Source organism: gamma proteobacterium symbiont of Axiagastus rosmarus (assembly GCF_059730925.1).
Genome location: NZ_AP035925.1, coordinates 3,761,168 through 3,876,510, shown reverse-complemented (window position 1 = coordinate 3,876,510; position 115,343 = coordinate 3,761,168). Strand labels below are relative to the sequence as shown.

The window sequence follows — 115,343 nt, the reverse complement described above, 5'->3', positions numbered from 1 at the left end:
CAAAAGCAGCGGTTTCCAGCTTCAGCGCATCATCACGGCCTAAGCCCGCTGCCGCTTCGATGGTTCGCACCGCGGCGATCGGCGCTGGATAGTGTTTACCGGCGGTTTGCTGCACCATGCTTTTGGCGAGGGTAAAACTCATCGCGGCTTCAATCGGACTGAGCTTAAGCGGTGCCAGCTTCGGCGCACGACGCGCCTGCCAGCTGCCCTGGGCTATGGCGTCCTGCAGCATGGTCAGCGCCGCGCTGCGCAGCTTCTCGCTGCTGACCACCGCATCCACCAGACCGAGCTTCAGCGCGCCCAGGCCATCAATATCTTTGCCGGCGGCGATGATCTCCAGCGCGCTGTCGGCACCGAGCAGGCGCGGCAGACGCACGCTGCCGCCGAAGCCCGGCATAATGCCGAGTTTGGTTTCTGGCAGGCCAATGCGCGCGGTGGGCGTGGCCACGCGGAAGTCGGTTGCCAGCACACACTCGCAGCCCCCGCCCAGTGCGTAGCCGTCAATGGCGGCGATCGTCGGCACCGGCAAATCTTCCAGACGATTAAAGATGCTGTTGGCGAATGTCAGCCACTGGCTGAGCTGCTCAGCGGGCGCATCAAACAGCGACAGGAATTCTGTGATATCCGCCCCGACAATAAACGCCGGTTTGGCGGAAGAGAGCAGCAGGCCGCGCAGCGTGCTTTGCTGCTCCAGTACGCTCAGCGCCTCGCCTAAGGCGGCGACGGTTTTGGTATCAAGTTTGTTCACCGAACCGGGCGCATCAAAAACCAGCTCGGCGATGCCATCGTCAAGCCAGTGCACTGAAAGGGTATCGCCTTGGTAGAGCATGTCCGTCTCCTGAAACGCGAAAGGTGATCTGGTCATACCAGATGATCAGGAGTGTGGGTGTCATGTTAATTTTTTGCAAACGAGAGTTTGCTTATTTGATACGGCGATCACAGCGCGCGCAGCACGGCATCCCCCGCGCGGCTGTGCTACACTGCCGCCACTTTCGCGACATCGGAGACAAGTCCATGGATTCACTGAAAACCCTGTATCACGCGCATATCTCAACGCTGCAGCAGCGTGCGCAACAGGTGCTGGCGCGCTTTAAGCTGGACGCCATGCTAATTCATTCAGGCGAGTTGCTGACCGTATTTCTTGACGATCATGACTATCCGTTTAAGGTGAATCCCCAGTTTAAAGCCTGGGTGCCAGTGACGCAGGTGCCCAACTGCTGGCTGTGGATCGATGGCGTGAATAAACCCAAACTGTGGTTCTACTCGCCGGTCGATTACTGGCACAACGTCGAGCCACTGCCGGACAGCTTCTGGACCCAGGATGTCGAGGTCATCGGCCTGAAAAACGCTGACGATATCGCTCAGCTGTTGCCGGCACAGCGCGACAATGTGGCCTATATCGGGCCGGTACCGTCCCGCGCCACCCAACTGGGCATCCGCAGCGAGGGGATCAATCCTCAGGGCGTCATCGACTTCCTGCATTATCATCGCAGCATCAAAACCGATTACGAGCTGGCCTGTATGCGCGAAGCGCAGAAGCTGGCGGTGGCAGGCCATCGCGCAGCGAAAGAGGCGTTCTTCTCCGGCATGAGCGAGTTTGATATCAATCTTGCCTATCTGACCGCCACCGGCCACCGTGACATTGATGTACCGTATGGCAATATCATCGCGCTGAATGAACATGCTGCGGTGTTGCACTACACCCGGCTTGACCATCAGCCGCCGGCGAAACGTCACAGCTTCCTGATAGATGCCGGCGCAGAGTATCTTGGCTATGCGGCAGACCTGACGCGCAGTTACGCGGCGCAGAGCAAAACGCGCTACGCGGAAATGGTTGCTGCGATGAATAAAGAAGAGCTGGCGCTGATCGCCACGCTGAAAGCCGGCGTGCGCTATACCGATTACCATCTGCAAATGCATCAGCGTATTGCGCGTCTGCTGCTGAAGTTTGAACTGGTGCAGGGGCTGAGCGAAGAGACGCTGGTGGCGGAAAACCTCACCGGGCCGTTTATGCCGCACGGTCTCGGCCATCCGCTGGGCCTGCAGGTGCACGACGTTGCCGGGTTTATGCAGGACGACAGCGGCACGCATCTGGCGGCGCCATCGCAATATCCTTATCTGCGCTGTACACGGGTGCTGCAGCCGGGCATGGTGCTGACCATTGAACCGGGCTTCTATATTATCGATTCACTGCTGGCGCCGCTGCGCAGCGGTAAGTTCAGTCAGCACTTTGACTGGCAGGCGATTGATGCCCTGAAGCCGTACGGGGGCATTCGTATCGAGGATAATGTGGTGATTCACGCCAGCCGCATCGAAAACATGACGCGTGACTTGCATCTGGCCTGATGGACGCTTACGACATTCCCGCTGAGGCCGTCAGTCTCAGCGAGGAGACCATCAAAAAGAGCCGCTTTATTACCCTGCTGGCGCATACCGATGGGGTGGCCGCTGCGCGCGCCTTTGTGCAGCAGGTAAAGCACGAACACCCGACCGCGCGGCATCACTGCTGGGCCTGGGTGGCGGGCGCGCCCGATGATTCACAACAGCTGGGGTTTTCTGACGATGGCGAACCCTCCGGCACGGCCGGTAAGCCGATGCTGGCGCAGCTGATGGGCAGCGGCGTGGGCGAGATCACCGCCGTGGTGGTGCGCTATTATGGCGGTATCATGCTGGGCACCGGCGGGCTGGTGAAAGCCTACGGTGGCGGCGTGCAGCAGGGGCTGAAGCTGCTGGCGCGCCAGCGCAAAGTGCCGATGCAATGTTTCACCCTGCAGTGTGACTATGCGCAACTGAGCGATATAGAGCGCCTGCTGCAGCGTTTTGACGGCAGCATTGAACAGAGCCATTATCAGGATCGCATTACGCTACGTCTGGCGTTGCCCCATCCGCAGATTGATGGCTTCAGGCAAAACCTTTCTGATTACAGCCGGGGCGCTTTGGCGCTGATCCCGCTGGACAACTAACCGCATCTGTTTAAAGGAAACGGCTGAATGCATTTTCGCGCCATTACCCGCATCGTGGGCCTGCTGGTGATTCTGTTCTCGGTAACCATGATCCTGCCAGGCTTAGTGGCCCTGATTTATCGCGACGGTGCCGGGCGCGCGTTCAGTCAGACGTTTATGATGGCGATCGTCATCGGTTCGCTGCTGTGGTGGCCCAACCGCAAACAAAAAAGTGAGCTGAAACCGCGTGAAGGCTTTCTGATTGTGGTGCTGTTCTGGACCGTACTGGGCAGCGTGGGGGCAATGCCGTTTATCTTCGCCGAGCAGCCACATCTGTCAGTGACCGACGCCTTCTTCGAATCCTTCTCGGGCTTAACCACCACCGGAGCCACCACGTTGGTGGGGCTCGACTCGCTGCCGAAAGCGATTCTGTTCTATCGTCAGATGCTGCAGTGGCTTGGCGGTATGGGGATCATTGTGCTGGCGGTGGCCATTCTGCCGATTCTTGGCGTCGGCGGTATGCAGCTGTATCGCGCCGAGATGCCGGGACCGCTGAAAGATAACAAAATGCGCCCGCGCATTGCCGAAACGGCGAAAACCCTGTGGCTGATTTATGTGCTGCTGACGGTGGCCTGTGCGCTGGCGCTGTGGCTGGCGGGCATGCCGATGTTTGATGCTATCGGCCACAGCTTCTCGACCATCGCCATCGGCGGTTTTTCTACCCATGATGCCAGCATCGGCTACTTCAATAGCCCGACCATTAATACCATCGTGGCGATTTTCCTGCTGATCTCCGGCTGTAACTACGGCCTGCACTTCTCGTTGCTCAGCGGGCGAAACCTGAAAGTCTACTGGCGCGATCCGGAATTCCGCATGTTCATTGGCGTGCAGCTGACGCTGGTGCTGATTTGTACCCTGGTGCTGTGGTTCCATAATGTCTATTCCAGCGGCTGGCAAACCCTCAATCAGGCGTTTTTCCAGGTGGTATCGATGGCGACGACGGCGGGCTTTACCACCGACAGTATTGCGCGCTGGCCGCTGTTCCTGCCGGTGCTGCTGCTGTGTTCAGCCTTTATCGGCGGTATGGCGGGTTCGACTGGCGGTGGCCTGAAGGTGATTCGTATTCTGCTGCTGTGCAAGCAGGGGTCGCGCGAACTGAAACGCCTGGTGCATCCCAATGCGGTCTATACCATTAAACTGGGGAACCGTGCGCTGCCGGAACGTATTCTCGAAGCGGTGTGGGGCTTTTTCTCGGCTTACGCGCTGGTGTTTCTGGTCAGCATGCTGGCGATTATCGCCACCGGTGTGGATGACTTCTCGGCCTTCGCCGCGGTGGCGGCAACGCTGAATAACCTTGGCCCGGGTCTGGGTGTGGTGGCAGATAACTTCACGTCGATGAATGATGTCGCCAAGTGGATTTTAATCTCCACCATGCTGTTTGGGCGCCTTGAAGTGTTCACGCTGCTGGTGCTGTTCACGCCCACCTTCTGGCGCGAATAATAAAACAGGAATGAGTGATGAAAGCGTTAATTCTTTATTCCAGCCGTGACGGGCAAACCCGTGAAATCGCGGCGCGTATTGCCCGCACGCTGACACCGCAGCAGCTGTGTGATGTGCTGGATCTGGCGCAGGCACCGCAGGTGGAGTGGGCACAGTATGATCGCGTGCTGATTGGCGCCTCGATTCGCTATGGTCACTTCCAGCCCGAGCTGATGAAATTCGTCACGCAATATAAGGCGGAACTGCAGCAGCGCGTCAGCGGCTTTTTCAGCGTCAATCTTACTGCGCGCAAAGCCGATAAGTGCACGCCGGAAACCAATGCCTATACGCGTAAATTCCTGGCGCAGTCACCGTGGCAACCGGATCGCTGTGCGGTGTTTGCCGGTGCGCTACGCTATCCACGCTATCGCTGGTTCGATCGCATCATGATTCAGTTCATTATGCGTATGACCGGCGGCGAAACGGATACATCGAAGGAAGTCGAATACACCGACTGGGAGAAAGTCACGCGTTTTGCCCAGGATTTCGCACAGTTACCAGGCAAATTGCCGCAAAATAACGCGTAGTGGTGAAATTTAGGCCGAACGATCATTTTTTTGCAATAAACCCTTGTCAGCCAGAATTAACTCCCTATAATGCGCCACCACTGAGACGGCAAAGCGGCAACGCAGGCGGCTCAGCAGGGCGTGAAGTGATTCACCCCGCCGGAGAAAAACGCTGAAAAAAGTGTTTGACTCTGAAGGAGGAAAGCGTAATATACGCCACCTCGCGACAGCAGGCCGAACGCCGCGTCGCACCGCTCTTTAACAATTTATCAGACAATCTGTGTGGGCACTCGCAGGATTGATATCAACGTCTCCGGACGTAAAAAAAATCAAGTCTTTGCTGAGTGAACACGTAATTCATTACGAAGTTTAATTCACAGAGCATCGCTGCACTCGTTGCAGCAAATCAAACTTTAAATTGAAGAGTTTGATCATGGCTCAGATTGAACGCTGGCGGCAGGCCTAACACATGCAAGTCGAACGGCAGCACAGAAGAGCTTGCTCTTTGGGTGGCGAGTGGCGGACGGGTGAGTAATGTCTGGGAAACTGCCCGATGGAGGGGGATAACTACTGGAAACGGTAGCTAATACCGCATAACGTCGCAAGACCAAAGTGGGGGACCTTCGGGCCTCACACCATCGGATGTGCCCAGATGGGATTAGCTAGTAGGTGGGGTAATGGCTCACCTAGGCGACGATCCCTAGCTGGTCTGAGAGGATGACCAGCCACACTGGAACTGAGACACGGTCCAGACTCCTACGGGAGGCAGCAGTGGGGAATATTGCACAATGGGCGCAAGCCTGATGCAGCCATGCCGCGTGTATGAAGAAGGCCTTCGGGTTGTAAAGTACTTTCAGCGGGGAGGAAGGCGGTGAGGTTAATAACCTCATCGATTGACGTTACCCGCAGAAGAAGCACCGGCTAACTCCGTGCCAGCAGCCGCGGTAATACGGAGGGTGCAAGCGTTAATCGGAATTACTGGGCGTAAAGCGCACGCAGGCGGTCTGTTAAGTCAGATGTGAAATCCCCGGGCTTAACCTGGGAACTGCATTTGAAACTGGCAGGCTTGAGTCTCGTAGAGGGGGGTAGAATTCCAGGTGTAGCGGTGAAATGCGTAGAGATCTGGAGGAATACCGGTGGCGAAGGCGGCCCCCTGGACGAAGACTGACGCTCAGGTGCGAAAGCGTGGGGAGCAAACAGGATTAGATACCCTGGTAGTCCACGCCGTAAACGATGTCGACTTGGAGGTTGTGCCCTTGAGGCGTGGCTTCCGGAGCTAACGCGTTAAGTCGACCGCCTGGGGAGTACGGCCGCAAGGTTAAAACTCAAATGAATTGACGGGGGCCCGCACAAGCGGTGGAGCATGTGGTTTAATTCGATGCAACGCGAAGAACCTTACCTGGCCTTGACATCCAGAGAACTTAGCAGAGATGCTTTGGTGCCTTCGGGAGCTCTGAGACAGGTGCTGCATGGCTGTCGTCAGCTCGTGTTGTGAAATGTTGGGTTAAGTCCCGCAACGAGCGCAACCCTTATCCTTTGTTGCCAGCGGCTCGGCCGGGAACTCAAAGGAGACTGCCGGTGATAAACCGGAGGAAGGTGGGGATGACGTCAAGTCATCATGGCCCTTACGGCCAGGGCTACACACGTGCTACAATGGCGCATACAAAGAGAAGCGACCTCGCGAGAGCAAGCGGACCTCATAAAGTGCGTCGTAGTCCGGATTGGAGTCTGCAACTCGACTCCATGAAGTCGGAATCGCTAGTAATCGTAGATCAGAATGCTACGGTGAATACGTTCCCGGGCCTTGTACACACCGCCCGTCACACCATGGGAGTGGGTTGCAAAAGAAGTAGGTAGCTTAACCTTCGGGAGGGCGCTTACCACTTTGTGATTCATGACTGGGGTGAAGTCGTAACAAGGTAACCGTAGGGGAACCTGCGGTTGGATCACCTCCTTACCTGAAGATACTTTCCCGCGAAGTGCTCACACAGATTGTCTGATAGAAAAGTAACGAGCAGGACGGCTGCGAAGTCGTGACACTTTGTGTCCCCTTCGTCTAGCGGTTAGGACTCCGCCCTTTCACGGCGGCAACAGGGGTTCGAATCCCCTAGGGGACGCCACTGCTTGGTGACAGGTGAAAGGTGTCTCCACAGAATATCTCAAAACTGACGGTAACGTCGTGTTTGAGATATTGCTCTTTAACAATCCGGAACAAGCTGAAAATTTGAAACGACGCGTCGTGTTCATTCTCCGTAATAAGAATGAAATTTACGATGCGTTGAGTCTCTCAAATGCTTGCAGTCCGCAGCGTTGCAAAACGCCTGTGGGTTGTGAGGTTAAGCGACTAAGCGTACACGGTGGATGCCCTGGCAGTCAGAGGCGATGAAGGACGTGCTAATCTGCGAAAAGCGACGGTAAGGTGATATGAACCGCTACAGCCGTCGATGTCCGAATGGGGAAACCCAATGCACTTGTGCATTATCGTTAACTGAATACATAGGTTAACGAGGCGAACCGGGGGAACTGAAACATCTAAGTACCCCGAGGAAAAGAAATCAACCGAGATTCCCCCAGTAGCGGCGAGCGAACGGGGAGCAGCCCAGGACCTGAATCAGCTTGTGCATCAGTGGAAGCGTCTGGAAAGTCGCGCGATACCGGGTGACAGCCCCGTACACGAAGATGCACAGGTTGTGAGTCCGACGAGTAGGGCGGGACACGTGGTATCCTGTCTGAATATGGGGGGACCATCCTCCAAGGCTAAATACTCCTGACTGACCGATAGTGAACCAGTACCGTGAGGGAAAGGCGAAAAGAACCCCGGCGAGGGGAGTGAAACAGAACCTGAAACCGTGTACGTACAAGCAGTGGGAGCACCTTTAGGGTGTGACTGCGTACCTTTTGTATAATGGGTCAGCGACTTATATTCTGTAGCAAGGTTAACCGCATAGGGGAGCCGAAGGGAAACCGAGTCTTAATTGGGCGTTAAGTTGCAGGGTATAGACCCGAAACCCGGTGATCTAGCCATGGGCAGGTTGAAGGTTGGGTAACACTAACTGGAGGACCGAACCGACTAATGTTGAAAAATTAGCGGATGACTTGTGGCTGGGGGTGAAAGGCCAATCAAACCGGGAGATAGCTGGTTCTCCCCGAAAGCTATTTAGGTAGCGCCTCGTGAACTCATCTCCGGGGGTAGAGCACTGTTTCGGCTAGGGGGCCATCCCGGCTTACCAACCCGATGCAAACTGCGAATACCGGAGAATGTTATCACGGGAGACACACGGCGGGTGCTAACGTCCGTCGTGAAGAGGGAAACAACCCAGACCGCCAGCTAAGGTCCCAAAGTCATGGTTAAGTGGGAAACGATGTGGGAAGGCACAGACAGCCAGGATGTTGGCTTAGAAGCAGCCATCATTTAAAGAAAGCGTAATAGCTCACTGGTCGAGTCGGCCTGCGCGGAAGATGTAACGGGGCTAAACCATGCACCGAAGCTGCGGCAGCGACACTATGTGTTGTTGGGTAGGGGAGCGTTCTGTAAGCCGCTGAAGGTGTGCTGTGAGGCATGCTGGAGGTATCAGAAGTGCGAATGCTGACATAAGTAACGATAAAGCGGGTGAAAAGCCCGCTCGCCGGAAGACCAAGGGTTCCTGTCCAACGTTAATCGGGGCAGGGTGAGTCGACCCCTAAGGCGAGGCTGAAAAGCGTAGTCGATGGGAAACAGGTTAATATTCCTGTACTTGGTGTTACTGCGAAGGGGGGACGGAGAAGGCTAGGTTATCCGGGCGACGGTTGTCCCGGTTTAAGCGTGCAGGTGTGAAGACCAGGCAAATCCGGTCTTCTTTAACACTGAGGCGTGATGACGAGCCGCCACGGCGGTGAAGTAACTGATGCCCTGCTTCCAGGAAAAGCCTCTAAGCTCCAGGTAACACGAAATCGTACCCCAAACCGACACAGGTGGTCAGGTAGAGAATACCAAGGCGCTTGAGAGAACTCGGGTGAAGGAACTAGGCAAAATGGTGCCGTAACTTCGGGAGAAGGCACGCTGGCGCGTAGGTGAAGGGACTTGCTCCCGGAGCCGAAGCCAGTCGAAGATACCAGCTGGCTGCAACTGTTTATTAAAAACACAGCACTGTGCAAACACGAAAGTGGACGTATACGGTGTGACGCCTGCCCGGTGCCGGAAGGTTAATTGATGGGGTTATCCGCAAGGAGAAGCTCTTGATCGAAGCCCCGGTAAACGGCGGCCGTAACTATAACGGTCCTAAGGTAGCGAAATTCCTTGTCGGGTAAGTTCCGACCTGCACGAATGGCGTAATGATGGCCAGGCTGTCTCCACCCGAGACTCAGTGAAATTGAAATCGCTGTGAAGATGCAGTGTACCCGCGGCAAGACGGAAAGACCCCGTGAACCTTTACTATAGCTTGACACTGAACATTGAGCCTTGATGTGTAGGATAGGTGGGAGGCTTTGAAGCGCGGACGCCAGTCTGCGTGGAGCCATCCTTGAAATACCACCCTTTAATGTTTGATGTTCTAACGTAGGCCCGTAATCCGGGCTGCGGACAGTGTCTGGTGGGTAGTTTGACTGGGGCGGTCTCCTCCCAAAGCGTAACGGAGGAGCACGAAGGTTGGCTAATCCTGGTCGGACATCAGGAGGTTAGTGCAATGGCATAAGCCAGCTTGACTGCGAGAGTGACGGCTCGAGCAGGTGCGAAAGCAGGTCATAGTGATCCGGTGGTTCTGAATGGAAGGGCCATCGCTCAACGGATAAAAGGTACTCCGGGGATAACAGGCTGATACCGCCCAAGAGTTCATATCGACGGCGGTGTTTGGCACCTCGATGTCGGCTCATCACATCCTGGGGCTGAAGTAGGTCCCAAGGGTACGGCTGTTCGCCGTTTAAAGTGGTACGCGAGCTGGGTTTAGAACGTCGTGAGACAGTTCGGTCCCTATCTGCCGTGGGCGCTGGAGAATTGAGGGGGGTTGCTCCTAGTACGAGAGGACCGGAGTGAACGCACCGCTGGTGTTCGGGTTGTCATGCCAATGGCACTGCCCGGTAGCTAAGTGCGGAAGAGATAAGTGCTGAAAGCATCTAAGCACGAAACTTGCCCCGAGATGAGTTCTCCCTGACCCTTTAAGGGTCCTGAAGGGACGTTGAAGACGACGACGTTGATAGGCCGGGTGTGTAAGCGCAGCGATGCGTTGAGCTAACCGGTACTAATGACCCGTGAGGCTTAACCTTACAACGCCAGAGGCGTTTTGGTCCGAGAGACCGGAGAATTTTCAGCTTGTGACGGAAAAATTAGCGGAAACGAAAGATTTTGCGCTGAGGCGAGGCGGCAAGCGAAGGAAAGGAAGGAGCATACAGAAGTATGTGACTGACTTTGCGAGGGCGGCCAACGCGGCATCAGTGAAAAAGATTCGTTTCGTGCACCAGAATTTGCCTGGCGGCAACAGCGCGGTGGTCCCACCTGACCCCATGCCGAACTCAGAAGTGAAACGCCGTAGCGCCGATGGTAGTGTGGGGCCTCCCCATGCGAGAGTAGGGAACTGCCAGGCATCAAACCCGTAAAGAAGCCCCGGACGAGAGTCCGGGGCTTTTTTACATCCGCACTCCGGCAAATTTCCCGCTAAAAACGCGAAAACTCCCCACTGTAAAACCGTGCAATCGGGTAAACTACGGCCAGATTAATCAGTAAAGGCCGTAACATGTCCAGCCCTCAGACTTCCCTGAAAGCGTTCAACACACTGGGTCTTGCAATCGCGGCTGAAAAGCTTGTTGTTGCGGATAGCGCAGAAGCCATTTCCTCTGCCTGGCACGCCAGCCAGCAAAATAATCAGCCGTTTATGGTGCTTGGCGAGGGCAGTAACGTCCTGTTCCTCGAAGATTTTGACGGCTGCGTGGTGATCAACGCGATTAAAGGCATCACCCTGGAAGAGCACGACGAAGCCTGGCATCTGCACGTTGGTGCTGGCGAAAACTGGCATCAGTTGGTTGAGCACACTCTAAAGAAAGGCCTCACCGGGCTGGAAAATCTGGCGCTGATTCCTGGCGTGACGGGATCGGCACCCATCCAGAACATTGGCGCTTACGGTGTTGAATTTAAAGATATTTGCCAGTACGTCGAGGTGTTACACCTGCCGGATAGCACAGTCACGCGTCTGCACCGTGATGAGTGCCAGTTTGGCTATCGCGACAGCATCTTCAAACACGCGATGAAGCACGACTATGTGATTGTGGCCGTCGGGCTGCGTCTGGCTAAGCAGTGGAAACCGGTACTGAGCTATGGCGATCTGGCGAAGCTCAATCCCGCCACCGTATGCGCGTGGGACGTATTCAATGCGGTGTGCCATATGCGGCAAAGTAAGCTGCCCGATCCGCGCATAACAGGCAATGTAGGCAGTTTCTTTAAAAACCCCCTGATTTCCGCTCAGCAGGCAGAGGCATTGCTCACGCACTATCCTGCTATGCCGCACTATCCACAGCACAGTGGTGAGGTCAAGCTGGCCGCGGGCTGGCTGATCGATCAGTGTGCGTTGAAAGGCTATCGTCTTGGCGGCGCTGCTGTGCATCGTCAGCAGGCACTGGTACTGATCAATGAAGACAATGCCACACCGCAGGATATTGTCGCCCTGGCCCATCATGTGCGTCAGGAGGTGGGGAAAAAATTTGCCGTGTGGCTGGAGCCTGAGGTGCGGTTTATTGGCGCGCAGGGCGAGCGTAACGCCGTCGAGGTGATTTCATGAAAGATCATAGCGTTCCATTAAAACTGGTCGCCCTGCTGGCTGATGGTGAATTCCACTCTGGCGAGCAACTGGGTGAGGCGCTCGGTATGAGCCGCGCTGCCGTGAATAAACATATTCAGACGCTGAAAAGCTGGGGCCTGGATGTCTACACCGTGACAGGGAAAGGTTACAGCCTGCCAGCGCCCATTCAGCTGCTGAATGAAGAGGCGATCCTGGCGCATCTGCATCAGCCGGATCTGGCGGTGATTCCGGTTATTGACTCCACGAATCAGTATTTACTCGAACGCATGGACCAGCTGAACTCCGGCTATGCGTGCATCGCGGAATATCAACAGGCCGGGCGCGGCCGGCGCGGACGGAAATGGTTCTCGCCGTTTGGCGCCAATCTCTACATGTCCATGTACTGGCGACTGGAGCAGGGGCCAGCTGCGGCAATGGGCCTGAGTCTGGTAATTGGTATCGTGATGGCAGAGGTTATCCAGTCGCTGGGCGCGGCAGACGTTCGCGTTAAGTGGCCAAATGACCTCTATCTGCAGGATCGTAAACTGGCGGGTATTCTGGTTGAGCTCACCGGTAAAACCGGCGATGCGGCGCAAATTGTGATGGGCGCGGGGATCAACCTGGTGATGCGGGGCGAAGGCACGGCGGAAATCAATCAGGGTTGGATCAATCTGCAGGAAGCGGGCATCGAGATCAATCGTAACGAACTCGCCGCCAGGTTGATAAACCGTCTGCGTGAAGCTTTACCTCTATTTGAACGGGATGGGCTGGCGCCGTTTGTCGGCCGCTGGGAAGCGCTGGATAACTTTATCCATCGTCCGGTGAAACTGCTGATTGGCGATCGTGAAGTGCATGGCATTGCGCGCGGAATTGATAAGCAGGGCGGTTTATTGCTGGAACAGGATGGTGAGATTAAATCCTGGGTCGGTGGCGAGATCTCATTACGTCCCGCTAATTAACACAGTAAACAGTGACGCATTAAACGCCCTGATAAAGCAGGGCGTTTTTAATACTATTTTCGTAACCGCACGCTTTGCACGGCATGATCCGCAGACTTGGTCATGATCAGGCTGGCCCGCTCTCGCGTAGGTAAGATGTTTTCTTTTAAATTCAGCCAGTTAATTTCTTTCCATAACCCACGTGCAATACTCTCTGCTTCCTCTTCAGGCAGCTGAGAATAGTGGTGGAAATAAGAGTCCGGATCGCTGAAGGCACCTTCGCGGAATTTAAGAAAGCGATTAACGTACCAGCGCTCTAATAAGTTTTCTGGCGCATCGACATATATTGAAAAGTCGACGAAATCTGAGACAAATACATGATGCGGATCGTGCGGATAATCCATACCGCTCTGCAGGACGTTCAGCCCTTCCAGAATCAGGATGTCCGGCTGCTGCACCACCTTATCGCCATCCGGGATGACATCGTAAATCAGGTGTGAATACACCGGTGCGGTGACCTGACTGGCACCCGATTTCAAATCGGATACGAACTTCACCAGTCGATGCATATCATACGACTGCGGGAAGCCTTTCTTTTTCATCAGGCCGCGCTCTTTCAGCACCGCATTAGGGTGCAAAAAGCCATCGGTGGTGATGAGTTCCACCTTGCGGTGCTCGGGCCAGCGGCTAAGCAGCGCCTGTAACACGCGCGCGGTGGTGCTTTTACCGACGGCGACACTGCCGGCAATACTGATAATGTAAGGGATCTTCTGGCCATTGGTGCCAAGGAACTGCTCCAGCACCGCCTGACGGCGCAGATTTGAACTGATATAGAAGTTCAGCAGACGTGATAGCGGCAGATAGATCTCGGCAACTTCTTCCAGCGAAAGATCTTCATTGATACCGCGCAGCCGTTCAATTTCACTGGCGGCCAGCGTCATCGGTACGGAATCTCTCAGCGCAGCCCATTGCTGGCGATCAAACTGCAGGTAGGGCGTCGTCAGTGGCGTCGTTTTTTTACTCATAAGCATGCATCTGACCGCAAATTCTGGCTCATCAACACCTTGCAGCAACAGGCATACAGCGATGTGTCGAACTCAGTTGCACGTCACAGGGGTAATTTAACGAGAACAATGGGCAGGAGGGTAACACCAGTGTGACTTTAAAAAGAAGTAAAATGATAAACCTGAGCACGCTTTCGTAAGCAGGCCCGCATTTTTATGATCACAGTATGAGGCTAACGCGGTATCAAAGAATAATCAGGCTGTGGGCTGGCGGAAAAACACACCATGTTTGCTGCTTTTTGCTGCGCTGGAAGGGCATTTTGCGAGGATTTGCACAAATAGTAAGCGGTAGTGCAAATTTGGCAATTTTTTTGTTGCATCCTGAACCCGGTCTTCCTAGAATGCGCGTCACTTGATGCCGGCTTAGCTCAGTTGGTAGAGCAACTGACTTGTAATCAGTAGGTCACCAGTTCGATTCCGGTAGCCGGCACCATCAAGTAGGTGGGATTCCCGAGCGGCCAAAGGGAGCAGACTGTAAATCTGCCGTCACAGACTTCGAAGGTTCGAATCCTTCTCCCACCACCATCTCAACCTCTCGGTTGAGCGTCAGATAAAGGCTTATCTGATGGGTGAGTTCAACTCTCTCACCTTCGAATTCAGATTGCGCAGTAGCGTGATCACCGTCAGTCGGAAACTCTGACTGGCTCGAATAATAGAAGGTCTTCTTTTATTATTCATAAGCTACAGAAAGAACAGGTAGCCGAGTTCCAGGATGCGGGCATCGTATAATGGCTATTACCTCAGCCTTCCAAGCTGATGATGCGGGTTCGATTCCCGCTGCCCGCTCCAGATGTGCTGATATGGCTCAGTTGGTAGAGCGCACCCTTGGTAAGGGTGAGGTCCCCAGTTCGACTCTGGGTATCAGCACCACTTCCTTTATCTCTCTCCTGATTCTCTCTCTGTAAAACTAACATCAGGTTTTGCCTGGTTAATGTGACGATATCTTTGATATATCCGTGTCTTAGAGGGACAAGCGATGGCTAAAGAGCAATTTCAACGTAACAAACTGCACGTAAACGTGGGCACCATCGGTCACGTCGACCACGGTAAAACCACTCTGACTGCGGCAATCACCACCGTTCTGGCTAAAACCTACGGCGGCCAGGCGCGTGCATTCGATCAGATCGATAACGCGCCAGAAGAGAAGGCTCGTGGTATCACCATCAACACCTCTCACGTTGAATATGAAACCCCGACCCGTCACTACGCACACGTTGACTGCCCAGGCCACGCCGACTATGTGAAAAACATGATCACCGGTGCTGCGCAGATGGACGGCGCGATCCTGGTTGTTGCTGCGACTGATGGCCCAATGCCTCAGACCCGTGAGCACATCCTGCTGGGTCGTCAGGTTGGCGTTCCTTACATCATCGTGTTCCTGAACAAGTGCGACATGGTTGATGACGAAGAGCTGCTGGAACTGGTTGAGATGGAAGTGCGTGACCTGCTGTCTGCTTACGACTTCCCTGGCGACGATACCCCAATCGTACGCGGTTCTGCGCTGAAAGCGCTGGAAGGCGACGCTGAGTGGGAAGCGAAAATCGTTGAGCTGGCTGAGCACCTGGATAACTACATCCCGGATCCAGTCCGTGCTATCGACCTGCCGTTCCTGCTGCCAATCGAAGACGTATTCTCAATCTCTGGCCGTGGTACCGTTGTTACCGGTCGTGTTGAGCGCGGCATCGTGAAAGTGGGCGACGAAGTAGAAATCGTGGGTATCAAAGCGACTGCTAAATCTACCTGTACCGGTGTTGAAATGTTCCGCAAACTGCTGGACCAGGGTCAGGCAGGCGAGAACTGTGGTGTTCTGCTGCGCGGTATCAAGCGTGAAGAGATCCAGCGTGGTCAGGTTCTGGCTAAGCCAGGTACCATCAAGCCACACACCCAGTTCGAGTCAGAAGTTTACGTTCTGTCTAAAGACGAAGGCGGCCGTCATACTCCGTTCTTCAAAGGCTACCGTCCACAGTTCTACTTCCGTACCACTGACGTAACCGGTTCAGTAGAGCTGCCAGAAGGCGTTGAGATGGTAATGCCAGGCGACAACATCAAAATGGTTGTCACCCTGATCCATCCAATCGCAATGGACGAAGGTCTGCGCTTCGCAATCCGTGAAGGCGGCCGTACCGTTGGCGCGGGCGTTGTTGCTAAAGTTATCGCGTAATAGCGATAATATTTGACGCAATGCACACGGAAAGGGCATCATTTGATGCCCTTTTTGTACGCTGTTAACCAGAACCTGGCTCATCAGTGATTTTCGATCATAATCATTGCTGAGACAGGCTCTGTATTACGGCGCTGGATACCGAGTTATGCCCAAAAGCGCATTCGGTTTGGATGCCTCGCTCTGCGGGGCAGAATAGTTTCTGAATTATTGTGGCAGGTTGGTTTATGAGTGCGAATACCGAAGCTCAAGGGAGCGGGCGCGGCCTGGAAGCGGTAAAGTGGGTAGTTGTGATCGCATTGCTGCTGGTAGCAATCGTCGGTAACTACCTGTATCGCGATGTGACACTGCCTTTACGCGCGCTGGCTGTCGTGGTGTTGATCGCTGCGGCGGGCGGCATTGCGTTGCTGACCACCAAAGGCAAAGCAACCGTGGCTTTTGCACGTGAAGCAAGAACCGAAATGCGTAAGGTCATCTGGCCAACTCGCCAGGAAACATTGCACACCACGTTAATCGTTGCCGCGGTCACTGCCGTGATGTCACTGATTTTGTGGGGGCTGGATGGTATTCTGGTCCGTCTGGTATCGTTTATCACTGGCCTGAGGTTCTGAGATGTCTGAAGCTCCAAAAAAACGCTGGTACGTCGTTCAGGCGTTTTCCGGTTTTGAAGCCCGCGTAGCCAAGTCGCTGCAAGAGCATATCAAACTGCACAACATGGAAGAACTGTTTGGCGAAGTCATGGTGCCGACTGAAGAAGTCGTGGAAATCCGTGGCGGCCAGCGTCGCAAAAGCGAACGCAAATTCTTCCCTGGTTACGTACTGGTCCAGATGGTGATGAATGACGCCAGCTGGCACTTAGTGCGCAGTGTACCGCGTGTAATGGGCTTCATTGGTGGTACCTCTGACCGTCCGGCACCGATCAGTGATAAAGAAGTGGATGCGATCATGAACCGCCTGCAGCAGGTGGGTGATAAGCCGCGTCCGAAAACGCTGTTCGAGCCAGGCGAGATGGTGCGTGTCAACGACGGCCCGTTTGCCGACTTCAACGGTGTGGTCGAAGAAGTGGATTACGAGAAGAGCCGCCTGAAGGTTTCTGTTTCTATCTTCGGCCGTGCAACGCCGGTTGAACTCGACTTTGCTCAGGTGGAGAAAGGCTAAGCCTTTTGTTCACTTTTTAGCTCTTGCGGAAGGCGCGAAATTTACCTATAATTTCGCGCCTTTTGTTTTTATGCGCTGGCAACAGCGTGTAAATCGTTATCACGGGGAGCCTGTTCGCCAGGCGCTATACCCAATAGAGGAAATATCATGGCCAAGAAAGTACAAGCCTACGTCAAGCTGCAGGTTGCAGCTGGTATGGCTAACCCGAGCCCACCAGTTGGTCCGGCTCTGGGTCAGCAGGGTGTTAACATCATGGAATTCTGTAAAGCGTTCAACGCCAAAACAGAATCACTGGAAAAGGGTCTGCCGACTCCAGTAGTTATCACCGTATACAGCGACCGTTCTTTCACCTTCGTTACCAAAACGCCTCCGGCTGCCGTTCTGCTGAAAAAAGCAGCAGGCATCAAGTCTGGTTCTGGTAAGCCGAACAAAGATAAAGTCGGTAAAGTAACTCGTGCTCAGGTACGTGAAATCGCAGAAACCAAAGCTGCGGACATGACTGGTGCTGACGTAGAAGCGATGACTCGCTCTATCGAAGGTACTGCTCGTTCCATGGGCCTGGTAGTGGAGGACTAAGAAATGGCTAAGCTGACCAAGCGCATGCGCGTGATCCGTGACAAAGTTGATGCGACTAAACAGTATGACATCAACGAAGCTGTTGCTCTGCTGAAAGAACTGGCTACCGCTAAATTCGTAGAGAGCGTGGACGTTGCTGTTAACCTCGGCATCGATGCACGTAAATCTGACCAGAACGTACGCGGTGCGACCGTTCTGCCACACGGTACTGGTCGTTCAGTACGTGTTGCCGTCTTTACCCAGGGCGCAAACGCTGAAGCTGCTAAAGCAGCTGGCGCTGAGCTGGTAGGTATGGAAGACCTGGCTGATCAGATCAAGAAAGGCGAAATGAACTTTGACGTTGTTATTGCTTCTCCGGATGCAATGCGCGTTGTTGGCCAGCTGGGCCAGGTTCTGGGCCCACGTGGTCTGATGCCAAACCCGAAAGTTGGTACCGTAACTCCTAACGTTGCTGAAGCTGTGAAAAACGCTAAAGCGGGTCAGGTTCGTTACCGTAACGACAAAAACGGCATCATCCACACCACCATTGGTAAAGTGGACTTCGATGCTGACAAACTGAAAGAAAACCTGGAATCTCTGCTGGTTGCGCTGAAAAAAGCTAAACCTGCTCAGGCGAAAGGCGTGTACATCAAGAAAGTCAGCATCTCTACCACCATGGGCGCCGGCGTTGCCGTTGACCAGGCTGGTCTGAACGCAGCAGCAAACTAATTGCTGCTTGTAACGGGCGAAAAATTCATCTAGAATCTTACGCCCGTTGTTCTGGTTGATCCGTCAATTCAGAACCCAAATTCATAGTCGCGGAGTGCACAGGTCTAAACACCTTGTCATTCAGCGACTAAGGTTGGAGCCAGGCCTGATCCTGGCCTCCGTCCAAGACCGCAGGAGCAGAACCTCTTCGGAAGTGATGCTTAATATCCTGCGTAGACGGTGACAGAACCAAAAAGAATTTTTTCTTCACTGGATTCTGCTCACCGTGTAACGCGCTTACGGCCTTCGGGTGTGTAAGTGAAGTGAGTTCCGGGAAATTTTCCCGGTCAAATCCAGGAGCAAAGCTAATGGCATTAAATCTTCAAGGCAAACAAGCAATTGTTGCTGAAGTTAGCGAAGTAGCCAAAGGCGCGCTTTCAGCGGTTGTTGCGGATTCCCGTGGCGTTACCGTTGATAAAATGACTGAACTGCGTAAAGCAGGTCGTGAAGCTGGCGTCTACATGCGTGTTGTTCGTAACACCCTGCTGCGCCGCGTCGTTGAAGGTACTCCATTCGAGTGCCTGAAAGACACGTTTGTTGGTCCGACCCTGATTGCATACTCTATGGAACACCCGGGCGCTGCTGCTCGTCTGTTCAAGGAGTTCGCGAAAGCGAATGCAAACTTTGAGGTCAAAGCTGCAGCCTTTGAAGGTGAGCTGATCCCGGCGGCACAAATTGACCGTCTGGCAACGCTGCCGACTTACGAAGAAGCACTGGCACGTCTGATGTCGACCATGAAAGAAGCTGCTGCTGGCAAGCTGGTCCGCACTCTGGCTGCTGTTCGCGACGCGAAAGAAGCGGCTTAAGGCCAGATTCTTTTTCTTCGTACTTGCTAACGTATAAACTTTTACTGATTCTTAGGAACAATTGTCATGTCTATCACTAAAGATCAAATCCTGGAAGCCGTTGCAGCTATGTCCGTAATGGAAGTAGTTGAGCTGGTTTCTGCTATGGAAGAAAAATTCGGCGTTTCTGCTGCTGCTGCTGTAGCTGTTGCTGCTGGCCCGGCTGAAGCTGTTGAAGAGAAAACTGAATTCGACGTTATCCTGAAAGCTGCTGGCGCTAACAAAGTTGCTGTAATCAAAGCCGTTCGTGGCGCAACTGGTCTGGGCCTGAAAGAAGCTAAAGACCTGGTTGAAGCTGCTCCAGCTGCAATCAAAGAAGGCATCAGCAAAGACGACGCAGCTGCACTTGAAGCTGCTCTGAAAGAAGCTGGCGCTGAAGTTGAAGTTAAGTAAGACAACCCTCGGGTTGCAGTCTGCGTAAACAGACTGATGGCTGGTGACTTTTTGGTCACCAGCCTTTTTGCGCTACAGGGGAACGATGGCGTTTCGCACTGTTTGTCCATTGTTCCTCTTCAATATCTTTTTCTATCGACGACTTAATATACCGCTTTCCTGTGAGGGTTCCCTGCCTGCGCAACGGCGATGAAATGATTTAAGAGTGATAGAAAGATGTATTGCATGGGGTGCTGCGCATCGCATGAAAAACAAAATAGTGTTGCATGAACTGTCCCTTCAGGACGGACAGCGTGGGTCGACTTGTCAGCTAGCTGAGGAACCCTATGGTTTACTCCTATACCGAGAAAAAACGTATTCGTAAGGATTTTGGTAAACGTCCACAAGTACTGGATGTGCCTTATCTCCTTTCTATCCAGCTTGACTCGTTCCAGAAGTTTATCGAGCAAGATCCAGAAGGCCAGTACGGTCTGGAAGCAGCCTTCCGTTCCGTGTTCCCAATCGCGAGCTACAGCGGCAACTCTGAGTTGCAGTATGTCAGCTACCGTCTGGGTGAGCCGGTGTTTGACGTGACAGAATGTCAGATCCGTGGCGTGACGTATTCCGCACCGCTGCGCGTTAAACTGCGTCTGGTGATCTACGAGCGCGAAGCGCCGGAAGGCACCGTAAAAGACATCAAAGAACAAGAAGTGTACATGGGCGAAATTCCGCTCATGACCGACAACGGTACCTTTGTCATCAACGGTACTGAGCGTGTTATCGTTTCTCAGCTGCATCGTAGTCCTGGCGTATTCTTTGACAGCGATAAGGGTAAAACGCACTCTTCCGGTAAAGTGCTGTATAACGCACGTATTATCCCTTACCGCGGTTCATGGCTCGACTTCGAGTTTGACCCGAAAGACAACCTGTTCGTCCGTATTGACCGTCGTCGTAAGCTGCCGGCCAGTATCATCCTGCGCGCGCTGGATTTCACCACTGAGCAGATTCTCGATCTGTTCTTCGAAAAAGTGGTGTTTGAAATCCGCGACAACAAGCTGCAGATGGAACTGGTGCCTGAGCGCCTGCGTGGTGAAACCGCCTCCTTCGATATCGAAGCCAACGGCACGGTCTACGTTGAGAAAGGTCGTCGCATTACTGCGCGCCACATCCGTCAGCTGGAAAAAGACAACATTCAGCACATCGAAGTGCCGGTCGAGTACATCGCGGGCAAAGTGGTCGCGAAAGATTACATCGATCTGAACACCGGTGAGCTGATCGTGCCGGCGAACATGGAGCTGTCACTGGATCTGCTGGCGAAACTGAGCCAGTCCGGTCACAAGCGCATCGAAACCCTGTTCACCAACGACCTGGATCACGGCCCGTACATTTCTGAGACGCTGCGCGTTGACCCAACCAACGACCGCCTGAGCGCGCTGGTTGAGATCTACCGCATGATGCGTCCTGGCGAGCCGCCAACGCGTGAAGCCGCAGAAAACCTGTTCGAGAACCTGTTCTTCTCCGAAGATCGTTACGATCTGTCGGCCGTTGGCCGCATGAAGTTCAACCGTTCTCTGCTGCGTGACGAGATCGAAGGTTCCGGTATCCTGAGCAAAGACGACATCATCGAAGTGATGAAGAAGCTCATCGGTATCCGTAACGGTATTGGCGAAGTGGATGATATCGACCACCTCGGCAACCGTCGTATCCGTTCGGTCGGCGAAATGGCGGAAAACCAGTTCCGCGTTGGCCTGGTGCGTGTAGAGCGCGCTGTGAAAGAGCGTCTGTCTCTGGGCGACCTCGACACGCTGATGCCACAGGACATGATCAACGCCAAGCCAATTTCGGCCGCGGTGAAAGAGTTCTTTGGTTCCAGCCAGCTGTCCCAGTTTATGGACCAGAACAACCCGCTGTCTGAGATTACGCACAAACGTCGTATCTCTGCTCTGGGCCCAGGCGGTCTGACCCGTGAACGCGCCGGCTTCGAAGTGCGTGACGTACACCCGACTCACTACGGTCGCGTATGTCCAATCGAAACCCCGGAAGGTCCTAACATCGGTCTGATCAACTCACTCTCTGTTTACGCGCAGACTAACGAATACGGCTTCCTCGAAACGCCGTACCGCCGCGTGGTTGACGGTAAAGTGAGTGATGAAATTCATTACCTCTCTGCTATCGAAGAGGGTAACTACGTTATCGCTCAGGCGAACACCAACCTCGCCGATGACGGCAGCTTTGTTGACGATCTCGTCACCTGCCGTAGCAAAGGTGAATCGAGCCTGTTCAGCCGCGATCAGGTTGACTACATGGACGTTTCCACCCAGCAGGTGGTTTCTGTCGGTGCGTCACTGATCCCGTTCCTGGAGCACGATGATGCTAACCGCGCCCTGATGGGTGCGAACATGCAACGTCAGGCTGTACCTACCCTGCGTGCTGACAAGCCGCTGGTTGGTACCGGTATGGAACGTGCTGTTGCGGTCGACTCCGGTGTAACTGCTGTCGCTAAACGTGGTGGTACCGTGCAGTACGTCGATGCGTCACGTATCGTTATCAAAGTTAACGAAGACGAGATGTATCCGGGCGAAGCAGGTATCGACATCTACAACCTGACCAAGTACACCCGTTCTAACCAGAACACCTGCATCAACCAGATGCCGTGTGTTTCTCTGGGTGAACCTATCGAGCGTGGCGACGTGCTGGCTGACGGCCCGTCTACCGACCTTGGTGAGCTGGCGCTGGGTCAGAACATGCGCGTGGCGTTCATGCCATGGAACGGTTACAACTTCGAAGACTCCATCCTCGTTTCTGAGCGTGTAGTACAGGAAGACCGTTTCACCACTATCCACATTCAGGAACTGGCTTGCGTGTCACGTGACACCAAACTGGGGCCGGAAGAGATCACCGCTGACATCCCGAACGTGGGTGAAGCTGCGCTCTCCAAACTGGATGAATCCGGCATCGTGTATATCGGTGCGGAAGTGACCGGTGGCGACATTCTGGTAGGCAAGGTCACGCCGAAAGGTGAAACCCAGCTGACGCCAGAAGAGAAACTGCTGCGTGCGATCTTCGGTGAAAAAGCCTCTGACGTGAAAGACTCGTCACTGCGCGTGCCGAACGGCGTTTCCGGTACGGTTATCGACGTACAGGTCTTCACCCGCGATGGCGTGGAAAAAGACAAGCGCGCGCTGGAAATCGAAGAGATGCAGCTGAAGCAGGCGAAAAAAGACCTGTCTGAAGAACTGCAGATCCTCGAAGCGGGCCTGTTCAGCCGTATCCAGGCCGTCCTGATTTCAGGTGGCGTGGAAGCGGAGAAACTGGACAAGCTGCCACGTGAGCGCTGGCTGGAACTCGGTCTGACCGACGAAGAGAAGCAGAACGCGCTGGAGCAGCTGGCTGAGCAGTACGACGAGCTGAAGCACGAGTTTGAGAAGAAACTCGAAGCGAAGCGTCGCAAGATCACCCAGGGCGACGATCTGGCACCGGGCGTGCTGAAAATCGTCAAGGTGTATCTGGCCGTTAAGCGTCAGATTCAGCCTGGTGACAAAATGGCGGGTCGTCACGGTAACAAAGGTGTTATCTCCAAGATCAACCCAATCGAAGACATGCCATACGATGAGAACGGTACGCCGGTCGACATCGTACTGAACCCGCTGGGCGTACCATCGCGTATGAACATCGGTCAGATTCTGGAAACCCACCTGGGTATGGCGGCGAAAGGCATTGGTGAGAAGATCAATGCGATGCTGAAGAAGCAGGAAGAAGTCGCCAAACTGCGTGAGTTTATCCAGCGTGCTTACGATCTGGGCACTGATGTGCGTCAGAAAGTTGACCTGAACACCTTCTCGGACGACGAAGTGCTGCGTCTGGCAGAGAACCTGAAAAAAGGTATGCCAATCGCGACGCCAGTGTTCGACGGTGCGAAAGAGAGCGAAATCAAAGAGCTGCTGCAGCTCGGCGGTCTGCCTTCTTCCGGTCAGATCACCCTGTTCGACGGCCGTACCGGTGAGCAGTTTGAGCGTCAGGTAACCGTAGGTTACATGTACATGCTGAAACTGAACCACCTGGTCGACGACAAGATGCACGCCCGTTCTACCGGCTCTTACAGCCTGGTTACGCAGCAGCCGCTGGGTGGTAAGGCGCAGTTCGGTGGTCAGCGCTTCGGTGAGATGGAAGTGTGGGCACTGGAAGCATACGGTGCCGCGTATACCCTGCAGGAAATGCTTACCGTTAAGTCTGATGACGTCAACGGCCGTACCAAGATGTATAAAAACATCGTTGACGGCAACCATCAGATGGAACCGGGCATGCCGGAATCCTTCAACGTACTGTTGAAAGAGATTCGCTCGCTGGGTATCAACATCGAGCTGGAAGACGAGTAAGCACTCGCAAGTACTGGTTATGGGACGCGCCTGGCGCGTCCCTGAGAGTTCCACTCCGACGGGAGCTAATCCGTGAAAGACTTACTTAAGTTTCTGAAAGCGCAAACTAAAACCGAAGAGTTTGATGCGATCAAAATTGCGCTGGCCTCGCCAGACATGATCCGTTCCTGGTCTTTCGGTGAAGTTAAAAAGCCGGAAACCATTAACTACCGTACCTTCAAGCCGGAGCGTGACGGTCTTTTCTGTGCCCGTATTTTCGGACCGGTAAAAGATTACGAATGCCTGTGCGGTAAGTACAAGCGTCTGAAACACCGTGGCGTGATCTGTGAGAAGTGTGGCGTAGAAGTCACGCAGACCAAAGTGCGTCGTGAGCGTATGGGCCACATCGAACTGGCTTCGCCGACCGCGCACATCTGGTTCCTGAAATCACTGCCATCCCGCATCGGTTTGCTGCTGGATATGCCGCTGCGTGATATCGAGCGCGTGCTGTACTTCGAATCTTATGTTGTGGTCGAAGGCGGCATGACCAACCTGGAAAAACGTCAGATTCTGACCGAAGAGCAGTACCTTGACGCGCTGGAAGAGTTCGGTGACGAATTCGACGCGAAGATGGGTGCGGAAGCTATCCAGGCGCTGCTGAAAAATATGGATCTGGAGCAGGAGTGCGAGCAGCTGCGTGAAGAGCTGAACGAAACCAACTCTGAGACCAAACGTAAAAAGCTGACCAAGCGTATCAAGCTGCTGGAAGCGTTCGTGCAGTCTGGCAACAAGCCAGAGTGGATGATCCTGACCGTTCTGCCGGTGCTGCCGCCAGATCTGCGTCCGCTGGTACCGCTGGATGGCGGTCGTTTCGCTACGTCGGATCTGAACGATCTGTATCGTCGCGTGATCAACCGTAACAACCGTCTGAAGCGTCTGCTGGATCTGGCTGCGCCAGATATCATCGTACGTAACGAAAAACGTATGCTGCAGGAAGCGGTAGATGCCCTGCTGGATAACGGCCGTCGCGGTCGTGCCATCACCGGCTCTAACAAACGTCCTCTGAAATCTTTGGCCGACATGATCAAAGGTAAGCAGGGTCGTTTCCGTCAGAACCTGCTGGGTAAACGTGTTGACTACTCCGGTCGTTCGGTTATCACCGTCGGTCCATACCTGCGTCTGCATCAGTGCGGTCTGCCGAAGAAAATGGCACTGGAGCTGTTCAAACCGTTCATCTACGGCAAGCTGGAACTGCGTGGCCTCGCGACCACCATTAAAGCGGCCAAGAAAATGGTTGAGCGCGAAGAAGCGGTCGTCTGGGATATCCTGGATGAAGTGATTCGCGAACACCCGGTACTGCTGAACCGTGCACCAACCCTGCACCGTCTGGGTATCCAGGCGTTTGAACCGGTTCTGATCGAAGGTAAAGCGATCCAGCTGCACCCGCTGGTGTGTGCGGCGTATAACGCCGACTTCGATGGTGACCAGATGGCTGTTCACGTACCGCTGACGCTGGAAGCCCAGCTGGAAGCGCGTGCGCTGATGATGTCTACCAACAACATTCTGTCTCCAGCGAACGGCGAGCCAATCATCGTTCCTTCACAGGACGTTGTTCTGGGTCTGTACTACATGACCCGTGACAAAGTGAACGCCAAAGGCGAAGGCATGGTGCTGACCGGCCCGAAAGAAGCTGAGCGTGTTTACCGCGCAGGCCAGGCCGAGCTGCATGCACGCGTTAAAGTGCGTATCACTGAATACAGCAAAAATGAGCAGGAAGAGCTCGTTGCGAAAACCAGCCTGATCGACACCACCATTGGTCGTGCGATCCTGTGGATGATCGTACCGAAAGGTCTGCCTTACTCCATCGTCAACCAGGCGCTGGGTAAGAAAGCGATCTCTAAGATGCTGAACACCTGTTACCGCATCCTGGGCCTGAAGCCGACCGTTATCTTTGCTGACCAGACCATGTACACCGGCTTTGCCTATGCAGCCCGTTCAGGTGCCTCAGTAGGTATCGACGACATGGTGATTCCTGCCAAGAAAGCAGAAATCATTGCAGAAGCTGAAGCGGAAGTGGCCGAGATTCAGGAGCAGTTCCAGTCTGGTCTGGTTACCGCGGGCGAACGTTACAACAAAGTCATCGATATCTGGGCTGCGGCTAACGAACGCGTATCCAAAGCGATGATGGATAACCTGCAGACCGAAACCGTGATCAACCGTCACGGCGAAGAAGAGCAGCAGGTTTCGTTCAACAGCATCTACATGATGGCTGACTCCGGTGCGCGTGGTTCTGCGGCACAGATTCGTCAGCTGGCAGGTATGCGTGGTCTGATGGCGAAGCCAGATGGCTCCATCATCGAGACGCCGATCACCGCGAACTTCCGTGAAGGTCTGAACGTACTCCAGTACTTCATCTCGACCCACGGTGCGCGTAAAGGTCTGGCCGATACCGCACTGAAAACGGCGAACTCCGGTTACCTGACCCGTCGTCTGGTTGACGTGGCGCAGGACCTGGTGGTCACCGAAGACGACTGTGGCACATTCGAAGGCATCATGATGACCCCGGTCATCGAAGGTGGCGACGTTAAAGAGCCGCTGCGTGAGCGTGTACTGGGTCGTGTGACGGCAGAAGACGTGCTGAAGCCGGGCACTGCCGACATCCTGATCCCGCGTAACACCCTGATCGATGAGCACTGGTGTGACGTGGTTGAACTGAACTCCGTGGACGCGATTAAAGTGCGTTCCGTGGTGAGCTGTGAAACCGACTTCGGTGTGTGTGCACACTGCTACGGTCGCGATCTGGCACGTGGTCACATCATCAACAAAGGTGAGGCCATCGGCGTTATCGCAGCACAGTCCATCGGTGAGCCGGGTACCCAGCTGACCATGCGTACCTTCCACATCGGTGGTGCGGCATCGCGTGCGGCAGCTGAATCCAGCATTCAGGTGAAGAACAAAGGTACTATCAAGCTGACCAACGCCAAGTCAGTAACCAACTCCTCCGGGAAACTGGTTATCGTCTCGCGTAACGTTGAGCTGAAGATGATCGACGAGTTCGGTCGTACCAAAGAGAGCTATAAAGTGCCTTACGGTGCGGTCATGGCGAAAGGTGATGGCGAGCAGGTTGCCGCGGGCGAAACCGTTGCAAACTGGGATCCACACACCATGCCGGTTATCACCGAAGTGGGCGGTTTCATCCGCTTCACCGACATGATCGACGGTCAGACCATTACCCGTCAGACTGACGACCTCACCGGTCTGTCATCGCTGGTGGTACTGGATTCTGCAGAGCGTACTGCGGGTGGTAAAGACCTGCGTCCGGCACTGAAAATCGTTGATGCCAACGGCAACGACGTACTGATCCCGGGCACCGACATGCCGGCACAGTACTTCCTGCCAGGTAAAGCGATTGTGCAGCTGGAAGATGGCGTGAAGATCAGCTCTGGTGATACCCTGGCGCGTGTTCCGCAGGAATCTGGCGGTACCAAGGACATCACCGGTGGTCTGCCACGCGTTGCCGACCTGTTCGAAGCGCGTCGTCCGAAAGAGCCAGCAATCCTGGCGGAGATCAGCGGTATCATCTCCTTCGGTAAAGAGACCAAAGGCAAGCGTCGTCTGGTGATCACCCCGGTTGACGGTAGCGATCCGTATGAAGAGATGATTCCGAAATGGCGTCAGCTCAACGTATTCGAAGGTGAGCGTGTAGAACGTGGTGACGTCGTTTCCGACGGCCCAGAGTCTCCGCACGATATCCTGCGTCTGCGTGGCGTCCATGCTGTGACCCGTTACATCACCAACGAAGTGCAGGAAGTTTACCGCCTGCAGGGCGTTAAGATTAACGATAAGCACATCGAAGTCATCGTGCGTCAGATGCTGCGTAAAGCAACCATCATGAACGCGGGTAGCTCGGAGTTCCTGGAAGGCGAGCAGGCGGAAGTCTCTCGTATCAAGATCTCCAACCGCGATCTGGAAGCGAACGGCAAAATCGGCGCGACGTACATGCGTGACCTGCTGGGTATCACCAAAGCCTCGCTGGCAACCGAATCGTTCATCTCTGCGGCATCGTTCCAGGAGACCACCCGTGTCCTGACCGAAGCAGCGGTAGCAGGCAAGCGCGACGAACTGCGCGGCCTGAAAGAGAACGTTATCGTGGGTCGTCTGATCCCGGCCGGTACCGGTTATGCTTACCACCAGGATCGTATGCGTCGCCGTCAGGCAGGTGAAGCACCGGTTGCACCGCAGGTGACTGCGGATGAAGCCTCTGCCAGCCTCGCTGAGCTGCTGAACGCCGGTCTGGGCGGTAGCGACGACGAATAATCGTCTGCTCTGCTGACCATGAAAAAACCCTGCCTCGGCAGGGTTTTTTTTCGTCTGAAATCCGCGTTATTTCTGATTGATATCCTGACGCGTCAGCCCGATGTCACGCAGTTGCGCATCACTCAGGTGCGAAAGAATCTCCCGCGTTTCCCGTCTGGCATGCCAGCGTTTTATCGCGCGCACGCCGCCACGAAAGATATCGAGTAAGGTCACGCTGAACGGTTTTGCCGCCCGGTTCTGATCGAATTCCATAATCCCAGCCCTCAGTATGATGTCTGAACAACATTTTCCCTCTGATGGCGAATTCAATACAGATTCAAAAATCACTTATCTTTAACATACAGATTGCGCCCGTACCGATCTGAATGGTAGAAATAGGCATCATCTGTACTGATTTTTGATCACCGTTAACGCAGCGAGGCACACAATGACGCGCTATCAACATCTGGCTTGTCTGCTTTCAGACCGTATTGAGCAGGGGCTGTATCGCAGCGGCGAACGCTTGCCCTCGGTGCGTACGCTCAGCATTGAGCACGGCGTCAGCATCAGTACCGTGCAGCAGGCTTATCATCTGCTGGAAGAGAAGCAGCTTATCGTGCCGCAGCCGCGTTCCGGCTATTTTGTCGCTACCCGTAAAGCCACGCCGCCGGTGCCGGCGATGACCCGACCCGTACAGCGTCCGGTTGAGATCACCCAGTGGGAATCGGTGCTGGAGCTGCTGAGCAGCCGCATTAATGGCGACGTGCTGCAGCTGGGCAGCGGCATGCCGGACCTGACTCAGCCGACGCTCAAGCCGCTGTGGAAAATCATGGGCCGCATGGCGCAGAAACAGGACATGGAGCAGCTCAACTACGACAGCCTGCTCGGCGTGGCAGCGCTGCGCGAGCAGATTGCGCGGCTGACAATTGACAGCGGCTGTCAGCTGACGGCGGAAGAAATTGTCATCACCACCGGTTGCCATGAAGCGCTGTCGGTGTCGATTCGCGCCGTGTGCGAGCCAGGCGATATCATTGCCGTTGAGTCGCCGGCGTTTCACGGCACCATGCAGACACTGCGCGGTCTGGGCATCCGCGCCATTGAAATCCCTACCGATGCGGTCAGCGGGATCAGTCTTGAGGCGCTGGAGCTGGCGTTTGAGCAGTGGCCAATCAAAGCGGTGGTGGTGGTACCCAACTGCAATAACCCGCTTGGATTTATCATGCCGGAAGCGCGTAAGCGCGCGCTGCTGACGCTGGCGCAGCGCTTTGACGCGGCGATCATTGAAGATGATGTTTACGGCGAGCTGGCGTGGGAGTATCCGCGTCCGATCACCATCAAATCGCTGGATATGGATGGCCGCGTGCTGCTGTGCAGCTCGTTTTCCAAAACCCTGGCGCCCGGCTTGCGCGTGGGCTGGGTCGCGCCGGGACGCTATCGCGATCGCGTACTGCACATGAAATATATTGGCACCGGTTCGACGGCAACGCAGCCGCAGTATGCGGTCGCGGAGTTTATTCGTCAGGGCCATTACCTGCCGCATTTGCGCCGCATGCGCCAGGTGTATCAGCGTAACTATGAGACGTTTAGCTGCTGGGTGCGCCACTATTTTCCCTGCGGCATTTGCGTCTCGCGGCCGCAGGGCAGTTTCCTGATGTGGATTGAGCTGCCGGAAGCTTTCGATGCGGTGCGGCTGAATGCGGAGCTGCGGGAGCTGAAAATCCAGGTAGCGGTCGGTTCGCTGTTTTCGGCGGCGGGTAAATATCGCAACTGTCTGCGCCTCAATTATGGTCTGCCAATGAATGAGCAAACCGAGCAGGCGATTGCCAGCCTCGGCGTAGCCGTGGAGCGTGCCATGCAGGCCTGCAGTGCGGAAACGCGCCATATCACCTCCCTGACAGAATAACGGTGGAAAGGCAGGGCCGGACAGAGAGTCGGGGAAGCCAGCCCTGGCCCGCTGCAAGCGACAGCGGGCAGGCTCACTTTAGCGATTGTCCCCGGTCGCGCCAGCCCTGACTGCTGCCGTTTGCGCGCCGTATTCGCGGATTTTTAGCGCCGTTGCAGTCAGTTACAACGCTTTTGCGACATGCTCCGGGGATTCTACCAGCGCCAGCAGCTGGCGGGTCGCCGCCTGCCAGTCTTCCGCCTGGGTAATCGCGCTGACCACGGCAATGCTGCCGACACCGGTCGCCAGCACCTCCGGCACGCGCGCCAGCGAAATGCCGCCAATCGCCACGGTGGGAATGTGCTGCAGCCGCGCCAGATGGCGCTTCAGCTCGGCAATGCCCTGCGGCGCAGAGGGCATCTCTTTGGTTTGTGTCGGAAAGATGTGGCCGAGCGCAATATAGGACGGACGCAGCGCCAGTGCGCGATCCAACTCGGCGTCATCGTGTGTCGACAGACCCAGGCGTAACCCGGCGTGGCGGATAGCGTCCAGATCTGCCACATCCAGATCCTCCTGACCAAGATGCACACCATAGGCGTTGTACTTGATCGCTAAGTGCCAGTAATCGTTGATAAACAGCCGCGCGCCGTACTGTTTGCCCAGGGCGATGGCATCACGTACTGCGGCTTCAATCTGGCGATCATCGCCATCTTTGATGCGCAGCTGGAGGGTGCGCACGCCGGCTGCCAGCAGGCGTTCAATCCACAACACGCTGTCGACAACCGGATAGAGCCCCAGTTTTGGCGCGGTGGCAGGGAAGGCTTCAGTCATCATTTTTCCTCTTTCAGGGCATCGGCGGCGTGATACAGCTCGCCGCCACGGCTACGGAAGGCATCGGACATTTGCGCCATGCCCAGCGCTATCGGCTGGGCTTCAGCCTGCTGGCGGGCGGCAAATTCGCGCACTTCCTGGGTGATTTTCATTGAACAGAATTTGGGGCCGCACATGGAACAGAAGTGGGCCACTTTGCCGGATTCCTGCGGCAGGGTTTCGTCGTGATAGGCCCGCGCGGTATGCGGATCGAGTGCCAGATTAAACTGATCTTCCCAGCGGAACTCGAAGCGAGCTTTCGACATGGCGTTGTCGCGGATCTGCGCGCCGGGATGGCCTTTAGCCAGATCGGCTGCGTGCGCGGCGATCTTGTAGGTAATCAGCCCCTGCTTAACATCCTCTTTATTCGGCAGGCCAAGGTGCTCTTTCGGCGTGACGTAGCACAGCATCGCACAGCCAAACCAGCCGATCATGGCGGCGCCAATCCCGGAGGTAAAATGATCGTAGCCCGGCGCGATATCGGTCGTCAGCGGGCCCAGCGTATAAAACGGCGCTTCATGGCAGTGTTCCAGCTGCTCGGTCATATTGCGGCGGATCATCTGCATCGGCACGTGACCGGGGCCTTCAATCATGACCTGCACATCATATTGCCAGGCGATTTGCGTCAGCTCGCCTAAGGTACGCAGTTCGGCAAACTGGGCTTCGTCGTTGGCGTCCTGAATCGAGCCGGGACGTAAACCATCACCGAGCGACAGCGCGACATCATAGGCGGCGCAGATTTCACAGATTTCGCGGAAATGCTGGTAGAGGAAGTTTTCCTGATGATGTGACAGGCACCACTTCGCCATGATTGAGCCGCCGCGCGACACGATGCCGGTCAGCCGTTGTGCGGTCATCGGCACATAGCGCAGCAGCACGCCCGCGTGAATGGTGAAGTAATCAACGCCCTGCTCAGCCTGTTCCAGCAGGGTATCGCGGAAAATGTCCCAGTTAAGATCTTCTGCGATGCCGTTGACCTTTTCCAGCGCCTGATAGATTGGCACCGTGCCGATCGGCACCGGACTGTTGCGCAAAATCCACTCGCGCGTTTCATGGATATAGCGGCCAGTCGACAGATCCATCACGGTATCTGCCCCCCAGCGCGTGGCCCACACCAGTTTTTCCACTTCCTCTTCAATCGACGAACTTACCGCCGAGTTGCCGATGTTGGCGTTAACCTTTACCAGAAAATTGCGGCCGATAATCATCGGCTCTGATTCGGGGTGATTGATGTTGGCAGGAATGATGGCGCGGCCGCTGGCCACTTCGGCGCGCACGAATTCGGCGCTGATATTCTCCGGCAGCTGCGCGCCAAAGCCGTGGCCGGCGTGCTGCTGCAACAGCGTTGCACTGCGGATACGCTCACGGCCCATGTTTTCGCGCAGCGCGATGAACTCCATCTCCGGCGTGATAATGCCCTGACGCGCATAGTGCAGCTGCGTGACGCGGCGACCCGCTTTGGCCCGGCGCGGCTGCGGCAGGTGTTCAAAACGCAGATGATCCAGCCCGTCATCTGCCAGCCGCTGCTGACTGTAGCTTGAGCTGAGTGCGCTGATGGTTTCGCTGTCGTTGCGTTCGGCGATCCAGCCGGCGCGCAATTTTGCCAGACCCTGATGCACATTGATGGTCGCGTGGGGATCGCCATAGGCACCGGCAGTGTCATACACCGGGACTGGTTCATTTTCTGCGTATTGCGGATGATCTTTGCTGCCGCCGGTGTGCGTCGGGCTGAGCTGAATTTCGCGCATCGGGACGCGGATATCCGCACGGCTGCCGCTGATCCAGATACGTTTGGAGTTAGGGAAGGCGGTTCCCTGGAGCGAATCGATAAATTTTTGCGCCTGCGCGCGTTGTTCACGACGTGAGGTTTTAGCATCAGACATAGCAAGTTTCCTGAAAACAAGGGGAAGCTGCTTGTCCGGAGTCCGGAAGGAGTAACAGAAACGGTGCCGGGCGCCTGACTGCACCGTGCTGATCACATCTACTCTTGTTCCCTTCGCAGGTACTAACCTGATCAGGTTCCGCGGATCCCGAATTAACGGTCTCAGCCCCTAAGGGCACTCCGACAAGTTTACGTTTTACGCGATAAGCGACTTTACTGACTGTTGCACGCTGCGCTTATATCGCAAAGTTTGATTGTGAATTGTCGTTAAAAAAGACAATAAAAAAGCCCATTCAGCATAAAAGGGCTTTTCCTGAATAACAAGTCTTTTACAACTGCAGCGGTTCAGGCTGGACGAGCAATAGTGCTGTCATTGGCCACCGGCGGGCGCGCCAGCTGGTTATCCCAGGCGAGCTGAATCAGTTTGTCTTCCAGCGTAAAGCGTGACTCCAGCGCTTCGCCCACTTCTGACAGCGCCTGCTGGAAATCCACGCAGTTGTCGTCATTAATGGCCTGCTGCAGATGGCTGTCATACAGTTGCATCAGACGTTCAGTATTGCCTTCCAGCGCCGGATAGATCTGCGCCGCCGCAATCATCGGGCTGTCGCCGGACATCTCGCTGATGATGCGCTCGTAAACGCTGAAGTGGCCGGTAGAGAGATAGTCCACCAGACGATGGCAAAACGCATCCAGCGCCTGTTCATCCAGCGCGGTCAGCGCTTCTTTATTCGGCTTCATGCCAATTAACTCGTAATAGGTGACGAGCAGCTGTCGACGGGCGCGCAACCATGAGTCGACTAATTCATTACCGCCACCTACACGCTCGGTCAGGTTATCTAACTGGGTAAGCATACGGGGCTCCAGGTGAGTTATAGTTGTTTATTACACACTTAACATCAGGATTTCAGCGTGCCATTTGACGCTAAGGACAACGATTAAGATGCAACGTGAGATCTCAAGCGTAGACGCTGGCTGGTGGATTGTCAGCTCCGCGCAGAAACTTTGGTTGCCGCAAGGCGAGTTGCCGCATGGCTTATCCGGCGAGTTTGGCCTGACCGGCAGCAGCGGCAGAGTGATTGGCGAGTGGCAGAGCGAAAACGTCTGGCTGGTATGCGAAGCGCGTCCGGACAATATGGCCTCGGTGCGCCAGCTGATTGACGAAGATGTCGGTCTGTTTCAGCTCGCCGGGCGCGGCGTGCAGCTGGCAGAGTTCTACCGTTCGCATCGCTGGTGCGGCTATTGCGGCCATGAAATGCAGCACAGCAAGCGCGAATTTGCCTGCCTGTGCAGCCACTGCCGCGAGCGCTACTATCCGCAAATCGCCCCCTGCATCATTGTGGCGATCCGTCGCGGTGAGGAGATCCTGCTGGCAAACCATGCGCGCCATCGCAACAGCATTTACACCGTGCTGGCCGGTTTTGTCGAAGTCGGCGAAACGCTGGAGCAGGCGGTGGCCCGTGAGGTGATGGAAGAGAGCAACGTGCGGGTAAAAAATGTGCGTTACGTAACTTCGCAGCCGTGGCCATTCCCGCACTCGCTGATGATGGCGTTCATGGCGGAGTACGATGGCGGCGAGCTGCAGCACGATGGTAAAGAGCTGCTGGATGCCGGCTGGTATCGCTACGACGATCTGCCCCTGTTGCCGCCGCCGGGCACCGTGGCGCGCCGGCTGATTGAAGATACGGTTGCGCTGTGTCGCGCCAGCACGGCGTGAAAATGCTACACTGCCGGCCTTAGCATGAGAGAGCCCATTATGAGTGAACTGAAGAACGATCGTTATCTGCGCGCCCTGTTACGCCAGCCGGTGGATATCACCCCGGTATGGATGATGCGACAAGCCGGGCGTTACCTGCCGGAATACAAAGCCACGCGCGCTGAGGCCGGTGATTTTATGTCGCTGTGTAAGAACGCGGAGCTGGCGTGCGAAGTCACCCTGCAGCCGCTGCGCCGCTATGCGCTGGATGCCGCGATCCTCTTCAGCGATATCCTGACCATTCCGGATGCGATGGGCCTGGGGCTCTACTTTGAGACCGGCGAAGGTCCGCGTTTCTCCCACCCCATCGCCTGTCGTGCCGATGTGGATAAACTGCCGGTGCCGGATCCGGAGCAGGAGCTGGGTTACGTGATGAATGCGGTGCGCACCATCCGTCACAACCTCAAAGGCGAAGTACCGCTGATCGGTTTCTCCGGCAGCCCGTGGACGCTGGCAACCTACATGGTAGAAGGCGGCAGCAGCAAGGCTTTCACCAAAATCAAGAAGATGATGTACGCCGAGCCGCAGACGCTACACGCGCTGCTGGATAAGCTGGCAGAGAGCGTGATCCTTTACCTCAACGCGCAGATTAAAGCGGGTGCGCAGTCGGTGATGGTGTTTGATACTTGGGGCGGCGTGCTGACCGGGCGCGACTATCGCGAGTTCTCGCTCTATTACATGCACAAAATCGTCGACAGCGTACTGCATGAGAACGAAGGACGACGCGTGCCCATCACCCTGTTTACCAAGGGCGGCGGCCAGTGGCTGGAAGAGATGGCGGCCACCGGCTGTGATGCGCTGGGCCTTGACTGGACCACCGATATTGGCGAAGCGCGGCGCCGCGTGGGCGATAAAGTCGCGCTGCAGGGCAACATGGATCCGTCTATGCTGTATGCACCCCCTGGACGAATTGAGCAGGAAGTGGCAGGGATTCTGGAAGGCTTTGGCGCAGGCGAAGGCCACGTCTTCAACCTCGGTCACGGGATTCATCAGGATGTTCCGCCAGAGCACGCTGGCGCGTTTGTGGAGGCGGTGCATCGGTTATCACGACCATATCATCAGGGATAAGCATGGATTTAGCCGCACTACGACAGCAACAGGTACAGCTCGCCGCCAGCGTGGTGCGGCAGGATGATTTTGACGTACTGCCGCCGCGCTTCATTGGCGGCGCCGATGTCGGTTTAGAACAGGGCGGCGAGGTAACGCGCGCCGCCCTGGTGATCCTCGAATACCCTTCATTAACGCTGGTGGAGCATCGCATCGCGCGTGTCGCGACCACCATGCCTTACATCCCCGGTTTTCTCTCGTTTCGCGAAATTCCAGCGCTGCAGGCGGCGTGGCAGCAATTGTCGCAGCGGCCCGATCTGCTGTTCGTCGACGGCCATGGAATCTCTCATCCGCGCCGGCTGGGCGTTGCCGCGCATTTCGGCTCGCTGCTGGATGTGCCGACTATCGGCGTAGCGAAAAAGCGCCTGTGCGGCCGTTTCGCTGAGCTGGATGCGGCACCGGGCAGTCGTCAGCCGCTGATGGATAAAGGCGAGCAGATTGCCTGGGTGTGGCGCAGCAAGACGCGCTGCAACCCGCTGTTTGTCTCAACCGGCCACCGCGTCAGCCTCGACAGCGCACTGCACTGGGTTGAAGCCTGCATGGCCGGCTACCGCTTGCCGGAGCCAACGCGCTGGGCTGATGCCGTGGCATCTGGCCGTCCCGCTTTTGTGAAGTGGCAAAATGCGCGCTAACGCTGTTTGTGCGCGGCTTTTGCGGTACACTGCCGCCAGCTAATCTACCGAGAGTAAGTTTGATGTTACAGAACCCCGTCCATTTGCGTCTGGCGAAGCTGGAAAGCTGGCAGCACATGACCTTTATGGCCTGTCTGTGCGAGCGGATGTTCCCCAATTACTGGGCCTTCTGTCAGCAGACCGAGTTTGCCGATCCGCAACTCTATCGCCGCATTCTCGACCTGGTGTGGGAAAGCCTGACGGTGAAGGATGCCAAAATCAATTTCGACAGCCAGCTGGAGAAACTGGAAGCGGCGATCCCAAACGGTGACGACTTTGACGTTTACGGCGTGCACCCGGCGATTGACGCCTGCGTGGCGCTAAGTGAACTCCTGCACGCGCAGCTGAGCGGTGAAACGCTGGAGCACGCCATCGAAGTCAGCCGCACGTCGATCACCACCGTGGCCATCCTTGAAATGACCCAGGCCGGTCGCGAAATGAGCGACGAAGAGCTGCGTGACAACCAGGCGGTAATTGACGAATGGGACCTGCAGTGGGAGATTTTTCGCCTGCTGGCAGAGTGCGAAGAACGGGACCTGGAGCTAATCAAAGGGCTACGTGCAGACCTGCGTGAAGCCGGAATCAGTAACATCGGTATAATTTTTCAGCAATAAGGCGAGAAAACGTGACTTCAGGCCCGAATTACCGCGCCTGGAGGCTTCACATCAGCCCCCTGTCTGGTCTACATTTGGGGGGCTGAAAATTGTGGCTATCGGTGCGTGCAGGCTGAAGAGTGCCAGAATATGGCTTTTCCCTCGCACTCGTTGCTTAGCAAGCGATAAATACACTTTAAGGATAACTTATGAACAAGACTCAACTGATTGATGTGATCGCAGAGAAAGCGGACCTGTCTAAAACCCAGGCTAAAACTGCGCTGGAATCTACCCTGGCTGCGATCACTGAGTCTCTGAAAGAAGGTGATGCTGTACAACTGGTTGGTTTTGGTACTTTTAAAGTGAACCACCGCGCTGAGCGTACCGGTCGCAACCCGCAGACTGGCAAAGAGATCAAAATCGCTGCAGCTAACGTGCCAGCGTTCGTCTCTGGTAAAGCACTGAAAGACGCTGTTAAGTAAGTTTTCCGCATCGCGGTTTAGCTTTAAAAGAGGGGCGATTTCGCCCCTTTTTGTTACCGGGGCCTGCTATGCTGAACATCTCTCCTCAGCGCCTCTGCGCCATCCTCCTCGGGGTATTACTCACCGGCTGCAGTGCCACTCCCGATCTTCCGGCTTTCACCGCCAGCGGCTATCTTTCTGACCGTGGCACGGTGCGAATCTGGCGTAAAAACGGCGACCACGAAGCCGTCCATCTGCGTACTGTCTACACCCCTTTCAATGGCGATAGCCGGGAAACCACCGACTATATCTGGCAGGCGGATAAACTGCTGAGCGTGGAACGGCACGTCACTGGCCAACAGCCGGACGACGTAACCCTGCGTTTCGACCATCAGGGCAACCTTAATTTTATGCAGCGACAGCTGGCTGGCCGGCGTGAAGCCGTCAGCGCCGACAGCGTCGAGCTGTACCGGTTTGATGCGCAGCGCATGCTGGCGCAGAGCAATGCACTGCTGAGTGGCCGGGTACTGTTGCGGCAGGGGCACTGGCAGGGCGGTACGCAGGTTCGTGACTGTGAGGGGCAGCAGGTGAATGTGGCGTTCGATCGAGACACGCTGGCGACGCTGTATCGACAGCAGCAGGGGCAGCAACAGCCGATTACCCTGTCGTGGCTGGAAGCGCCAGAGGGGATTCAGCTGCTGCGTGCCACGCCGGAAGATGAGTGCCGCTGGCAGCCGAAAGAGGCTGATTTTTAGCGGCGACCGGCTGGCCGCCGCCGGGGACTTACTTGCGGTTAATCGCGCGGTAACCGATATCATTACGGCAGAAGCTGCCGTTCCATGAGATGTGCTGCGCCAGCGCGTAGGCATTCTTCTGCGCTGCCGCCACATCTTCACCCAGCGCAGTCACGCACAGTACGCGACCGCCGCTGGTCACCACCAGATCATCTTTCAGGGTGGTGCCGGCATGGAATACCTTCCCGTCCGGTACGTCTTCCAGCGGCAGACCGTGGATCTGATCGCCCGTGTTATAGTCGCCCGGATAACCGCCAGCGGCCAGCACCACGCCGAGTGACGGGCGCGGATCCCACTGTGACTGCTGCTGATCGAGCTTGCCGTCGACAGCGGCGAGGCACAGCGCGACCAGATCCGACTGCAGGCGCAGCATGATCGGCTGCGTTTCCGGATCGCCGAAGCGGCAGTTGAATTCGATCACCTTCGGCTGACCGGCTTTGTCGATCATCAGACCGGCATACAGGAAACCGGTGTAGGTGTTACCTTCAGCTTTCATGCCGTTGACGGTTGGCCAGATGATCTGATCCATCACGCGCTGGTGGATCTCATCGGTCACTACCGGTGCCGGTGAGTAAGCGCCCATGCCACCGGTGTTCGGGCCGGTGTCGCCGTCGCCAACACGTTTGTGATCCTGGCTGGTGGCCATTGGCAGGACATTATCGCCGTCCACCATCACGATGAAGCTGGCTTCTTCACCATCAAGAAACTCTTCGATGACGATGCGGTGACCCGCGTCGCCAAACGCATTGCCGGCCAGCATGTCCTGCACTGCCGCTTCCGCTTCTGCCAGCGTCATGGCGACAATGACGCCTTTACCCGCGGCCAGACCGTCCGCTTTGATGACGATCGGCGCGCCTTTCTCACGCAGGTAAGCCAGCGCGGGTTCCACCTCGGTGAAGTTCTGGTATTCCGCCGTCGGGATCTGCTGGCGGGCAAGGAAATCTTTGGTGAAGGCTTTTGAGCCCTCCAGCTGCGCGGCAGCCTGCGTCGGGCCAAAGATTTTCAGGCCGGCAGCGCGAAACGCATCGACTACGCCAATCACCAGCGGCGCTTCCGGCCCGACGATGGTCAGGTCGATGTTTTCCTGCTGCGCAAACGCCAGCAGTGCCGGAATATCGGTGGCGCTGATGGCCACGTTCTGCAGGGCCGGCTCCAGCGCGGTACCGGCGTTACCTGGCGCAACAAATACGGTTTCTGCCAGCGGCGACTGTGCTGCTTTCCACGCCAGCGCGTGTTCACGTCCACCATTACCAATCACTAAAATTTTCATCGTTACAGCTCCAGGCTATTAATGGCGGAAATGACGCATGTCAGTGAAGATCATCGCGATGCCGTGCTCGTCGGCGGCAGCAATCACTTCATCATCGCGGATAGAACCGCCCGGCTGGATCACACAGGTGATGCCCACTGCCGCCGCAGCATCAATGCCATCGCGGAACGGGAAGAAGGCGTCGGAAGCCATGGCGGAACCCTTCACCTCCAGTCCTTCGTCAGCGGCTTTGATGCCGGCAATTTTGGCAGAGTAAACGCGGCTCATCTGGCCCGCGCCAATACCGATCGTCATGTTGTCGCGTGCATACACAATGGCGTTGGATTTAACGAATTTCGCCACTTTCCAGCAGAACAGCGCGTCACGCAGTTCCTGTTCGGTCGGCTGACGCTGGCTGACAACGCGCAGCTGGCTGGCATCGACCATACCGAGATCGCGATCCTGAACCAGCAGGCCACCGTTGACGCGTTTGAAGTCGAGACCGGCCACGCGGCTCTGCCACTGACCGCACACCAGAACGCGGACGTTCTGTTTGGCTGCGGTCACGCGCAGTGCCGCTTCACTGGCCGATGGCGCAATAATGACTTCCACGAACTGACGGCTGATGATCGCCTGCGCGGTTGCTTCATCCAGCTCACGGTTAAAGGCGATGATGCCGCCGAACGCCGAGGTCGGATCGGTTTTATAAGCGCGCTCGTAGGCGGCAAGAATTGAATCGCCTGCGGCGACGCCACATGGGTTAGCGTGCTTGACGATAACGCAGGCTGGCTCGCTGAACTCCTTGACGCACTCCAGTGCCGCATCGGTATCGGCAATATTGTTGTAGGACAGCGCTTTGCCCTGCAGCTGCTGTGCGGTGGCGACCGACGCTTCGCTGACTTGCTCTTCAATATAGAAAGCAGCGTCCTGATGGCTGTTCTCGCCGTAACGCATATCCTGCTTTTTAATAAAGTTGAGGTTCAGGGTGCGCGGGAAGCGGCCGGCCGGCGCGGTGCTCTCGCCGTGATAGGCCGGTACCAGGCTGCCAAAGTAGTTGGCAATCATGCTGTCGTAAGCGGCAGTGTGTTCGAAGGCTTTGATGGCCAGATCGAAACGGGTTTCCAGCGTCAGGGAATTTTCGTTGGCATCGAGCTCCGCGATGATCGCGTCGTAGTCACTGCTCTTTACCACGATCGCCACGTCTTTGTGGTTCTTGGCTGCCGAGCGCACCATGGTGGGACCGCCGATATCAATGTTCTCAACGGCATCTTCCAGGCTGCAGTCGGCTTTCGCCACGGTCTGGGCAAAGGGATAGAGGTTCACCACCACCATGTCGATAGGATTGATGGCGTGCTCAGCCATGATGGCATCATCGGTGCCGCGACGGCCCAGAATGCCACCGTGCACTTTGGGGTGCAGCGTTTTGACGCGTCCATCCATCATTTCCGGGAAACCGGTGTAGTCAGAAACTTCCGTGACGGGCAGGCCGGCATCTGCCAGCAGGCGCGCGGTACCACCTGTGGAGAGCAGCTCAACACCACGATGGGAGAGGGCCTGAGCAAATTCGAGGATACCGGCTTTGTCAGAGACACTGAGCAGAGCGCGGCGTACAGGACGACGTTGTTGCATGGTGGTTTTATCCCTTGGCTTTGTTTCGCGTAAATAAGAGCGTTACATCAGGCTTAACTTCTCTCTCTATATATAGAAGAGAACATTTACCTCAGGTAACGCCCCAAAAGGGGCATCCTTGACGTCGCGGGGCATTGTAGCGAAAACGTTTGCGCGATGCTCGCCTAAATTTATTACCGGCTGCAGATGTGGATAACTTTGTGTGTAACCGGGTATAAGGCGGGGTTTTGCTGTGGAATGCAGCGAACGATTGTTTTTATTGAATTTAGCGGTTGCGCGTGCCGAACAACTCCCTATAATGCGCCTCCATCGACACGGCACAACGACTTACGGAATGCGGTGTAGACAGGAAGCTTCGTTAAGAACTTCCGCCGGAGAAAAACGCTGAAAAAAGTGTTTGACTCTGAAGGAGGAAAGCGTAATATACGCCACCTCGCGACAGCAGGCCGAACGCCGCGTCGCACCGCTCTTTAACAATTTATCAGACAATCTGTGTGGGCACTCGCAGGATTGATATCAGCGTCTCCGGACGTAAAAAATATCAAGTCTTTGCTGAGTGAACACGTAATTCATTACGAAGTTTAATTCACAGAGCATCGCTGCACTCGTTGCAGCAAATCAAACTTAAATTGAAGAGTTTGATCATGGCTCAGATTGAACGCTGGCGGCAGGCCTAACACATGCAAGTCGAACGGCAGCACAGAAGAGCTTGCTCTTTGGGTGGCGAGTGGCGGACGGGTGAGTAATGTCTGGGAAACTGCCCGATGGAGGGGGATAACTACTGGAAACGGTAGCTAATACCGCATAACGTCGCAAGACCAAAGTGGGGGACCTTCGGGCCTCACACCATCGGATGTGCCCAGATGGGATTAGCTAGTAGGTGGGGTAATGGCTCACCTAGGCGACGATCCCTAGCTGGTCTGAGAGGATGACCAGCCACACTGGAACTGAGACACGGTCCAGACTCCTACGGGAGGCAGCAGTGGGGAATATTGCACAATGGGCGCAAGCCTGATGCAGCCATGCCGCGTGTATGAAGAAGGCCTTCGGGTTGTAAAGTACTTTCAGCGGGGAGGAAGGCGGTGAGGTTAATAACCTCGCCGATTGACGTTACCCGCAGAAGAAGCACCGGCTAACTCCGTGCCAGCAGCCGCGGTAATACGGAGGGTGCAAGCGTTAATCGGAATTACTGGGCGTAAAGCGCACGCAGGCGGTCTGTTAAGTCAGATGTGAAATCCCCGGGCTTAACCTGGGAACTGCATTTGAAACTGGCAGGCTTGAGTCTCGTAGAGGGGGGTAGAATTCCAGGTGTAGCGGTGAAATGCGTAGAGATCTGGAGGAATACCGGTGGCGAAGGCGGCCCCCTGGACGAAGACTGACGCTCAGGTGCGAAAGCGTGGGGAGCAAACAGGATTAGATACCCTGGTAGTCCACGCCGTAAACGATGTCGACTTGGAGGTTGTGCCCTTGAGGCGTGGCTTCCGGAGCTAACGCGTTAAGTCGACCGCCTGGGGAGTACGGCCGCAAGGTTAAAACTCAAATGAATTGACGGGGGCCCGCACAAGCGGTGGAGCATGTGGTTTAATTCGATGCAACGCGAAGAACCTTACCTGGCCTTGACATCCAGAGAACTTAGCAGAGATGCTTTGGTGCCTTCGGGAACTCTGAGACAGGTGCTGCATGGCTGTCGTCAGCTCGTGTTGTGAAATGTTGGGTTAAGTCCCGCAACGAGCGCAACCCTTATCCTTTGTTGCCAGCGGCTCGGCCGGGAACTCAAAGGAGACTGCCGGTGATAAACCGGAGGAAGGTGGGGATGACGTCAAGTCATCATGGCCCTTACGGCCAGGGCTACACACGTGCTACAATGGCGCATACAAAGAGAAGCGACCTCGCGAGAGCAAGCGGACCTCATAAAGTGCGTCGTAGTCCGGATTGGAGTCTGCAACTCGACTCCATGAAGTCGGAATCGCTAGTAATCGTAGATCAGAATGCTACGGTGAATACGTTCCCGGGCCTTGTACACACCGCCCGTCACACCATGGGAGTGGGTTGCAAAAGAAGTAGGTAGCTTAACCTTCGGGAGGGCGCTTACCACTTTGTGATTCATGACTGGGGTGAAGTCGTAACAAGGTAACCGTAGGGGAACCTGCGGTTGGATCACCTCCTTACCTGAAGATACTTTCCCGCGAAGTGCTCACACAGATTGTCTGATGAAAAAGTAATGAGCAAAGCGTCTTACGAAAGAGACTTCAGTGTCCCCTTCGTCTAGAGGCCTAGGACACCGCCCTTTCACGGCGGTAACAGGGGTTCGAATCCCCTAGGGGACGCCACTGCTTGGTGACAGGTGAAAGGTGTCTCCACAGAATATCTCAAAACTGACGGTAACGTCGTGTTTGAGATATTGCTCTTTAACAATCCGGAACAAGCTGAAAATTTGAAACGACGCGTCGTATTCATTCTCCGTAATAAGAATGAAATGGCGATGCGTTCGGGTCTCTCAAATGCTTGCAGTCCGCAGCGTTGCAAAACGCCTGTGGGTTGTGAGGTTAAGCGACTAAGCGTACACGGTGGATGCCCTGGCAGTCAGAGGCGATGAAGGACGTGCTAATCTGCGAAAAGCGACGGTAAGGTGATATGAACCGCTACAGCCGTCGATGTCCGAATGGGGAAACCCAATGCACTTGTGCATTATCGTTAACTGAATACATAGGTTAACGAGGCGAACCGGGGGAACTGAAACATCTAAGTACCCCGAGGAAAAGAAATCAACCGAGATTCCCCCAGTAGCGGCGAGCGAACGGGGAGCAGCCCAGGACCTGAATCAGCTTGTGCATCAGTGGAAGCGTCTGGAAAGTCGCGCGATACCGGGTGACAGCCCCGTACACGAAGATGCACAGGTTGTGAGTCCGACGAGTAGGGCGGGACACGTGGTATCCTGTCTGAACATGGGGGGACCATCCTCCAAGGCTAAATACTCCTGACTGACCGATAGTGAACCAGTACCGTGAGGGAAAGGCGAAAAGAACCCCGGCGAGGGGAGTGAAACAGAACCTGAAACCGTGTACGTACAAGCAGTGGGAGCACCTTTAGGGTGTGACTGCGTACCTTTTGTATAATGGGTCAGCGACTTATATTCTGTAGCAAGGTTAACCGCATAGGGGAGCCGAAGGGAAACCGAGTCTTAATTGGGCGTTAAGTTGCAGGGTATAGACCCGAAACCCGGTGATCTAGCCATGGGCAGGTTGAAGGTTGGGTAACACTAACTGGAGGACCGAACCGACTAATGTTGAAAAATTAGCGGATGACTTGTGGCTGGGGGTGAAAGGCCAATCAAACCGGGAGATAGCTGGTTCTCCCCGAAAGCTATTTAGGTAGCGCCTCGTGAACTCATCTCCGGGGGTAGAGCACTGTTTCGGCTAGGGGGCCATCCCGGCTTACCAACCCGATGCAAACTGCGAATACCGGAGAATGTTATCACGGGAGACACACGGCGGGTGCTAACGTCCGTCGTGAAGAGGGAAACAACCCAGACCGCCAGCTAAGGTCCCAAAGTCATGGTTAAGTGGGAAACGATGTGGGAAGGCACAGACAGCCAGGATGTTGGCTTAGAAGCAGCCATCATTTAAAGAAAGCGTAATAGCTCACTGGTCGAGTCGGCCTGCGCGGAAGATGTAACGGGGCTAAACCATGCACCGAAGCTGCGGCAGCGACACTATGTGTTGTTGGGTAGGGGAGCGTTCTGTAAGCCGCTGAAGGTGTGCTGTGAGGCATGCTGGAGGTATCAGAAGTGCGAATGCTGACATAAGTAACGATAAAGCGGGTGAAAAGCCCGCTCGCCGGAAGACCAAGGGTTCCTGTCCAACGTTAATCGGGGCAGGGTGAGTCGACCCCTAAGGCGAGGCTGAAAAGCGTAGTCGATGGGAAACAGGTTAATATTCCTGTACTTGGTGTTACTGCGAAGGGGGGACGGAGAAGGCTAGGTTATCCGGGCGACGGTTGTCCCGGTTTAAGCGTGCAGGTGTGAAGACCAGGCAAATCCGGTCTTCTTTAACACTGAGGCGTGACGACGAGCCGCTACGGCGGTGAAGTAACTGATGCCCTGCTTCCAGGAAAAGCCTCTAAGCTCCAGGTAACACGAAATCGTACCCCAAACCGACACAGGTGGTCAGGTAGAGAATACCAAGGCGCTTGAGAGAACTCGGGTGAAGGAACTAGGCAAAATGGTGCCGTAACTTCGGGAGAAGGCACGCTGGCGCGTAGGTGAAGGGACTTGCTCCCGGAGCCGAAGCCAGTCGAAGATACCAGCTGGCTGCAACTGTTTATTAAAAACACAGCACTGTGCAAACACGAAAGTGGACGTATACGGTGTGACGCCTGCCCGGTGCCGGAAGGTTAATTGATGGGGTTATCCGCAAGGAGAAGCTCTTGATCGAAGCCCCGGTAAACGGCGGCCGTAACTATAACGGTCCTAAGGTAGCGAAATTCCTTGTCGGGTAAGTTCCGACCTGCACGAATGGCGTAATGATGGCCAGGCTGTCTCCACCCGAGACTCAGTGAAATTGAAATCGCTGTGAAGATGCAGTGTACCCGCGGCAAGACGGAAAGACCCCGTGAACCTTTACTATAGCTTGACACTGAACATTGAGCCTTGATGTGTAGGATAGGTGGGAGGCTTTGAAGCGCGGACGCCAGTCTGCGTGGAGCCATCCTTGAAATACCACCCTTTAATGTTTGATGTTCTAACGTAGGCCCGTAATCCGGGCTGCGGACAGTGTCTGGTGGGTAGTTTGACTGGGGCGGTCTCCTCCCAAAGCGTAACGGAGGAGCACGAAGGTTGGCTAATCCTGGTCGGACATCAGGAGGTTAGTGCAATGGCATAAGCCAGCTTGACTGCGAGAGTGACGGCTCGAGCAGGTGCGAAAGCAGGTCATAGTGATCCGGTGGTTCTGAATGGAAGGGCCATCGCTCAACGGATAAAAGGTACTCCGGGGATAACAGGCTGATACCGCCCAAGAGTTCATATCGACGGCGGTGTTTGGCACCTCGATGTCGGCTCATCACATCCTGGGGCTGAAGTAGGTCCCAAGGGTACGGCTGTTCGCCGTTTAAAGTGGTACGCGAGCTGGGTTTAGAACGTCGTGAGACAGTTCGGTCCCTATCTGCCGTGGGCGCTGGAGAATTGAGGGGGGTTGCTCCTAGTACGAGAGGACCGGAGTGAACGCACCGCTGGTGTTCGGGTTGTCATGCCAATGGCACTGCCCGGTAGCTAAGTGCGGAAGAGATAAGTGCTGAAAGCATCTAAGCACGAAACTTGCCCCGAGATGAGTTCTCCCTGACCCTTTAAGGGTCCTGAAGGGACGTTGAAGACGACGACGTTGATAGGCCGGGTGTGTAAGCGCAGCGATGCGTTGAGCTAACCGGTACTAATGACCCGTGAGGCTTAACCTTACAACGCCAGAGGCGTTTTGGTCTGAGAGACCGAAAGAATTTTCAGCCTGTGACGGATAAAGAATCAGCTTTGTTCTGCGGACGCGAGTCCGGAGGATTTCGCGCTGAGGCGAGGCGGCAAGCGAAGGAAAGGAAGGAGCATACACGAGTATGTGACTGACTTTGCGAGCGCGGCCAACGCGGCATCAGTGCGAAAGACGCGGGACAGGGCACAAAGAATTTGCCTGGCGGCAACAGCGCGGTGGTCCCACCTGACCCCATGCCGAACTCAGAAGTGAAACGCCGTAGCGCCGATGGTAGTGTGGGGCCTCCCCATGCGAGAGTAGGGAACTGCCAGGCATTAAATAAGTGAAGAAGCCCCGGACGAGAGTCCGGGGCTTTTTTACGTCCGTACTCCGGCAAATTTCCCGCCAAAAACCCCCTCCATAACGACTTATTTAATCCTGAAAAAATTCTAACGCGCTCTTTTCCCGACCTTATTGCTGCTGCTCACCGCGCGGCGCTCGCGGCCATTGCCGCTCAATGCTGAAACATTTTCATAAACCGCATGAAGACTCGACATCCAGCGGCAGCCAGGCTAATCTCGGGCATCTGGATGTCTAAACGTTTATATGGTTATCAGCAAGAGGTCAGCAGGTTATGCCAATCAGGATCCCCGACGAATTACCGGCAGTGAATTTTTTGCGTAATGAGAATGTCTTTGTCATGACCTCATCGCGCGCCAGTGTTCAGGAGATTCGTCCGCTTAAAGTGTTAATCCTTAACCTGATGCCCAAAAAAATCGAGACCGAAAACCAGTTTCTGCGCCTGCTCTCTAACTCGCCACTGCAGATCGATGTTCAGCTGTTACGCATCGACAGCCGCGAGTCGCGCAACACGCCAAGCGAGCATCTGAACAACTTCTACTGCAACTTCGACGATATCGCTAACGATAACTTTGACGGCCTGATTGTCACCGGTGCGCCGCTGGGGCTGGTTGATTTCAATGATGTTGCCTACTGGCCACAGATTCAGCGCGTGCTGCACTGGGCGAAAGAGCACGTCACTTCTACGCTGTTTGTTTGCTGGGCGGTGCAGGCGGCGCTTAACATCCTGTATGGCATTCCTAAACAGACGCGACAGAACAAGCTGTCTGGCGTCTATGAGCATCAGATCCTTCATCCGCACGCGCTGCTGACGCGCGGTTTTGATGACAACTTCCTGGCACCGCATTCACGCTATGCTGATTTTCCCAGCCAGCTGATTCGTGACTACACCGATCTCGAGCTGTTTGCCGAATCAGAGAGCACCGGTGCCTATCTGATGGCGAGTAAAGACAAACGACTGGCGTTTGTCACCGGCCATCCGGAATATGACGCTCTCACGCTGTCGGGTGAGTACCATCGGGACTACGAGGCCGGCCTGCACCCTGAGGTGCCGTTCAACTACTTCCCGCAGGACAACCCGGAATTGCCGCCGCGCGCCACCTGGCGTAGCCACGGCAACCTGCTGTTCTCCAACTGGCTCAACTACTACGTCTACCAGATTACACCATTCGATCTGCGCCACATGAATCCAACGCTCGAGTAAAACGCCTGCTAACAACGCGTTTAAACCTGCCGTGACAGCCGCGTGTTGTCGCGGCTTTTTTTTGCCTTTTTTCTATGATGGAACGTATTGCCTTTATTTCGTGGGATTAAATTACAGTTAAATCAGATAAATAAAATCAAATAAACACTAAAATGGAAATAGTTTTTGAAATTAAAATAAAAATGATTATGCTCTGATCTTGCCGGTTAAAAAATACCCTACAGCCCGATCCTGTCGTTAGAAAAAGGATCAAACCAGGAGGCAGCCCGCATGACAGACACGGTTATCAGCCCGACACTGACCTTTAGCCAGCCCTTTACCCACGCGGAGAAGCAGCTGCTCACGCCCGAAGCCATTGATTTCCTGCACTCGCTGGTGGTGCGCTTTGCACCCGAGCGCGAGCGTCTGCTGAAAGCGCGTCAGCAGCGCCAGCAGCGCTACGATCAGGGGGCGTTGCCAGACTTCGATTCGGAAACCGCTTCCATTCGGAAAGGTGACTGGCAGGTGAGGCCCATTCCTCAGCTACTGCGCGATCGCCGCGTCGAAATCACCGGTCCGCCAGATCGCAAAATGGTGATCAACGCGCTGAACGCTAACGTCAAAGTGTTCATGGCCGATTTTGAGGATTCGCTGGCACCGACCTGGCAAAAACTGCTTGATGGCCAGCTGGCGCTGCGCGATGCGGTTAACGGCACGCTGAGTTTCACCAGCGAAAACGGCAAGATCTACCAGTTACGATCCGATCCGGCGCTGCTGATGTGCCGGGTTCGCGGCTTACATCTGGATGAGAAGCATGTTGAGTGGCGCGATCGGGCCATTCCCGGCGGGTTATTCGACTTTGCGCTCTATCTGTTTCACAACGTCACCGCGCTGCTGGAGAAGGGCCACGGTCCGTGGTTCTATCTGCCGAAAACCGAGCATGCGACGGAAGTGGCATGGTGGAGGGAAATCTTCCGCTTCAGTGAAGATCGTTTCGATCTGCCGCGCGGCACCATCAAAGCCACGGTACTGATCGAGACGCTGCCCGCGGTATTCCAGATGGATGAGATCCTGTGGGAACTGCGCGATCACGTAGTTGGCCTCAACTGTGGTCGCTGGGATTACATCTTCAGCTACATCAAAACGCTGGGCCAGCATGGTGACCGCATTCTGCCGGATCGTCAGCAGATCAGCATGGACCAGCCGTTCCTCGAGGCTTATTCGCGCCTGCTGATCAAAACCTGCCACCGGCGCGGTGCGCTGGCGATGGGCGGCATGTCGGCGCTCATCCCGGCCAAAGACGCTGAACGCAACGCCTGGGTGATGCAGAAAGTGCAGGAGGACAAAGCACGGGAAGCGGGCAACGGCCATGACGGTACCTGGGTCGCGCATCCAGGCCTGGCGGATATCGCCATGGCGGAGTTTGACCGTCAGCTGGGCGATCGCCCCAATCAGCTGCACGTCAGTCGTGAACAGGATACGCCGATCACCGCCGAGCGCCTGCTGCGCCCGTGCCGTGGTCAGCGCACCGAAGCCGGGATGCGCGCCAACATCCGCGTTGCGCTGCAGTATCTGGAAGCGTGGATCAGCGGCAATGGCTGCGTGCCTATTGATGGGCTGATGGAGGATGCCGCTACCGCGGAGATTGCCCGCACCTCCATCTGGCAGTGGATTCACCACAAGCAAATCCTCAGCGATGGTCAGCTGGTGACCGCCGCGCTGTTCGAACAGTTTCTTGATGAAGAGCTGGCGGCCCTGCGCCACAGCCTGGGTGACTCGCGCTTTGACGCCGGTCGCTATGAAGATGCGGCTGCGCTGATGGCGCAAATCACCACCGACGAACAACTGGTTCCTTTCCTCACCCTGCCGGGCTACCGCCTGCTGCCCTGACTCTGGAGATACTGCTATGTCAAATCGTACCCAACAGATCGCTCAACTGGAAAATAGCTGGCTGGCATCACGCTGGCAGGGCATTACCCGTCCTTACAGCGCCGAAGAGGTCATTAACCTGCGCGGCTCCGTTAATCCCGCCTGCACGCTGGCGGATCGCGGCGCGAGAAAGCTGTGGGCACTCCTGAACGGTGACGCGCGCAAAGGCTATATCAACAGCCTCGGTGCCCTGACCGGCGGACAGGCGGTGCAGCAGGCGAAAGCCGGCATTGAGGCGATTTATCTCTCCGGCTGGCAGGTGGCGGCCGATGCAAACCTGGCCGGGCAGATGTATCCGGACCAGTCGCTGTATCCGGTCAATTCGGTGCCGAACGTGGTGGAACGTATTAACCAAAGTTTTCAGCGCGCCGATCAAATCCAGTGGGCGAGCGGACTGTCGCCGGACGATGACGGCTTTATCGATTACTACCTGCCGATTGTCGCCGATGCGGAAGCCGGATTTGGTGGGGTGCTCAATGCTTTTGAGCTGATGAAAGCGATGATTCAGGCCGGCGCCGGCGCGGTGCACTTTGAAGATCAGCTGGCGGCAGTGAAGAAGTGCGGGCACATGGGCGGCAAAGTTCTGGTGCCGACGCAGGAAGCGATTCAGAAACTGGTGGCGGCGCGGCTGGCGGCCGATGTGATGGATGTGCCCACGGTGCTGATTGCGCGCACCGATGCCGACGCTGCCGATCTGATTACCTCCGATTGCGACGAGCGCGATGCGCCGTTTATTTCCGGGGAACGGACCGCTGAAGGCTTCTTCCGCACCCATGCCGGTATCGAACAGGCGATAGCCCGTGGCCTGGCGTATGCGCCGTATGCCGATGTGCTGTGGTGCGAAACTTCCACGCCGGATCTGGCGCTGGCGCAGCGCTTCGCCGAGGCGATTCACGCGCAGTATCCCGGCAAGCTGCTGGCTTACAACTGCTCGCCTTCGTTTAACTGGAAGAAGAATCTCGACGATCGCACCATTGCCCGCTTCCAGCAGGCGCTGAGCGAGATGGGCTACCGCTTTCAGTTCATCACTCTGGCCGGCATTCACAGCATGTGGTTCAACATGTTCGACCTCGCGCACGCTTATGCGCAGGGCGAAGGTATGCGCCAATACGTGGAAAAGGTGCAGCAGCCGGAATTTGCCGCACGCGAACGCGGCTACACCTTCTCTGCGCATCAGCAGGAAGTGGGCACCGGTTATTTCGATCGCATCACCACGGTGATTCAGGGCGGCAGCTCGTCGGTCACCGCGCTGACCGGCTCCACCGAAGCCGCACAGTTCTGATCAGCGTACTCGCGGTGCGCAGCATGGCGCACCGTTTCACTGGCTCACGCTTGCCGGAGATTGCCGATGTCACCGAGAGAATCCCTTATCGCCCACACGATTCTGCAGGGTTTTGATGCGCAGTACGGCCGCTTTCTCGATATTACCGCAGGCGCGCAGCAGCGCTTTGAACAGGCAGACTGGCAGGCGGTGCAGCAGGCGATGAAAGCGCGTATCCATTTGTACGACCATCACGTCGGGCTGGTCGCCAATCAGTTGCGCATCCTCAACGAGATGGCCGACTGGGATGACGCTTTCTGGCTGCGGGTAAAAAGCCACTATGCCACGCTGCTGCCGGGCTATCCGCGTCATGAAATCGCCGAAAGCTTTTTTAATTCTGTCTATTGTCGCTTGCTGGGGCACAGCCACTTATTGCCTGAACGGCTGTTTATCCTGCCGTCGCAGCCGTACGCGCCCGCGCCGCCGGCGCAGCGACCGCTGTCGCGCCTGTACCGGCCGCAGCACAGCTGGCATGAGACGCTGCGTCAGGTATTGAATGACATTCCGTTGCGGCTGACGTGGCAGGATCAGACACGCGACATCGGCTGGATTGTGCGTCATCTGCACGAGCAGTTCAGCGCGGCACAGCTGGCTAATGCCACGCTGGACGTCGCCAGCGAGCTGTTTTATCGCAACAAAACCGCCTGGATTGTGGCGCGGCTGCAGCTGAGCGCGGGCGAGATTGTGCCGTGTCTGCTGCCGATTCAGCGCGACGACGCCGGCCGGTTGTGGATTGATACCTGTCTCACCGATAGCAATGACGCCAGCATCGTGTTTGGCTTTGCCCGCGCCTATTTCATGGTGTACGCACCGGTGCCGGCCGCGCTGGTGGCCTGGCTGCAGCCGATTTTGCCGGGCAAAACCCTCGCCGAGCGTTACATGGCGATTGGCTGCCAGAAACACGGTAAAACCGAATGCTATCGCGAATATTTAGATTACCTGGCGCACAGTCAGGAAGCATTTACCATCGCCCCCGGCGTGCGCGGTATGGTGATGCTGGTATTCACGCTGCCCGGTTTTGATCGGGTATTTAAGGTGATTAAAGATCGCTTCGCGCCGCAAAAAGAGGTGACGGATGCGCAGGTGCGCGCCTGTTACCGGCTGGTCAAAGAGCATGACCGCGTCGGGCGCATGGCTGACACCCAGGAGTTTGAGCATTTCGCCATCCCGCGCGCGCGCATTCCGGCGGCGCTGATGGCGGAGTTTGAGCGCGAGATTCCGGAAAAAATCGAGCTGCGCGATGACGTACTGATCATCCGCCACTTATGGCTGGAGCGTCGCATGCAGCCGCTTAACCTGTGGCTGATGCAGGCGACGCCGGAACAGCGCCAGCACGCCATTGAGGAGTACGGCGATGCGATTTGTCAGCTGGCGGCGGCCAATATCTTCCCCGGCGATATGCTGTTTAAAAACTTCGGCATGACGCGCCATGGCCGCGTGGTGTTTTACGACTATGATGAAATCCGCCCGATGACCGAGCTGGTGTTCCGCGATGTCCCGGCGGCGCGTTACGAAGAGGATGAGCTGCAGGCCGAGCCGTGGTACAGCGTCGGGCCGGATGATGTGTTTCCGGAAACTTTCCGCTACGCGCTGTGCAGCGAACCGGCGACCGGAAAATTGCTGCAGGCGCTGCATCCGCAGTTGTTCGATCCCGGCTGGTGGCGCGCACTGCAGGCGCGGATCCGTGCCGGGCATATTGAAGAGGTGATAGCGTGGCGCGCCGGGCAGCGTTTCAGCGCGCGCTACGCGTCAGTGGCCGCCTAGCGGCCGGCATAGCTGAGTGTCACCTGCTTCGCCGCGCGGATCACCAGCGCCCCGAGCTCGGTAATGCGGTCGTCGGTCATGCGCGCCAGCGGGCCGGAGATGGAGATGGCGGCAAACGGTTCGCCGTGTTCATCATAAATCGGTGCCGCCACACAGCGCAGGCCGAGCGCGTGCTCTTCGTCGTCGTGCGAAAAACCCATCTTACGGATCAGCGCCAGATTCTCCTTCAGGCTATGCGGCGACATCAGGGTTTTCGGCGTGTAATGATGCAATCCCTTCTGATGCAGCAGGGCGGTGACCTGATCATCGCTGAGGTGAGCGAGAAACGCTTTGCCGGCACCGGACGCATGCATCGGCAACTTGCCGCCAATCGGCGCTGACATGCGCATCAGCTGGGTGCACTGTACCTGGTCAATAATCACCGCCTGATAATCACTGAGATCCAGCACCGCCAGATTCACGGTTTCGCCGGCCTCTTCCATCAGCCGGCGCAGGATCGGGTGCACGATCGCCAGCAGATTGCGGCTCTGCAGAAAACTGCTGCCGACCACAAAGGCATGAGCGCCAATGGTCCATAAACCGAGGTCGCCCACCTGATGCACAAATCCCTGCTGCTGCATGGTAGTCAGCAGGCGATGAGTGGTGGAGTTGGGAAGCCCGGCCTGTTGCGCCAGCTCGGTCAGCGCCACGCTACCGTGTGATTCGGCAATCAGCTCCAGCAAACGCAGCCCGCGCGTCAGAGATTGTACCTGGCCGCCGGCAGGGGCACTGGCCGCCGGAGCCGTACGGGGTTTTTTGCCGCGTTTCGCGGGCGCAGGGGTTGCCATAACATCTCCACAGTCATTGCAGGTATGGAAACCATTTTCGTTTTTAATGGTACGAATGCAAACGCTGGCTGACTGGTCGGATCTGCTGGTCATTTTGCCGCCGGTGGCCGCAAACGGGTGACTTTTGCTCATTTGAAAGTTGTGCCAGTATGACTGGCTGGCATTTAGCCAGCGTAATGACGTGGATGGGGCAAGAGTGAGCAATAAAACCGCAACGCTACAGCAGCAGCTGGCACAACGCATCATGATTCTGGACGGTGGCATGGGCACCATGATCCAGAGTTACAAACTGGATGAGCAGGATTTTCGCGGCAGCCGCTTCGCTGACTGGCCGTGCGATGTGAAAGGCAATAATGACCTGCTGGTGCTGAGTAAGCCGGACGTCATTCGCGAAATCCACGATGCTTACCTGGCGGCTGGCGCGGATATTCTCGAAACCAACACCTTCAACGCCACCCCGATTGCCATGGCCGACTATGAAATGGCCGCGCTGTCGGCGGAGATCAACTTCGAAGCGGCGAAACTGGCGCGCGCCTGCGCCGACGCGTGGACGGCAAAAACGCCCGATCGCCCGCGCTACGTTGCTGGCGTGCTCGGCCCGACCAACCGCACCTGCTCGATCTCGCCTGACGTCAACGATCCCGCGTTTCGTAACATCACCTTCAATCAGCTGGTGGACGCCTACCGCGAATCGACCCATGCGCTGATTAGCGGCGGTGCTGACATCATCATGATCGAAACGGTGTTCGATACCCTGAATGCCAAAGCGGCGATCTATGCGGTACAGAGCGAGATGGAAGCGATGGGCGTGACGCTGCCGCTGATGATCTCCGGCACCATTACCGATGCGTCAGGCCGTACGCTCTCCGGCCAGACCACGGAAGGATTCTACAACTCACTGCGCCACGCGGAGCCGCTGTCGTTCGGCCTCAACTGCGCGCTTGGTCCGGACGAACTGCGCCAGTATGTGCAGGAGCTGTCGCGTATTGCCGAAGGCTATGTCAGCGCCCACCCTAACGCCGGTCTGCCGAATGCCTTCGGCGAATATGACCTTGATGCGGCGACGATGGCGGCGCAGATTGGCGAGTGGGCGCGCGCCGGTTTCCTCAACATTATCGGTGGCTGCTGTGGCACCACGCCGCAGCACATTGCGGCGATGGCGGCAGCGGTCGAGGGCGTGCCACCGCGCCCGCTGCCGGAAATAGCCGTCGCCTGCCGTTTGTCTGGCCTCGAACCGCTCAATATTCAGGCCGATTCACTGTTCGTCAACGTGGGTGAGCGCACTAACGTGACCGGCTCGGCCAAATTTAAGCGCCTGATTAAAGAAGAGAAGTACAACGAAGCGCTGGACGTGGCGCGCCAGCAGGTGGAAAACGGCGCGCAGATTATCGATATCAATATGGATGAAGGCATGCTGGATGCGGAAGCGGCCATGGTGCGCTTTCTCAACCTGATTGCCGGTGAGCCGGATATTGCGCGTGTGCCGATCATGATCGACTCCTCGAAATGGGAGGTGATTGAGAAAGGCCTGCAGTGCATTCAGGGCAAAGGCATCGTCAACTCCATCTCGATGAAAGAGGGCGTCGAGCCGTTTATTGCGCATGCGCGCAAAGTGCGGCGCTACGGCGCGGCGGTGGTGGTGATGGCGTTCGACGAAGTGGGCCAGGCGGACACCCGCGCGCGCAAAATTGAGATCTGCCGCCGCGCCTACCACATTCTCACCGAAGAGGTCGGTTTCCCGCCGGAAGACATCATTTTCGACCCCAATATCTTTGCCGTGGCTACCGGCATCGAAGAGCACAACAACTACGCGATGGATTTCATCGGTGCCTGTGAAGACATCAAACGCGAACTGCCGCACGCGATGATCTCCGGCGGCGTCTCCAACGTGTCGTTCTCGTTCCGCGGTAACGAACCGGTGCGCGAGGCGATTCACGCGGTGTTCCTCTACTATGCCATCCGCAACGGCATGGACATGGGCATCGTCAACGCCGGTCAGCTGGCGATTTATGACGATCTGCCGGCGGAGCTGCGCGATGCGGTTGAGGACGTGATCCTCAACCGGCGCGACGATGGCACCGAGCGACTGCTGGCGCTGGCGGAGAAGTATCGCGGCAACAAAGGCGAGGGTGAGCAGGACAAGCAGCAGGCCGAATGGCGCAGCTGGGACGTGGTGAAGCGGCTGGAATATTCGCTGGTGAAAGGCATCACCGAGTTTATCGAGCAGGATACCGAAGAGGCGCGCCAGGCCGCGGCACGGCCGATTGAAGTCATCGAAGGGCCGCTGATGTCAGGCATGAATGTGGTCGGCGATCTGTTTGGCGAGGGCAAAATGTTCCTGCCGCAGGTGGTGAAATCGGCGCGCGTGATGAAGCAGGCGGTGGCCTACCTCGAACCCTTTATCCAGGCGAGCAAAGAGGCCGGCCGCAGCAACGGTAAAATCGTGCTGGCGACGGTAAAAGGCGACGTGCACGACATCGGCAAAAATATTGTTGGCGTGGTGCTGCAGTGTAACAACTACGAAATCATCGACCTGGGCGTGATGGTGCCGGGCGACAAAATCCTGAAAACCGCGCGTGAGGAAAACGCCGACATCATCGGACTTTCCGGCCTGATTACCCCGTCGCTCGACGAGATGGTGAACGTGGCGAAAGAGATGGAGCGCCAGGGCTTTACGCTGCCGCTGCTGATTGGCGGGGCCACCACCTCGAAAGCGCACACGGCGGTGAAGATTGAGCAGAATTACAGCGGCCCGACGGTTTATGTGCAGAACGCCTCGCGTACCGTCGGCGTGGTCTCTTCGCTGCTGTCGCCCACGCTGAAAGAGGCGTTCGTGGCGCGCACGCGCAAAGAGTACGAAACCGTGCGGATTCAGCACGCGCGTAAAAAGCCGCGTACGCCGCCGGTCACGCTGCAGGCCGCGCGCGATAATCATTACGTCATTGACTGGCAACGCTACACGCCACCGGTGGCGCATCGTACCGGCGTCAGCGCAGTGGAGGCCAGTATCGATACGCTGCGCAACTACATCGACTGGACGCCGTTTTTTATGACCTGGTCGCTGGCCGGCAAATATCCGCGTATCCTGGAAGATGAAGTGGTGGGCGAAGAAGCCACGCGGCTGTTTGCCGATGCCAATGCGATGCTGGATAACCTCAGCGCGCAGGGCACGCTCAGGCCGCGCGGCGTGGTCGGTATTTTCCCGGCTAACCGGGTTGGCGACGACATTGAAATCTACCGTGACGAGACCCGGCGCGAGGTGCTGTGCGTCAGCCATCATTTGCGTCAGCAAACGGAAAAAACCGACTTTGCCAACTACTGTCTGGCGGACTTCGTGGCGCCGAAATCCAGTGGTAAAGCGGATTATCTCGGCGCGTTTGCCGTCACCGGCGGGCTGGAGGAGGATGCGCTGGCGGCGGCGTTCGACCAGCAGCACGATGATTACAACAAAATCATGGTGAAAGCGGTGGCGGATCGCCTGGCGGAGGCGTTTGCCGAATACCTGCATGAGCGCGTGCGTAAGGTGATCTGGGGCTATGCCGCCCATGAAAATCTCAGCAACGACGAGCTGATTCGCGAAAATTACCAGGGCATTCGTCCGGCGCCGGGCTATCCGGCCTGTCCGGAACACACCGAGAAGGCACAAATCTGGCAGCTGCTGGATGTGGAACATCACACCGGTATGAAGCTGACCGAATCTTTTGCCATGTGGCCTGGTGCCGCAGTGTCCGGCTGGTATTTTAGTCATCCGGAGAGTAAATATTTCGCCGTGGCGCAGATTCAGCGCGACCAGGTGGAAGATTACGCGGCGCGTAAAGGCATGAGCGTCAGCGATGTGGAACGCTGGCTGGCACCGAATTTAGGCTACGACGCGGATTGATGAATTGCCGGCGCAGAGCGCGCGCAATGAAATGCTGGCAGGCGGTCGCCATCAATGGCGACCCTACATGGTTCACGTAGGGTGCGCATTAATGCGCACCGTTAAATGGCGCGGGTTGAACCCCGCGCTACGATTTAATTAAAACGCGCATCGCGATCGGCGGTCAGATCGTACAGCTGGTACTTACGGCCCAGCATCTGACCACCGTCACGCGTCAGCGGCACCCAGTTCACCTGCGCACGGCCACGGGTTGGCGTGACGGTAAACAGATCCATCGGAATCGAAATATAGAAACCTTTGGTGAAATCCCCTTCGCCATACGCTTCGGCTGACACGTTGGTTTTGGTGGCGTAGAAGCCGACCATCACGCCGCTGTCAAAGCGCTTCGACACATCCAGCGTGACCCCTTTGTCCTTCGCCAGATATTCACCGACGCTGGCTTTCACCAGCACATCCTGCATGAACCACGGACGCCAGTAAGCGGTAAGGTGCCCGGTGGGCGCCTTGTAATCGGTGAACTGCATCATGTTGTCCCAGTCACGCTGCTTCACGTAGTTCGCATCGAGACCGAAAGCCCAGTTGCTGTCCACCGGGCGATACAACAGCTCGCCGCCCACGCCGCCATACATGGTTTCCAGATAGCCACCGTACACCTGGCCGTAGAAGCCATTGCCGAGATAGCGCATGTAGTTGGCCTGCAGATCATTCACGTAAACGTTGTTCTCCACGTAGTCGCGAATGTGGGTGCGCACGCGCGGCAGCGTCGAGTCGGCTGGCGCGCCGTTGTAGTTGAACTTGTCATAGTTATTGGCGATGTTGCCAAACAGGCTGCCACCAATCAGCCAGTGATCGGTCAGCCAGTAATCGACATTGCCCATTACGCCGAGCTGGTACATGTAGAAGCTTTCCGGACCGCCGACCGACTGGTTCAGCACCGGCGACAGGCTGTAGTTGAGGCGATCCTTACGGATGAAATAGCCCTGTTCGGTGGTGCCCGGATCGATCGGTTCTTCACGCGTCTGCTGCAGCGGCTGCTCGTGGCCGAGCGGATAGCCGCGCAGTTCGTTATTCAGGCTGGCCACATCGGTGCGCGTGGTGACCTGCGGCATGTTAAAGCGCGACTCGGTGACTTCAATCGTATCAATGCCCGCCGGCAGATTGTTCATGATGATGCGGTTAGCGCGGTCAACGCCTTCGCGCGTGTCGCGATATTTGGTCTGCTCACCGGAAACGTACAGCGTGCGGCCTTTAGTCTGGATGCGCGGACCATCCAGTCCGGCATTGTATTTCAGATCGGTAAGCTGATTAGCGACCACCGTCGGCTGCAGCAAATCGTCCTGCGGCTGTGGCTGATAAGCCGGTTTTGCGCTATCAAGGTGCGACTGGTGTAACGAATTAAAGTTGGTGCGCACGGTCACGCCAAACATAAAAGTATTGCCGCGCTCGTAGCTGGCGTTGATATCCGCCCAGTCGGTAAGACGATAGATTGCGCCAACGTTGACCTTACTGCGCTGCTCCAGCCGGCCGGCAAAATCGTCCTGATAATCGTTGCCTTCATACTCCAGCTTCAGACGCAGCGGCTGCCACGGCGTCTGGTATTCGATGCCACCAAACAGTGCCGCCGGACCGTGGAACATCTGCGAGCCGTTAATGGAACCCGCCGAACCGCCGCCGGTGCGGCTGCAGAAGCTATCGCTGTAGGAGCAGAACGGGTTTTTGATGGTGCCGCTGTTGCCGAGATAGCCCCAGCCCAGCCCGAGGCTGAAATCAAACGGTCCCCAGGCTTTACTCGCCACCAGATATTCACTGTCGAACAGGCCGGTACCGCCCAAATCACGCGAACCGACCGCCACTTCCGGCAGCCAGAAGCTCTCCTGCCACAGGCGCAGCTTCAGGTCGAAGGCTTTGTCTTTATAGCTCTGGTTGCCGCTGAAGCCTTCCACCGCACTGTAGCGGCGGGTGCGTACGTCGGTATAGCGCACCGTGGTTTCCAGCCACGGGAACAGCTGCAATGACGCAGAATAGTAACGATATTGATCGTTATCGCGGAAGTTCAGGCTAAATTCGCCCTCTTTTGCCATGCGCGCGGTCGGCGTTTGCATCAGGCCCACGCCGCCAAAATCAGATTGTGAAGGACCGACCGGTTCCGGCCAGGTTTCCGCCTGCACCTGGCATGCGGCGGCGACAGAAGCAGCCAACAGGCTGAGGAGTAATTGTTTTTTCATCAGTCTGGCATCCGGTGAGTCAGAACGGAAAGCATGCGCGCATTCAAATCAGGCTGGCCCCAGGGCAGGCTCCATGTGGAAAAGCCCAGCCAGATGATGCTGCCTGGCTCGACTTCAACATGCCGCTGATTCCAGTAAGCGATCGGCACCTGCTGCGTCTCACCTGACGGCGCAATCACCGTGGCCACGCTGCGCTCGGCACCCGATAAACGCGCATGCGGCGCGAGGTAGTCACGCACCGTGCGTCCTGGTCGCCAGCTCTCACTGCCGGGATGGCTGAGTGCACCCATCACCCGTACCTGCGTCGGCGCTGCCACGATGTACAGGTCGTAGCTGCCCTGCAGTTTACGGTTGGCTTCCGGACGCAGCCGCACCCAGTCGGGATCGAGCGAAGTAAACTGGCGCCCGGTAACCTGCAGGGCGCTGAGCTGCTGGATTACGCTGCCGATGGTTGTGGCCAGTGAAGTACCGCTGTCGGCCTGCCAGGCGCGCAGATCCGCGAGCAGCTGAGCGTGCTGCTGCTGCGCCACGGCGGTCGCACCGCGTTCGGCAATCACCGTGCCCGGCCACCAGCTGTGCAGCGCCGGGTTCGTTACCAGTTCGCTCAGGGTGCTGGCATGATCGATCTGGAAACTGCGCTGGTCGTGCGCAGGGTGTACCGTCACCTGGCTATCCGCCAGCGCGTGGCTGGCCGCCGTGAGGGCGAGTGCCGCCAGCAGGGAATTGATTTTTTTCATGATTTCGCCGGCTTCAGAAGGGTGGTTGCAATCGGGTACTGGTCAGCCGCCAGCATCTGCTGCGCCTGCAGCACCGTACCGTCGCGGTTATCGATCCAGAAGGTGTTCTGCCAGCTGACGCCGGGGCTCTCCATCTCTACCGTTTCGTGCCAGACGCGGCAGGGCACCCGCTCGCCGGCGAGGTTCAGCACTTCATCGTCGCCGCGCTGAAAGGTGGAGTGGGCGGTGGCGGCGCGCACGTTGTCCTGCTCGCGCCACTGCACGACGCGCGTCCACTGCGCGCCATTTTGCAGCCGCAGCGCATCGGCCAGCGGATCCTGCGCCAGGTTACTGACGGCCTGCAGGTTGTCGCGCAGGCCGAGGGTTTTCACCAGGCGGCCGTGCTGCATCACCAGCATGGCTTTATCCTGGGTTACCCATTTCTGCTGGCCGTTTTCCAGGTAGCCCAGCACCACAAAGATGCGCGGACCGTTGTCGACGCGCGCATACAGGCTGGCATAGGGCAGAGTAGCGATTTGTTCATCGCTGACGGTGACATCGTCCGGACCGCTGATGGCGAGCATTACGGTCTGTTCGAGGCCTTTTTGCGTTTGTGTGCAAGCCTGCAGCAACAGGCAAAGAAGCAGCAAAGAGAGTCGGCGCACTGTGTATCCCTGTCTCAATAGAGGCAAAAAACAAAAAATAACCACACGACTGTGTGGTTATGTTTAAAGGTGCTACATCAACGAGTGGTGCTCGTTGTGGTAGTGGTTGTTGTACCGGTATTTGCACCGTCGCCACCGCCAGCAGCGGCAACGCCGAGACCCACTAACGCACCGAGTGCGCCGATACCCACAGCGGTGGTCGCACCGGTCGAGATTGCTCCCGCCTGCGCGCCTGCTGCAGCACCGGCTTCTTCCGGTGCGGCAATCGCAGCGGAAGAAACGGCAACGTAAAGTAAGGCTGCACCGGCAACCATCAGTTTTTTCATAACAACGTTTCCTGCATCTTGATAAAACGTGAATGAAGGATATTACCCGTCATACCGTACGCTGCCGTCCGATGGCCGCTGGGCCGCATGCAGCTGGCTGACCGTGGTCAGCGCGCAATAATGTTTCCCGGGCCGCCGGGCGACAGCGGGGAAGTATTCAGGGCAGCCTTGAAGGCGCGTTCAGTATAGGGCAACAAATTACCAGAGTTCAGCGCCAGAAAAAGAGGGGGATTAAGCAGGACGTTTCTGGTGATAAATAAGGCGAATTGGCGTTAGCTGCTTTTTTTAATTGCGCTTTTTTCGCTGGCTGGAATATTTGCGCAGGACATTATAGCACAGCAGCATTTTTCACTTTTGCATTAAAAAATGGCACGGAATAGGAATAATCAGATTTTCCTGAAAGGGTTAAAATAGAAATACAAATTTAATCAGTTGCTTAGGTGGGTGAGGTGGACAAATCAGATCCATTTTTTATCAGATAAGCCCGCCACGCATGATGGCATCTTCCGATTTTCCTTAGGGCATTTTAAGAATTATCTAACCGCAGCGTGGCAGCAAAATCCGCTTATTTGCCGTGGGGCAGTTGATCGGAACAAAAAAGGCGGCATGTGCTGCCGCCTGATGAGCCTGGGGGTGAAATTAACGCCAGGATTTGTAGCGATTAATTAAGCCATTGGTGGAGCTATCGTGGCTGTTAATCTGCGCATCGTTTTCCAGCTCCGGCAAAATGCGGTTAGCCAGCTGTTTGCCCAGCTCAACGCCCCACTGATCGAAGGTAAAGATGTTGAGAATCGCGCCCTGAGTGAAGATCTTGTGCTCGTACAGCGCAATCAGCGCGCCGAGGCTGAACGGAGTAATTTCACGCAGCAGAATCGAGTTGGTCGGGCGGTTACCTTCAAACACCTTGAACGGCACGATATGCGCGACGGACTCCGCCGATTTACCGGCATCGGTAAACTCTTTCTCTACCACCTCGCGGGCTTTACCAAACGCCAGCGCTTCGGTCTGAGCAAAGAAGTTGGACAGCAGCTTCTGGTGGTGATCGGCCAGCGCGTTGTGGGTCTGCGCCGGCGCAATGAAGTCGCATGGAATCAGCTTGGTGCCCTGATGGATCAGCTGATAAAACGCGTGCTGCCCGTTGGTGCCGGGTTCACCCCAGATGATCGGACCGGTCTGGTAATCCACCGGGTTGCCGTCGCGGTCGACGTACTTACCGTTGGACTCCATGTTGCCCTGCTGGAAGTAAGCGGCAAAACGGTGCATGTACTGGTCGTACGGCAGAATCGCTTCGGTTTCGGCACCGAAGAAGTTGTTGTACCAGATACCGATCAGCGCCAGCAGCACCGGCAGGTTTTGCTCCGCTGGCGTGTTCGCGAAGTGCTGGTCCATGGCATGCGCGCCGCTCAGCAGCTGTTCGAAGTTTTCGAAGCCGATGGACAGGATGATCGACAGACCAATCGCGGACCACAGTGAGTAGCGGCCGCCGACCCAGTCCCAGAACTCGAACATGTTGGCGGTATCAATACCAAATTCGCCGACCGCTTTCGCGTTGGTTGAGAGCGCGGCAAAGTGCTTCGCCACGTGCTGCTGATCGCCGGCGGTGTTCAGGAACCAGTCGCGCGCGCTGTGGGCGTTGGTCATGGTTTCCTGCGTGGTAAAGGTTTTCGACGCCACGAGGAACAGCGTGGTTTCCGGGCTAAGCGGTTTCAGCGTTTCGGCAATGTGCGTGCCATCAACGTTGGAAACAAAATGCATGTTGAGGTGGTTTTTATACGGACGCAGCGCTTCGGTCACCATGAACGGGCCGAGGTCTGAACCGCCGATACCGATGTTCACCACATCTGTAATCGGCTTGCCGGTGTAGCCTTTCCACTCGCCGCTGATGATGCGTTCTGAGAAGGCTTTCATCTTCGCCAGCACCGCGTTCACTTCCGGCATTACATCTTTGCCATCCACGAGGATTGGTGTGTTGCTGCGGTTGCGCAGGGCCACGTGCAGCACGGCGCGATCTTCGGTGCGGTTAATCTTCTCACCGGAGAACATGGATTTGATGGCGCCCGCCAGATCGGTCTCTTTCGCCAGCGCCTGGAGTTTGTCGAGGGTTTCCTGGGTGATGCGGTTTTTTGAGAAATCCACCAGCATCTGATCATCAAAGGTGGCAGAGAATTTCGCAAAACGATCGGCATCCTGCGCAAACAGGTCGGCAATCTCTACCGATTTCATCTGATCAAAATGCTGCTGCAGCGCTTTCCAGGCTGCGGTTTGTGTCGGATTGATATTTTTCATGGCAACACTCTTGTTGATATAAGAACCGTCATTCCATCCGGGCGCATCCTGTCTGGCCCGGCATGCTGAGCATTTGTTACGGCTTGCACGCGTTTCAGTATGACCACAGTTGCAACTGAAAGGAAAAAATTTGTGACGCCAGCCGCAGCGTTTCAGGTAAATCCGGCGGCGATTGTCGGCCGGTTCGCCGCGCATTACTCTGCGCGGCATCAGCAAAACACCGGTTTTTTCGCACCGCTGACTACTTTAGGCGGCTGGCGGCTTCCGGGTTTGTTTAGCAATGCGCTGCATAAGTGTAAAAATGAATTTTCCCGGCGCCGCAAGGCTGGACAGCGGAACAATTAATCAGTATTTTGTGCGCGCGACTTGCACCTCCGGGTGCAAGCCAGAAGAGGCGCGTCGCCCAGGCAGTGTGTTTGAGGATCCGTATCCAGCGAGAACACATCAGGGGGTGCGACGCCGAGGTGGTGCAACACGCGGAGTGTTGTGCTGTCGGCTGCAGGGGCTGAATCCTCTGGGTTGTCACCAGAAGCGTCCGCAGTCGGACGTTTCGCAAGGTGAAGTGCTTTTGGTGACTCATCTCCTGATCTTGTCTGTCCAATTCTGCTCTTCTCTTGTGCCAAGGCTGTTACCCGATCTTCTCTTCCGCGAATGGGAGGAGATAACCTGACACGAGGTTTTGTTACATGTCTCAATCGTTGATCGTGGCAAAATTTGGCGGCACCAGCGTTGCCGATTTCGATGCCATGAACCGCAGCGCGGATGTCGTGCTGTCTGATGCCAATACCCGTCTGGTGGTGCTCTCTGCCTCGGCGGGCGTGACTAACCTGCTGGTTTCGCTGGCTGAAGGCCAGGAACTCGAGCAGCGCGCTTATCTGCTGGATCAAATCCGCACCATTCAATATGCCATCATCGATCGCCTGCAGTCGCCGGACGTCATCCGTCAGGAGATTGATCGCATGCTGGAGAACATCATCATGCTGGCGGAAGCGGCGGCATTAGCCCGTTCGACCGCGCTGACCGATGAGCTGGTAAGCCACGGAGAACTGATGTCGAGCCTGCTGTTCGTCGAGATCCTGCGCGAGCGCCAGGTGAATGCCGAGTGGTTTGACGTACGCAAAGTGATGCGCACCAGCGACCGTTTTGGCCGCGCCGAGCCGGATGTAGCCGAGCTGAAAACGCTGGCAGCGGCTCAGCTGCAGCCGCGCACCGCAGAAGCGCTGGTGATCACGCAGGGCTTCATCGGCAGCGAAGGCAAAGGCCGCACCACCACGCTGGGCCGTGGCGGCAGCGATTACACCGCTGCGCTGCTCGGCGAAGCGCTGCAGGCGACGCGTGTGGATATCTGGACCGACGTGGCGGGCATCTACACCACCGACCCGCGTGTGGTGCCGCAGGCGAAACGCATCGAAGAGATCACCTTTGAAGAAGCGGCGGAGATGGCGATCTTCGGCGCGAAAGTGCTGCATCCGGCGACGCTGCTGCCGGCGGTGCGCAGTGATATTCCGGTGTTTGTCGGCTCCAGTAAAGATCCGGCGGCGGGCGGCACGCGCGTCTGCAACGAGACTAAAAATCCGCCGCTGTTCCGCGCACTGGCGCTGCGGCGCAAACAGACGCTGCTGACACTGCACAGCCTGAACATGCTGCACGCGCATGGTTTCCTGGCGGAAGTGTTTGCTATCCTGGCGCGCCACAGTATTTCGGTTGATCTGGTTACCACCTCGGAAGTGAGCGTGGCGCTGACGCTGGATACCACCGGTTCAACCAGCACCGCCGACAGCCTGCTGACCCAGGCGCTGCTGACCGAGCTCTCTTCCCTGTGCCGGGTGGAAGTGGAAGAGAATCTGGCGCTGGTGGCGATCATCGGCAACAACCTGTCGAAAGCCTGCGGCGTCGGCAAAGAGGTGTTCGGCGCGCTGGAGCCGTTTAACCTGCGCATGATTTGCTACGGCGCAAGCAGCTACAACCTGTGCTTCCTGGTGCCAACGCCGGATGCGGAAGAGGTGGTGCGCGCGCTGCATAAGAATCTGTTCGAATCTTAATTGACGCGTAAGTTACCTGAAGCCGGACAATGTCCGGCTTTTTTTATCTCTGCCGTTCAGCCTGACGCTATTTCGGACAAATGCCAGCGGAATGCCCGTGTCTGCCCGGCGATCTTTAGCAGCCGATAGGCATTTTCTGTCGTCGGCCACGCTTATGATAATGAAATGTTATGATCCGGCGCAGGTCGCTGCGGTCGTTCCCCGCACGCCGATTCATCTGTGGCAAAAAACCAATTAAGTAAAACGCTAAGGACATTTCTTCATGCTCGCCAAACTCACCCGCCTGTTTCCGCTCTGGGCCGTACTGCTGTCCGTTGCAGCCTATTATTCGCCGTCCACCTTCCTCGGCATCGGGCCGTGGGTAACCTACCTGCTGATGCTGATCATGTTCGGCATGGGCGTGACGCTCAACATTGACGATTTTAAACGCGTGCTGGTGCGTCCGGCACCGGTGATTGCCGGCACGTTCCTGCACTATCTGGTGATGCCGCTGGCGGCCTGGGCGCTGGCGAAACTGTTCCAGATGCCGCCGGATCTGGCCGCCGGGATGATTCTGGTCGGCAGCGTGGCCAGCGGGACAGCCTCGAACGTGATGATTTATCTGGCGAAGGGCGACGTGGCGCTGTCGGTGACCATCTCGTCGGTTTCGGCGCTGGTGGGCGTGTTCGCGACGCCGCTGCTGACGCGCTTTTACGTAGATACCCACATTCAGGTCGATGTGGTGGGCATGCTGCTCAGCATCGTCAAAATCGTGGTGATCCCGATTGGGCTTGGCCTGATTATTCACCACTCCATGAACAGCGTGGTGCGCCGCGTTGAGCCGTATCTGCCGGCGTTTTCGATGGTGTGTATTCTGCTGATCATCAGCGCGGTGGTCGCCGGTAGCCAGGGCTTTATCGGCTCGGTAGGGCTGATGGTGATCGCGGCGGTAATCCTGCACAACGCCATTGGGCTGCTCGGCGGCTACTGGGGTGGCAAGCTGTTTGGCTTTGACGAATCCACCTGCCGCACGCTGGCGCTGGAAGTCGGTATGCAGAATTCCGGACTGGCGGCCACGCTAGGCAAACTGTACTTCTCACCGCTGGCCGCACTGCCCGGCGCACTGTTCTCGGTGTGGCACAACCTGTCCGGTTCCCTGCTGGCGGGTTACTGGTCGGGTAAAACGATTGAGAAGAAGCAGAAATAACGGGGCATGCGTACCGGTGGTCATCAATGACGATCGGTTACGCACCATCGTCCTGTTGATACCGGTGCGCATAAATGCGCACCCTACCAAAACGCGCAATGATCTTGCAGGGGCGCAATAAATCCGCCCTCTGCAAAACGCGCAATAATCTTGTAGGGTCGCCATTCATGGCGACCGCAAACACTCAACGGACATCATGGCGTCATAAATAGTCATTCAAAAATATTCCACTGGCGCACTAATCCTCACCTCATATAAATATGCAAGCACCAGGAACCCCTACACGGGCCGGCCCGTTTTATTCTTTTTTTACTGATGCAGGAAAAGCCAGAAAGGGAAACAGTAAATAAGGCGCAACGATCAAAAGAATAAACACTCCCCGTGAATATCCCGCATCGTTTATTCTTCTGCTGCCACAAGCCAGCGATGGCAGAACGAAAAGCAGTAAAGGAATCCATGCTATTTCATTCGTGGATGAAGCGAACACACTGAGATAACAACAAAACCAGATAATCTGGAACATCATAAAAATGATATAGCATAAGCGGCTATCTTTGCCACTATAATCAAACGTCTTAATCAATCCATTCTTTATGGATGTTAGTAAGAGAGTCCGCGCCATTTTATTCTAACCACCACAAAAAAGATGAGAGACCGCAAGCTGTTCACTGTCGAAAAACACGTAAAATAGCGATTTTACGATAAAACGGATAACGCGTGTTGTGAACCTGAATGTTGTCTATAGAATACCAGGCAATAACATGCGTTGACTCATGCTATTCCTGGTATTATTAATTAGCGCCGCCAGCATGCGAAACGCTATAACTTCAGGTAAACCCGAATACCGTCCAGGAACATCTGCGTCGCCAGCATAATCAGGATCAAACCCATTAATCGCTCCAGCGCGTTGACGCCTTTATCCCCCAGCAGGCGCAGGAACAGGCCGGACATCAGCAGAATCACCACCGTGACGCCCCAGGCAATCAGCAGGGCGCCGACCAGGTGCGTCATCTGATTGGGATACTGGTGTGACAGCAGCATCAGGGTGGCGAGCAGCGAGGGCCCGGCGACCAGTGGGATCGCCAGCGGCACCAGGAACGGCTCTTCGCCGGCGGGCAGGCCGCTGGTGCTGGTCTCGCCGGACGGAAAAATCATGCGAATGGCGATCAGAAACAGAATGATGCCGCCGGAAATCGATACCGTTTCGGTGCGCAGATTAAGAAACGCCAGGATGCGTTCACCGGCGAACAGGAACAGCAGCATCAGAATCAAGGCGATCAGCATCTCGCGCATCAGCACCACGCGGCGGCGCTTCGGCTCCAGGTGCTTTAGCACCGACATGAAAATCGGCAGGTTGCCCAGCGGGTCCATAATCAACAGCAACAATATGGTCGCGGATATCATTTCAGTCATCAGAGGTAAACCATCCCTTCAGGTCGGCCACAGCCGTTATAAGTTGTACTGCTGAAAAAGTTAGCGCAATCGAATTAATTCACTTGCCAGAAGTGCTGCATTTTGTAGAGTTGTGGGTCATAGGTAAACCTGATTATTACGCAGACTGGCGCATTGCTGGCGCTGGTCTTTTTTCGCACCACCCAGGCCCCGGCCCGAGTTCCTGAGACGGACAGAAAATGAAGAATGTAGGTTTTGTTGGTTGGCGTGGCATGGTCGGCTCTGTGCTGATGTCACGTATGAGCGAAGAACGCGATTTCGATGTGATCAATCCGGTCTTCTTCTCCACTTCGCAACTGGGTCAGGCTGCGCCGACGTTTGGCGGTAAGTCGACCGGTGCGCTGCAGGATGCGTTTGATATTGAGGCGCTGAAGGCGCTGGATATCATCATTACCTGCCAGGGCGGCGATTATACCAGTGAAGTCTACCCGAAGCTGCGCGAGAGCGGCTGGCAGGGCTACTGGATTGATGCGGCCTCCACGCTGCGCATGAAAGATGACGCCATCATTATTCTTGATCCGGTCAACCATCAGGTGATTCGTCAGGGCCTCGACAGCGGCATCAAAACCTTTGTCGGCGGTAACTGCACCGTCAGCCTGATGCTGATGTCGCTGGGCGGACTGTTCGCTAACGACCTGGTCGAGTGGGCCTCCGTCGCGACGTATCAGGCGGCCTCCGGCGGCGGCGCGCGCCATATGCGCGAACTGTTGACCCAGATGGGCATGCTGCACGACCACGTTGCGACTTCGCTGCAAAATCCGGCCTCCGCCATTCTCGACATTGAGCGCAGCGTGACTGACTTTACCCGTTCCGGCACGCTGCCGACCGACAACTTCGGCGTACCGCTGGCCGGCAGCCTGATCCCGTGGATCGACAAGCAGCTGGACAACGGCCAGAGCCGCGAAGAGTGGAAAGGCCAGGCGGAGACCAACAAAATTCTCTCGACCCGTCACACCATTCCGGTCGATGGCCTGTGCGTGCGCGTCGGCGCGTTGCGCTGCCACAGCCAGGCGTTCACGTTGAAGCTGAAGAAAGATGTGCCGCTGAACGAAATCGAACAGCTGCTGGCCGCGCACAACGAGTGGGTGAAAGTGGTGCCGAACGATCGCGACATCACCATGCGTGAACTGACGCCTGCTGCGGTGACCGGTACGCTGACCACGCCGGTGGGCCGTCTGCGTAAGCTGAACATGGGACCGGAGTATCTGTCGGCCTTCACCGTCGGCGATCAGTTACTGTGGGGCGCTGCCGAACCGCTGCGTCGCATGCTGCGTTTGCTGATCGACTAAGCGCAGCGCGAAGCCAGACAGGCCGGGGTTTCCCGGCCTTTTTTCTTTCCACGGGAGTGCAAAACTTAACCCAAATTGCGCCCGACAAGTGATCAGCTTCCCCTTTTTGCTCGCCCGATAACAATTTTTTGCGTTCCACCCTGGCTTCTGCCAACCCCAAGCTATGATTTAACAGTGATGTGCCGGTTGTTAACTGTTTTTACTTTGCGAATGGAATAGTTGTTGTACACGGCCAGGATCTTTCCCACGGAGGGTGTCCTTCCTTGCTGCTGTATGTATGGCTCATGAAAAGCAGCGCACCTATAGCGACAATCCTGTCTCTCCGGTCGCCTGCGTAAAAAATCATAGGAAGAAAGTCATGTCAGAGCTTCCCGATCGCCATGCGATCAATGCCCTTTTCGCCGGGAATTATGCCGACCCCTTCTCAGTACTGGGGATGCACCAGACCACACAAGGTCTTGAAGTGCGTGCGCTGTTACCGGATGCATCCGAAGTCTGGGTGATTGAAACCAACACCGGCCGCAAATGCGCCCAGCTTAAATGTCTTGATTCGCGCGGCTTCTTCAGCGGCGTGATCCCGCGCCGTAAAAACCTGTTTCGCTACCAGCTGGCAGTCAACTGGCACGGCCAGCAAAACCTGATCGACGATGCCTACCGCTTTGGCCCGCTGCTGGCGGAGATGGATGCCTGGCTGCTGGCCGAAGGCACGCACCTGCGGCCGTATGAAACGCTCGGCGCGCACGGCACCACCATTGATGGCGTCGCCGGCACGCGCTTCGCCGTCTGGGCCCCGAACGCGCAGCGCGTTTCGGTGGTGGGCGAGTTTAACTTCTGGGATGGTCGCCGCCATCCGATGCGTTTCCGCCGCGAACTCGGCATCTGGGAGCTGTTTGTCCCCGGCGCGGTTAACGGCCAGCTGTATAAATTCGAGATCATTGATGCGCACGGTCAGATGCGCATCAAAGCCGATCCGTTCGCCTTCGAGGCGCAAATGCGCCCGCAGACCGCCTCGATGATCTGCGGCCTGCCGCCGAAGCTGGAGATGCAGCCACAGCGCAAAATCGCCAACGGCTTTGACCAGCCGATCTCCATTTACGAGGTGCATCTCGGTTCGTGGCGTCGCCACACCGACAACAATTTCTGGCTGAGTTACAAAGAGCTGGCCGAACAGCTGGTGCCCTATGTCAAAGAGATGGGGTTTACCCATATCGAACTGTTACCGATCAACGAGCATCCGTTCGACGGCAGCTGGGGCTATCAGCCACTCGGCATGTACGCGCCGACGCGCCGCTTCGGCACGCGCGATGAGTTTCGTCACTTTATCGCCGCTGCCCACGAGGCGGGTCTCAACGTGCTGCTCGACTGGGTGCCGGGCCATTTCCCCAGCGACGATTTTGGCCTCGCCAAATTCGACGGTACCGAGCTGTACGAGCACAGCGATCCGCGCGAAGGCTACCATCAGGACTGGAATACGCTGATCTACAACTTTGGCCGACGTGAGGTCAGCAACTATCTCTCCGGCAATGCGCTGTACTGGATGGAGCGCTTCGGCATTGATGGCTTGCGCGTCGATGCGGTGGCGTCGATGATCTATCGCGACTACAGCCGCAAAGAGGGTGAGTGGGTACCTAACCAGTTTGGCGGCCGTGAAAACCTCGAAGCCATCGCCTTCCTGCGCCATACCAATCGCACGCTGGGCCGCGCCGCACCCGGCAGCATCAGCGTGGCGGAAGAGTCTACCGATTATCCGGGCGTGACGCGGCCATCCGAAGATGGCGGCCTGGGCTTCTGGTTCAAATGGAACCTCGGCTGGATGCACGACACCCTCGACTACATGAAGCTCGATCCGGTGCATCGCCGCTACCATCATCAGCTGATGACCTTCGGCATGCTGTACAACTACACGGAAAACTTTGTGCTGCCGCTGTCGCACGACGAAGTGGTACACGGCAAAAAGTCGATCCTTGACCGCATGCCGGGTGATACCTGGCAGAAGTTTGCCAACCTGCGCGCCTATTACGGCTGGATGTGGGGCTTTCCCGGCAAAAAACTGCAGTTTATGGGCAACGAATTCGCTCAGGGGCGGGAATGGAACCACGACACCAGCCTCGACTGGCATCTGCTGGAGGGGCTGGATAACTGGCACCACGGCGTGCAGCGTCTGGTACGTGACCTGAACCACAGCTATCGCCACTTTTCGCCGCTCTATCAGCTCGATTTCGATGCCAGCGGCTTCGAGTGGCTGGTGGTCGACGATCACGAAAACTCGGTCTTTGTGTTTGTGCGCCGCGACCGCGAGGGCAACGAACTGATTGTCGCCAGTAACTTTACGCCGGTGCCGCGCCACAACTATCGCTTCGGCGTGAATCAGCGTGGCGGCTGGCGCGAAGTGCTGAACACCGATCAGCATGATTATCACGGCAGCGATCTGCGCAATCACGGTATCGTACATACCGATGACATCGCCAGCCACGGGCGCGCGCAGTCGCTAAGCCTGACGCTGCCGCCGCTCGCCACACTGTGGCTGGTGCGGGAGGGCGATTGATGCTCCAGCCGGGCCAGCCGGTACCGCCGGGTGCCCATTGTGACGGGCGCGGCGTCAACTTTACGCTGTTCTCGCGCCACGCGGAGCGGGTGGAGTTGTGCCTGTTTGATGAACAGGGGAGTGAACAACGCTTCCCTCTGCCGGCGCGCAGCGGTGACATCTGGCACGGCTATGTTCCGACGCTAAAGCCGGGCCAGCGCTATGGCTACCGCGTGCATGGGCCGTGGCAGCCAGAGCGCGGTCATCGTTTCAATCCGGCCAAACTGCTGGTCGATCCCTGTGCCAAAGCGGTATGCGGCGCGGTGCCAGACGACGCGCGCCTGCTGGGTGGAGAGTGGCAGCAGGATGATGCCGACAGCGCCGCGGTGGCACCCAAATCGCTGGTGATCGCCGACGATTTTGACTGGCAGGACGATTGTGCGCCGCGCACGCCGTGGGGCAAAACGGTGATTTACGAGGCGCACGTACGCGGCCTGACGCAGCAGCATCCGGAAATTCCGGAAAGGCTACGCGGGACATATGCGGCGCTGGGGCATCCTGCTATGGTGAGCTATCTGCGCCGGCTGGGTATCACCGCGCTGGAGCTGCTGCCGATAGCCGCGTTTGCCAGCGAACCGCGCCTGCAACGGCTCGGCCTGAGCAACTACTGGGGCTACAACCCGTTTGCGCTGTGGGCGCTGCATCCGCATTACGCGGCGGGTGAAGCGGGCCAGACGCCGCTGCAGGAGTTTCAGCAGGCGGTAAAAGCGCTGCACGCGGCGGGCATTGAAGTGATTCTGGACGTGGTGTTCAACCACAGCGCCGAGCTGGAGGAGATTGGTCCGACGCTGTCGCTGCGCGGCGTCGACAATGCCAGCTATTACTGGCTGGGCGATAACGGTGAATATCACAACTGGACCGGCTGCGGTAATACGCTGAACCTCAGCGATCCGCAGGTGCTTGACTGGGCGCTGGGCGCGCTGCGTTACTGGGTGCAAACCTGCCACGTTGACGGCTTTCGTTTCGATCTGGCCAGCGTGCTCGGGCGCACGCCGGATTATCGCCAGGATGCGCCGTTGTTTGTGGCCATGCAGGCCTGTCCGGTGCTGTCGCAGGTGAAGCTGATCGCTGAACCCTGGGATATCGGGCCCGGCGGCTATCAGGTGGGCAACTTTCCGCCCGGCTTCGCCGAATGGAACGACCACTTTCGCGATACGGCGCGCCGCTACTGGCTGCACGGTGAGTTGAGTAACGGTGATTTTGCCCGCCGCTTTGCCGGCTCCAGCGATGTATTTCAGCGCGCGGCGCGTCTGCCGCACGCCAGCATTAATCTGATCACCGCGCACGACGGCTTCACGCTGCGTGACGTGGTGAGTTATAACCAGAAGCATAATCAGGCCAACGGCGAAGATAATCGCGACGGCAGCAGCAGTAATTTCAGCCATAACCATGGTTTTGAAGGGCTGCAGGGCAACTTCGATGTGGTCGAGCGGCGGCGGCGCAGCGTGCACGCATTGCTGACCACGCTGCTGCTGGCGCAGGGCACGCCGATGCTGCTGGCCGGTGACGAACGCGGTCACAGCCAGCACGGCAACAATAATGCGTACTGTCAGGATAACCCACTCACCTGGCTGAACTGGCAACAGGATGATTTTGGACTGGTCGACTTCACTGCCGCGTTAATCCGGCTGCGTCAGCATATTCCCGCGCTGACGCAGGACAGCTGGTGGCAGGAGGGCGATGGTAACGTGCAGTGGTTGAATGCCAGCGGCAAACCACTGGAAAGGGATGAGTGGGAACAGGGGATGCACAGACTGCAGATCCTGCTCTCCGGCCGCTGGTTACTAACGATAAACGCCACGGATTCGGTGAGTGACCTTGCCTTACCAGACGGAGAATGGCGAGCCATTCCTCCTTTCGCCGGGGAAGATAACCCCATCCTGACAACTGTCTGGCACGGGCCCGCACACGGCGTGTGTGTGTTCCTAAAGCAATCATAAGGAGTCAGACATGGTGAAATTAGATAGAAACGACCCCCTGATGCTGGCGCGCCAGCTCCCTACACAGACGGTTGCCCTGATCCTTGCTGGCGGGCGCGGTACGCGCCTGAAAGATCTTACCGCCAAACGCGCCAAGCCTGCCGTGCACTTCGGCGGCAAGTTCCGCATCATCGACTTTGCGCTCTCCAACTGTATCAACTCCGGGATTCGGCGCATCGGCGTCATCACCCAATATCAGTCACATACGCTGACGCAGCACATTCAGCGCGGCTGGTCATTGTTCAACGAAGAGATGAATGAGTTTGTCGATCTGCTGCCGGCGCAGCAGCGCGCCTCGACCGAACACTGGTATCGCGGTACCGCCGATGCGGTCACGCAGAATCTCGACATCATTCGCCGCTATAACGCGCAGTACATCGTGATTCTCGCCGGGGATCACATCTACAAAATGGATTACTCGCGCATGCTGCTCGACCACGCCGATCGTGGCGCCAAGTGCACCATCGCCTGTCTGCCCGTACCGCTGCATGAGGCCACCGCGTTTGGCGTGATGGCAGTCGATGCGGACAACAATGTAATCGATTTCGTTGAGAAACCGGCGCAGCCGCCGTCCATGCCGGGCGACGACAGCAAAGCGCTGGCCAGCATGGGCATTTACGTGTTCAACGCCGATTACCTCTATGAGCTGCTGGAGGAGGATTTGCAGATCGCCGACTCAAGCCACGATTTCGGTAAAGATCTGCTGCCGAAGATCGTCGCCAGCGGCGAAGCCTACGCGCACTCCTTCACGCTGTCGTGCGTACAGAACGACGAAAACGCGGAACCTTACTGGCGCGACGTCGGTACGCTGGAAGCTTACTGGCGCGCCAACCTCGATCTGGCCTCGGTGACGCCCGAACTCGATATGTATGACCACGAATGGCCGATTCGTACCCACATGGAGCCGCTGCCGCCGGCCAAATTTGTCCAGGATCGATCCGGCAGTCACGGCATGACCATGAACTCGCTGGTCTCCGGCGGCTGCATTATTTCCGGCTCGGTGGTGGTGAATTCGGTGCTGTTCCCGCGCGTGCGCGTTAACTCGTTTTGCAATATTGATTCGGCGGTGCTGCTGCCCGATGTGGTTATCGGGCGATCGTGCCGTTTGCGTCGCTGCGTCATAGACCGTGCCTGCGTCATTCCGGAAGGCATGGTGATTGGCGAAAATCCGGATGAGGATAGTCGCCGTTTTTACCGTTCAGAAGAGGGCATCGTACTGGTGACGCGCGCCATGCTGGCCAAATTGGCCGCTGCGGGTCAGTAAGTGACGAAAGGCAAAGAACATTGCCGCGTGGAACGCGGGCGATAACACAATAGGGGTTCAGGATGCAGGTTTTACATGTCTGTTCAGAGCTTTTCCCGCTGCTAAAAACCGGCGGACTGGCTGATGTCGTCGGCGCATTGCCTCAGGCACAAATTGCCGAAGGTATGGACACGCGGGTGCTGATTCCGGCGTTTCCGGATCTGCGTAAAGGGATTCCTGATACCGAAGTGGTGGCGGAGCTGCAAACCTTTGCCGGGCCGGTCCGCTTGCTGTTTGGGCCCTTCAACGGCGTGGGGATATATTTGATTGATGCGCCGGGACTGTACGATCGTCCCGGCAGTCCGTACCACGATACGTCGCAGTTTGCCTATGTCGATAACTACCTGCGCTTTGCGCTGCTCGGCTGGATGGCGGCCGAGCTGGCCAGCGGGCTGGATACTTACTGGCAGCCGGACATTGTGCACGCGCACGACTGGCACGCCGGTCTGGCACCGGCCTATATCGCCGCACGCGGACGTCCGGCGAAAACGGTGTTTACCGTGCATAACCTGGCGTATCAGGGGCTGTTTTCCGCGCGGCATCTGGACGAAATCCAGATCCCGCGCGCCTATTTTGAAATGCACGGGCTGGAATTCTACGGCCAGATTTCTTACCTAAAGGCCGGCCTGTTTTATGCCGATCATATAACTGCCGTCAGCCCGACCTATGCGCTGGAGATCACCCGGCCGGAGTTCGGCTACGGCATGGAAGCGCTGCTGGAGCAGCGGCTGCGCGAAGGACGGCTGAGCGGGATTCTCAACGGCGTCGATCCCGGCATCTGGGATCCGGCACACGACCTGCTGCTGACCGCCCGCTACGACCGCGACACGCTGGAGAGCAAAGCGGAGAATAAACGTCAGCTGCAGATTGCCATGGGGCTGAAGGTCGATGACAAAGTACCGGTGTTCTGCGTTATCAGCCGTTTAACCAAACAGAAAGGGCTGGATCTGGTGCTCGAAGCACTGCCGGGACTGCTGGCGCAGGGCGGGCAACTGGTGCTGCTGGGCCAGGGCGATGCGGAACTGCAGCAGGGCTTCCTCGCCGCAGCCGCTGAACATCCGGGCAGCGTCGGCGTGCAAATTGGTTATCACGAAGCGTTTTCGCACCGCATTGTCGGTGGTGCGGACGTCATTATGGTGCCCAGCCGTTTCGAACCGTGCGGTCTGACGCAGTTGTACGGCCTGAAATATGGCACGCTGCCGCTGGTCAGGCGCACCGGTGGACTGGCGGATACCGTACAGGACAGCTCGCTGGAAAACCTCGCCGACGGCGTGGCCAGCGGCTTCAGCTTCGAAGACAGCAATGCCTGGTCACTGCTGCGCGCGATTCGTCGTGCTTTTGTTTTATGGTCCCGTCCTTCACTCTGGCGTTATGTTCAGCGCCAGGCGATGGGGATGGATTTTAGTTGGCAGGTGGCAGCACAAGCCTACCGCGATCTTTATCAACGCTTGCTGTAATGAGAGATTGGGATACCGCATATGAACGCACCTTTCACCTATGCCTCACCCACGCTGACGGTTGACGCCCTCAAGCACTCAATCGCCTATAAGCTGATGTTTACCATTGGTAAAGATCCGTCGATCGCCAACAAGCATGAGTGGCTGAACGCCGCGCTGCTGGCGGTACGCGATCGCATGGTGGAGCGCTGGCTGCGCTCCAGCCGTGCGCAGCTGTCGCAGGATGTGCGCCAGGTTTATTACCTGTCGATGGAGTTCCTGATGGGGCGTACGCTGGGCAATGCCTTGCTGGCGATGGGCATCTATGACGATCTCAACCAGGCGCTGGATGAGATGGGACTCGACCTCAGCGAGCTGATGGAAGAAGAGAACGACCCCGGGCTCGGCAACGGCGGTCTTGGCCGGCTGGCGGCCTGCTTCCTCGACTCGCTGGCCACGCTGGGCCTGCCCGGGCGCGGCTACGGCATTCGCTACGATTACGGCATGTTCAAACAGAACATTGTTGACGGCCAGCAGCGTGAATCGCCGGATTACTGGCTGGAGTACGGCAACCCGTGGGAGTTCCAGCGCTTTAACACCCGCTACAAAGTGCGTTTTGGCGGGCGGTTGCAGCATGAAGGCAGCCGGGTGCGCTGGGTTGAGACCGAAGAGATCGTGGCGATGGCCTACGATCAGATCATCCCTGGCTTCGACACCGATGCCACCAACACGCTGCGGCTGTGGGGCGCGCAGGCCAGTAACGAAATCAACCTCGGCAAGTTTAATCAGGGCGACTACTTCGCGGCGGTGGAAGATAAAAACCACTCGGAGAACGTGTCGCGCGTGCTCTATCCCGATGACTCGACCTACTCCGGACGCGAGCTGCGTCTGCGCCAGGAGTATTTTCTCGTCTCCGCCACGGTGCAGGATATCCTCAATCGCCACTGGCAGATGCATGAAACCTGGGACAACCTGGCCGACAAAATTGCCATCCACCTCAACGATACCCATCCGGTGCTGGCGATTCCCGAGCTGATGCGTCTGCTGATTGATGAGCACAAGTTTACCTGGGACGACGCCTTTGAAGTCACCTGCCAGGTGTTCTCGTACACCAACCATACGCTGATGAGCGAAGCGCTGGAGACCTGGCCGGTGGACATGATCGGCAAGATCCTGCCGCGTCACCTCAGCATCATTTTCGAAATCAATGACTACTTCCTGAAGACCATTCAGGACTACTATCCGGACGACTGGGATCTGATGGCGCGCATCTCGATCATCGACGAAAACGATGGTCGCCGCATCCGCATGGCGTGGCTGGCGGTGGTGGTTAGCCACAAGGTCAACGGCGTGTCGGAGCTGCACTCTAATCTGATGGTGCAGTCGCTGTTCGCCGATTTTGCCCGCCTGTTCCCGGGGCGCTTCTGCAATAAAACCAACGGCGTGACGCCGCGCCGCTGGCTGGCGCTGGCCAACCCGGCCTTGTCAGAGGTGCTGGATGACGCGATTGGCCGCACCTGGCGTACCGATCTGGCTCAGCTGAGCGAGCTGGTGCCGCACATTGACTATCCGGCGTTTATTGAACAGATTGCCGATGCCAAGTTCGCCAACAAAAAGCGCCTCGCGGAGTGGGTGGCGAAGAATATGGATATCGTGCTGGATCCGCAGGCGCTGTTCGACGTGCAGATCAAGCGTATTCACGAATACAAACGTCAGCTGCTGAACGTGCTGCACGTCATCACGCGTTACAACCGCATCAAAGCCGATCCGACCGCAGAGTGGGTGCCGCGCGTCAATATCTTCGCCGGGAAAGCGGCGTCGGCCTATTACGTCGCCAAGCACATCATTCACTTGATCAACGATGTCGCCAACGTGATCAACAACGATCCGCAGGTGAAGAACAAGCTGAAGGTGGTGTTTATCCCTAACTACGGCGTCAGCCTGGCGCAGATCATCATTCCGGCGGCGGATCTCTCCGAGCAGATCTCTACCGCCGGCACCGAAGCCTCCGGCACCAGTAACATGAAATTTGCGCTAAACGGCGCGCTGACCATCGGTACGCTGGACGGGGCCAACGTGGAGATGCGCGAGCACGTCGGCGCAGAGAATATCTTTATCTTCGGCAACACCACGCCGCAGGTGGAGAAGCTGCGCACTGAGGGCTATAACCCGCGCAAATACTATGAAGAGGATGCGGAACTGCACCAGGCGCTGACGCAAATCGCCAGCGGCGTCTTCAGCCCGCAGGAGCCGGGGCGCTACCGTAACCTGTTCGACGCGCTGGTCAACTTTGGCGATCACTATCAGCTGCTGGCTGATTACCGCAGTTACGTGGATACCCAGGATAAGGTGGATAAGCTTTATCGTCAGCCGGAAGAGTGGCAGCGGCGTGCGGCGCTGAACATCGCCAATATGGGTTATTTCTCCGCCGACCGTACCATTCAGGAGTACGCGGATGAGATCTGGCATATTTCGCCGGTGAGGTTATAAAAAAGGTCGCCATGAATGGCGACCCTACAAAATATGGCCCGATGCGCATTGATGCGCATCGGATACAATCCCACAACCGCTGCTGTTTGTCACAGGGTGCGCATTAATGCGCAACTGGCACAATCCCACAACCGTTGCTGTTTGTCACAGGGTGCGCATTGATGCGCAACTGGCTCAATCCCACAACCTTTGCTGTTTGTCGTAGGGTGCGCATTAATGCGCACCTGGTAACGGCTTACTTCAGAGTAATACTCTTCACAATCGCATCGGCATCGCTCTGCGCCTGCTGCTGATTGTCGGCGGGCAGGGTGATCTGCAGCGTCAGCAGTTTACCGTCCACCTTCGCCAGAATAACCGAGGACCAGGAGGTCTGGTTATTGGCGGAAATCACCGTATCCAGCTGCTGTGCCGGCTGGTCTTTCAGCGTCACCGCTTTGTTCGACACCACCTGCAGCTGCGGATCGCGGTTGCGCTGCTGCTGCTCCAGACGCTGAGCCAGCGCATCCAGTGCTTCACTGGTCGGATCGCCCGCAATCACGATAATTGCGCGCTGGCCGGTTTCATCGGCATACACGTGCATATTGGTGGATTCCGAACCCAGCTTGCCGCTCTTATCCGACATGCCTGCTGGCAGGCTGAAACTCAACTTACCGTCCATCAGGTTCACCGTCTGTGCTGACTGACTGGCGCTGGCGCCGTTGCTGTTTGCCGCCGTGTCGTCTTTCTTCTGATCACACGCCGCCAGGCCTAACACCAGCAGGCCGATGCCCGCATATTTCACTAAGTTACGCATTCTTATCCCTTCGTAAGGTTTCCATCAGCCGTTATCAAAACGGAATCGGTGCTTAAAAGCAATCAGCGCTTTGTCAGGAAATCTTAGCGTGCCGTGGCGTTTCGTCTACGTTCAATTAGCCGAAATTCATCTGGCGCTGAGCCGAACGTTCCGCCAGGCGCTTAAGTGCCGCATTGAGCAGAACTCCGTAAGCAGGCAGGAAGAAAACCATGCAGATCAGCACTTTGAAGCTGTAATCCACCAGTGCGATCTCCACCCAGTGGCTGGCCATGAACGGGTCCGGACTCTTATAAAAGGCGATAAAGAAGAAGGCCAGCGTATCGCTGATGTTGCCGAGGAACATGGCGCAGGCAGGCGCAATCCACCACTGCGGCAGTTTACGCAGGCGGTTAAACACGTGCACGTCAAGGATCTGCCCCAGCGCATAGGCCATAAAGCTGGCGCAGGCGATACGCGCCACGAACAGATTGACCTCCTGCAGCGAGGCCCAGCCCTGCCACGCGCCCTGATAAAACACGCATGACACGATGTAGGAGATAAACAGCGCCGGAATCATCACCGCAAGGATAATGCGCCGTGCCAGCGGTGCGCCAAAAATACGCACGGTGAGATCGGTGGCGAGAAAAATAAACGGGAAGCTAAACGCACCCCAGGTGGTGTGGAAACCGAAAATCGCGACCGGCAGCTGCACCAGATAGTTACTGGAGGTAATCACCAGCAGGTGAAACAGCGACAGCCAGAATAGCGCATGCATGCGCTGACGAGCAGAGAAGTTGATCATAAAGGCCTTTTTTAAAAATGGGGTGAGGGAACCCATCCTCTTCATACTTCAGGTTTTATGTGCGTTGGCTGCGCCTGCTCACCCCAGTCACTTACTTCAGTAAGCTCCTGGGGTGAGCAGGCTTGCCGCCTTCCTAAAACCTGAATTATTTTGAGGAATTGGCAGTAACATTAAAAAATCGGACGGCATCTTAGCGTGTTGCGCAACAAATGCAATGGTTAATTTTAACGCAATCGTTCTCGCCTTGCGCGCGCGCTGTAGCGCGTTAGAATGAGCGCCCACCCTGAATAAAGACAGAGAATCATGAGCGATCCTTTTTCCGCTGCGGACCATACGCTTGATGCGCTTGGGCTGCGCTGCCCGGAGCCGGTGATGATGGTGCGCAAAACCGTGCGTACCATGCAGGCGGGCGAAACGTTGCTGATCATCGCCGACGATCCGGCGACCACGCGTGATATTCCCGGCTTCTGCCGCTTTATGGAGCATCAGCTGCTGGCACAGCAGACCGAGAGCCTGCCGTACCAGTATCTGATCCAGAAAGGCGCGGATGCCTGATCGCGGCATCCGCCCGCCTCAGCGCTGACGCAGCAGGCGCAGCGCGTTGGCGGTGACCAGCGCGGTGGCACCGGAATCGGCCAGCACCGCCAGCCACAGGCCGGTAAAGCCGAGCAGCGTGGTGACGAGGAAAATCGCCTTCAGCCCCAGCGCCAGCGCAATATTCTGACGGATAATGGCGCGCGTGCGGCGTGCCAGCTGCACGGTGCGCGGCAGAATCGCCAGGTTATTTTGCGTCAGAGCCGCATCGGCCGCTTCCAGCGCCACATCAGTGCCGCTGCCCATGGCAATCCCCAGCGTCGCGGCCTTCATGGCTGGCGCATCGTTGATGCCATCGCCGACCATCGCCAGCGGCTGCTGTTCGCCCAGTTCACGCACGGCGGCTACCTTATCCGCAGGCAACAGACCGGCGCGATAGCTGATGCCGAGTTCGGCGGCAATCGCGGCGGCGGCGCGCGGATTATCGCCGGTCAGCATCACGCTGCGAATCCCCAGCGCCTGCAGCGCCGCCAGCGCACTGCGGGCCTCCTCGCGCAGCAAATCCTGCAGCGCCAGCAGCCCGAGCGGCTGTGCTTCGCGCAACAGCACCACCACGGTTTTGCCCTGTGCCTCCAGCTGCGCAATCTGCTGCTGCTGCTGCGCGTCACTCAGCGCCGCCACATCGCGCGGTGCCAGCAGCTGGTGCATCACGCCGTTGATCTGCGCGCGAATGCCGCTGCCGGCCAGTGTTTGCTGATGCTGCGCCGGTGGAATCACCTGCTGCTGGCGCTGCGCTTCCGCGACTATCGCCCGCGCCAGCGGATGGCCGGAGCCCTGCTCAATAGCGGCCGCGAGGCTGAGCAGCTGTTGCTGTGCATCTGCGCCAAACGGCTGCACGTCGGTAACCTGCGGTTTACCGGCGGTCAGGGTGCCGGTTTTATCAAACGCCAGCGCCTGCACCCGGCTGAGGCGTTCGAGCGCCGCGCCGCCTTTAATCAGCGCGCCCTGGCGAGCCGCCGCCGCCAGGCCGGAAGTGATAGCGGCAGGCGTGGAGATCACCAGCGCGCACGGACAGCCAATCAGCAGAAGCGTCAGCCCTTTGTAGATCCACGGCAGCCAGGCGCCGAATCCGAGCAGCGGCGGCAGCACCATCACCAGCAGCGCCAGCAGCATGATGGCCGGCGTGTAGAGGCGGCTGAAGCGATCGATAAAACGCTCCACCGGCGCGCGGTGACTTTCGGCCTCTTCTATCAGCTGCAGAATGCGGTCGATAGCGCTGTGGCCCGGCTGTGAGGTCACGCGCAGCGTCACCAGCCGATCCACGCTGGTGGCGCCTGCCATCACGGCATCGCCCGGCTGATGGGCCACCGGTAGCGATTCGCCGGTCAGCGCACTTTCATCAAAGCTGGCGCTGGCGTGCAGCAGCTCGGCATCGGCGGGCAGACGACCGCCTGCCGCTACTTCAATCACATCACCGGGCTGGAGCGCCGCCAGTGCCACCTGCTCACGCTGTGTGCCATTGACGCGCGTGGCGGTGTCCGGACGCAGCGCCATCAGCGCGGTGACGCCACGGCGCGCCCGCGCGGCGGCATAGGCTTCCAGCCGTTCTCCCAGCTGAAACAGCAGCAACACCATGGCAGCTTCGGCGTGGGCGCCAATCACCAGCGCGCCCGCGGCGGCGAGGGTCATCAGGGTTTCAATGCTGAACGGTGAGCCGCTGCGTATGGCCTGCCACGCGCTGCGGGCTACCGGCACCAGACCGACCAGCGTGGTAAGCACAAACAGGCGATCGCCCCACAGCGGCGTGAGCTGGCTCAGCAGCCAGCTGGCGATCATCAACAGCGTGAGCAGTATGAGCGCCGCATTATCGCGCCAGCGGCGCGCCGCCGGTGCGGGGTTCTCAGTGGATTTCAGGTTAAAGCCGGCGTGGTTAACGGCCTGTTCGATAGCCGGACGAATATCGCTGTGCGCCTCCACCAGCAGATTTTCACTGGCGAATATCACCCGTGCGCTGGCGACCTGCGGCAGCTTTTGCACGGCGGTTTCGATTTTGCGTGCGCAGCTCGGGCAGTCCATGCCGGCAATCTGCCAGCGAAACTGGTATGACGCGGACGTGCGCCTGTCGCTGTCGGCGTCGCCGCCGCCGGGACTGTCGTCATCGCTGGTGCAGCAGCCGCAATCACTGGACGCGGCCACCGGCTGCGCGGCGGAAATCTTCAGGGATGCAGGCTGAACGCTGCGTACCGCGCACAGCGGTTTTGGCTGACGGTGTGATTTGCCACAGCGGCAAGAGTGGGCATGTTGATGCATGTGACCTCCGGTTGCAGAAGCGGGCCGATGCCCGCAGTCTGCATGCTACACTCTGGAGTGGACTCCAGAGTCAAGCGGTGAGGTCAATTTTTTCAGTACAGCCACAGTGAACGCACAATCATGAAGTGACCGGCGAAGTAGCAGGCGGCAACGATGGCGCTGTCAGCGCTGAAGCGACGGCGATAGTGCGAGATAAACCACACGATGTTAGCCAGCAACAGCAGCACGGCACCCACCAGCAGCGAGAAACTGTAATCGGTCGGACGGAAGAAGTAATTTTCCGCCGCCATCCAGTTCATCACCAGCGTCATGCCAATCAGCGTACAGATCGGCCAGCGCAGCGTATCCAGTTTTGACCAGATGATGCCGATCACGATGATACCAATAACCAGGAAGGTGAGCGGAATCGGCCAGAAGAAGCTCATGGTCATGTGCGCGGCAAAGCTGATGGTGTACAGCAGATGCGAAAGGAAAAAGGCGCCGAGCGCATATAGCATCTGCTGACGCGGCAGCAGGGTTAACGCATCGCCCACCAGCGTAGCGACCAGGCCAGCCAGAATCAGGTAGTCGGTGGTGTTAAGCGTGGGAGCCTGCCACGCCCAGGCAACCAGCAACAGCAGCGTAACGGGTTTGAACAGCCAGCGCTGCCACTGCGGGCCGCGGTAGGAGGCATCTACATACAGCCAACCGGAAAAAAGGACTGCAAGGAAAGACCAAAGCATTTTTTCTCCCTTTTGTGAACGTGTCGCCCACATTGATGAATTTTCCCAAAATCGCGATCTCAGTTTAAGTTACTGGCGGCAAATGTGACAATCGGGCAACTCTGGTTGTATGCTTTGGCGTCTTTTATCTGTTAACCCCCGACGTAAAGTGCGAGAGAAAACATGAGCAAACCACCGCTAATCTTTTTTATCGTCCTGGCTGTAATTGCCATCCTGGCAACCCGTCAGTTTATCAAGCAGCGCCGCGAAGCCGCGGTCAACGACGCTTCACCGGTGCGCTCAATGAGTGTGGAAGTGAAAACCAAGCGAGAGTTCCCGGCCCCCAATCGCCGTTCGCGTCAGCGCGAAGAGATTGTGGCGGAAGAGATGAAGTATGAAGCCTGGTTCCATCCGCTGAACGGCGCCGGTGATTTTAAGGTCAACGTCAGCGCCAGCGATTATCACCAGATGGACAAGGGCGTGAAGGGTGAGCTGAAAATGCAGGGCACGCGCTTTGTCAGCTTTACCCCGGCGCAATAGGCGCTAAAGCGCACGGGGCTGAAGCCGCGCGCGCTGTCTTACGTTACGACGGATAGTGCTTTTTCTGCCACGCCAGCAGTTCAAATACGCCAAAGAAGAAGATTTTCGCCTGCGTGGCGCGGCTCAGTTTTGGCGCTTCCTTTGGTTGCGTGGCACGCAGCAGCACCAGCTGCAGGCCGTGCATCACCACCATAAAGAACAGCGCAACGTGGACAAAGTAGCGCAGCGGCGTCGGGAAGGGGTGCACCAGGTTAAGTAGCAGAAATGCCCAGACGCAAATCATCAGCAAACGTCCCAGATTAAGCCACATCATCGGTCTCCTGTTGGCGTTGATAGAGGCGATAGGCCACCTGACCGGCAATCTTCTCGCGATACAAATCCCAGTTAGCCGGGGCCAGCGGGGTGCCGTGTTCCACTTCGCTCTCAACATAAATCAGCGCGTTGGCGGCGAGCCAGCCATTGTTCTCCAGCAGCGTTAGTGTCTCCTGCAGCAGGCCTTTGCGGAACGGCGGATCAACAAACACCACGTCAAACGGCTCGCCGGGCTGGCTTAGCCACTGCAGCGTATTGGTCTGGACGACGCTGGCGTTACTGGCGCGCAGCGTGTGCAGGTTTTGCGTCAGCTGCTGCGCCACGTGACGTTCCAGTTCCAGCAGGGTTGCGGAGGCGGCATAGCGCGACAGCGCTTCTAAGCCCAGCGCGCCGCTGCCGGCATAGCAATCGAGGCAGCGCGCCTGCTGGATATCCGGCGCCAGCCAGTTGAATAGCGTTTCACGCACGCGATCGGTGGTCGGGCGCAGGCCGGCGCTGTCCGGCACCGGCAATTTGCGTCCGCGCCACTGTCCGCCAATCAGGCGAATCTGGCCTGCCGCGCCGCTGTTGCGGGGGGATTTACTCATTTCGCTCACAACTCGTCATAATTTGTTGCGTAGTTTAACGGGCGTAGCAGGCAGAAGAAACGTTAAAAAAGGGTGCTGTGGTGCGCTGGCAGGAAAGTGTTAGACTACTAAGTTGATAAAGCGGACGTAATTGCCTGATTTTTACGCCGCTCACGCGCGAAAAAGTGAATTTTTTATCCCCTGGGAACAGCGTGCTACCGGGAATAAGCCATCGAGGAGTGTGGTCACACAATGGCAAAAGAGAAAAAACGCGGCTTTTTTTCCTGGCTGGGCTTTGGCAAAGAAGAGCAGCAGCCAGCGGAAGAGCAGGCGCAGCAGCAGCCGACCGATCAACCGGCACCCGCCGCTGAAGAGAGCGCGTTAGCAAGCGCCGAAGCGCAGGCCGCCGAAACCGTGATCGTCACTGAACAGGTGGCAGAACAGCAGGCCGAATCGCCGGTTCACGCCGACGCTGAAACGCATCCCGTTGCGGAAGCAGAAACCGCAGCCGAATCCGACGCTAACGCTGATGACGCAGAAATCGCTGCCGTCAGCGCGATTGAAGAAGAGGTACTGCCGGAAGATCATCCGCAGCCGGAGCTGATGCCGGTTGAAGAGGAGCCGCAGGCTGAAGAACTGATTATTGAAGCACCGGTTTTATCTGGGGAGCCTCAGCCAGAGGACGCAGAGGACGCAGAGGACGCAGACGCACCGCTGAGCGATGAAGAGCTGGAAGCGCTGGCGTTAGCGGAAACCTATGCCGAAGATGCGGCAGAAGAGCGCGTGGCGACAGACACCGTGAGCGATCTGCCGCTGGCGGCCGCGCCGATTGTGGCTCAGGAGCAGGAGCGCCCCACCAAAGAGGGCTTCTTTGCCCGCCTGAAACGCAGCCTGGTCAAAACGCGTGAAAACCTCGGATCCGGCTTTATCAGCCTATTCCGCGGCAAAAAAATCGATGACGAGCTGTTTGAAGAGCTGGAAGAGCAGCTGCTGATTGCCGATGTCGGCGTGGAAACCACGCGCCGCATCATCACCAGCCTGACGCAACAGGCCAGCCGTAAGCAGCTGCGCGATGCCGAAGCGCTGTATGGCCTGCTGAAGGCTGAAATGGCCGGCATTCTGGAAAAGGTCGATGCTCCGCTGGACGTGGCGGGCAAATCACCGTTCGTTATCCTGATGGTCGGCGTTAACGGCGTGGGTAAAACCACCACCATCGGTAAGCTGGCGCGTCAGTATCAGGCGCAGGGCAAGTCCGTCATGCTGGCGGCGGGGGACACCTTCCGCGCGGCGGCAGTAGAGCAGCTGCAGGTCTGGGGCCAGCGCAACAATATTCCGGTGGTCGCGCAGCATACGGGCGCGGATTCTGCGTCGGTCATTTTTGACGCCATCCAGGCGGCGAAATCGCGCCACGTTGACGTGCTGATCGCCGATACCGCCGGCCGCCTGCAGAACAAAGCGCACCTGATGGAAGAGCTGAAGAAAATCACCCGCGTGATGAAGAAGCTGGACGAAGAGGCACCGCATGAGGTGATGCTGACGATTGACGCCAGCACCGGCCAGAACGCCATCAGCCAGGCGAAGCTGTTCCACGAAGCGGTCGGCCTGACCGGTATCACCCTGACCAAGCTCGACGGCACCGCAAAAGGTGGCGTGATCTTCTCGGTGGCCGATCAGTTTGGCATTCCGATTCGTTATATCGGTGTCGGGGAAGGCATCGAAGATTTACGGCCGTTTAAGGCCGCCGACTTTATTGAGGCACTGTTTGCCCGAGAGGAATAATTGGCATGATTCGCTTTGAAGAGGTCAGTAAGGCTTATCTGGGAGGACGCCAGGCGCTGCAGGGCGTGGATTTCCATTTGCGTCCCGGTGAGATGGCGTTTCTGACCGGCCACTCAGGCGCGGGGAAAAGTACCTTACTGAAGCTGATTTGTGGCATTGAGCGCCCGAGCGCCGGGCAAATCTGGTTCAGCGGTCACGATATTTCCCGGCTGCGTCACAGCGAAGTGCCTTTTCTGCGCCGCCAGATCGGCATGATTTTCCAGGATCACCATCTGCTGATGGATCGTTCGGTCTACGACAACGTGGCGATCCCGCTGATTATTTCCGGGGCCAGCGGCGAGGATATTCGCCGTCGCGTGTCGGCGGCGCTGGACAAAGTCGGCCTGCTCGACAAAGCAAAAAGTTATCCGATTCAGCTCTCTGGCGGTGAACAGCAGCGCGTTGGCATTGCCCGCGCGGTAGTGAATAAACCGGCGGTGCTGCTGGCGGATGAACCGACCGGTAACCTCGATAACGCGCTGTCGGAAGATATTTTGCGCCTGTTTGAAGAGTTCAACCGCGTGGGCGTTACGGTACTGATGGCGACGCACGACATCGGGCTGATCGCACGCCGCAATTATCGCGTGATGACGCTTAATCAGGGACGTCTGCACGGAGGCCACGATGGTCAATAAACGTAACAAGCGTCCGGCTGCGCCGAAAGCGGCGAAGCAGCCGTCAAAGAGCAAAGCGCTGAAGGGCGGCTGGCAGGAGCAGTGGCGCTACGCGTGGCGCGGTACGCTGTCCGACATGTATCGTCAGCCGCTGGCGACGCTGCTGACGGTAATGGTGATCGCGATTTCGCTGACGCTGCCCAGCGTGTGCTACATGGTGTGGAAAAACGTCAGCCAGGCCGCCGCGCAGTGGTACCCGGCGCCGCAGCTGACGGTTTACCTCGACAAAGCGCTGGATGACACGGCGGCAGAGAACGTGACCGCCGAACTGAAAAAGCTTGATGGCGTGGACAAGGTGAACTACCTGACGCGTGAAGAGGCGCAAAGCGAGTTCCGCAACTGGTCCGGCTTTGGTGGTGCGATGGATATGCTGGAGCAGAACCCGCTGCCGGCGGTGGCAATCATCACGCCGAAGCTGAACTTCCAGAACTCCGATACCATGGCCAATCTGCGCGATCGCGTGGCGAAAGTGCAGGGCGTGGATGAAGTGCGCATGGATGACAGCTGGTTTGCGCGTTTAGCTGCGCTCACCGGGCTGGTGGGTCAGGTGGCGTCAATGATCGGCCTGCTGATGGTGGTGGCGGTGTTCCTGGTGATTGGCAACAGCGTGCGTCTGAGCATTTTTGCCCGGCGCGACACCATCAATGTGCAGAAGCTGATTGGCGCGACCGATGGCTTTATTCTGCGGCCCTTCCTCTACGGCGGCGCGCTGCTCGGTTTCAGCGGTGCGGTGCTGTCGCTGATTCTGTCGGAAGTGCTGGTGCTGCGCCTGCAGTCGGTGGTGGCGCAGGTCGCCTCCGTCTTCGGCACCAGCTTCGCGCTGGAGGGCTTTTCGTGGGATGAAGGCCTGCTGTTGCTGTTAATCGCGGCCATCATCGGCTGGATTGCCGCGTGGCTGGCGACGGTGCAACATTTACGTCGTTTTACGCCGCAGTAACCCATAGCAACGATTTTTTGATATACTCTTCCTCTGCTGCCGACGACCTGGGAGCAGAGGATTTCTCCGATTTCCCCCGCCGTCATCTGTGTGTAAAATATTCACTGCTATAATTGAACTTGTGGATAACTTTGACGTCCAAGTAGCACAGATTGCTTTTGGTTTTCACGCGTCGTTGACATAATGTAACGGCTGCGCAGGGAAACGAGCAGCAAGTCCATTGAATTTGTGAGGGTTTGAATGACCAAAGAAATGCAAACTTTAGCGATTGCTCCTCTGGGCAACCTGGAATCTTACGTCCGGGCTGCTAACAACTGGCCGGTATTAACGGCAGAAGAGGAAAAAGCACTGGCTGAGCGGCTGCATTACCAGGGCGATCTGGATGCAGCTAAGACGCTGATCCTGTCTCACCTGCGCTTTGTTGTTCATATCGCTCGTAACTATTCCGGTTACGGCCTGCCGCAGGCGGACCTGATCCAGGAAGGTAACATCGGCCTGATGAAGGCGGTGCGTCGCTTCAACCCGGAAGTCGGGGTGCGTCTGGTGTCGTTTGCCGTGCACTGGATCAAAGCGGAGATTCACGAGTACGTGCTGCGTAACTGGCGTATCGTGAAAGTTGCCACCACCAAAGCACAGCGCAAACTGTTCTTTAACCTGCGTAAAACCAAGCAGCGTCTCGGCTGGTTCAATCAGGATGAAGTCGAAATGGTGGCGCGCGAGCTGGGTGTCAGCAGCAAAGACGTGCTGGAAATGGAGTCGCGCATGGCGGCCCAGGATATGACCTTCGACATGTCGTCTGATGACGATGCGGGCGAAGGCAAGCCGATGGCACCGGTGCTGTATCTGCAGGATAAAACCTCTGACTTTGCCGACGGCATTGAAGAGGATAACTGGGATGCGCACGCCGCTGACAAGCTGAGCGATGCAATGCTGAGCCTCGATGAGCGTAGCCAGCATATTATCCGCGCCCGCTGGCTGGATGATGATAACAAAACCACGCTGCAGGAGCTGGCCGACCAGTACGGTGTGTCTGCCGAGCGCGTGCGTCAGCTGGAAAAGAACGCCATGAAGAAACTGCGCATGGCGATTGAAGCCTGATTAACGGCTGACAGATAAATGGGGCGACCAGCGGGTCGCCCTTTTTTATGCGCGCAATAACCGGCGACGACGTATGACCTGTGCGGATTACAGCACGGTCGCCATGAATGGCGACCCTTCAGGACACGCATGCATATGCATCGTTAATCACGGCCCCACGCAATCTGTACGCTCGTTCGCAATCCCCGTAGGGCGCGCATTCATGCGCACCGTTAATCACGCTCCTGCGCCACATACGTATTCATGCGCACCGCTCTGCACAGCGTAATTCGCCGCTCAACGCACCCACCCGTCGCTCTGCGCGCGAAAGCCACACGCCTGCATAAACGCCGCGCGTACGCGCTGATCGTCTTCGCCGTCATCGGCAACCCACCAGTGATCCAGCGCGCTGTTCTGCGCTATCGTCTCTTCCAGCAGATACTGCCCTACGCCGCGCCGCCGCGTAACTTCACGCACTTCCAGCTGCGTAATCTTGCCTAGCGTGCCGCGAATCTCCAGCCGCAGCGCCCCAAGCAGGCGATCGTTAAAGCGCGCTGCATACAGCCGCTGCGCTTCACTGAGGCTGGCTTCCAGCTGCGCGATATCCTGCTGCGGCCAGACTTTGGCTAAATCCAGTCGATCCTGCGGCGTCAGCGTGCTGATGCGCTGAATAGTGAGCTTCATAACCCTTACCTGTACTGGCAGAAAGGCCTTAGTGTAGCGAATTTAGACAGTCAGAGCGCTGTCACTTTTTTGCGATGAAAAGAGGTCAAATGCCAGCCACTTTGCCAGGATTGTGGAGTAAGCCAGCATCGATCGCTGAAAAAGCCAGCATAACGCGCTGGCCTGGTGGTGAAAAACCGGCCATAAAAACCAGAGTAATCTGCTGTTCCCGTCAGCTTTTACTGAATATGTCAGTTGATTTACAGAAGAAAGTTCCTGTTTAATAACCTGAAAAATAAAGCCTTCTTAACAAAAAATGCCAGAAAAGAGCGCTAACTCATTATTCTCAAATCAGTTTTGCTCTTTGACTGGCAGATAAATAACCAATCACAACAGACACGACACAACAGATGGGGAAGTTCGCATGAAAATGAGTAAAGGACGCGCATTACTGGCGGGTTGCGTAGCGCTGGCGATGAGCCATGCGGTACTGGCGAAAGACATCAAAATTGCGATTGTCGGTGCGGCAACCGGCCCGGTGGCGCAGTACGGTGACATGCAGTTCACCGGTGCGGCCCAGGCGATCAAGGACATCAACGCCAAAGGCGGCGTAAACGGCGACAAGCTGGTCGGCGTAGAATATGACGACGCCTGCGACCCGAAACAGGCGGTTGCGGTGGCCAACAAAGTGGTCAATGACGGCATCAAATACGTTATCGGCCATCTGTGCTCATCCTCCACTCAGCCAGCATCAGACATTTATAACGATGAAGGCATTCTGATGATCACCCCGGCGGCTACTGCGCCTGAACTGACCGCGCGCGGCTATGCCGACGTGATGCGTACCACCGGTCTGGATTCCGATCAGGGCCCGACCGCTGCCAACTACATCCTCGATCAGATCAAACCAAAACGTATTGCCGTGGTGCATGACAAGCAGCAGTACGGTCAGGGCCTGGCGGAATCCGTGCAGAAAACCCTGAAGGCGAAAGGCGGCAACGTGGTGCTGTTCGAAGGGATCACCGCTGGCGATAAAGACTTCTCCACGCTGATTGCGCGCCTGAAGAAAGAGAACGTCGACTTCGTTTACTACGGCGGTTACTACCCGGAACTGGGCCAGATTCTGCGTCAGGCCAAAACCGCCGGTCTGAAAGCCGGCTTTATGGGACCAGAAGGGGTCGGCAACGCTTCCCTGTCTAACATCGCGGGTGACGCCTCTGAAGGCCTGTACGTGACGCTGCCGAAGCGCTACGACCAGCTGCCAGACAACAAAGCGATTGTGGACGCGATCAAAGCCAACAGCGCATCAAACCGCAAAGATCCAACCGGCCCGTTCGTCTGGACCACCTATGCGGCTATTCAGTCACTGGTGGCGGGCATTGAGCGCAGCAAAAGCGATGAGCCTGATGCGATTGCTAAAAACCTGAAAGAGGGTGCGCCGGTACCCACCGTGATGGGTAACCTGAGCTGGGACCAGAAGGGCGATCTGAAGGGCTTCGAATTTGGCGTCTTCAAATGGCACAAAGACGGTTCTTCTACCGCAGTTAAGTAAGCACGCTCCTGAATTGTCCCTCTCCCGATGGGCGAGGGCAGGGTGTGGCACCGCGCGCACGCGCTGAATGAGGCGCTGCGACGCGGTGCTCTCACCCTAACCCGGTGCCGAACGCACCGGGGATTTCCCGTTTACATGCAGGTCCTCACTATGTCCGAGCAGTTTCTCTATTTCATTCAGCAGATGTTCAACGGGGTCACCCTCGGGAGCACCTACGCGCTGATCGCCATCGGTTACACCATGGTTTACGGCATCATCGGCATGATCAACTTTGCCCACGGCGAGGTGTACATGATCGGCAGCTATGTCTCCTTTATCGTGATTGCCGCCCTGATGATGATGGGTATCGACACCTCGTGGCTGATGATTGCCGCCGGGTTCGTGATGGCGGTGATTATCTCCAGCGCCTACGGCTGGAGCATCGAGCGCGTGGCATATAAGCCGGTGCGTTCTTCCAAACGCCTGATCGCGCTGATCTCGGCGATTGGTATGTCGATCTTTCTGCAGAACTACGTCAGCCTGACGCAGGGCTCGCGCGATCTGGCGCTGCCCAGCCTGATCACCGGCCAGTGGACGCTGGGTGAGAGCAACGGCTTTGCCGCCACGCTCACCACCATGCAGCTGGTTATCTGGGTCGTCACCTTCCTCGCGATGCTGGCGCTGACGCTGTTCATTCGTTATTCGCGCATGGGCCGCGCCTGCCGCGCCTGCGCTGAAGATCTGAAAATGGCCAGCCTGCTGGGCATTAACACTGACCGCGTGATCTCACTGACCTTTGTGATCGGTGCAGCGATGGCGGCCGTGGCTGGCGTGCTGCTGGGGCAGTTTTACGGCTCCATCAACCCGTTCATCGGCTTTATGGCCGGCATGAAAGCCTTTACCGCGGCGGTACTGGGCGGCATCGGCAGCATTCCGGGCGCAATGATTGGCGGCCTGGTGCTGGGCATTGCGGAAGCGCTGACGTCAGCCTATCTGTCGACCGAATATAAAGACGTGGTGTCGTTCGCGCTGCTGATCGTGGTGCTGCTGGTGATGCCAACCGGTATCCTGGGCCGTCCGGAGGTGGAGAAAGTATGAAACGCCTCGGTCTGGTTAACGCCGTGGTCTCCACGGTGATGCTGCTGGTACTCGCCAGCTTCTTTATGGGTATGCGCCTCGATCTCGACGGCACCAAACTGGTGGTGGCGAATGCGGGCACCGTGCGCTGGAACTGGATCTTCCTCGGCTGCGCAGTGGTGTTTGTGTTCCAGCTGCTGCGTCCGCTGTTGCAGGGCAAGCTCAAACGCAGTGGCAAAGGGCTGGTGCTGCCGGGTTTTGACGGTTCGACACCAAAACAAAAGTTACTGATGCTGCTGGTGGTTGTTGCCGCCGTCGCCTGGCCCTTCTTCGTGTCGCGCGGCAGCGTGGATATTGCCACCCTGACGCTGATCTACGTGATGCTCGGCCTCGGCCTGAATGTGGTAGTGGGCCTGTCCGGCCTGCTGGTGCTGGGCTACGGCGGCTTTTACGCCATCGGTGCTTACACCTTTGCGCTGCTGAATCACTATTACGGTTTTGGCTTCTGGGAAAGTCTGCCGCTGGCCGGCATTGTTGCCGGTGCCTTTGGCCTGCTGCTGGGCTTCCCGGTGCTGCGGCTGCGCGGTGACTATCTGGCGATTGTGACGCTCGGCTTTGGTGAGATCGTGCGTATTCTGCTGCTGAACAGCACATCAATCACTGGCGGTCCCAATGGAATCGCGCAGATCCCCAAGCCGAGCCTGTTTGGTATTGAATTTGGCCGGCGCGTCAGTGAAGGCGGCTGGACCACCTTCCACGAGCTGACGGGTCTGGCGTACGATCCCAATCACCGCGTGATTTTCCTTTATCTGGTGGCGCTGCTGCTGGTGGTGCTGACGCTGTTCGTCATCAATCGTCTGCTGCGCATGCCGCTGGGGCGCGCGTGGGAAGCGCTGCGTGAAGATGAGATCGCCTGCCGTTCGCTCGGTCTCAGCCCAACGCGCATCAAGCTGACGGCCTTTACCATCAGCGCGGTGTTCGCCGGTTTCGCCGGTACGCTGTTCGCCGCGCGTCAGGGCTTTGTCAGCCCGGAATCTTTCACCTTTGTCGAGTCGGCGTTTGTGCTGGCGATTGTGGTGCTGGGCGGCATGGGTTCGCAGCTGGCGGTGATCCTGGCCGCGATTCTGCTGGTGGTGTCGCGCGAGCTGATGCGTGATTTGAACGAGTACAGCATGCTGGTGCTCGGTGGGTTGATGGTGCTGATGATGATCTGGCGTCCGCAGGGGCTGCTGCCGATGAAGCGTCCGCACCTGAAGCTGAAACAGGCAAAACAAGGAGAGCAGGCATGAGTCAGCCTTTATTAGCCGTTGAAGGCCTGATGATGCGCTTCGGCGGCCTGCTGGCCGTCAACAACGTGGCGCTGGAACTGCATCCGCAGGAGATCGTCTCGCTGATTGGCCCGAACGGGGCGGGGAAAACCACGGTATTCAACTGCCTGACCGGTTTCTATAAGCCAACGGGCGGCACCATCAAACTGCGCGATCAGCCATTGCAGGGCCTGCCGGGGCAGAAGATCGCGCGCATGGGCGTGGTGCGAACTTTCCAGCACGTGCGCCTGTTCCGTGAGATGACGGTGATTGAAAACCTGCTGGTGGCGCAGCATCAGCATTTGAAAAGCGGCGTGTTCTCCGGGCTGTTTAAAACCCCGGCGTTCCGGCGTGGCGAGAGCGAAGCGCTGGACCGCGCGGCTAGCTGGCTGGAGCGCATTGGCCTGCTGGAGCTGGCTAACCGCCAGGCCGGCAATCTGGCTTACGGCCAGCAGCGCCGGCTGGAGATCGCCCGCTGCATGGTGACGCGTCCGGAAATCCTGATGCTCGACGAACCGGCCGCCGGCCTCAACCCGCGCGAAACGCACGAGCTGGATGAGCTGATCGCTGAACTGCGTGGCGAACACAAGGTGACGGTGTTGCTGATTGAACACGATATGAAACTGGTGATGGGCATTTCTGACCGCATTTATGTGGTGAATCAGGGAACGCCGCTGGCCAACGGTACGCCGGAAGAAGTGCGTAACAACCCGGATGTGATCCGTGCTTATTTAGGTGAGGCGTAACATGGCGAACCCGATTTTAACTTTACAGGGTGTCAGTGCGCACTATGGCCCGATCCAGGCACTGCATAACATTAATCTGCATATCAGTCAGGGCGAAATCGTGACGCTGATTGGCGCTAACGGCGCGGGTAAAACCACGCTGCTCGGTACGCTGTGTGGCGAGCCGCGCGCCACCAGCGGCACCATCACCTTTGATGGCAAAACGATTACCGACTGGCAGACGGCAAAAATCATGCGTGAAGCGATTGCCATCGTACCGGAAGGCCGGCGCGTATTTTCGCGCATGACGGTGGAAGAGAACCTGGCGATGGGCGGCTTTTTCGCCACGCGTCAGCAGTATCAGGAGCGCATTGAGCGCGTTTATCAGCTGTTCCCCCGGCTGGCGGAGCGCAAAGTGCAGCGCGCCGGCACCATGTCCGGCGGTGAGCAGCAGATGCTGGCGATTGGCCGCGCCCTCATGAGCCAGCCGCGCCTGCTGCTGCTGGACGAGCCGTCGCTGGGTCTGGCGCCGATCATTATCCAGCAGATTTTCGACACCATCGAACAGCTGCGTAAAGAGGGCATGACCATCTTCCTCGTCGAGCAGAACGCCAACCAGGCGCTGAAGCTGGCCGATCGCGGTTACGTGCTGGAGAACGGTCACGTGGTGCTGGAGGATAGCGGTGAAGCGTTGTTATCCAATGAAGCGGTGAGAAGCGCGTATTTAGGCGCCTGACCTGGCTGTGGTCATGAAGTTGGTGCGGTGATTTGCCCTCACCCTAACCCTCTCCCGCACGCGGGAGAGGGAACCGTACAGCAGCGTTTTTCAGGCCAGGTTGCTATCCTGGCATCCTCCCGGACTTCTCTCGCCCTGCAGAAGAAGGCATCAGCGCGCACGGCCTTTCATCTCCCTCTCCCTGTGGGAGAGGGCCGGGGTGAGGGCATCAGCGCGCACTAACCCCGTCATATTCCCGTCATAATCCTGTTATTTTTCCGTCATTTCCTCGTGTCATGTTACTTCGCGAACAAAAAATGCGTGATATCGCGCGCGCCACAAGCACAGGAAACCCTTATGTCCGCTTTTACGCTTCGTCCCCGCCTGATGAGTCTGCTGCTCGGTCTGGCGATCAGCGGTAATGCGCTGGCTGCTACCGAAATCCCTTTCTGGCACTCAATGGAAGGCGAGTTAGGCAAAGAAGTCGATTCTCTGGCACAGCGTTTTAACCAGGCTCACCCGGATTACAAAATCGTTCCGACCTACAAAGGCAACTACGAGCAGAGCCTGGCTGCGGGTATCGCTGCGGTGCGCAGCGGTAAGGCACCGGCCATTCTGCAGGTTTACGAAGTGGGCACCGCCACCATGATGGCCTCTAAAGCCATCGTGCCGGTGCATGAAGTGTTTAAAGACGCCGGCGTGCCGATGGACCCGAAACAGTTTGTTCCTGCCGTTGCCGGTTACTACAGCGACAGCAACGGCCAGCTGATCTCACAGCCGTTTAACAGCTCCACGCCGGTGCTGTACTACAACAAAGACGCGTTCAAAAAAGCCGGTCTTAACCCGGATCAGCCCCCGAAAACCTGGCAGGCGCTGGCGCAGGATGCCGCCGCGCTGCGTAAAGCCGGCATGAGCTGCGGCTATGCCAGCGGCTGGCAGGGCTGGATTCAGATCGAAAACTTCAGCGCCTGGCATGGCCTGCCGGTTGCCACCAAAAACAACGGCTTTGACGGTACCGACGCGGTGCTGGAGTTCAACAAACCCGTGCAGGTGCGCCACATCCAGCTGCTGGAAGAGATGAATAAGAAAGGTGATTTCACCTACTTTGGCCGTAAAGATGAGTCGACGTCCAAGTTCTATAACGGCGACTGCGGTATCACCACCGCCTCATCCGGTTCGCTGGCCGACATTAAGCATTACGCCAAATTCAACTTTGGCGTGGGCATGATGCCGTACGATGACACCGTGCCGAACGCACCGCAGAACGCCATTATCGGTGGCGCCAGCCTGTGGGTGATGAAAGGCAAAGATGCAGCGACGTACAAAGGCGCAGCGGAGTTCATGAAGTTCCTCGCCCAGCCGGATATCGCGGCAGAATGGCACCAGAAAACCGGTTATCTGCCGATCACCACCGCGGCTTATGAGCTGACCAAACAGCAGGGCTTCTATGACAAAAACCCGGGCGCCGACATCGCCACGCGGCAGATGCTGAATAAAGATCCGCTGCCGTTCACCAAAGGGATGCGTCTGGGCAACATGCCGCAGATTCGTACCATCGTCGACGAAGAGCTGGAAGGCGTGTGGACCGGCAAACAGTCGCCGCAGGCAGCGCTGGACAACGCGGTGAAACGCGGCAACGAACTGCTGCGTCGCTTTGAACAGCAAGTGAAGTAACTCCGTAATGGCGGGATGGACGGGTATGTCCGTCCCGCTGTCTCTTTCTGACGAGCCTGCTATGTCCTCATCATCACGTCCGGTTTTCCGCGCCCGTTTGTTGCCGTATCTGCTGGTGGCACCGCAACTGGCGATCACCGCGATCTTTTTTCTCTGGCCCGCCGGAGAGGCGCTGTGGTACTCGCTGCAAAGCATCGATCCGTTTGGCATCTCCAGCACCTTTGTTGGCCTTGATAACTTTCGCCGCCTGTTCAGTGACGACTACTACCTTGATTCGTTCTGGACCACCCTCGTGTTTAGCGCGCTGGTGACGGTATGCGGCATGACGTTCTCGCTGCTGCTGGCGGCGCTGGTGGATTACGTTATCCGGCTGAAAAAGCTCTATCAGACGCTGCTGCTGCTGCCCTATGCGGTAGCGCCGGTGGTTGCGGCGGTGCTGTGGATGTTCCTGTTCAATCCGGGGCTGGGGCTGTTCAGCCATCTGCTGAACCAGCTTGGCTACAACTGGAACTATGCGCAGAACAGCGGTCAGGCGATGTTCCTGATTGTACTTGCGTCGATCTGGCAGCAAATGAGCTACAACTTCCTGTTTTTCTTTGCCGCGCTGCAGTCCATTCCTAAATCGCTGGTGGAAGCCGCGGCGATTGACGGTGCCGGACCGGTGCGCCGTTTCTTTAATCTGTCGCTGCCGCTGATTACGCCGGTCAGCTTTTTCCTGCTGGTGGTGAATCTGGTTTACGCCTTTTTCGACACCTTCCCGGTGATCGATGCCGCCACCGGCGGCGGGCCGGTACAGGCCACCACCACGCTGATCTACAAAATCTACCGCGAAGGCTTCACCGGACTCGATCTCTCGTCGTCCGCCGCGCAGTCGGTGGTGCTGATGTTGCTGGTTATCGGCCTGACCATTCTGCAATTCCGCTTTGTCGAGCGTAAGGTGCAATACCAATGATTGAAAACCGACGCGGGCTGGATATCTTCGCCCACACGCTGCTGGCGCTGGGGGTGCTGACCATTCTGTTCCCGCTGTACGTGGCGTTTGTCGCCGCGACGCTGGATAACAACGCGGTGTATCAGGTGCCGATGACGCTGGTGCCGGGCCCGCATCTCATCGACAACATCACCCACATCTGGCGCGATGGCGTCAACGGCAGCGCGGCGTTTGGCCTGATGATGCTGAACAGCCTGATCATGGCGCTGGGCATCACCGTGGGCAAAATCACGGTGTCGATGCTGTCGGCGTTTGCGCTGGTGTGGTTTCGCTTTCCGCTGCGCACGCTGTTTTTCTGGCTGATCTTTATCACCCTGATGCTGCCGGTAGAAGTGCGTATTTTCCCGACGGTGGAGGTGATCTCCACGCTGCACATGCTGGACAGTTACAGCGGTCTGACATTGCCGCTGATGGCCTCCGCGACCGCCACGTTCCTGTTCCGCCAGTTTTTTATGTCGCTGCCGGATGAGCTGATTGAAGCGGCGCGCATTGACGGCGCCAGTCCGATGCGTTTTTTCTGGGATATCGTGCTGCCGCTGTCAAAAACCAATCTCGCCGCGCTGTTTGTCATCACCTTTATTTACGGCTGGAACCAGTATCTGTGGCCGCTGCTGATCATCAACGATGCCGGCCTGAGCACTGCCGTGGCGGGGGTGAAAAGTATGATCAACACCAGCGGCGGTCCGACGCAGTGGAACGAAGTGATGGCGGCGATGTTATTAACCCTGATCCCACCGGTGGTGGTGGTGCTTGTGATGCAGCGCGCTTTTGTGCGTGGCCTGGTGGAGAGTGAGAAATAGATGGCAGCGGTAACCCTTCAGACCGTGACGAAATCGTATGACGGCAAAAACCAAATCATTCAGCCGCTGAACATCACCATCAATGACGGTGAATTTATGGTGATGGTCGGCCCATCCGGCTGTGGAAAATCGACGCTGCTGCGCATGGTGGCCGGGCTGGAGCGCGTCACGTCGGGCGATATCTACATCGATGATCGGCGCGTCACCGACATGGAGCCGAAAGATCGCGGCATCGCCATGGTATTCCAGAATTACGCGCTCTACCCGCACATGACGGTGGGAGAAAACATGGCTTACGGCCTGAAGATCCGCGGCATGGGCAAGGAACAGATTACCCAGCGGGTGATGGATGCGGCGCGCAGTCTGGAGCTTGATCACCTGTTGCAGCGCCGTCCGCGCGAGCTCTCCGGCGGCCAGCGTCAGCGCGTGGCCATGGGCCGCGCCATCGTGCGGGAACCGGCGGTGTTTCTGTTTGATGAGCCGCTGTCGAACCTGGATGCGCGCCTGCGCGTGCAGATGCGTCTGGAGCTGCAGCAACTGCACCGCCGGCTGAAAACCACCAGCCTGTACGTCACGCACGATCAGGTTGAAGCCATGACGCTGGCGCAGCGCGTGATGGTGATGAATAAAGGCGTGGTGGAGCAGGTGGGCACGCCGGTGGAGGTGTATGAGCGTCCGGCCAGTCAGTTTGTTGCGTCGTTCATCGGCGCGCCGGCGATGAACCTGCTACCCGGTCAGATCAATAGCGATGGCTCGCGCTTTACGCTCGATGCGCTCAACAGCCTGCCGCTCGGCGCCGGCAAAGCACGATGGGCCAACCGTCCGCTGACGCTCGGCATTCGTCCCGAGCATATTCAGCTCAGCAGTCGTGAGGCCGGCGGTGTGCCGCTGGTGGTGGATACGCTGGAGATCCTCGGCGCGGACAATCTTGCGCATGGCCACATTGGCAACACGCGGCTGGTGGTGCGTTTGCCGCATAGCGAGCGGCCGCAGGCTGGCAGCAGCCTGTGGCTACAACTGCCGCCAGATGCGTTACACTTCTTCGATTCTACCCATGGAAAGCGTCTGGAATGAGTGTAAAAAACTGGCCCTATCCGCACATTGTTGCGCATCGCGGCGGCGGCAAGCTGGCCCCGGAAAACACCCTGGCGGCGATTGATGTCGGCGCGCACTACGGTCATACCATGATCGAATTCGACGCCAAACTGTCACAGGATAAGCAGATTTTCCTGCTGCACGATGACACGCTGGACCGCACCAGCAACGGCTGGGGCGTGGCGGGCGATCTGCCGTGGCAGCAGCTGGCGCAGCTGGATGCCGGCAGCTGGTTTAGCCGTGAATTTGACGGTGAACCGCTGGCATTGCTGAGCGAGGTGGCCGCGCGCTGCCGCCAGCATCAGATGATGGCCAACATTGAGATCAAACCCAGCAGCGGTACAGAGGTGGAAACCGGACGTGATGTGGCGCTGGCCGCACGAACGCTGTGGCAGGGACAAACGGCACCGCTGCTGTCCTCGTTCTCGTACGCGGCGCTGGAAGCGGCGATGCAGGCCGCGCCGGAGCTGCCGCGCGGCCTGCTGCTGGATGAGTGGCACGACGACTGGCAGACGCTTACCGCCGCGCTCGACTGCGTCTCCATCCATTTAAATCATCGCTTACTGGACGCCGGACGCACCGCCGCGCTTAAAGCCGCCGGTCTGCGTATTCTGGTGTATACCGTGAATCAGCCCGCGCGGGCGCGCGAGCTGCTGAGCTGGGGCGTGGATGCCATCTGTACCGATCGCATTGATGCTATCGGCCCGGACTTCCGTTAATTGCCGTACTGCGTTTGTGTATTGCTGTTCTGTTGGCCCGGCTGCGACTGAATCACGCGCTGCCGGGCGCTATCGCGCCGCTCCTGCAGCTTACGCTGCATCTCCTGATTTTGCTGCTGCTGATCCTGACGCAACTGCTGCTGCTGTTGCTGCTGCTGGACCTGCATGCGCGTCTGCATCCGCTGCTGGCTTGGGTTATAGCCGGGTTGATTCGGTTGGTTAGTGTTGTTCAGCATGTTCGCCATGCCGCTCAGCGGCATCAGTGCCGCGATAACAATCAGCCATTTTTTCATGGTGTTCCTCCATCAGTGCGGCCTGCTGTGTGAGGTTGCTCGCCACCCGGCAGCAACCGCCGCAACCATAAGTTTATGCGATATCACAAACCCCAAAACCAGGAGTGCACCTAATTTGGCTTAACTGCTATCTTTTTTACAGTATTTGCAAACACTTGCAGCAATCAATAACAAATGTAAACAACTGAAAGGATGGTGGCGGGATGAGGATACATAACGGTGTGCGCCAGTTCGGCTGGGCGCTGTTAATGAGTTTTACCGTGGTGCAGGGGGCGCAGGCGGCGCCAGCCAGCGCACCGCTGGTGTCATATGGCGTCGACAGCGACACCTTTCACCCGGTGAAAGCGCAGCACGGGATGGTTGCATCAGTGGACGCCATGGCAACCCGGGTGGGCGTCGATATCCTCAAACAGGGGGGTAACGCGGTAGATGCAGCGATTGCGGTGGGCTTTGCGCTGGCGGTCACCCACCCGCAGGCGGGCAACCTGGGCGGTGGCGGCTTTATGCTGCTGCGCACCGCTGCCGGCCGCACCACCGCCATCGATTTCCGCGAGATGGCGCCGGCGCGTGCCTCGCGCGATATGTTCCTGGATAAGCAGGGCAATGCGGATAGTAAGTTATCACTCACTTCTCATCTGGCTTCCGGCACGCCGGGAACCGTAGCCGGTTTTGCCCTGGCGGCGCAAAAGTATGGCACGCTGCCGCTCAGCACGCTGCTGGCGCCGGCGATCAAGCTGGCGCGCGACGGCATCATCGTTAACGATGCGCTGGCTGACGATCTCGCTACCTACGGTAAAGAGAACCTGATCAACCACGACAACAGTCGCGCCATTTTCTACAAAGCCGACGGTCAGCCTTACCAGAAGGGCGATCGCCTGGTGCAGAAAAACCTCGCGCACAGCCTGCAGCTGATTGCCCAACAGGGGCCGGATGCTTTCTACAAAGGCAAAATTGCCGATGAGATCGCTGCCGAAATGGCGCAGCACGGCGGACTGATTGGCAAGGCGGATCTGGCGGCCTACCGCGCAGTGGAACGCAAGCCGGTAAGCGGCAGCTACCGTGGCTACGAGGTGTTCTCCATGCCGCCACCGTCGTCCGGCGGCATTCATATTGTGCAGATCCTCAATATCCTGGAAAACTTCGACCTGGCGAAATGGGGCTTCGGCAGCGCGGACGCGATGCAGGTTATGGCCGAAGCGGAAAAATATGCCTACGCCGACCGCTCCGAGTATCTCGGCGATCCCGACTTCGTTAAGGTGCCACAGCAGGCGCTGACCAGCAAAGCCTACGCCAAAACGCTGGCCCAGCAGATTGACGTTAACAAGGCGCGCCCCTCAGCCGACATCAAGCCCGGCAAGCTGGCACCGTACGAGAGCAATCAAACCACCCACTTCTCGGTGGTGGATAAAGACGGCAACGCGGTGGCGGTGACCTACACGCTGAATACCTACTTTGGCAGCGGCGTGGTGGCCGGTAACAGCGGCATTCTGATGAACAATGAAATGGATGATTTCTCCGCCAAGCCGGGCACGCCAAACGTCTATGGTCTGGTGGGCGGTGAGGCGAACGCGATTCAGCCGGCCAAACGTCCGCTGTCATCGATGTCGCCAACCATTGTGGCGAAAGACGGTAAAACCTGGCTGGTGACCGGCAGCCCGGGCGGCAGTCGGATTATCACTACCGTGCTGCAAATGGTGGTGAACAGTATCGATTTCGGCATGAACGTGGCGGAAGCTACCAATGCGCCGCGCTTCCACCATCAGTGGCTGCCGGATCAGCTGCGCGTCGAGAAGGGCTTCAGCCCGGATACGCTGCGTCTGCTGGAAGCAAAAGGTCAGCATGTGAAAGTGCTGCCGGCGATGGGCAGCACGCAGAGCATCATGATTGGCCCGGACGGCATGCGCTACGGCGCGTCCGACCCGCGCTCGGTGGATGATTTGAGTGCCGGGTATTAACGTCGCGCAATAAATTGCGCCGCTACCTCACCGTGCACCGGCCGGTAGCGGCGCGATTCATCGCGCATTCCCTTTCAGACGCGACATGTAGTGCGTATCGATCATCTGGCCGTCGCGGACCGCGAAACCTCTGGCGGTACCTTCAATCTCAAAACCAAACTGCTGATACAAACCCATGGCCTGGTGGTTATCCGCAAACACCGTCAGTTCAATCCGCGTGACCTGCAGCCAGTTATCGCACAGATCCACCATCGCCGCCATCAGCGCTTTACCCACGCCGCGCCGATGGAATGCCGGATCAACGCCCATGCCGATAGTGGCGCAGTGACGGCGGCGTGCCACCGCCATAACTTCCAGCGTCAGCTGACCGACAACCTGCCCGTCAATACAGGCCACCAGCATGGTGACATGGGGACGGGGATTCGCGAGCCGCTCCTGCCAGAGTGACGGTGACTGATACGGCAGATGCAGCGTGCCCGCCTGAGTTTCCGGCTGGCTATAGATACGCGTCAGAACGGCGGCATCTTCGGGCGTTGCGTGACGAACAGTAACCTGACTCATAAAGCAGCTCCTTGCACTCAGTGAATGAAATCCCCTTTAACATCAGGGAATTCGCGCGCAACGTCAACGGTAAAAAAATCGGGAAAGGGCTTTACAGACGCGAATGATAATGATTATTATTGTCAACGCCAATCCGGCTGCGTCTCCTGACAAACCGGGTAAGCACGACATTGCTCACATTGCTTCCAGTGTTTCTTAGCCAGCTCGGGTGCTGGCTTTTTTTTTGCCTGCGCGTCAGGTGAACGCCGTCCTCAGCACTTTATCCCTCTTCTCCTTCCGTGGCCGCAACGGCATAACATGACAAAAAAATGATAAACTCAGCGTATCTCTGACCTCAGGCGCACACGATGAAGAAGAAAAGACCGGTATTACAGGATGTTGCCGATCGCGTCGGCATCACAAAAATGACCGTCAGCCGCTACCTGCGGAACCCCGATCAGGTCTCTGCGGCGCTGCGCGACAAAATCGCCGTGGCGCTGGATGAACTCGGCTATATCCCCAACCGTGCGCCCGACATGCTCTCTAACGCCACCAGCCGCGCGATTGGCGTGCTGCTGCCCTCGCTCACCAACCAGGTATTTGCCGACGTGCTGCGCGGCATCGAAACCGTGACCGATGAGGCGGGCTATCAGACGCTGGTGGCGCACTTCGGCTATAACCCGCACAAAGAGGAGCTGCAGCTGCGTTCGCTGCTGGGCTGGAACATTGATGGCGTGATCCTTACCGAACGTTCCCATACGCCGGGCACGCTGCGCATGCTGGAAGTGGCAGGCATTCCGGTGATCGAAATGATGGATTGCGTCACGCCGTGTCTTGATATGGCCGTGGGCTTCGACAACGTCGAGGCGGCGCGGCAGATGACGCATGCTATCCTCAGGAAAGGCCATCGTCACACCGTCTATCTGGGCGCGCGCCTCGATGAGCGTACGCTGCAAAAGCAGCAGGGCTACGAACAGGCGATGCGCGAAGCCGGGCTGACGCCGCACAGCGTCATGATGGAAGATGCCTCCTCCTTCAGCGCCGGTGCTCAGCTGCTGCGCGAGGCGCAGAAGCGCTATCCGCACACTGACAGCCTGTTCTGTACCAATGATGACCTGGCGGTAGGCGCGATGTTTGAGTGCCAGCGCCAGGGGTTGCGCGTGCCGGAGCAGATGGCGATCGCCGGCTTTCACGGCCACGACATCACGCAGGTGGTCAATCCGCGGCTGGCTACGGTGCTGACGCCACGCGAACGCATGGGGCGTGAATCAGCCGCCATGCTGCTGGCGCGGATTGGCGGCGATCGCAGCGTGACCGCGCCGCTGGATGTCGGTTTTGAGATTGCCGAAGGTGGCAGCATCTGATTTTGGCGATTTTTTGAGTCAGTTCACACTTTCGTGCTTTTCCGCCTGACAAGGGTTGCCAGCGTCTGAGCGCGCTCGGACAATGGCAATCAAAATTGTTATCGGTAACATTGGCAGCACCAACTGCCGGAGCGCAAAACCATGACCACGCCATCTCCATCGCACCACGTCTTTATCCTGATGGGTGTTTCCGGCAGCGGAAAGTCTGCCGTCGCCAATCAGGTGTCTCATCAGCTCAGCACCGCATTTCTGGATGGTGATTTCCTGCATCCGCGCAGCAACATCACCAAAATGGCGGAAGGCCATCCGCTGAACGACGACGATCGCCAGCCGTGGCTGCAGGCGCTGAATGATGCGGCGTTCGCGATGCAGCGCACCCAGGCGATCTCGATCATCGTCTGTTCAGCGCTCAAAAAGTCCTATCGCGACATCCTGCGTCAGGGCAATCACAACCTGAAATTCATCTATCTGAAGGGCGATTTTGCCACCATTGAGTCTCGTCTCAAGGCGCGCAAAGGCCACTTCTTCAAACCGCAGATGCTGGTGACACAGTTTGAAACCCTGCAGGAACCGGGTGCCGACGAGCCGGATGTGCTGGTTGTCGATATCAATCACTCACTGGATGAGGTAGTTGCGGCCACGGTTGCGACCATCGAGGGCGCAATCAACAAGGGCTAGTCATGAGTACCGCAACGCTGGTGTTAACCGCAGCAGGCTCTGTCCTGCTGCTGCTGTTTTTGGTGATGAAAGCGCGGATGCACGCCTTTGTCGCCCTGATGTTAGTATCGATGGGTGCCGGTCTGTTCTCCGGTATGCCGCTGGATAAAATTGCCGAGACCATGCAAAAAGGCATGGGCGGCACGCTCGGCTTTCTCGCCATTGTGGTGGCGCTGGGCGCCATGTTCGGCAAAATTCTGCATGAAACCGGTGCGGTCGATCAGATCGCCATTCGCATGCTGAAAACCTTTGGCGAGCGGCGCGCGCACTATGCGATGGGCATTGCCGGGCTGATCTGTGCGCTGCCGCTGTTCTTTGAAGTGGCCGTAGTGTTGTTGATCAGCATCGCCTTCGCGGTGGCACGCCGCACCCACGATAATCTGGTCAAACTGGTGATCCCGCTGTTTGCCGGCGTCGCCGCCGCGGCGGCCTTTTTGCTGCCCGGACCGGCACCGATGCTGCTGGCGGCGCAGATGCACGCTGACTTTGGCTGGATGATCCTGCTGGGGCTGTGCGCGGCGATTCCCGGCATGCTGATTGCCGGTCCGCTGTTCGGCAACCTGATTGCGCGCCATGTGACGTTCAGCGCGCCGCCGGAAGATCATCAGCCGGACGTCAGCGAGGGCCAGCTGCCGTCGTTTGGCTTTAGCCTGTCGCTGATTCTGTTCCCGCTGCTGCTGGTCGGGCTGAAAACCATCGGCGCGCGCTTTACCACACCGGATACACGTCTGTATGCGTGGCTGGAGTTTATCGGCCATCCGTTTACCGCCATCCTGCTGGCGCTGCTGGTGGCGATTTACGGCCTGGCTTACCGTCAGGGCATGGATAAAGAGAAGGTGATGCAGGTATGCGGCAGTGCGCTGCAGCCGGCGGGGATTATCCTGCTGGTGATTGGCGCGGGCGGCGTGTTCAAGCAGGTGCTGGTGGATTCCGGCGTTGGCCCGGTGCTGGGCCACGCGCTGACCGGTGCCGGCATGCCGATTGCGCTGGCCTGTTTTATTCTCTCCGGCGCGATTCGGGTGATTCAGGGCTCGGCCACGGTGGCCTGTTTAACCACCGTCGGGCTGGTGATGCCGGTGATTGAACCGTTGCATTACAGCGGTGCGCAGCTGGCGGCGCTGTCGATCTGCATCGGCGGCGGCTCGATTATTATCAGCCACGTCAACGATGCCGGTTTCTGGCTGTTCGGCCGCTTCACCGGTGCCACCGAAGGCGAGACGCTGAAGACCTGGACGCTGATGGAGACGATTCTCGGCACCACCGGCGCTATCGTCGGGATGATCGCGTTTAGTTTGTTGTCGTAAATTGCCTGGTGCGCATGAATGCGCACCCTACAACGGGCGGTCGGTTTTACAGGGTCGCCATTCATGGCGACCTTAAAATTAATCCACCTCGCGCTCATCGTCCGGCTGGTCCAGCACGGTGTACGCCACCGCGCAGAACAGCGAATTCAGGCGCTTCATATCTCCCAGCAAACCTAAATGCAGCGAACTGGTTTCGATGCTTTGCACATTCTGCCGGTGCAGGCGCTCGACGTGGGCGTGGGAATAACGGCGAATCAGGATGCGGAAACGGTGCTTGGCACGGCGCAGGCGCTTCGCGCTGGTGACGTCGTGCGACAGAAACACCGACAGGCTCAGGCGCAGGTTGCTTAACACCTGCTCCTGCAGCGAATTCAGCTCTTCCAGCCCTTCCGGCGAAAACGCCCGGCGCGCCTGCAGCGACTTGTCCGCTACGTCGGCGCTCATGCGTTCGATAATGTCGCCTGCCTGCTCCAGATTCAGCGCCATCTCAATCACCTCGGCCCAGCGGCGTGAATCCTCTTCCGCCAGATCCTCCTTCGGCATGCGCGCCAGATAGAGCTTAATGGCGGTGTACAGCACATCCACATCATCATCCAGCCGCCGCACTGCGCGCTCCTCGCGCAGTTCGCCCATCACCACCTTGTTGAAGCTCTCCAGCATCTGCTCCACCACATCGCCAATGCGCAGCGTCTCCCGCGCCGCGTTGGCCAGCGCCAGCGCCGGGGTATCCAGCGCGCTGCTGTCGAGGTGTTTAGGTTTGAGATGGGTCTGGTTTTCCGCATCGTCGGCGATCATGCGGCGGCACAGGCGCGCCATTGGTTCGGCAAACGGCACCATCACCAGACAGCGCACCAGGTTGTAGAACACGTGGAAGAAGATCACCATCTCTTCATCGTTAACCGGCAGCTTATCCAGCAGATCGGCGATGTAATCGACAAACGGCAAAATAACGATGCTGCCAATCAGCTTGAACAACAGGCTGCCGAGCGCCACCCGCTTGCCGGCAGCATTGGATCCGCTGGCGTTGATCATTGCCAGCAAGCCGCTGCCGAGGTTAGCGCCAATCACCAGACACAGCGCCACTTTGAACGAGATAACGCCGGTGGCGGTCAGCGTGGCGGTAATCAGCACCGCAGCCAGGCTGGAGTAGCTGATGATGGCGAAAACCGCGCCAATCAGCGCATCCAGCATGATATCGCCGGTCAGCGTCGAGAACAGCACCTGTACGCCAGCGGCCTGCGTAATGGGTTTGGCGGCGGCGACAATCAGCTGCAGCGCCAGCAGAATCAGCCCGAGGCCGATGGCCGCGCGTCCGATCTGGCCGGCGCGCGTCTGTTTGCGGCTGAGGAAAAATACCACGCCAAAAAAGATAAACAGCGGCGACAGCCAGGAGAGATCGAAGGTCAGGATGCGCGCCATGATGGCGGTACCGACGTCGGCTCCCAGCACCACCACCAGCGCGGGCGTCAGGCTGACCAGATTCTGCGCCACAAACGAGGTGACTAATAACGTGGTGGCGTTACTGCTCTGCACCAGCGCGGTAACGCCAATCCCGGCAAGAAACGCCATCGGTTTTTTTTCCACGCTGCGGCTTAACACGCGACGCAGATCGGCACCGTACACGCGCATCACGCCGGTGCGGACAATGTGGGTGCCCCATACCAGCAGGGCGACGGCGGAGAGAAGGTTAAGCAGGGTTAGCACGAATAAAGGCTCCTATGCGCCAGGCAGAAAACAGGCGGCTGCCTGCCTGGCGATAAGCACAGCCGATAAATACCTGCGTCGCGCTGCGTTGCCAATTTTTCGTTTAATTTAAGCGACCTGGCGCAACGTCGACATCTCTAACTGTAGTCCAATCTGCATGCCGGCGGGGTGTAAATCTGCCACGCTGCGGTTGAGCACATCCACCGACAACTCGACCTGATTCGCCAGCACGCGATAGCGGATCACGTTCCCGAGCAGGCTATGGCTGAGAATGGTGGCCGCGATGCCTGCCTGCGGTGCGCACAGCTGGATGGATTCCGGACGAATCGCCACCTGGCTGCTGAACGGCTGACCGGTCAGCTGCGTTGCCTGTTCGGCACTCAGCAGGTTGTAGTTGCCAATAAAGCCCGCGGCGAACAGATCCACCGGCTGGGTATAGAGCGTTTCCGCGTTGCCGTTTTGCACAATGCGACCGCGGTTCATCAGCACAATACGGTCCGACAGCGTCAGCGCCTCTTCCTGATCGTGGGTGACAAAAATGGTGGTTAGCTTCAGCTCCTGCTGAATGTGGCGAATCTGCTCGCGCAGATGGCGGCGAATGCGGGCGTCCAGCGCCGACAGCGGTTCATCCAGCAGCAGCAGACGCGGCCGCGTCACCAGCGAACGCGCCAGCGCCACGCGTTGACACTGACCACCCGACAGCTGGTGCGGATAGCGGCGCGCGAAGTCGGTCAGCTCCACCAGCGCCAGCGCTTCCATCACGCGTTGCTGAATCTCGCCGGCGGCCAGTTTCTGCATCTTCAGGCCAAAGGCGACGTTCTTCTCTACCGTCATATTGGGAAACAGCGCATAGCTCTGGAACACCATGCCAATGGTACGTTTCTGCGGCGGCAGCGGCACCAGATCCTGGCCCTGCAGCAGAATGGTGCCGCTGTCGACATCGGTCAGGCCGGCGATGCAGCGCAGCAGTGTTGACTTGCCGCAGCCGCTCGGGCCGAGCAGGGTGACAAACTCACCTTCGTCGGCGCTGAAATCGATGTTTTCAAAAATGGTGGTCGGGCCGTAGCTTTTATTCAGTTGGGTAACGTTCAGGTAACTCATGGTCAGCCTCGTTCAGGATTGAGGGCATTGGCCAGCCAGGTGACCAGCAGGACAACCGCAAAATAAGAGATCACCAGCGCGCTGGTGAAATGCCCGCTGCCGTTGCGCATGTTGTAGAGATAAACCTGCAGCGTTTCATAGCGGGTGCCGACCAGCAGGTTAGCAAAGACAAACTCACCAATCAGAAAGGAGAAGGAGAGCAGCACGGCAATAAACACCCCTTTGCGCAGATTTGGCAGCACCACAAACAGGGCTGCCTGCCAGGTGCTGGCGCCCAGCAGATGAGCCGCGTCAATCAGCTCTTTCAGGTTGATGGCCTGCATGTTGTTGGCAATGGCGCGGTAGATAAACGGCAACGCAATGGTGAAGTAACAGCCGATGAGAATCCATGGCGTGCCGGTCAGCATCAGCGGGCCCGAGGAGTAGAGCTGCAGCAGCCCGACCGACGAGACTACCGGCGGCACGGCAAACGGCATCAGAATCAGCACGTTCATCACCGCGTCCAGTTTTGGATAGTAGTAAGCGATTACAAACATCGCAGGCAGCACCAGCAGCAGGGAGAACAGCAGCGCACCCACGCAGATCAGCAGCGAATGACCGAGCGCGGTGAGGAAGCGCGGATCGCTCCACAACTGCGTCAGCCACTTCAGGGTAAAGCCCTGCGGCAGAATGGTATCGCTCCACTCGCTGGAGATGCCGTACAGCAGCGTCGCCAGCAGCGGTGCGGCGAGCACGATCAGCAGCAGCCAGACAATCAGGCGATGGTAGAGTTTTTCGACGCGAGACATGTCAGGACTCCTGTACGCGGGCATGCAGATAGCTGCGACGCACCAGATACTGCTGCACCACGGTAATCAGCGCCATAATCAGCACCAGCAGCATCGCCAGCGCGCCGCCGGTATTGGGATCGAGCGAGATATCGCCTGATACCAGCGCGGCGATGCGCACCGGCACCACGTTGAAGTTGCCGGTGGTCAGCGCGTAAATGGTGGCGTAGGCGCCCAGCGCGTTGGCCAGCAAAATTACAAAGGTGCCGAGCAGTGCCGGAAACAGAATCGGCAGGCCGATGTGCCACCAGTAGCGCCAGCGGCTGGCACCGAGCAGTGCCGCCGACTCTTCCCAGTCTTTCCGCAGCCCGTCAAACGCCGGGTAGAGCAGCAGAATACCGAGCGGAATCTGGAACCAGGTGTAAACCAGCACCATGCCGTCGCGCGAAAACAGCTTAAAGCTGTCCAGCCAGCCGTAGTGGCGCAGCAGCAGCGTCAGGCAGCCGTTCAGTCCGAGCAGGATGACAAAGGCGAAGGCCAGCGGCACGCCGGCGAAGTTGCTGGTCATATTGGTGAACGACAGCAAAAAGCGCTGAAAACGCCCGGTGCCGAGCTTGTGCAGCGAATAACCGGCAAGCAGCGCGATCAGCAGGCCGTAAACGCTCGACCACAGCGAAATATCCAGCGACAGGCGAAAAGCCTGCAGGTAGAACGGTGAAGTGAGGATATCGCTGTAGTTGTCGATGCCCCAGCGCTCATTGATATCGCTCCAGAAGCTGTTGATGGCAATCCACAGCAGCGGCGCGAGCTGGAAGGCGATCCAGAACAGCACGAACGGCAGCAGCAGCAGCGAGGCCAGGGTTTTGCCCTTCATCAGCGCGGCTCCGCCAGCAGACCGCGACACAGCGGTTTGTCGTGCGGGACGCCGAGCAGGGTGCAGACGGTGCCGCACAGGTCGGTTTGCTGCGGCTCCAGGTCGGGCTGCAGCGAGAAGCCGCGGCCAAAAACAAACAGCGGCACCTGCGTCTCTTCCGGCAGAATACCGCCGTGCGAGCGATCGTCGTTCATGCCGTGATCGGCGGTGACAATCACCTGATAACCGGCGGCCAGCCAGCCGGGCATCCACTGCGACAGATAGCCATCCGCCATTCGTGCCCGGTTACGGTACTGCGGTGATGACAGGCTGTGCTTGTGCCCGGCATCGTCGATGTTCATTGGGTGAATCAGCAGGAAATCGGGATCGTGCTGCAGGCGCAGGCTTTCGGCATCCTCGAACAGATGCGAGTCGGGGTAACCGTCGTCCCAGTAGAAATGGCCGTACTGGATCGGCAGGTCGGGCGCGTTAGTGTGGCGATCGCGCGCGGCGTTGAACGGCGAGCGGTTATACAGTTCGCTCACCCAGTGATAAGCGGCAGCGGCGGTAGTGAGTCCGGCGTCGCGCGCGTAGTGGAAGATACTGCGCTGATTGCTCAGGCGATTGACGCCGTTGTGAATGATGCCGCTGCGCACCGGCGGAATGCCGGTCAGAATGCATTCGTACAGCGGACGCGACAGCGACGGCAATTCGCAGGTCAGCGTGTAATAGTGGCCGTTGCCCTGTTTGCATTCGGCAAACAGATAGCCCATGGCGTGCTGCGCCACCTGATTACTCAGCCCATCGAGTACCACCAGGATTGTTTTCATCCCCGCTCCCTCAGGTGCGCATGAATGCGCACCCTGTAAAAATTGGTGATAGGTACCGGCGCAATGTATTGCGCATTGCCGGAAAACGGATGCGCGATACATCGCGCCGCTACGGTATGTGCGACTGGCAGAACGTCTGCATTACTGTTTCATGTTAATAACCACATTCTCCTGCCAGAGGCGCGGCAGCAGTTTTGAGGTCTTATCCCAGGCAGCCTGATCTTTGATCGGACGGGCATTTTTATATTCCGACTGCGGCAGCAGTTTGGCCTGCACGTCTGCTGGCAGCGTTAAATGCTCGGCGCGAATCGGGCGCGCATAGCCTTTCGCCAGGTTGATCTGGCCCTCATCCGACAGAATGTATTCACGCGCCAGCTTCGCCGCGTTCGGGTGGCGGGCGTATTTGTTGATAATGGTGGTGTAGCCAGAAGTCACGGACCCGTCCGACGGAATCACCACTTCGTAGCGATTTTTATCAATCTGATCGCGGTAGTTCAGGCCGTTGAAGTCCCACACCACGGCGACCTGAATCTCACCTTTTTCGATGTTGGCGATCACCGGATCGGTCACGCCAAGGCGGCCCTGTTTCGCCAGCTCGCCAAAGAACGCCAGCGCCGGCTTGATGTTCTTCTCGTCACCGCCCAGCGCATAGCTGGCGGCGAGGACGCCGTTTGCCGCCTGAGCTGCCGTGCCGACGTCGCCGATAGTGACCACATACTTACCTTTTTTCAGATCGGCCCAGCTGTGCGGGGCGTCTTTCACCTGCTGCTTGTCGATCAGGAAAGCGATGGTGCCGGTGTAGGCCAGCATCCAATTGCCATCGGCGTCTTTCGCCCATGCCGGAATCTGATCCCAGTGCGTCGGTTTGTAGGGTTGCGCCACGCCTTTGGCGACGGCAATCGGACCGAAAGCGGCGCCCACGTCGCCGATATCGGCGCTGGCGTTATCCTGCTCGGCGGCAAACTTCGCCAGCTCCTGCGCCGAAGACATATCGGTATCACTGTGCTTGAGACCGTATTTGGTGCTGAGATCGTTCCAGGTATCTTTCCAGTTAGCCCAGGTGTCAGGCATACCGACGCTGTTCACCTGGCCTTCGGCGCGTGCGGCTTTTTCCAGCGCGGCAAGATCATTATCGGCGGCATGCGCGGCGGGCAGCGCAAGCAGAACGGCACTGGCTACTACAGAAGAGATAAACGCTTTCATCTCGGTTGCTCCGGGTGTAAGTTGTGGGTCGTCGTGGTCTAGTCCAGCAAGAACCGAGCCAATGTAGCCCGGATAGATGAAGGTTTTATGACCGGGGTGTTGAAATGGGATGTGGCGCGTCGTTCCACATGCGGTTACAGCGCGCTAAAGCGTGGGATGTGCCTTGTCACATTGTAGTCATCGAACTGTCATAGTGCAGATTTGCCCCAAAATGAGGCTAAAAAATGTCGTCGAAAACCGCAGATGTGATCGCCGCCGCACTATGCGAACGGATTGAAAACGGAGAGTTTGTCACCAGACGATTACCGGCCGAGCGCGCGTTGAGCGAACAATATTCCACCACGCGCATCACGCTGCGTGAAGCGCTTGGCCTGCTGGAAGCGCAGGGCGTCATCTACCGCGAACTACGGCGCGGCTGGTTTATTGCGCCGCCGCGCCTCATCTATAACCCGGCACATCACAGCCACTTTCACGCCATGGCGCTGCAGCAGGGGCGCATTGCCAGCACTGAGGTGATGGAGGCGGGCAAGGTGCCGGCGCAGC

88 protein-coding genes, 6 tRNA genes, 6 rRNA genes and 2 riboswitches (2 of these 102 running past the window's edge) are annotated in these 115,343 nt (G+C 57.4%); of the genes, 69 read left to right on the top strand and 31 right to left on the bottom strand.

The window, feature by feature from the left end; genetic code table 11:
* Nucleotides 1-829 carry the beginning of a fatty acid oxidation complex subunit alpha FadB gene (gene fadB / locus AC6I8F_RS18280; protein WP_136547339.1) on the bottom strand. The gene continues 1,355 nt to the left of window position 1, outside the view, so 829 of the gene's 2,184 nt are visible here — the first part of the coding sequence; it begins with the start codon at nt 827-829; its stop codon lies off the left edge, out of view.
* 185 nt (nt 830-1,014) lie between these two features.
* Here fadB and pepQ point away from each other — a divergent pair, with 185 nt between their 5' ends.
* From pepQ to birA, 10 genes are all read left to right on the top strand, one after another.
* Nucleotides 1,015-2,346 (top strand): Xaa-Pro dipeptidase, encoded by a 1,332-nt coding sequence (gene pepQ, locus AC6I8F_RS18275; protein WP_058758128.1) that lies wholly within the window; start codon nt 1,015-1,017, stop codon nt 2,344-2,346.
* The gene (locus tag AC6I8F_RS18270) at nt 2,346-2,963 is read left to right on the top strand and encodes an IMPACT family protein (protein ID WP_058758129.1); all 618 of its coding nucleotides are present in this window, start codon (nt 2,346-2,348) and stop codon (nt 2,961-2,963) included. The genes pepQ and AC6I8F_RS18270 overlap by 1 nt, the downstream gene beginning before the upstream one ends.
* Nucleotides 2,964-2,990: 27 nt before the next feature.
* Entirely contained in the window at nt 2,991-4,442 is a 1,452-nt protein-coding gene (gene trkH / locus AC6I8F_RS18265; protein WP_021506935.1) for a Trk system potassium transporter TrkH, read from the top strand.
* Between the two features lie 17 nt (nt 4,443-4,459).
* Nucleotides 4,460-5,008: a menaquinone-dependent protoporphyrinogen IX dehydrogenase gene (hemG, locus tag AC6I8F_RS18260; RefSeq protein ID WP_021506934.1), complete on the top strand. Its 549-nt coding sequence runs from the start codon at nt 4,460-4,462 to the stop codon at nt 5,006-5,008.
* A gap of 394 nt (nt 5,009-5,402) precedes the next feature.
* A 16S ribosomal RNA gene (locus tag AC6I8F_RS18255) occupies nt 5,403-6,944 on the top strand.
* An 88-nt stretch (nt 6,945-7,032) separates the two neighbouring features.
* Nucleotides 7,033-7,107 (top strand) — tRNA-Glu (locus tag AC6I8F_RS18250).
* Between the two features lie 214 nt (nt 7,108-7,321).
* Nucleotides 7,322-10,225 (top strand): 23S ribosomal RNA (locus tag AC6I8F_RS18245).
* Between the two features lie 201 nt (nt 10,226-10,426).
* Nucleotides 10,427-10,542 (top strand): 5S ribosomal RNA (gene rrf / locus AC6I8F_RS18240).
* Together the 16S, 23S and 5S rRNA genes with 1 tRNA gene alongside form the textbook arrangement of a ribosomal RNA operon.
* 150 nt (nt 10,543-10,692) lie before the next feature.
* Nucleotides 10,693-11,730 (top strand): UDP-N-acetylmuramate dehydrogenase, encoded by a 1,038-nt coding sequence (gene murB, locus AC6I8F_RS18235; protein ID WP_498028325.1) that lies wholly within the window; start codon nt 10,693-10,695, stop codon nt 11,728-11,730.
* Nucleotides 11,727-12,689 (top strand): bifunctional biotin--[acetyl-CoA-carboxylase] ligase/biotin operon repressor BirA, encoded by a 963-nt coding sequence (gene birA, locus AC6I8F_RS18230; protein WP_166712573.1) that lies wholly within the window; start codon nt 11,727-11,729, stop codon nt 12,687-12,689. The genes murB and birA overlap by 4 nt, the downstream gene beginning before the upstream one ends.
* Nucleotides 12,690-12,742: 53 nt before the next feature.
* Here birA and coaA read toward each other — a convergent pair whose 3' ends face one another.
* The gene (gene coaA, locus AC6I8F_RS18225) at nt 12,743-13,693 is read right to left on the bottom strand and encodes a type I pantothenate kinase (protein WP_058759911.1); all 951 of its coding nucleotides are present in this window, start codon (nt 13,691-13,693) and stop codon (nt 12,743-12,745) included.
* A 396-nt stretch (nt 13,694-14,089) separates the two neighbouring features.
* Between coaA and AC6I8F_RS18220 the strand changes: the two genes are divergently transcribed.
* From AC6I8F_RS18220 to rpoC, 13 genes are all read left to right on the top strand, one after another.
* Nucleotides 14,090-14,165: transfer RNA gene (locus AC6I8F_RS18220), tRNA-Thr, on the top strand.
* Nucleotides 14,166-14,172: 7 nt separating this feature from the next.
* A tRNA-Tyr gene (locus tag AC6I8F_RS18215) sits at nt 14,173-14,257 on the top strand.
* Between the two features lie 189 nt (nt 14,258-14,446).
* Nucleotides 14,447-14,521: transfer RNA gene (locus AC6I8F_RS18210), tRNA-Gly, on the top strand.
* Between the two features lie 5 nt (nt 14,522-14,526).
* Nucleotides 14,527-14,602 (top strand) — tRNA-Thr (locus AC6I8F_RS18205).
* A gap of 106 nt (nt 14,603-14,708) precedes the next feature.
* Nucleotides 14,709-15,893: an elongation factor Tu gene (tuf, locus tag AC6I8F_RS18200; protein WP_022547082.1), complete on the top strand. Its 1,185-nt coding sequence runs from the start codon at nt 14,709-14,711 to the stop codon at nt 15,891-15,893.
* Between the two features lie 227 nt (nt 15,894-16,120).
* Nucleotides 16,121-16,504 carry a preprotein translocase subunit SecE gene (gene secE, locus AC6I8F_RS18195; protein WP_021508209.1) on the top strand — a complete coding sequence of 128 codons (384 nt, stop codon included), beginning with the start codon at nt 16,121-16,123 and terminating at the stop codon, nt 16,502-16,504.
* 1 nt (nt 16,505) lies between these two features.
* The gene (nusG, locus tag AC6I8F_RS18190) at nt 16,506-17,051 is read left to right on the top strand and encodes a transcription termination/antitermination protein NusG (RefSeq protein ID WP_010616908.1); all 546 of its coding nucleotides are present in this window, start codon (nt 16,506-16,508) and stop codon (nt 17,049-17,051) included.
* Nucleotides 17,052-17,198: 147 nt separating this feature from the next.
* Nucleotides 17,199-17,627, top strand: a complete 429-nt coding sequence (gene rplK / locus AC6I8F_RS18185; protein ID WP_013507401.1) for a 50S ribosomal protein L11 — start codon at nt 17,199-17,201, stop codon at nt 17,625-17,627.
* Between the two features lie 3 nt (nt 17,628-17,630).
* Entirely contained in the window at nt 17,631-18,335 is a 705-nt protein-coding gene (rplA, locus tag AC6I8F_RS18180; protein WP_021508208.1) for a 50S ribosomal protein L1, read from the top strand.
* A gap of 347 nt (nt 18,336-18,682) precedes the next feature.
* A complete protein-coding gene (rplJ, locus tag AC6I8F_RS18175; RefSeq protein WP_021508207.1) occupies nt 18,683-19,180 on the top strand; it encodes a 50S ribosomal protein L10 in 498 nt (165 codons plus the stop codon).
* Between the two features lie 66 nt (nt 19,181-19,246).
* Entirely contained in the window at nt 19,247-19,612 is a 366-nt protein-coding gene (rplL, locus tag AC6I8F_RS18170; protein ID WP_021508206.1) for a 50S ribosomal protein L7/L12, read from the top strand.
* 326 nt (nt 19,613-19,938) lie between these two features.
* The gene (gene rpoB / locus AC6I8F_RS18165) at nt 19,939-23,967 is read left to right on the top strand and encodes a DNA-directed RNA polymerase subunit beta (RefSeq protein WP_136547956.1); all 4,029 of its coding nucleotides are present in this window, start codon (nt 19,939-19,941) and stop codon (nt 23,965-23,967) included.
* Nucleotides 23,968-24,039: 72 nt separating this feature from the next.
* A complete protein-coding gene (rpoC, locus tag AC6I8F_RS18160; protein WP_021508204.1) occupies nt 24,040-28,263 on the top strand; it encodes a DNA-directed RNA polymerase subunit beta' in 4,224 nt (1,407 codons plus the stop codon).
* A 66-nt stretch (nt 28,264-28,329) separates the two neighbouring features.
* On the opposite strand, the gene AC6I8F_RS18155 is transcribed toward rpoC, so the two are convergent.
* A complete protein-coding gene (locus AC6I8F_RS18155) occupies nt 28,330-28,515 on the bottom strand; it encodes a DUF1127 domain-containing protein (RefSeq protein WP_021508203.1) in 186 nt (61 codons plus the stop codon).
* Nucleotides 28,516-28,690: 175 nt separating this feature from the next.
* Here AC6I8F_RS18155 and AC6I8F_RS18150 point away from each other — a divergent pair, with 175 nt between their 5' ends.
* A complete protein-coding gene (locus tag AC6I8F_RS18150; RefSeq protein WP_498028324.1) occupies nt 28,691-30,145 on the top strand; it encodes an aminotransferase-like domain-containing protein in 1,455 nt (484 codons plus the stop codon).
* Nucleotides 30,146-30,307: 162 nt separating this feature from the next.
* Here AC6I8F_RS18150 and thiE read toward each other — a convergent pair whose 3' ends face one another.
* The 3 genes from thiE to AC6I8F_RS18135 all read right to left on the bottom strand — a co-directional run bounded on the left by thiE (nt 30,308) and on the right by AC6I8F_RS18135 (nt 33,728).
* A complete protein-coding gene (gene thiE, locus AC6I8F_RS18145) occupies nt 30,308-30,955 on the bottom strand; it encodes a thiamine phosphate synthase (protein WP_498028808.1) in 648 nt (215 codons plus the stop codon).
* Nucleotides 30,955-32,877, bottom strand: a complete 1,923-nt coding sequence (gene thiC, locus AC6I8F_RS18140) for a phosphomethylpyrimidine synthase ThiC (RefSeq protein WP_088517690.1) — start codon at nt 32,875-32,877, stop codon at nt 30,955-30,957. Before thiC ends, thiE begins: the two co-directional genes overlap by 1 nt.
* 91 nt (nt 32,878-32,968) lie before the next feature.
* Nucleotides 32,969-33,069, bottom strand: a riboswitch (TPP riboswitch).
* Nucleotides 33,070-33,221: 152 nt separating this feature from the next.
* Nucleotides 33,222-33,728, bottom strand: coding sequence for an Rsd/AlgQ family anti-sigma factor (locus tag AC6I8F_RS18135; RefSeq protein WP_021508199.1), 507 nt, complete (start codon nt 33,726-33,728; stop codon nt 33,222-33,224).
* A gap of 88 nt (nt 33,729-33,816) precedes the next feature.
* Here AC6I8F_RS18135 and nudC point away from each other — a divergent pair, with 88 nt between their 5' ends.
* The 6 genes from nudC to AC6I8F_RS18105 all read left to right on the top strand — a co-directional run bounded on the left by nudC (nt 33,817) and on the right by AC6I8F_RS18105 (nt 38,216).
* Nucleotides 33,817-34,590: an NAD(+) diphosphatase gene (gene nudC / locus AC6I8F_RS18130; RefSeq protein ID WP_498028323.1), complete on the top strand. Its 774-nt coding sequence runs from the start codon at nt 33,817-33,819 to the stop codon at nt 34,588-34,590.
* Between the two features lie 39 nt (nt 34,591-34,629).
* Complete coding sequence (gene hemE / locus AC6I8F_RS18125) at nt 34,630-35,697, top strand: uroporphyrinogen decarboxylase (RefSeq protein WP_498028322.1); 1,068 nt, start codon at nt 34,630-34,632, stop codon at nt 35,695-35,697.
* Between the two features lie 2 nt (nt 35,698-35,699).
* The gene (gene nfi / locus AC6I8F_RS18120) at nt 35,700-36,368 is read left to right on the top strand and encodes a deoxyribonuclease V (protein WP_498028321.1); all 669 of its coding nucleotides are present in this window, start codon (nt 35,700-35,702) and stop codon (nt 36,366-36,368) included.
* Nucleotides 36,369-36,430: 62 nt separating this feature from the next.
* Complete coding sequence (locus tag AC6I8F_RS18115) at nt 36,431-37,021, top strand: YjaG family protein (protein WP_031279834.1); 591 nt, start codon at nt 36,431-36,433, stop codon at nt 37,019-37,021.
* Between the two features lie 188 nt (nt 37,022-37,209).
* Entirely contained in the window at nt 37,210-37,482 is a 273-nt protein-coding gene (gene hupA / locus AC6I8F_RS18110; protein WP_007886275.1) for a nucleoid-associated protein HU-alpha, read from the top strand.
* 68 nt (nt 37,483-37,550) lie between these two features.
* The gene (locus AC6I8F_RS18105) at nt 37,551-38,216 is read left to right on the top strand and encodes a DUF1481 domain-containing protein (RefSeq protein WP_021508194.1); all 666 of its coding nucleotides are present in this window, start codon (nt 37,551-37,553) and stop codon (nt 38,214-38,216) included.
* Nucleotides 38,217-38,244: 28 nt separating this feature from the next.
* On the opposite strand, the gene purD is transcribed toward AC6I8F_RS18105, so the two are convergent.
* Together purD and purH are read right to left on the bottom strand one after the other, a co-directional pair.
* Nucleotides 38,245-39,525 carry a phosphoribosylamine--glycine ligase gene (purD, locus tag AC6I8F_RS18100; RefSeq protein WP_021508193.1) on the bottom strand — a complete coding sequence of 427 codons (1,281 nt, stop codon included), beginning with the start codon at nt 39,523-39,525 and terminating at the stop codon, nt 38,245-38,247.
* An 18-nt stretch (nt 39,526-39,543) separates the two neighbouring features.
* Nucleotides 39,544-41,133: a bifunctional phosphoribosylaminoimidazolecarboxamide formyltransferase/IMP cyclohydrolase gene (gene purH / locus AC6I8F_RS18095; protein ID WP_021508192.1), complete on the bottom strand. Its 1,590-nt coding sequence runs from the start codon at nt 41,131-41,133 to the stop codon at nt 39,544-39,546.
* 626 nt (nt 41,134-41,759) lie between these two features.
* Between purH and AC6I8F_RS18090 the strand changes: the two genes are divergently transcribed.
* From AC6I8F_RS18090 to aceK, 8 genes are all read left to right on the top strand, one after another.
* A 16S ribosomal RNA gene (locus AC6I8F_RS18090) occupies nt 41,760-43,301 on the top strand.
* An 86-nt stretch (nt 43,302-43,387) separates the two neighbouring features.
* Nucleotides 43,388-43,463: transfer RNA gene (locus AC6I8F_RS18085), tRNA-Glu, on the top strand.
* 214 nt (nt 43,464-43,677) lie between these two features.
* Nucleotides 43,678-46,581: ribosomal RNA gene (locus AC6I8F_RS18080) — 23S ribosomal RNA — on the top strand.
* Between the two features lie 223 nt (nt 46,582-46,804).
* A 5S ribosomal RNA gene (gene rrf, locus AC6I8F_RS18075) occupies nt 46,805-46,920 on the top strand.
* A gap of 300 nt (nt 46,921-47,220) precedes the next feature.
* A complete protein-coding gene (gene metA / locus AC6I8F_RS18070) occupies nt 47,221-48,150 on the top strand; it encodes a homoserine O-acetyltransferase MetA (RefSeq protein ID WP_031279798.1) in 930 nt (309 codons plus the stop codon).
* A 270-nt stretch (nt 48,151-48,420) separates the two neighbouring features.
* Nucleotides 48,421-50,019: a malate synthase A gene (gene aceB / locus AC6I8F_RS18065; RefSeq protein WP_498028320.1), complete on the top strand. Its 1,599-nt coding sequence runs from the start codon at nt 48,421-48,423 to the stop codon at nt 50,017-50,019.
* A gap of 16 nt (nt 50,020-50,035) precedes the next feature.
* Nucleotides 50,036-51,340 carry an isocitrate lyase gene (gene aceA, locus AC6I8F_RS18060; RefSeq protein ID WP_498028319.1) on the top strand — a complete coding sequence of 435 codons (1,305 nt, stop codon included), beginning with the start codon at nt 50,036-50,038 and terminating at the stop codon, nt 51,338-51,340.
* Between the two features lie 66 nt (nt 51,341-51,406).
* Complete coding sequence (gene aceK, locus AC6I8F_RS18055) at nt 51,407-53,143, top strand: bifunctional isocitrate dehydrogenase kinase/phosphatase (RefSeq protein WP_127833549.1); 1,737 nt, start codon at nt 51,407-51,409, stop codon at nt 53,141-53,143.
* Here the strand turns inward: aceK and iclR are convergent.
* Nucleotides 53,140-53,970, bottom strand: coding sequence for a glyoxylate bypass operon transcriptional repressor IclR (gene iclR, locus AC6I8F_RS18050; protein ID WP_058757603.1), 831 nt, complete (start codon nt 53,968-53,970; stop codon nt 53,140-53,142). The genes aceK and iclR overlap by 4 nt on opposite strands.
* 196 nt (nt 53,971-54,166) lie before the next feature.
* Here iclR and metH point away from each other — a divergent pair, with 196 nt between their 5' ends.
* Nucleotides 54,167-57,850, top strand: a complete 3,684-nt coding sequence (metH, locus tag AC6I8F_RS18045; protein ID WP_215786767.1) for a methionine synthase — start codon at nt 54,167-54,169, stop codon at nt 57,848-57,850.
* 134 nt (nt 57,851-57,984) lie between these two features.
* Here metH and AC6I8F_RS18040 read toward each other — a convergent pair whose 3' ends face one another.
* From AC6I8F_RS18040 to pgi, 5 genes are all read right to left on the bottom strand, one after another.
* Nucleotides 57,985-60,075, bottom strand: a complete 2,091-nt coding sequence (locus AC6I8F_RS18040; protein ID WP_498028318.1) for a YjbH domain-containing protein — start codon at nt 60,073-60,075, stop codon at nt 57,985-57,987.
* Complete coding sequence (locus AC6I8F_RS18035) at nt 60,075-60,812, bottom strand: capsule biosynthesis GfcC family protein (RefSeq protein ID WP_498028317.1); 738 nt, start codon at nt 60,810-60,812, stop codon at nt 60,075-60,077. The genes AC6I8F_RS18040 and AC6I8F_RS18035 overlap by 1 nt, the downstream gene beginning before the upstream one ends.
* Nucleotides 60,809-61,456 (bottom strand): YjbF family lipoprotein, encoded by a 648-nt coding sequence (locus AC6I8F_RS18030; RefSeq protein WP_498028316.1) that lies wholly within the window; start codon nt 61,454-61,456, stop codon nt 60,809-60,811. Before AC6I8F_RS18030 ends, AC6I8F_RS18035 begins: the two co-directional genes overlap by 4 nt.
* Nucleotides 61,457-61,533: 77 nt before the next feature.
* Nucleotides 61,534-61,782, bottom strand: a complete 249-nt coding sequence (gene yjbE / locus AC6I8F_RS18025; protein ID WP_021508031.1) for an exopolysaccharide production protein YjbE — start codon at nt 61,780-61,782, stop codon at nt 61,534-61,536.
* A gap of 639 nt (nt 61,783-62,421) precedes the next feature.
* Entirely contained in the window at nt 62,422-64,068 is a 1,647-nt protein-coding gene (gene pgi / locus AC6I8F_RS18020) for a glucose-6-phosphate isomerase (RefSeq protein WP_021508030.1), read from the bottom strand.
* A gap of 99 nt (nt 64,069-64,167) precedes the next feature.
* On the opposite strand from pgi, the gene AC6I8F_RS18015 reads away from it, so the two are divergent.
* The 3 genes from AC6I8F_RS18015 to panS all read left to right on the top strand — a co-directional run bounded on the left by AC6I8F_RS18015 (nt 64,168) and on the right by panS (nt 67,296).
* Entirely contained in the window at nt 64,168-64,413 is a 246-nt protein-coding gene (locus AC6I8F_RS18015; RefSeq protein ID WP_125309290.1) for a hypothetical protein, read from the top strand.
* 36 nt (nt 64,414-64,449) lie between these two features.
* Nucleotides 64,450-64,644: riboswitch (Lysine riboswitch) on the top strand.
* Between the two features lie 110 nt (nt 64,645-64,754).
* Nucleotides 64,755-66,110: a lysine-sensitive aspartokinase 3 gene (gene lysC / locus AC6I8F_RS18010; RefSeq protein WP_021508028.1), complete on the top strand. Its 1,356-nt coding sequence runs from the start codon at nt 64,755-64,757 to the stop codon at nt 66,108-66,110.
* 262 nt (nt 66,111-66,372) lie between these two features.
* Entirely contained in the window at nt 66,373-67,296 is a 924-nt protein-coding gene (panS, locus tag AC6I8F_RS18005) for a ketopantoate/pantoate/pantothenate transporter PanS (RefSeq protein WP_021508027.1), read from the top strand.
* A gap of 298 nt (nt 67,297-67,594) precedes the next feature.
* On the opposite strand, the gene AC6I8F_RS18000 is transcribed toward panS, so the two are convergent.
* Both AC6I8F_RS18000 and AC6I8F_RS17995 read right to left on the bottom strand, forming a co-directional pair.
* The gene (locus AC6I8F_RS18000; RefSeq protein ID WP_072209939.1) at nt 67,595-67,918 is read right to left on the bottom strand and encodes a DUF805 domain-containing protein; all 324 of its coding nucleotides are present in this window, start codon (nt 67,916-67,918) and stop codon (nt 67,595-67,597) included.
* A gap of 197 nt (nt 67,919-68,115) precedes the next feature.
* A complete protein-coding gene (locus tag AC6I8F_RS17995) occupies nt 68,116-68,709 on the bottom strand; it encodes a YhgN family NAAT transporter (protein ID WP_031279795.1) in 594 nt (197 codons plus the stop codon).
* Between the two features lie 218 nt (nt 68,710-68,927).
* Here AC6I8F_RS17995 and asd point away from each other — a divergent pair, with 218 nt between their 5' ends.
* The 6 genes from asd (at nt 68,928) to glgP (ending at nt 79,829) form a co-directional block, all read left to right on the top strand.
* Entirely contained in the window at nt 68,928-70,037 is a 1,110-nt protein-coding gene (asd, locus tag AC6I8F_RS17990) for an aspartate-semialdehyde dehydrogenase (RefSeq protein ID WP_031279794.1), read from the top strand.
* A 358-nt stretch (nt 70,038-70,395) separates the two neighbouring features.
* Entirely contained in the window at nt 70,396-72,582 is a 2,187-nt protein-coding gene (gene glgB / locus AC6I8F_RS17985; protein WP_058757592.1) for a 1,4-alpha-glucan branching enzyme, read from the top strand.
* Entirely contained in the window at nt 72,582-74,561 is a 1,980-nt protein-coding gene (gene glgX / locus AC6I8F_RS17980) for a glycogen debranching protein GlgX (protein WP_498028315.1), read from the top strand. Before glgB ends, glgX begins: the two co-directional genes overlap by 1 nt.
* A 10-nt stretch (nt 74,562-74,571) precedes the next feature.
* Nucleotides 74,572-75,864 carry a glucose-1-phosphate adenylyltransferase gene (gene glgC, locus AC6I8F_RS17975; protein WP_058757590.1) on the top strand — a complete coding sequence of 431 codons (1,293 nt, stop codon included), beginning with the start codon at nt 74,572-74,574 and terminating at the stop codon, nt 75,862-75,864.
* A gap of 62 nt (nt 75,865-75,926) precedes the next feature.
* Nucleotides 75,927-77,360 (top strand): glycogen synthase GlgA, encoded by a 1,434-nt coding sequence (gene glgA, locus AC6I8F_RS17970; protein ID WP_058757589.1) that lies wholly within the window; start codon nt 75,927-75,929, stop codon nt 77,358-77,360.
* Nucleotides 77,361-77,381: 21 nt separating this feature from the next.
* Nucleotides 77,382-79,829, top strand: coding sequence for a glycogen phosphorylase (gene glgP / locus AC6I8F_RS17965; protein ID WP_058769996.1), 2,448 nt, complete (start codon nt 77,382-77,384; stop codon nt 79,827-79,829).
* A 235-nt stretch (nt 79,830-80,064) separates the two neighbouring features.
* Here glgP and AC6I8F_RS17960 read toward each other — a convergent pair whose 3' ends face one another.
* Entirely contained in the window at nt 80,065-80,622 is a 558-nt protein-coding gene (locus tag AC6I8F_RS17960; protein ID WP_059009882.1) for a DcrB family lipoprotein, read from the bottom strand.
* A 115-nt stretch (nt 80,623-80,737) separates the two neighbouring features.
* Nucleotides 80,738-81,403 (bottom strand): 7-cyano-7-deazaguanine/7-aminomethyl-7-deazaguanine transporter, encoded by a 666-nt coding sequence (locus AC6I8F_RS17955; RefSeq protein WP_021508018.1) that lies wholly within the window; start codon nt 81,401-81,403, stop codon nt 80,738-80,740.
* 303 nt (nt 81,404-81,706) lie between these two features.
* Between AC6I8F_RS17955 and tusA the strand changes: the two genes are divergently transcribed.
* Nucleotides 81,707-81,958, top strand: coding sequence for a sulfurtransferase TusA (gene tusA, locus AC6I8F_RS17950; protein ID WP_021508017.1), 252 nt, complete (start codon nt 81,707-81,709; stop codon nt 81,956-81,958).
* Between the two features lie 18 nt (nt 81,959-81,976).
* Here the strand turns inward: tusA and AC6I8F_RS17945 are convergent, their stop codons facing one another.
* Together AC6I8F_RS17945 and AC6I8F_RS17940 are read right to left on the bottom strand one after the other, a co-directional pair.
* The gene (locus AC6I8F_RS17945; RefSeq protein WP_498028314.1) at nt 81,977-84,247 is read right to left on the bottom strand and encodes a zinc/cadmium/mercury/lead-transporting ATPase; all 2,271 of its coding nucleotides are present in this window, start codon (nt 84,245-84,247) and stop codon (nt 81,977-81,979) included.
* Nucleotides 84,248-84,339: 92 nt separating this feature from the next.
* On the bottom strand, nt 84,340-84,969 hold the full coding sequence (locus AC6I8F_RS17940; protein WP_125309278.1) for a lysoplasmalogenase: 630 nt from the start codon (nt 84,967-84,969) through the stop codon (nt 84,340-84,342).
* Between the two features lie 162 nt (nt 84,970-85,131).
* Between AC6I8F_RS17940 and AC6I8F_RS17935 the strand changes: the two genes are divergently transcribed.
* A complete protein-coding gene (locus AC6I8F_RS17935) occupies nt 85,132-85,488 on the top strand; it encodes a DUF2500 domain-containing protein (protein ID WP_021508014.1) in 357 nt (118 codons plus the stop codon).
* Between the two features lie 43 nt (nt 85,489-85,531).
* On the opposite strand, the gene AC6I8F_RS17930 is transcribed toward AC6I8F_RS17935, so the two are convergent.
* Both AC6I8F_RS17930 and rsmD read right to left on the bottom strand, forming a co-directional pair.
* Nucleotides 85,532-85,798, bottom strand: a complete 267-nt coding sequence (locus AC6I8F_RS17930) for a DUF1145 family protein (RefSeq protein ID WP_021313674.1) — start codon at nt 85,796-85,798, stop codon at nt 85,532-85,534.
* Nucleotides 85,788-86,387 carry a 16S rRNA (guanine(966)-N(2))-methyltransferase gene (gene rsmD / locus AC6I8F_RS17925; RefSeq protein WP_125309276.1) on the bottom strand — a complete coding sequence of 200 codons (600 nt, stop codon included), beginning with the start codon at nt 86,385-86,387 and terminating at the stop codon, nt 85,788-85,790. Before rsmD ends, AC6I8F_RS17930 begins: the two co-directional genes overlap by 11 nt.
* 231 nt (nt 86,388-86,618) lie before the next feature.
* On the opposite strand from rsmD, the gene ftsY reads away from it, so the two are divergent.
* The 4 genes from ftsY (at nt 86,619) to rpoH (ending at nt 90,893) form a co-directional block, all read left to right on the top strand.
* On the top strand, nt 86,619-88,145 hold the full coding sequence (gene ftsY, locus AC6I8F_RS17920; protein WP_498028313.1) for a signal recognition particle-docking protein FtsY: 1,527 nt from the start codon (nt 86,619-86,621) through the stop codon (nt 88,143-88,145).
* Between the two features lie 5 nt (nt 88,146-88,150).
* Nucleotides 88,151-88,819 (top strand): cell division ATP-binding protein FtsE, encoded by a 669-nt coding sequence (ftsE, locus tag AC6I8F_RS17915; protein WP_021508011.1) that lies wholly within the window; start codon nt 88,151-88,153, stop codon nt 88,817-88,819.
* Nucleotides 88,809-89,795 carry a permease-like cell division protein FtsX gene (gene ftsX / locus AC6I8F_RS17910; RefSeq protein WP_058770000.1) on the top strand — a complete coding sequence of 329 codons (987 nt, stop codon included), beginning with the start codon at nt 88,809-88,811 and terminating at the stop codon, nt 89,793-89,795. Before ftsE ends, ftsX begins: the two co-directional genes overlap by 11 nt.
* A 240-nt stretch (nt 89,796-90,035) precedes the next feature.
* Nucleotides 90,036-90,893: an RNA polymerase sigma factor RpoH gene (gene rpoH, locus AC6I8F_RS17905; RefSeq protein ID WP_021508009.1), complete on the top strand. Its 858-nt coding sequence runs from the start codon at nt 90,036-90,038 to the stop codon at nt 90,891-90,893.
* 276 nt (nt 90,894-91,169) lie between these two features.
* On the opposite strand, the gene panM is transcribed toward rpoH, so the two are convergent.
* Complete coding sequence (gene panM, locus AC6I8F_RS17900) at nt 91,170-91,556, bottom strand: aspartate 1-decarboxylase autocleavage activator PanM (protein ID WP_021508008.1); 387 nt, start codon at nt 91,554-91,556, stop codon at nt 91,170-91,172.
* 403 nt (nt 91,557-91,959) lie between these two features.
* On the opposite strand from panM, the gene AC6I8F_RS17895 reads away from it, so the two are divergent.
* The 10 genes from AC6I8F_RS17895 to ugpQ all read left to right on the top strand — a co-directional run bounded on the left by AC6I8F_RS17895 (nt 91,960) and on the right by ugpQ (nt 102,169).
* Complete coding sequence (locus tag AC6I8F_RS17895) at nt 91,960-93,087, top strand: branched-chain amino acid ABC transporter substrate-binding protein (protein ID WP_021508007.1); 1,128 nt, start codon at nt 91,960-91,962, stop codon at nt 93,085-93,087.
* A 150-nt stretch (nt 93,088-93,237) separates the two neighbouring features.
* A complete protein-coding gene (gene livH, locus AC6I8F_RS17890) occupies nt 93,238-94,164 on the top strand; it encodes a high-affinity branched-chain amino acid ABC transporter permease LivH (RefSeq protein WP_010615899.1) in 927 nt (308 codons plus the stop codon).
* Nucleotides 94,161-95,432, top strand: a complete 1,272-nt coding sequence (locus AC6I8F_RS17885; protein WP_498028312.1) for a high-affinity branched-chain amino acid ABC transporter permease LivM — start codon at nt 94,161-94,163, stop codon at nt 95,430-95,432. Before livH ends, AC6I8F_RS17885 begins: the two co-directional genes overlap by 4 nt.
* Nucleotides 95,429-96,196: a high-affinity branched-chain amino acid ABC transporter ATP-binding protein LivG gene (livG, locus tag AC6I8F_RS17880; protein WP_021508005.1), complete on the top strand. Its 768-nt coding sequence runs from the start codon at nt 95,429-95,431 to the stop codon at nt 96,194-96,196. Before AC6I8F_RS17885 ends, livG begins: the two co-directional genes overlap by 4 nt.
* A 1-nt stretch (nt 96,197) precedes the next feature.
* Entirely contained in the window at nt 96,198-96,911 is a 714-nt protein-coding gene (gene livF / locus AC6I8F_RS17875; RefSeq protein ID WP_010615896.1) for a high-affinity branched-chain amino acid ABC transporter ATP-binding protein LivF, read from the top strand.
* A gap of 336 nt (nt 96,912-97,247) precedes the next feature.
* On the top strand, nt 97,248-98,564 hold the full coding sequence (gene ugpB, locus AC6I8F_RS17870; protein ID WP_058757579.1) for a sn-glycerol-3-phosphate ABC transporter substrate-binding protein UgpB: 1,317 nt from the start codon (nt 97,248-97,250) through the stop codon (nt 98,562-98,564).
* 61 nt (nt 98,565-98,625) lie between these two features.
* Nucleotides 98,626-99,516, top strand: a complete 891-nt coding sequence (gene ugpA, locus AC6I8F_RS17865; RefSeq protein WP_031279792.1) for a sn-glycerol-3-phosphate ABC transporter permease UgpA — start codon at nt 98,626-98,628, stop codon at nt 99,514-99,516.
* Nucleotides 99,513-100,355 (top strand): sn-glycerol-3-phosphate ABC transporter permease UgpE, encoded by an 843-nt coding sequence (gene ugpE, locus AC6I8F_RS17860; RefSeq protein ID WP_021508002.1) that lies wholly within the window; start codon nt 99,513-99,515, stop codon nt 100,353-100,355. Before ugpA ends, ugpE begins: the two co-directional genes overlap by 4 nt.
* Nucleotides 100,356-101,429 carry a sn-glycerol-3-phosphate import ATP-binding protein UgpC gene (locus AC6I8F_RS17855; protein WP_021508001.1) on the top strand — a complete coding sequence of 358 codons (1,074 nt, stop codon included), beginning with the start codon at nt 100,356-100,358 and terminating at the stop codon, nt 101,427-101,429.
* Complete coding sequence (gene ugpQ, locus AC6I8F_RS17850) at nt 101,426-102,169, top strand: glycerophosphodiester phosphodiesterase (protein WP_104187819.1); 744 nt, start codon at nt 101,426-101,428, stop codon at nt 102,167-102,169. Before AC6I8F_RS17855 ends, ugpQ begins: the two co-directional genes overlap by 4 nt.
* Here the strand turns inward: ugpQ and AC6I8F_RS17845 are convergent.
* The gene (locus AC6I8F_RS17845) at nt 102,166-102,462 is read right to left on the bottom strand and encodes a DUF2756 domain-containing protein (RefSeq protein WP_058757576.1); all 297 of its coding nucleotides are present in this window, start codon (nt 102,460-102,462) and stop codon (nt 102,166-102,168) included. The two genes, ugpQ and AC6I8F_RS17845, sit on opposite strands and share 4 nt — an antisense overlap.
* A gap of 203 nt (nt 102,463-102,665) precedes the next feature.
* Here AC6I8F_RS17845 and ggt point away from each other — a divergent pair, with 203 nt between their 5' ends.
* Nucleotides 102,666-104,417, top strand: a complete 1,752-nt coding sequence (gene ggt, locus AC6I8F_RS17840; RefSeq protein WP_498028311.1) for a gamma-glutamyltransferase — start codon at nt 102,666-102,668, stop codon at nt 104,415-104,417.
* Between the two features lie 57 nt (nt 104,418-104,474).
* Here ggt and AC6I8F_RS17835 read toward each other — a convergent pair whose 3' ends face one another.
* On the bottom strand, nt 104,475-104,978 hold the full coding sequence (locus AC6I8F_RS17835) for a GNAT family N-acetyltransferase (protein ID WP_150360502.1): 504 nt from the start codon (nt 104,976-104,978) through the stop codon (nt 104,475-104,477).
* Between the two features lie 347 nt (nt 104,979-105,325).
* Between AC6I8F_RS17835 and gntR the strand changes: the two genes are divergently transcribed.
* From gntR to gntU, 3 genes are all read left to right on the top strand, one after another.
* On the top strand, nt 105,326-106,321 hold the full coding sequence (gntR, locus tag AC6I8F_RS17830; RefSeq protein ID WP_021507996.1) for a gluconate operon transcriptional repressor GntR: 996 nt from the start codon (nt 105,326-105,328) through the stop codon (nt 106,319-106,321).
* A 141-nt stretch (nt 106,322-106,462) separates the two neighbouring features.
* A complete protein-coding gene (gntK, locus tag AC6I8F_RS17825) occupies nt 106,463-106,999 on the top strand; it encodes a gluconokinase (protein ID WP_010615889.1) in 537 nt (178 codons plus the stop codon).
* A 2-nt stretch (nt 107,000-107,001) separates the two neighbouring features.
* On the top strand, nt 107,002-108,342 hold the full coding sequence (gntU, locus tag AC6I8F_RS17820) for a gluconate transporter (protein ID WP_058757574.1): 1,341 nt from the start codon (nt 107,002-107,004) through the stop codon (nt 108,340-108,342).
* Between the two features lie 78 nt (nt 108,343-108,420).
* Here gntU and AC6I8F_RS17815 read toward each other — a convergent pair whose 3' ends face one another.
* From AC6I8F_RS17815 to AC6I8F_RS17790, 6 genes are all read right to left on the bottom strand, one after another.
* Complete coding sequence (locus AC6I8F_RS17815) at nt 108,421-110,046, bottom strand: Na/Pi cotransporter family protein (RefSeq protein ID WP_031279764.1); 1,626 nt, start codon at nt 110,044-110,046, stop codon at nt 108,421-108,423.
* Nucleotides 110,047-110,154: 108 nt separating this feature from the next.
* A complete protein-coding gene (locus AC6I8F_RS17810) occupies nt 110,155-111,147 on the bottom strand; it encodes an ABC transporter ATP-binding protein (protein ID WP_058770007.1) in 993 nt (330 codons plus the stop codon).
* A gap of 2 nt (nt 111,148-111,149) precedes the next feature.
* Nucleotides 111,150-111,935, bottom strand: a complete 786-nt coding sequence (locus tag AC6I8F_RS17805) for an ABC transporter permease (protein WP_058757571.1) — start codon at nt 111,933-111,935, stop codon at nt 111,150-111,152.
* A gap of 1 nt (nt 111,936) precedes the next feature.
* Complete coding sequence (locus tag AC6I8F_RS17800) at nt 111,937-112,788, bottom strand: ABC transporter permease (RefSeq protein WP_021507865.1); 852 nt, start codon at nt 112,786-112,788, stop codon at nt 111,937-111,939.
* Nucleotides 112,788-113,597: an alkaline phosphatase family protein gene (locus AC6I8F_RS17795; protein ID WP_058770008.1), complete on the bottom strand. Its 810-nt coding sequence runs from the start codon at nt 113,595-113,597 to the stop codon at nt 112,788-112,790. The genes AC6I8F_RS17800 and AC6I8F_RS17795 overlap by 1 nt, the downstream gene beginning before the upstream one ends.
* Nucleotides 113,598-113,738: 141 nt before the next feature.
* The gene (locus AC6I8F_RS17790) at nt 113,739-114,800 is read right to left on the bottom strand and encodes an ABC transporter substrate-binding protein (RefSeq protein WP_058774938.1); all 1,062 of its coding nucleotides are present in this window, start codon (nt 114,798-114,800) and stop codon (nt 113,739-113,741) included.
* 224 nt (nt 114,801-115,024) lie between these two features.
* Between AC6I8F_RS17790 and AC6I8F_RS17785 the strand changes: the two genes are divergently transcribed.
* A protein-coding gene (locus AC6I8F_RS17785; protein WP_498028310.1) for a UTRA domain-containing protein crosses the window boundary here: on the top strand, nt 115,025-115,343 show its 5' portion. 380 nt of this gene lie beyond the right edge of the window; only the first 319 of its 699 coding nucleotides appear in the window; it begins with the start codon at nt 115,025-115,027; its stop codon lies off the right edge, out of view.

Coding starts and splice junctions, on each gene's coding strand:
- AC6I8F_RS17960 (WP_059009882.1), bottom strand. CDS start 80,622: ATGCGTAACTTAGTGAAATATGCGGGCATCGGCCTGCTGGTGTTAGGC.
- glgP (WP_058769996.1), top strand. CDS start 77,382: ATGAACGCACCTTTCACCTATGCCTCACCCACGCTGACGGTTGACGCC.
- AC6I8F_RS17885 (WP_498028312.1), top strand. CDS start 94,161: ATGAAACGCCTCGGTCTGGTTAACGCCGTGGTCTCCACGGTGATGCTG.
- tusA (WP_021508017.1), top strand. CDS start 81,707: ATGAGCGATCCTTTTTCCGCTGCGGACCATACGCTTGATGCGCTTGGG.
- AC6I8F_RS17955 (WP_021508018.1), bottom strand. CDS start 81,403: ATGATCAACTTCTCTGCTCGTCAGCGCATGCATGCGCTATTCTGGCTG.
- aceK (WP_127833549.1), top strand. CDS start 51,407: ATGTCACCGAGAGAATCCCTTATCGCCCACACGATTCTGCAGGGTTTT.
- AC6I8F_RS17855 (WP_021508001.1), top strand. CDS start 100,356: ATGGCAGCGGTAACCCTTCAGACCGTGACGAAATCGTATGACGGCAAA.
- AC6I8F_RS18270 (WP_058758129.1), top strand. CDS start 2,346: ATGGACGCTTACGACATTCCCGCTGAGGCCGTCAGTCTCAGCGAGGAG.
- purH (WP_021508192.1), bottom strand. CDS start 41,133: ATGCAACAACGTCGTCCTGTACGCCGCGCTCTGCTCAGTGTCTCTGAC.
- gntU (WP_058757574.1), top strand. CDS start 107,002: ATGAGTACCGCAACGCTGGTGTTAACCGCAGCAGGCTCTGTCCTGCTG.
- pgi (WP_021508030.1), bottom strand. CDS start 64,068: ATGAAAAATATCAATCCGACACAAACCGCAGCCTGGAAAGCGCTGCAG.
- ftsE (WP_021508011.1), top strand. CDS start 88,151: ATGATTCGCTTTGAAGAGGTCAGTAAGGCTTATCTGGGAGGACGCCAG.
- AC6I8F_RS18015 (WP_125309290.1), top strand. CDS start 64,168: ATGACCACAGTTGCAACTGAAAGGAAAAAATTTGTGACGCCAGCCGCA.
- AC6I8F_RS17945 (WP_498028314.1), bottom strand. CDS start 84,247: ATGCATCAACATGCCCACTCTTGCCGCTGTGGCAAATCACACCGTCAG.
- gntR (WP_021507996.1), top strand. CDS start 105,326: ATGAAGAAGAAAAGACCGGTATTACAGGATGTTGCCGATCGCGTCGGC.
- AC6I8F_RS17810 (WP_058770007.1), bottom strand. CDS start 111,147: ATGAGTTACCTGAACGTTACCCAACTGAATAAAAGCTACGGCCCGACC.
- AC6I8F_RS17805 (WP_058757571.1), bottom strand. CDS start 111,935: ATGTCTCGCGTCGAAAAACTCTACCATCGCCTGATTGTCTGGCTGCTG.
- ggt (WP_498028311.1), top strand. CDS start 102,666: ATGAGGATACATAACGGTGTGCGCCAGTTCGGCTGGGCGCTGTTAATG.
- purD (WP_021508193.1), bottom strand. CDS start 39,525: ATGAAAATTTTAGTGATTGGTAATGGTGGACGTGAACACGCGCTGGCG.
- pepQ (WP_058758128.1), top strand. CDS start 1,015: ATGGATTCACTGAAAACCCTGTATCACGCGCATATCTCAACGCTGCAG.
- metA (WP_031279798.1), top strand. CDS start 47,221: ATGCCAATCAGGATCCCCGACGAATTACCGGCAGTGAATTTTTTGCGT.
- glgB (WP_058757592.1), top strand. CDS start 70,396: ATGTCAGAGCTTCCCGATCGCCATGCGATCAATGCCCTTTTCGCCGGG.
- iclR (WP_058757603.1), bottom strand. CDS start 53,970: ATGGCAACCCCTGCGCCCGCGAAACGCGGCAAAAAACCCCGTACGGCT.
- nusG (WP_010616908.1), top strand. CDS start 16,506: ATGTCTGAAGCTCCAAAAAAACGCTGGTACGTCGTTCAGGCGTTTTCC.
- thiE (WP_498028808.1), bottom strand. CDS start 30,955: ATGACTGAAGCCTTCCCTGCCACCGCGCCAAAACTGGGGCTCTATCCG.
- ugpQ (WP_104187819.1), top strand. CDS start 101,426: ATGAGTGTAAAAAACTGGCCCTATCCGCACATTGTTGCGCATCGCGGC.
- ftsX (WP_058770000.1), top strand. CDS start 88,809: ATGGTCAATAAACGTAACAAGCGTCCGGCTGCGCCGAAAGCGGCGAAG.
- AC6I8F_RS17940 (WP_125309278.1), bottom strand. CDS start 84,969: ATGCTTTGGTCTTTCCTTGCAGTCCTTTTTTCCGGTTGGCTGTATGTA.
- livG (WP_021508005.1), top strand. CDS start 95,429: ATGAGTCAGCCTTTATTAGCCGTTGAAGGCCTGATGATGCGCTTCGGC.
- AC6I8F_RS17995 (WP_031279795.1), bottom strand. CDS start 68,709: ATGACTGAAATGATATCCGCGACCATATTGTTGCTGTTGATTATGGAC.
- secE (WP_021508209.1), top strand. CDS start 16,121: ATGAGTGCGAATACCGAAGCTCAAGGGAGCGGGCGCGGCCTGGAAGCG.
- livF (WP_010615896.1), top strand. CDS start 96,198: ATGGCGAACCCGATTTTAACTTTACAGGGTGTCAGTGCGCACTATGGC.
- nudC (WP_498028323.1), top strand. CDS start 33,817: ATGCAACGTGAGATCTCAAGCGTAGACGCTGGCTGGTGGATTGTCAGC.
- glgC (WP_058757590.1), top strand. CDS start 74,572: ATGGTGAAATTAGATAGAAACGACCCCCTGATGCTGGCGCGCCAGCTC.
- hemE (WP_498028322.1), top strand. CDS start 34,630: ATGAGTGAACTGAAGAACGATCGTTATCTGCGCGCCCTGTTACGCCAG.
- livH (WP_010615899.1), top strand. CDS start 93,238: ATGTCCGAGCAGTTTCTCTATTTCATTCAGCAGATGTTCAACGGGGTC.
- ugpE (WP_021508002.1), top strand. CDS start 99,513: ATGATTGAAAACCGACGCGGGCTGGATATCTTCGCCCACACGCTGCTG.
- asd (WP_031279794.1), top strand. CDS start 68,928: ATGAAGAATGTAGGTTTTGTTGGTTGGCGTGGCATGGTCGGCTCTGTG.
- AC6I8F_RS17930 (WP_021313674.1), bottom strand. CDS start 85,798: ATGTGGCTTAATCTGGGACGTTTGCTGATGATTTGCGTCTGGGCATTT.
- glgA (WP_058757589.1), top strand. CDS start 75,927: ATGCAGGTTTTACATGTCTGTTCAGAGCTTTTCCCGCTGCTAAAAACC.
- yjbE (WP_021508031.1), bottom strand. CDS start 61,782: ATGAAAAAACTGATGGTTGCCGGTGCAGCCTTACTTTACGTTGCCGTT.
- ftsY (WP_498028313.1), top strand. CDS start 86,619: ATGGCAAAAGAGAAAAAACGCGGCTTTTTTTCCTGGCTGGGCTTTGGC.
- AC6I8F_RS17800 (WP_021507865.1), bottom strand. CDS start 112,788: ATGAAGGGCAAAACCCTGGCCTCGCTGCTGCTGCTGCCGTTCGTGCTG.
- AC6I8F_RS17835 (WP_150360502.1), bottom strand. CDS start 104,978: ATGAGTCAGGTTACTGTTCGTCACGCAACGCCCGAAGATGCCGCCGTT.
- AC6I8F_RS17935 (WP_021508014.1), top strand. CDS start 85,132: ATGAGCAAACCACCGCTAATCTTTTTTATCGTCCTGGCTGTAATTGCC.
- aceA (WP_498028319.1), top strand. CDS start 50,036: ATGTCAAATCGTACCCAACAGATCGCTCAACTGGAAAATAGCTGGCTG.
- AC6I8F_RS17895 (WP_021508007.1), top strand. CDS start 91,960: ATGAAAATGAGTAAAGGACGCGCATTACTGGCGGGTTGCGTAGCGCTG.
- AC6I8F_RS18150 (WP_498028324.1), top strand. CDS start 28,691: ATGACGCGCTATCAACATCTGGCTTGTCTGCTTTCAGACCGTATTGAG.
- murB (WP_498028325.1), top strand. CDS start 10,693: ATGTCCAGCCCTCAGACTTCCCTGAAAGCGTTCAACACACTGGGTCTT.
- AC6I8F_RS18135 (WP_021508199.1), bottom strand. CDS start 33,728: ATGCTTACCCAGTTAGATAACCTGACCGAGCGTGTAGGTGGCGGTAAT.
- glgX (WP_498028315.1), top strand. CDS start 72,582: ATGCTCCAGCCGGGCCAGCCGGTACCGCCGGGTGCCCATTGTGACGGG.
- AC6I8F_RS18115 (WP_031279834.1), top strand. CDS start 36,431: ATGTTACAGAACCCCGTCCATTTGCGTCTGGCGAAGCTGGAAAGCTGG.
- rplA (WP_021508208.1), top strand. CDS start 17,631: ATGGCTAAGCTGACCAAGCGCATGCGCGTGATCCGTGACAAAGTTGAT.
- rsmD (WP_125309276.1), bottom strand. CDS start 86,387: ATGAGTAAATCCCCCCGCAACAGCGGCGCGGCAGGCCAGATTCGCCTG.
- AC6I8F_RS18155 (WP_021508203.1), bottom strand. CDS start 28,515: ATGGAATTCGATCAGAACCGGGCGGCAAAACCGTTCAGCGTGACCTTA.
- AC6I8F_RS17790 (WP_058774938.1), bottom strand. CDS start 114,800: ATGAAAGCGTTTATCTCTTCTGTAGTAGCCAGTGCCGTTCTGCTTGCG.
- rplL (WP_021508206.1), top strand. CDS start 19,247: ATGTCTATCACTAAAGATCAAATCCTGGAAGCCGTTGCAGCTATGTCC.
- AC6I8F_RS18035 (WP_498028317.1), bottom strand. CDS start 60,812: ATGAAAAAAATCAATTCCCTGCTGGCGGCACTCGCCCTCACGGCGGCC.
- lysC (WP_021508028.1), top strand. CDS start 64,755: ATGTCTCAATCGTTGATCGTGGCAAAATTTGGCGGCACCAGCGTTGCC.
- ugpB (WP_058757579.1), top strand. CDS start 97,248: ATGTCCGCTTTTACGCTTCGTCCCCGCCTGATGAGTCTGCTGCTCGGT.
- rplJ (WP_021508207.1), top strand. CDS start 18,683: ATGGCATTAAATCTTCAAGGCAAACAAGCAATTGTTGCTGAAGTTAGC.
- rpoH (WP_021508009.1), top strand. CDS start 90,036: ATGACCAAAGAAATGCAAACTTTAGCGATTGCTCCTCTGGGCAACCTG.
- aceB (WP_498028320.1), top strand. CDS start 48,421: ATGACAGACACGGTTATCAGCCCGACACTGACCTTTAGCCAGCCCTTT.
- tuf (WP_022547082.1), top strand. CDS start 14,709: ATGGCTAAAGAGCAATTTCAACGTAACAAACTGCACGTAAACGTGGGC.
- rpoB (WP_136547956.1), top strand. CDS start 19,939: ATGGTTTACTCCTATACCGAGAAAAAACGTATTCGTAAGGATTTTGGT.
- AC6I8F_RS18105 (WP_021508194.1), top strand. CDS start 37,551: ATGCTGAACATCTCTCCTCAGCGCCTCTGCGCCATCCTCCTCGGGGTA.
- nfi (WP_498028321.1), top strand. CDS start 35,700: ATGGATTTAGCCGCACTACGACAGCAACAGGTACAGCTCGCCGCCAGC.
- AC6I8F_RS18000 (WP_072209939.1), bottom strand. CDS start 67,918: ATGGCGCGGACTCTCTTACTAACATCCATAAAGAATGGATTGATTAAG.
- hupA (WP_007886275.1), top strand. CDS start 37,210: ATGAACAAGACTCAACTGATTGATGTGATCGCAGAGAAAGCGGACCTG.
- birA (WP_166712573.1), top strand. CDS start 11,727: ATGAAAGATCATAGCGTTCCATTAAAACTGGTCGCCCTGCTGGCTGAT.
- AC6I8F_RS17795 (WP_058770008.1), bottom strand. CDS start 113,597: ATGAAAACAATCCTGGTGGTACTCGATGGGCTGAGTAATCAGGTGGCG.
- hemG (WP_021506934.1), top strand. CDS start 4,460: ATGAAAGCGTTAATTCTTTATTCCAGCCGTGACGGGCAAACCCGTGAA.
- gntK (WP_010615889.1), top strand. CDS start 106,463: ATGACCACGCCATCTCCATCGCACCACGTCTTTATCCTGATGGGTGTT.
- AC6I8F_RS18040 (WP_498028318.1), bottom strand. CDS start 60,075: ATGAAAAAACAATTACTCCTCAGCCTGTTGGCTGCTTCTGTCGCCGCC.
- panS (WP_021508027.1), top strand. CDS start 66,373: ATGCTCGCCAAACTCACCCGCCTGTTTCCGCTCTGGGCCGTACTGCTG.
- rplK (WP_013507401.1), top strand. CDS start 17,199: ATGGCCAAGAAAGTACAAGCCTACGTCAAGCTGCAGGTTGCAGCTGGT.
- trkH (WP_021506935.1), top strand. CDS start 2,991: ATGCATTTTCGCGCCATTACCCGCATCGTGGGCCTGCTGGTGATTCTG.
- AC6I8F_RS17845 (WP_058757576.1), bottom strand. CDS start 102,462: ATGAAAAAATGGCTGATTGTTATCGCGGCACTGATGCCGCTGAGCGGC.
- ugpA (WP_031279792.1), top strand. CDS start 98,626: ATGTCCTCATCATCACGTCCGGTTTTCCGCGCCCGTTTGTTGCCGTAT.
- thiC (WP_088517690.1), bottom strand. CDS start 32,877: ATGTCTGATGCTAAAACCTCACGTCGTGAACAACGCGCGCAGGCGCAA.
- panM (WP_021508008.1), bottom strand. CDS start 91,556: ATGAAGCTCACTATTCAGCGCATCAGCACGCTGACGCCGCAGGATCGA.
- coaA (WP_058759911.1), bottom strand. CDS start 13,693: ATGAGTAAAAAAACGACGCCACTGACGACGCCCTACCTGCAGTTTGAT.